At 60.0% G+C, this 112,788-nt stretch carries 108 protein-coding genes, 1 tRNA gene and 1 pseudogene (1 of these 110 only partly in view); 52 read left to right on the plus strand and 58 right to left on the minus strand.

The features are described from left to right. The 4 genes from J3P77_RS07725 to J3P77_RS07740 all read right to left on the minus strand — a co-directional run. Window positions 1-1,457, minus strand: the 5' portion of a protein-coding gene (locus J3P77_RS07725) for a TonB-dependent siderophore receptor (RefSeq protein ID WP_434681922.1). 601 nt of this gene lie to the left of the window's left edge; 1,457 of the gene's 2,058 nt are visible here — the first part of the coding sequence; the start codon lies at window positions 1,455-1,457; the stop codon falls past the left edge of the window. Window positions 1,458-1,613: 156 nt separating this feature from the next. Continuing rightward, complete coding sequence (locus J3P77_RS07730; protein ID WP_434680854.1) at window positions 1,614-2,345, minus strand: DUF899 domain-containing protein; 732 nt, start codon at window positions 2,343-2,345, stop codon at window positions 1,614-1,616. A gap of 96 nt (window positions 2,346-2,441) precedes the next feature. Beyond that, window positions 2,442-3,386: an alpha/beta hydrolase gene (locus tag J3P77_RS07735; protein ID WP_434680856.1), complete on the minus strand. Its 945-nt coding sequence runs from the start codon at window positions 3,384-3,386 to the stop codon at window positions 2,442-2,444. Window positions 3,387-3,496: 110 nt separating this feature from the next. Further along, the gene (locus tag J3P77_RS07740) at window positions 3,497-4,384 is read right to left on the minus strand and encodes a LysR substrate-binding domain-containing protein (RefSeq protein WP_434680858.1); all 888 of its coding nucleotides are present in this window, start codon (window positions 4,382-4,384) and stop codon (window positions 3,497-3,499) included. 80 nt (window positions 4,385-4,464) lie between these two features. Here J3P77_RS07740 and J3P77_RS07745 point away from each other — a divergent pair, with 80 nt between their 5' ends. Further along, complete coding sequence (locus tag J3P77_RS07745; RefSeq protein WP_434680860.1) at window positions 4,465-5,421, plus strand: DMT family transporter; 957 nt, start codon at window positions 4,465-4,467, stop codon at window positions 5,419-5,421. A gap of 93 nt (window positions 5,422-5,514) precedes the next feature. Here J3P77_RS07745 and J3P77_RS07750 read toward each other — a convergent pair whose 3' ends face one another. Then, on the minus strand, window positions 5,515-6,438 hold the full coding sequence (locus J3P77_RS07750) for a hypothetical protein (RefSeq protein ID WP_434680861.1): 924 nt from the start codon (window positions 6,436-6,438) through the stop codon (window positions 5,515-5,517). Between the two features lie 361 nt (window positions 6,439-6,799). Between J3P77_RS07750 and J3P77_RS07755 the strand changes: the two genes are divergently transcribed. From J3P77_RS07755 to J3P77_RS07775, 5 genes are all read left to right on the plus strand, one after another. Further along, window positions 6,800-7,282, plus strand: a complete 483-nt coding sequence (locus J3P77_RS07755) for a GNAT family N-acetyltransferase (RefSeq protein ID WP_434680864.1) — start codon at window positions 6,800-6,802, stop codon at window positions 7,280-7,282. A 414-nt stretch (window positions 7,283-7,696) separates the two neighbouring features. Continuing rightward, the gene (locus J3P77_RS07760; RefSeq protein WP_434680866.1) at window positions 7,697-7,957 is read left to right on the plus strand and encodes a DUF1652 domain-containing protein; all 261 of its coding nucleotides are present in this window, start codon (window positions 7,697-7,699) and stop codon (window positions 7,955-7,957) included. Between the two features lie 631 nt (window positions 7,958-8,588). Next, window positions 8,589-9,986 (plus strand): pyridine nucleotide-disulfide oxidoreductase, encoded by a 1,398-nt coding sequence (locus J3P77_RS07765; RefSeq protein ID WP_434680867.1) that lies wholly within the window; start codon window positions 8,589-8,591, stop codon window positions 9,984-9,986. Between the two features lie 94 nt (window positions 9,987-10,080). Next, complete coding sequence (locus J3P77_RS07770; RefSeq protein WP_434680869.1) at window positions 10,081-11,016, plus strand: ketopantoate reductase family protein; 936 nt, start codon at window positions 10,081-10,083, stop codon at window positions 11,014-11,016. Window positions 11,017-11,095: 79 nt separating this feature from the next. Further along, window positions 11,096-11,338, plus strand: a complete 243-nt coding sequence (locus J3P77_RS07775) for a hypothetical protein (RefSeq protein ID WP_434680871.1) — start codon at window positions 11,096-11,098, stop codon at window positions 11,336-11,338. 55 nt (window positions 11,339-11,393) lie between these two features. Here J3P77_RS07775 and J3P77_RS07780 read toward each other — a convergent pair whose 3' ends face one another. The 6 genes from J3P77_RS07780 to J3P77_RS07805 form a co-directional block, all read right to left on the minus strand. Next, a complete protein-coding gene (locus J3P77_RS07780; protein WP_434680873.1) occupies window positions 11,394-11,774 on the minus strand; it encodes a hypothetical protein in 381 nt (126 codons plus the stop codon). After that, window positions 11,771-12,187: a phage holin family protein gene (locus J3P77_RS07785; RefSeq protein ID WP_434680875.1), complete on the minus strand. Its 417-nt coding sequence runs from the start codon at window positions 12,185-12,187 to the stop codon at window positions 11,771-11,773. The genes J3P77_RS07780 and J3P77_RS07785 overlap by 4 nt, the downstream gene beginning before the upstream one ends. Beyond that, on the minus strand, window positions 12,187-12,882 hold the full coding sequence (locus J3P77_RS07790; RefSeq protein ID WP_434680877.1) for a hypothetical protein: 696 nt from the start codon (window positions 12,880-12,882) through the stop codon (window positions 12,187-12,189). Before J3P77_RS07790 ends, J3P77_RS07785 begins: the two co-directional genes overlap by 1 nt. Window positions 12,883-13,139: 257 nt before the next feature. Beyond that, entirely contained in the window at window positions 13,140-13,328 is a 189-nt protein-coding gene (gene csrA / locus J3P77_RS07795) for a carbon storage regulator CsrA (protein WP_125830898.1), read from the minus strand. A 537-nt stretch (window positions 13,329-13,865) separates the two neighbouring features. Continuing rightward, window positions 13,866-15,218 (minus strand): GntP family permease, encoded by a 1,353-nt coding sequence (locus J3P77_RS07800; RefSeq protein ID WP_434680878.1) that lies wholly within the window; start codon window positions 15,216-15,218, stop codon window positions 13,866-13,868. Between the two features lie 86 nt (window positions 15,219-15,304). Continuing rightward, window positions 15,305-15,796: a gluconokinase gene (locus tag J3P77_RS07805; protein WP_434681923.1), complete on the minus strand. Its 492-nt coding sequence runs from the start codon at window positions 15,794-15,796 to the stop codon at window positions 15,305-15,307. 277 nt (window positions 15,797-16,073) lie between these two features. Here J3P77_RS07805 and J3P77_RS07810 point away from each other — a divergent pair, with 277 nt between their 5' ends. Then, the gene (locus tag J3P77_RS07810) at window positions 16,074-17,090 is read left to right on the plus strand and encodes a LacI family DNA-binding transcriptional regulator (RefSeq protein WP_434680879.1); all 1,017 of its coding nucleotides are present in this window, start codon (window positions 16,074-16,076) and stop codon (window positions 17,088-17,090) included. A 297-nt stretch (window positions 17,091-17,387) separates the two neighbouring features. Beyond that, window positions 17,388-18,359, plus strand: coding sequence for a YncE family protein (locus J3P77_RS07815; protein WP_434681924.1), 972 nt, complete (start codon window positions 17,388-17,390; stop codon window positions 18,357-18,359). Between the two features lie 78 nt (window positions 18,360-18,437). On the opposite strand, the gene J3P77_RS07820 is transcribed toward J3P77_RS07815, so the two are convergent. The 5 genes from J3P77_RS07820 to glcD all read right to left on the minus strand — a co-directional run bounded on the left by J3P77_RS07820 (window position 18,438) and on the right by glcD (window position 25,066). Continuing rightward, window positions 18,438-20,615, minus strand: coding sequence for a malate synthase G (locus tag J3P77_RS07820; protein WP_434680881.1), 2,178 nt, complete (start codon window positions 20,613-20,615; stop codon window positions 18,438-18,440). 209 nt (window positions 20,616-20,824) lie between these two features. After that, window positions 20,825-21,232, minus strand: coding sequence for a heme-binding protein (locus tag J3P77_RS07825; RefSeq protein WP_434680883.1), 408 nt, complete (start codon window positions 21,230-21,232; stop codon window positions 20,825-20,827). A gap of 28 nt (window positions 21,233-21,260) precedes the next feature. Next, window positions 21,261-22,484 (minus strand): glycolate oxidase subunit GlcF, encoded by a 1,224-nt coding sequence (gene glcF / locus J3P77_RS07830; protein WP_434680884.1) that lies wholly within the window; start codon window positions 22,482-22,484, stop codon window positions 21,261-21,263. A gap of 3 nt (window positions 22,485-22,487) precedes the next feature. Continuing rightward, window positions 22,488-23,567, minus strand: coding sequence for a glycolate oxidase subunit GlcE (gene glcE / locus J3P77_RS07835; RefSeq protein ID WP_434680886.1), 1,080 nt, complete (start codon window positions 23,565-23,567; stop codon window positions 22,488-22,490). Beyond that, window positions 23,567-25,066 (minus strand): glycolate oxidase subunit GlcD, encoded by a 1,500-nt coding sequence (gene glcD, locus J3P77_RS07840; RefSeq protein WP_434680888.1) that lies wholly within the window; start codon window positions 25,064-25,066, stop codon window positions 23,567-23,569. Before glcD ends, glcE begins: the two co-directional genes overlap by 1 nt. Window positions 25,067-25,328: 262 nt before the next feature. Here glcD and glcC point away from each other — a divergent pair, with 262 nt between their 5' ends. The 3 genes from glcC (at window position 25,329) to hppD (ending at window position 28,056) form a co-directional block, all read left to right on the plus strand. Continuing rightward, window positions 25,329-26,096: a transcriptional regulator GlcC gene (glcC, locus tag J3P77_RS07845; RefSeq protein WP_434680890.1), complete on the plus strand. Its 768-nt coding sequence runs from the start codon at window positions 25,329-25,331 to the stop codon at window positions 26,094-26,096. A 106-nt stretch (window positions 26,097-26,202) separates the two neighbouring features. Further along, window positions 26,203-26,838: a maleylacetoacetate isomerase gene (maiA, locus tag J3P77_RS07850; RefSeq protein WP_434680892.1), complete on the plus strand. Its 636-nt coding sequence runs from the start codon at window positions 26,203-26,205 to the stop codon at window positions 26,836-26,838. A 141-nt stretch (window positions 26,839-26,979) separates the two neighbouring features. After that, entirely contained in the window at window positions 26,980-28,056 is a 1,077-nt protein-coding gene (gene hppD / locus J3P77_RS07855) for a 4-hydroxyphenylpyruvate dioxygenase (RefSeq protein WP_434680894.1), read from the plus strand. 100 nt (window positions 28,057-28,156) lie between these two features. Here hppD and J3P77_RS07860 read toward each other — a convergent pair whose 3' ends face one another. Further along, on the minus strand, window positions 28,157-29,350 hold the full coding sequence (locus J3P77_RS07860) for a benzoate/H(+) symporter BenE family transporter (RefSeq protein WP_434680896.1): 1,194 nt from the start codon (window positions 29,348-29,350) through the stop codon (window positions 28,157-28,159). Between the two features lie 188 nt (window positions 29,351-29,538). Between J3P77_RS07860 and J3P77_RS07865 the strand changes: the two genes are divergently transcribed. Further along, entirely contained in the window at window positions 29,539-30,141 is a 603-nt protein-coding gene (locus J3P77_RS07865) for a glutathione S-transferase family protein (protein ID WP_434680897.1), read from the plus strand. Between the two features lie 80 nt (window positions 30,142-30,221). Next, entirely contained in the window at window positions 30,222-30,608 is a 387-nt protein-coding gene (locus J3P77_RS07870) for a lysozyme inhibitor LprI family protein (RefSeq protein WP_434680899.1), read from the plus strand. A gap of 30 nt (window positions 30,609-30,638) precedes the next feature. On the opposite strand, the gene J3P77_RS07875 is transcribed toward J3P77_RS07870, so the two are convergent. The 5 genes from J3P77_RS07875 to J3P77_RS07895 all read right to left on the minus strand — a co-directional run bounded on the left by J3P77_RS07875 (window position 30,639) and on the right by J3P77_RS07895 (window position 33,422). After that, complete coding sequence (locus J3P77_RS07875; RefSeq protein WP_434680901.1) at window positions 30,639-31,010, minus strand: glutaredoxin family protein; 372 nt, start codon at window positions 31,008-31,010, stop codon at window positions 30,639-30,641. 77 nt (window positions 31,011-31,087) lie between these two features. Beyond that, complete coding sequence (folE, locus tag J3P77_RS07880) at window positions 31,088-31,633, minus strand: GTP cyclohydrolase I FolE (protein ID WP_434680903.1); 546 nt, start codon at window positions 31,631-31,633, stop codon at window positions 31,088-31,090. A gap of 140 nt (window positions 31,634-31,773) precedes the next feature. Then, the gene (locus J3P77_RS07885; RefSeq protein ID WP_434680905.1) at window positions 31,774-32,331 is read right to left on the minus strand and encodes a Smr/MutS family protein; all 558 of its coding nucleotides are present in this window, start codon (window positions 32,329-32,331) and stop codon (window positions 31,774-31,776) included. Window positions 32,332-32,377: 46 nt separating this feature from the next. Next, the gene (locus tag J3P77_RS07890; protein ID WP_434680907.1) at window positions 32,378-32,698 is read right to left on the minus strand and encodes a hypothetical protein; all 321 of its coding nucleotides are present in this window, start codon (window positions 32,696-32,698) and stop codon (window positions 32,378-32,380) included. A gap of 133 nt (window positions 32,699-32,831) precedes the next feature. Then, window positions 32,832-33,422 carry a cysteine hydrolase family protein gene (locus J3P77_RS07895; RefSeq protein WP_434680909.1) on the minus strand — a complete coding sequence of 197 codons (591 nt, stop codon included), beginning with the start codon at window positions 33,420-33,422 and terminating at the stop codon, window positions 32,832-32,834. A gap of 247 nt (window positions 33,423-33,669) precedes the next feature. On the opposite strand from J3P77_RS07895, the gene prmB reads away from it, so the two are divergent. After that, the gene (gene prmB, locus J3P77_RS07900) at window positions 33,670-34,578 is read left to right on the plus strand and encodes a 50S ribosomal protein L3 N(5)-glutamine methyltransferase (protein ID WP_434680911.1); all 909 of its coding nucleotides are present in this window, start codon (window positions 33,670-33,672) and stop codon (window positions 34,576-34,578) included. A 66-nt stretch (window positions 34,579-34,644) separates the two neighbouring features. Here the strand turns inward: prmB and J3P77_RS07905 are convergent, their stop codons facing one another. Both J3P77_RS07905 and J3P77_RS07910 read right to left on the minus strand, forming a co-directional pair. Next, window positions 34,645-35,442 carry a hypothetical protein gene (locus J3P77_RS07905; RefSeq protein WP_434680913.1) on the minus strand — a complete coding sequence of 266 codons (798 nt, stop codon included), beginning with the start codon at window positions 35,440-35,442 and terminating at the stop codon, window positions 34,645-34,647. A gap of 113 nt (window positions 35,443-35,555) precedes the next feature. Further along, window positions 35,556-36,563 carry an alpha/beta hydrolase gene (locus J3P77_RS07910; protein WP_434680914.1) on the minus strand — a complete coding sequence of 336 codons (1,008 nt, stop codon included), beginning with the start codon at window positions 36,561-36,563 and terminating at the stop codon, window positions 35,556-35,558. A gap of 143 nt (window positions 36,564-36,706) precedes the next feature. On the opposite strand from J3P77_RS07910, the gene aroC reads away from it, so the two are divergent. From aroC to J3P77_RS07930, 4 genes are all read left to right on the plus strand, one after another. Further along, window positions 36,707-37,798, plus strand: a complete 1,092-nt coding sequence (aroC, locus tag J3P77_RS07915; RefSeq protein WP_434680916.1) for a chorismate synthase — start codon at window positions 36,707-36,709, stop codon at window positions 37,796-37,798. 20 nt (window positions 37,799-37,818) lie between these two features. After that, window positions 37,819-38,982 (plus strand): MFS transporter, encoded by a 1,164-nt coding sequence (locus tag J3P77_RS07920; RefSeq protein ID WP_434680918.1) that lies wholly within the window; start codon window positions 37,819-37,821, stop codon window positions 38,980-38,982. 49 nt (window positions 38,983-39,031) lie between these two features. Then, the gene (locus tag J3P77_RS07925) at window positions 39,032-39,577 is read left to right on the plus strand and encodes an acireductone dioxygenase (protein WP_434680920.1); all 546 of its coding nucleotides are present in this window, start codon (window positions 39,032-39,034) and stop codon (window positions 39,575-39,577) included. A 228-nt stretch (window positions 39,578-39,805) separates the two neighbouring features. Next, on the plus strand, window positions 39,806-40,528 hold the full coding sequence (locus tag J3P77_RS07930; RefSeq protein ID WP_434680922.1) for a LuxR C-terminal-related transcriptional regulator: 723 nt from the start codon (window positions 39,806-39,808) through the stop codon (window positions 40,526-40,528). A 121-nt stretch (window positions 40,529-40,649) separates the two neighbouring features. Here the strand turns inward: J3P77_RS07930 and J3P77_RS07935 are convergent, their stop codons facing one another. Continuing rightward, on the minus strand, window positions 40,650-40,928 hold the full coding sequence (locus J3P77_RS07935; RefSeq protein WP_434680923.1) for a DUF3509 domain-containing protein: 279 nt from the start codon (window positions 40,926-40,928) through the stop codon (window positions 40,650-40,652). A gap of 321 nt (window positions 40,929-41,249) precedes the next feature. Between J3P77_RS07935 and J3P77_RS07940 the strand changes: the two genes are divergently transcribed. Then, window positions 41,250-41,780, plus strand: coding sequence for an ankyrin repeat domain-containing protein (locus tag J3P77_RS07940; protein WP_434680924.1), 531 nt, complete (start codon window positions 41,250-41,252; stop codon window positions 41,778-41,780). Between the two features lie 136 nt (window positions 41,781-41,916). Next, window positions 41,917-42,441, plus strand: a complete 525-nt coding sequence (locus tag J3P77_RS07945; protein WP_434680925.1) for a hypothetical protein — start codon at window positions 41,917-41,919, stop codon at window positions 42,439-42,441. Here J3P77_RS07945 and J3P77_RS07950 read toward each other — a convergent pair. Next, window positions 42,438-43,364: a ZIP family metal transporter gene (locus J3P77_RS07950; protein ID WP_434680926.1), complete on the minus strand. Its 927-nt coding sequence runs from the start codon at window positions 43,362-43,364 to the stop codon at window positions 42,438-42,440. The two genes, J3P77_RS07945 and J3P77_RS07950, sit on opposite strands and share 4 nt — an antisense overlap. A gap of 149 nt (window positions 43,365-43,513) precedes the next feature. On the opposite strand from J3P77_RS07950, the gene J3P77_RS07955 reads away from it, so the two are divergent. The 9 genes from J3P77_RS07955 (at window position 43,514) to J3P77_RS07995 (ending at window position 52,150) form a co-directional block, all read left to right on the plus strand. After that, window positions 43,514-43,705, plus strand: coding sequence for a PLDc N-terminal domain-containing protein (locus J3P77_RS07955; RefSeq protein ID WP_434680927.1), 192 nt, complete (start codon window positions 43,514-43,516; stop codon window positions 43,703-43,705). A 256-nt stretch (window positions 43,706-43,961) separates the two neighbouring features. Beyond that, window positions 43,962-46,061: an LTA synthase family protein gene (locus J3P77_RS07960; protein WP_434680928.1), complete on the plus strand. Its 2,100-nt coding sequence runs from the start codon at window positions 43,962-43,964 to the stop codon at window positions 46,059-46,061. A 138-nt stretch (window positions 46,062-46,199) separates the two neighbouring features. Continuing rightward, window positions 46,200-46,436: a hypothetical protein gene (locus J3P77_RS07965; protein WP_434680930.1), complete on the plus strand. Its 237-nt coding sequence runs from the start codon at window positions 46,200-46,202 to the stop codon at window positions 46,434-46,436. 245 nt (window positions 46,437-46,681) lie between these two features. Beyond that, window positions 46,682-47,023: a ribonuclease E inhibitor RraB gene (locus J3P77_RS07970; RefSeq protein ID WP_434680931.1), complete on the plus strand. Its 342-nt coding sequence runs from the start codon at window positions 46,682-46,684 to the stop codon at window positions 47,021-47,023. Between the two features lie 91 nt (window positions 47,024-47,114). After that, window positions 47,115-47,390, plus strand: a complete 276-nt coding sequence (locus tag J3P77_RS07975; protein ID WP_434680933.1) for a hypothetical protein — start codon at window positions 47,115-47,117, stop codon at window positions 47,388-47,390. A gap of 98 nt (window positions 47,391-47,488) precedes the next feature. Beyond that, window positions 47,489-48,898, plus strand: coding sequence for a circularly permuted type 2 ATP-grasp protein (locus tag J3P77_RS07980; protein ID WP_434680935.1), 1,410 nt, complete (start codon window positions 47,489-47,491; stop codon window positions 48,896-48,898). A 12-nt stretch (window positions 48,899-48,910) separates the two neighbouring features. Further along, a complete protein-coding gene (locus J3P77_RS07985; RefSeq protein WP_434680937.1) occupies window positions 48,911-49,870 on the plus strand; it encodes an alpha-E domain-containing protein in 960 nt (319 codons plus the stop codon). Beyond that, window positions 49,867-50,682, plus strand: coding sequence for a transglutaminase family protein (locus J3P77_RS07990; protein WP_434680939.1), 816 nt, complete (start codon window positions 49,867-49,869; stop codon window positions 50,680-50,682). The genes J3P77_RS07985 and J3P77_RS07990 overlap by 4 nt, the downstream gene beginning before the upstream one ends. A 748-nt stretch (window positions 50,683-51,430) precedes the next feature. Next, on the plus strand, window positions 51,431-52,150 hold the full coding sequence (locus J3P77_RS07995; RefSeq protein ID WP_434680940.1) for an amidotransferase: 720 nt from the start codon (window positions 51,431-51,433) through the stop codon (window positions 52,148-52,150). Between the two features lie 156 nt (window positions 52,151-52,306). On the opposite strand, the gene J3P77_RS08000 is transcribed toward J3P77_RS07995, so the two are convergent. The 3 genes from J3P77_RS08000 to J3P77_RS08010 all read right to left on the minus strand — a co-directional run bounded on the left by J3P77_RS08000 (window position 52,307) and on the right by J3P77_RS08010 (window position 54,522). Continuing rightward, window positions 52,307-53,278, minus strand: coding sequence for a magnesium and cobalt transport protein CorA (locus tag J3P77_RS08000; protein ID WP_434680941.1), 972 nt, complete (start codon window positions 53,276-53,278; stop codon window positions 52,307-52,309). A 123-nt stretch (window positions 53,279-53,401) separates the two neighbouring features. Then, window positions 53,402-54,091 (minus strand): crotonase/enoyl-CoA hydratase family protein, encoded by a 690-nt coding sequence (locus J3P77_RS08005; protein ID WP_434680942.1) that lies wholly within the window; start codon window positions 54,089-54,091, stop codon window positions 53,402-53,404. 137 nt (window positions 54,092-54,228) lie between these two features. Next, complete coding sequence (locus J3P77_RS08010) at window positions 54,229-54,522, minus strand: DUF6388 family protein (RefSeq protein ID WP_434680944.1); 294 nt, start codon at window positions 54,520-54,522, stop codon at window positions 54,229-54,231. Window positions 54,523-54,693: 171 nt separating this feature from the next. On the opposite strand from J3P77_RS08010, the gene J3P77_RS08015 reads away from it, so the two are divergent. Next, window positions 54,694-55,017 carry an EthD family reductase gene (locus J3P77_RS08015; RefSeq protein WP_434680945.1) on the plus strand — a complete coding sequence of 108 codons (324 nt, stop codon included), beginning with the start codon at window positions 54,694-54,696 and terminating at the stop codon, window positions 55,015-55,017. Window positions 55,018-55,133: 116 nt separating this feature from the next. Next, on the plus strand, window positions 55,134-55,295 hold the full coding sequence (locus J3P77_RS08020; RefSeq protein WP_434680946.1) for a DUF6021 family protein: 162 nt from the start codon (window positions 55,134-55,136) through the stop codon (window positions 55,293-55,295). A 51-nt stretch (window positions 55,296-55,346) separates the two neighbouring features. On the opposite strand, the gene J3P77_RS08025 is transcribed toward J3P77_RS08020, so the two are convergent. Further along, window positions 55,347-55,730 (minus strand): c-type cytochrome, encoded by a 384-nt coding sequence (locus tag J3P77_RS08025; protein WP_434680947.1) that lies wholly within the window; start codon window positions 55,728-55,730, stop codon window positions 55,347-55,349. A gap of 169 nt (window positions 55,731-55,899) precedes the next feature. Between J3P77_RS08025 and J3P77_RS08030 the strand changes: the two genes are divergently transcribed. After that, window positions 55,900-56,151, plus strand: coding sequence for a hypothetical protein (locus J3P77_RS08030; protein WP_434680948.1), 252 nt, complete (start codon window positions 55,900-55,902; stop codon window positions 56,149-56,151). A gap of 13 nt (window positions 56,152-56,164) precedes the next feature. Here J3P77_RS08030 and J3P77_RS08035 read toward each other — a convergent pair whose 3' ends face one another. After that, window positions 56,165-57,010, minus strand: coding sequence for a lipopolysaccharide biosynthesis protein (locus J3P77_RS08035; protein ID WP_434680950.1), 846 nt, complete (start codon window positions 57,008-57,010; stop codon window positions 56,165-56,167). Between the two features lie 384 nt (window positions 57,011-57,394). On the opposite strand from J3P77_RS08035, the gene J3P77_RS08040 reads away from it, so the two are divergent. Continuing rightward, a complete protein-coding gene (locus J3P77_RS08040) occupies window positions 57,395-57,697 on the plus strand; it encodes a hypothetical protein (protein ID WP_434680951.1) in 303 nt (100 codons plus the stop codon). Window positions 57,698-57,796: 99 nt separating this feature from the next. Here the strand turns inward: J3P77_RS08040 and J3P77_RS08045 are convergent. Together J3P77_RS08045 and J3P77_RS08050 are read right to left on the minus strand one after the other, a co-directional pair. After that, window positions 57,797-57,886, minus strand: a tRNA-Ser gene (locus tag J3P77_RS08045). A gap of 188 nt (window positions 57,887-58,074) precedes the next feature. After that, entirely contained in the window at window positions 58,075-58,824 is a 750-nt protein-coding gene (locus J3P77_RS08050; protein ID WP_434680952.1) for a 3-oxoacyl-ACP reductase family protein, read from the minus strand. Window positions 58,825-58,965: 141 nt separating this feature from the next. Between J3P77_RS08050 and J3P77_RS08055 the strand changes: the two genes are divergently transcribed. Then, window positions 58,966-59,529 carry a cysteine hydrolase family protein gene (locus J3P77_RS08055; protein ID WP_434680954.1) on the plus strand — a complete coding sequence of 188 codons (564 nt, stop codon included), beginning with the start codon at window positions 58,966-58,968 and terminating at the stop codon, window positions 59,527-59,529. Here the strand turns inward: J3P77_RS08055 and J3P77_RS08060 are convergent. The 5 genes from J3P77_RS08060 to mfd all read right to left on the minus strand — a co-directional run bounded on the left by J3P77_RS08060 (window position 59,520) and on the right by mfd (window position 69,292). Then, a complete protein-coding gene (locus J3P77_RS08060) occupies window positions 59,520-60,239 on the minus strand; it encodes a DUF3142 domain-containing protein (protein WP_434680956.1) in 720 nt (239 codons plus the stop codon). The genes J3P77_RS08055 and J3P77_RS08060 overlap by 10 nt on opposite strands. Further along, window positions 60,236-62,419 (minus strand): outer membrane assembly lipoprotein YfiO, encoded by a 2,184-nt coding sequence (locus J3P77_RS08065; protein WP_434680957.1) that lies wholly within the window; start codon window positions 62,417-62,419, stop codon window positions 60,236-60,238. Before J3P77_RS08065 ends, J3P77_RS08060 begins: the two co-directional genes overlap by 4 nt. 76 nt (window positions 62,420-62,495) lie before the next feature. Beyond that, window positions 62,496-65,231: a DEAD/DEAH box helicase gene (locus tag J3P77_RS08070; RefSeq protein WP_434680960.1), complete on the minus strand. Its 2,736-nt coding sequence runs from the start codon at window positions 65,229-65,231 to the stop codon at window positions 62,496-62,498. A 72-nt stretch (window positions 65,232-65,303) separates the two neighbouring features. Further along, a complete protein-coding gene (locus J3P77_RS08075; RefSeq protein ID WP_434680962.1) occupies window positions 65,304-65,828 on the minus strand; it encodes a CsiV family protein in 525 nt (174 codons plus the stop codon). A gap of 11 nt (window positions 65,829-65,839) precedes the next feature. Further along, complete coding sequence (gene mfd / locus J3P77_RS08080) at window positions 65,840-69,292, minus strand: transcription-repair coupling factor (RefSeq protein ID WP_434680963.1); 3,453 nt, start codon at window positions 69,290-69,292, stop codon at window positions 65,840-65,842. A gap of 190 nt (window positions 69,293-69,482) precedes the next feature. On the opposite strand from mfd, the gene J3P77_RS08085 reads away from it, so the two are divergent. Then, window positions 69,483-70,946: a glyceraldehyde-3-phosphate dehydrogenase gene (locus J3P77_RS08085; protein ID WP_434680964.1), complete on the plus strand. Its 1,464-nt coding sequence runs from the start codon at window positions 69,483-69,485 to the stop codon at window positions 70,944-70,946. Window positions 70,947-71,086: 140 nt separating this feature from the next. Here the strand turns inward: J3P77_RS08085 and J3P77_RS08090 are convergent, their stop codons facing one another. After that, window positions 71,087-72,379 (minus strand): MFS transporter, encoded by a 1,293-nt coding sequence (locus J3P77_RS08090; RefSeq protein ID WP_434680967.1) that lies wholly within the window; start codon window positions 72,377-72,379, stop codon window positions 71,087-71,089. Window positions 72,380-72,841: 462 nt separating this feature from the next. Between J3P77_RS08090 and sthA the strand changes: the two genes are divergently transcribed. Next, on the plus strand, window positions 72,842-74,236 hold the full coding sequence (sthA, locus tag J3P77_RS08095; RefSeq protein ID WP_434680969.1) for a Si-specific NAD(P)(+) transhydrogenase: 1,395 nt from the start codon (window positions 72,842-72,844) through the stop codon (window positions 74,234-74,236). A 42-nt stretch (window positions 74,237-74,278) separates the two neighbouring features. Here the strand turns inward: sthA and J3P77_RS08100 are convergent, their stop codons facing one another. Together J3P77_RS08100 and J3P77_RS08105 are read right to left on the minus strand one after the other, a co-directional pair. After that, window positions 74,279-75,001 carry a glycerophosphodiester phosphodiesterase gene (locus J3P77_RS08100; protein WP_434680970.1) on the minus strand — a complete coding sequence of 241 codons (723 nt, stop codon included), beginning with the start codon at window positions 74,999-75,001 and terminating at the stop codon, window positions 74,279-74,281. 57 nt (window positions 75,002-75,058) lie between these two features. Next, window positions 75,059-75,646, minus strand: a complete 588-nt coding sequence (locus J3P77_RS08105) for a PilZ domain-containing protein (RefSeq protein ID WP_434680972.1) — start codon at window positions 75,644-75,646, stop codon at window positions 75,059-75,061. A gap of 112 nt (window positions 75,647-75,758) precedes the next feature. On the opposite strand from J3P77_RS08105, the gene J3P77_RS08110 reads away from it, so the two are divergent. From J3P77_RS08110 to queF, 4 genes are all read left to right on the plus strand, one after another. Then, window positions 75,759-77,009, plus strand: coding sequence for a lipoprotein-releasing ABC transporter permease subunit (locus tag J3P77_RS08110; RefSeq protein WP_434680974.1), 1,251 nt, complete (start codon window positions 75,759-75,761; stop codon window positions 77,007-77,009). Between the two features lie 7 nt (window positions 77,010-77,016). Continuing rightward, entirely contained in the window at window positions 77,017-77,700 is a 684-nt protein-coding gene (gene lolD, locus J3P77_RS08115; protein WP_434680975.1) for a lipoprotein-releasing ABC transporter ATP-binding protein LolD, read from the plus strand. 60 nt (window positions 77,701-77,760) lie between these two features. After that, the gene (locus tag J3P77_RS08120) at window positions 77,761-79,005 is read left to right on the plus strand and encodes a lipoprotein-releasing ABC transporter permease subunit (protein WP_434680977.1); all 1,245 of its coding nucleotides are present in this window, start codon (window positions 77,761-77,763) and stop codon (window positions 79,003-79,005) included. 119 nt (window positions 79,006-79,124) lie between these two features. Beyond that, a complete protein-coding gene (gene queF / locus J3P77_RS08125; RefSeq protein WP_434680978.1) occupies window positions 79,125-79,955 on the plus strand; it encodes an NADPH-dependent 7-cyano-7-deazaguanine reductase QueF in 831 nt (276 codons plus the stop codon). A 121-nt stretch (window positions 79,956-80,076) separates the two neighbouring features. Here the strand turns inward: queF and J3P77_RS08130 are convergent, their stop codons facing one another. Next, window positions 80,077-80,346, minus strand: a complete 270-nt coding sequence (locus J3P77_RS08130) for a DUF4404 family protein (RefSeq protein ID WP_434680979.1) — start codon at window positions 80,344-80,346, stop codon at window positions 80,077-80,079. Window positions 80,347-80,452: 106 nt separating this feature from the next. After that, window positions 80,453-81,067, minus strand: coding sequence for an HAD family phosphatase (locus tag J3P77_RS08135; protein ID WP_434680980.1), 615 nt, complete (start codon window positions 81,065-81,067; stop codon window positions 80,453-80,455). A 190-nt stretch (window positions 81,068-81,257) separates the two neighbouring features. On the opposite strand from J3P77_RS08135, the gene J3P77_RS08140 reads away from it, so the two are divergent. Then, complete coding sequence (locus J3P77_RS08140) at window positions 81,258-81,959, plus strand: MlaA family lipoprotein (protein ID WP_434680981.1); 702 nt, start codon at window positions 81,258-81,260, stop codon at window positions 81,957-81,959. 94 nt (window positions 81,960-82,053) lie between these two features. Here J3P77_RS08140 and J3P77_RS08145 read toward each other — a convergent pair whose 3' ends face one another. Further along, window positions 82,054-82,353: a PilZ domain-containing protein gene (locus tag J3P77_RS08145; RefSeq protein WP_434680982.1), complete on the minus strand. Its 300-nt coding sequence runs from the start codon at window positions 82,351-82,353 to the stop codon at window positions 82,054-82,056. Window positions 82,354-82,620: 267 nt separating this feature from the next. Between J3P77_RS08145 and rssB the strand changes: the two genes are divergently transcribed. Continuing rightward, the gene (gene rssB / locus J3P77_RS08150) at window positions 82,621-83,805 is read left to right on the plus strand and encodes a two-component system response regulator RssB (protein ID WP_434680983.1); all 1,185 of its coding nucleotides are present in this window, start codon (window positions 82,621-82,623) and stop codon (window positions 83,803-83,805) included. Beyond that, window positions 83,802-84,287, plus strand: coding sequence for an anti-sigma factor antagonist RssC (gene rssC / locus J3P77_RS08155; protein ID WP_434680984.1), 486 nt, complete (start codon window positions 83,802-83,804; stop codon window positions 84,285-84,287). The genes rssB and rssC overlap by 4 nt, the downstream gene beginning before the upstream one ends. A gap of 162 nt (window positions 84,288-84,449) precedes the next feature. Here the strand turns inward: rssC and tal are convergent, their stop codons facing one another. The 3 genes from tal to J3P77_RS08170 all read right to left on the minus strand — a co-directional run bounded on the left by tal (window position 84,450) and on the right by J3P77_RS08170 (window position 89,835). Next, window positions 84,450-85,376: a transaldolase gene (gene tal, locus J3P77_RS08160; protein WP_434680985.1), complete on the minus strand. Its 927-nt coding sequence runs from the start codon at window positions 85,374-85,376 to the stop codon at window positions 84,450-84,452. A 176-nt stretch (window positions 85,377-85,552) separates the two neighbouring features. Then, a complete protein-coding gene (locus J3P77_RS08165; protein WP_434680986.1) occupies window positions 85,553-87,460 on the minus strand; it encodes a pyruvate kinase in 1,908 nt (635 codons plus the stop codon). A gap of 212 nt (window positions 87,461-87,672) precedes the next feature. After that, the gene (locus J3P77_RS08170) at window positions 87,673-89,835 is read right to left on the minus strand and encodes an ATP-binding protein (protein ID WP_434680987.1); all 2,163 of its coding nucleotides are present in this window, start codon (window positions 89,833-89,835) and stop codon (window positions 87,673-87,675) included. Window positions 89,836-90,022: 187 nt separating this feature from the next. Between J3P77_RS08170 and J3P77_RS08175 the strand changes: the two genes are divergently transcribed. Continuing rightward, window positions 90,023-90,595 carry a GNAT family N-acetyltransferase gene (locus J3P77_RS08175; RefSeq protein ID WP_434680988.1) on the plus strand — a complete coding sequence of 191 codons (573 nt, stop codon included), beginning with the start codon at window positions 90,023-90,025 and terminating at the stop codon, window positions 90,593-90,595. Window positions 90,596-90,750: 155 nt separating this feature from the next. Here J3P77_RS08175 and J3P77_RS08180 read toward each other — a convergent pair whose 3' ends face one another. From J3P77_RS08180 to J3P77_RS08205, 6 genes are all read right to left on the minus strand, one after another. Beyond that, window positions 90,751-91,812 carry a DMT family transporter gene (locus J3P77_RS08180; protein ID WP_434680989.1) on the minus strand — a complete coding sequence of 354 codons (1,062 nt, stop codon included), beginning with the start codon at window positions 91,810-91,812 and terminating at the stop codon, window positions 90,751-90,753. Then, entirely contained in the window at window positions 91,799-92,722 is a 924-nt protein-coding gene (locus J3P77_RS08185; protein ID WP_434680990.1) for an NADP-dependent oxidoreductase, read from the minus strand. Before J3P77_RS08185 ends, J3P77_RS08180 begins: the two co-directional genes overlap by 14 nt. Window positions 92,723-92,783: 61 nt before the next feature. Next, on the minus strand, window positions 92,784-93,146 hold the full coding sequence (locus J3P77_RS08190) for a DoxX family protein (RefSeq protein WP_434681926.1): 363 nt from the start codon (window positions 93,144-93,146) through the stop codon (window positions 92,784-92,786). A gap of 492 nt (window positions 93,147-93,638) precedes the next feature. After that, window positions 93,639-95,243 carry a putative bifunctional diguanylate cyclase/phosphodiesterase gene (locus J3P77_RS08195; RefSeq protein ID WP_434680991.1) on the minus strand — a complete coding sequence of 535 codons (1,605 nt, stop codon included), beginning with the start codon at window positions 95,241-95,243 and terminating at the stop codon, window positions 93,639-93,641. 517 nt (window positions 95,244-95,760) lie between these two features. Continuing rightward, on the minus strand, window positions 95,761-96,987 hold the full coding sequence (locus tag J3P77_RS08200; protein WP_434680992.1) for an MFS transporter: 1,227 nt from the start codon (window positions 96,985-96,987) through the stop codon (window positions 95,761-95,763). A 360-nt stretch (window positions 96,988-97,347) separates the two neighbouring features. Beyond that, window positions 97,348-98,088, minus strand: coding sequence for an SDR family NAD(P)-dependent oxidoreductase (locus tag J3P77_RS08205; protein ID WP_434680993.1), 741 nt, complete (start codon window positions 98,086-98,088; stop codon window positions 97,348-97,350). A 73-nt stretch (window positions 98,089-98,161) separates the two neighbouring features. Here J3P77_RS08205 and J3P77_RS08210 point away from each other — a divergent pair, with 73 nt between their 5' ends. The 3 genes from J3P77_RS08210 to J3P77_RS08220 all read left to right on the plus strand — a co-directional run bounded on the left by J3P77_RS08210 (window position 98,162) and on the right by J3P77_RS08220 (window position 101,217). After that, window positions 98,162-99,088, plus strand: coding sequence for a LysR substrate-binding domain-containing protein (locus J3P77_RS08210; RefSeq protein WP_434680994.1), 927 nt, complete (start codon window positions 98,162-98,164; stop codon window positions 99,086-99,088). A 195-nt stretch (window positions 99,089-99,283) separates the two neighbouring features. After that, on the plus strand, window positions 99,284-100,516 hold the full coding sequence (locus J3P77_RS08215) for a hypothetical protein (RefSeq protein WP_434680996.1): 1,233 nt from the start codon (window positions 99,284-99,286) through the stop codon (window positions 100,514-100,516). Further along, complete coding sequence (locus tag J3P77_RS08220; protein WP_434680997.1) at window positions 100,513-101,217, plus strand: HAD family hydrolase; 705 nt, start codon at window positions 100,513-100,515, stop codon at window positions 101,215-101,217. The genes J3P77_RS08215 and J3P77_RS08220 overlap by 4 nt, the downstream gene beginning before the upstream one ends. Window positions 101,218-101,227: 10 nt before the next feature. Here the strand turns inward: J3P77_RS08220 and J3P77_RS08225 are convergent, their stop codons facing one another. From J3P77_RS08225 to J3P77_RS08245, 5 genes and pseudogenes are all read right to left on the minus strand, one after another. Continuing rightward, window positions 101,228-101,866, minus strand: a complete 639-nt coding sequence (locus tag J3P77_RS08225) for a nucleoside/nucleotide kinase family protein (RefSeq protein WP_434680998.1) — start codon at window positions 101,864-101,866, stop codon at window positions 101,228-101,230. 1,124 nt (window positions 101,867-102,990) lie between these two features. Then, complete coding sequence (locus tag J3P77_RS08230) at window positions 102,991-103,962, minus strand: LysR substrate-binding domain-containing protein (protein ID WP_434681000.1); 972 nt, start codon at window positions 103,960-103,962, stop codon at window positions 102,991-102,993. Between the two features lie 452 nt (window positions 103,963-104,414). Next, complete coding sequence (locus tag J3P77_RS08235; protein ID WP_434681001.1) at window positions 104,415-105,872, minus strand: YncE family protein; 1,458 nt, start codon at window positions 105,870-105,872, stop codon at window positions 104,415-104,417. A gap of 43 nt (window positions 105,873-105,915) precedes the next feature. Next, complete coding sequence (locus J3P77_RS08240; RefSeq protein WP_434681004.1) at window positions 105,916-106,350, minus strand: DUF305 domain-containing protein; 435 nt, start codon at window positions 106,348-106,350, stop codon at window positions 105,916-105,918. 245 nt (window positions 106,351-106,595) lie between these two features. Next, window positions 106,596-107,827: pseudogene (locus J3P77_RS08245) on the minus strand (alkene reductase). A 34-nt stretch (window positions 107,828-107,861) separates the two neighbouring features. Between J3P77_RS08245 and J3P77_RS08250 the strand changes: the two are divergent. The 5 genes from J3P77_RS08250 to J3P77_RS08270 all read left to right on the plus strand — a co-directional run bounded on the left by J3P77_RS08250 (window position 107,862) and on the right by J3P77_RS08270 (window position 112,725). Beyond that, window positions 107,862-108,812 (plus strand): LysR family transcriptional regulator, encoded by a 951-nt coding sequence (locus tag J3P77_RS08250; RefSeq protein WP_434681005.1) that lies wholly within the window; start codon window positions 107,862-107,864, stop codon window positions 108,810-108,812. 825 nt (window positions 108,813-109,637) lie between these two features. Beyond that, window positions 109,638-110,156, plus strand: a complete 519-nt coding sequence (locus tag J3P77_RS08255; RefSeq protein WP_434681006.1) for a DJ-1/PfpI family protein — start codon at window positions 109,638-109,640, stop codon at window positions 110,154-110,156. A gap of 50 nt (window positions 110,157-110,206) precedes the next feature. Next, on the plus strand, window positions 110,207-110,947 hold the full coding sequence (locus J3P77_RS08260) for an SDR family oxidoreductase (protein ID WP_434681007.1): 741 nt from the start codon (window positions 110,207-110,209) through the stop codon (window positions 110,945-110,947). Between the two features lie 33 nt (window positions 110,948-110,980). Next, window positions 110,981-111,997, plus strand: a complete 1,017-nt coding sequence (locus J3P77_RS08265) for an alpha/beta hydrolase (protein ID WP_434681008.1) — start codon at window positions 110,981-110,983, stop codon at window positions 111,995-111,997. A gap of 212 nt (window positions 111,998-112,209) precedes the next feature. Continuing rightward, window positions 112,210-112,725 (plus strand): hypothetical protein, encoded by a 516-nt coding sequence (locus tag J3P77_RS08270; RefSeq protein ID WP_434681009.1) that lies wholly within the window; start codon window positions 112,210-112,212, stop codon window positions 112,723-112,725. Window positions 112,726-112,788 lie beyond the last annotated feature (63 nt).

The following is a 112,788-nucleotide window of genomic DNA, read 5'->3' on the forward strand; positions in this document are numbered from 1 at the left end:
TCGGGATCGAAGGTATTGCCGCTGTCGTCCACGGTATCGTTGGGCACGAAGGAGCGGCTGTAGTTGCCGTACAGCGAGAGGTCCTCATTGACCTTGAACACCAGGCCGGCCATCGGCAGGAAGGTGTCGCCGTTGCTGTCGCGGTTGACGACCCGTGTGTCCATGCCCTGATCGCTGTACTGGTCGTAATGCTGGTAGCGGCCGCCGAGTACCAGGATCCATCGGTCATCCAGATGCCAGTTGTCCTTCAGGTACACGGAAGAAGAGCTGAGCTCATTGCGCAGATTGCTGGTAGTGCGGCTGATTACGCTCGGCTCGGCGAGGCCGCCGTATGCCGGCGAGTTGACGTTAAAGCCAGGCTGCACTGCGCCACGGTAGGTTTTGCCCCGGTATTTGTCGGAGTCTTCCTGCTCGGCGCCGATCAGCAGGTCGTGCTGTTGGCCCAAGATGTCCTGCTTGCCGATGAAGTCCCAGCTGGCATAGCGCGTTTCATAGTCGTAGTGGCCCCCGTTCGCCTGACGTCGCAGCACGCCACTGCTCGACAATGTGCTTGGCTGCGCAATCGAAAGGCTGTAGCGGTCGTTGTTCCAGCCGTAGGTCAGGCGGGTTTTCCAGTCTTCGGACAACTGATACTCGAAACGCGCCGTGGCGGTTTCGCTGATGCCCACCGTATTGGCCCATTTCTCGTCCAGACGCTTGTCGTAGCTGATGTCGGCAGGGTGACCGTTGGCGAATACCGTGCCGCGGTCGAACGGGCTGACGTAGTCATTGTACTCGTAGGCGAGCGTCAGGCTGGCACGCTCGCCGGTCCAGGAAAGGGAAGGGGCGATGAGGGTGTGCTGGTCGACTCCGTAGTTGCGCCAGTAGTCCTCGCTCTTGCGTTCGGCAACCAGACGATAGGCCAGGCCGGTGTTGCCCAGCGGGCCGGTGGTATCGACGCCGAAGCTGCCGCCGCCTTCGCTGTATGCCGAGCCGCTCAGCGTGGTGCTTTGCACATATTGCGGCTGCTTGCTGATGACGTTGATCACGCCGCCAGGTTCCATGGCGCCATACAGCAGGGAAGCCGGGCCCTTGAGCACTTCGACGCGGTCGGTGGTGGCGCTGAAATTGTGCGAAACCACCGAGCGCACGCCGTCGCGCAGGATCGAGCCGTCATCGTTGGTGCCGAAGCCGCGCTTGACCAGCGAGTCCTTGGTGTTGCCCAGCGTATTGCCCTGACTGACACCACTGACAAACTTCATGGCATCGTCCAGAGACTGCACGCCATAGTCGGCAATCGTCTGCGGCGTTACAACGATGACCGACTGCGCTTCTTCCCTGAGCGGCACATCGCTTTTGCTCGCGGTGCTGGCACTGGTTGCGGCATAGCCTTGTTCGGCATCTGCTCCATTGGCTGAAACCTGAGTAGCAGGCAGGACCGCCTGCGCGGCAGCCTGCGCGCCGCAGCTGGTCAGCAGAGTGAAGGCCAGCGCGGATCGCAGGCAGGAAACGGGGCCGGAATTTTCGGGGCGACTGCTCAAGAGAAATGCTCAATGAATGTTGTTAATAGCAATCATTGTAATTTGATATTGATTCTCAGTAAATCGCCGGCCCCGGGGATGATGCGTGGCGTGTCACCTGACATTCCGGGTCGTAGCCACCTCATACCGATCATGATGCCGAACCCAATCCATGATCGGGTCTTCGTTGCGGCCCCTGGGGGTCAGGTCCAGGAAGTTGTAGGCGCCCACCAGCAGGTCGAGCCCTCGCGCGTAGGTTGAGTAGGTGTGGAATATTTCGCCAGCTTCGTTGCGGTAGAAAACGCTCAGCCCCGGCATTTCTTCGAACGGGTCGGCGCTTGGCTCGTAGTTGTAGGTCGCCTCGCCGGACGCCATCTGCTCGGCAGTGGTGGATACGCCGAAGTCGGCGTTGAACGGGCTGCCTGCCGATGATACCCACTTGAACCGCCAGCCCATGCGACGCTGGAATGTCTGGAATTCCTCCCAGGCTGCGCGAGACACCGCTACCAGCGAGACGTCATGGTGGGCCAGATGCAGGTTCGCGCCGTCCAGATGATCGGACAGGAACGAGCAGCCTTTGCAGCCTTGCCCCCAGCCGGGGCCGAACATGAAATGGTAGACGACCAGCTGGCTGTTGTTGCCGAACAGGTCGCCCAGACTCTGCTGGCCGTCCGGGCCGTCGAACTGATAAGGCGTGTCGACGCGGACCCAGGGTAGCGCTCGCCGCTCGGCATTGAGGCGGTCGCGTTGGCGGGTCAGTGCTTTTTCGTGGATCAGTTGCTGGCGGCGAGATTCGAGCCATTGCTCACGGGACACAACCGGGTGCGAGTGCAGGTTTTCGTTCATGACGTTTCTCCAGATCAAGTGACGGTCATGTAACGGTCGTTCGGGCGGCTCGCAAATCGACAGCGCTGCGCAGTTTTCGTCGGATGTGGCGATGAATCAACCCGCGTGGCTGGAGCGCGTATCCGGTTTCCTGGCCTGCGCGGGCGTTGTGGGGGACTTGAGCAGTGCCTGGATCGCCTGACTGTACGCTTGCCGGCCCAGACGCATGCTGTTGTTGTGCGTGCCGCCGGGGACCAACAGCAGATTCTTGGGCTCACGCGCCGCCGCGAACAGTTCCTCGCTGAAACGCGCCGGCACATAGCGGTCGTCCGTTCCGTGCACGATCAGCACGGGCATGTTGATGTCGGCAATCTTGTCCAGGGAATCGAATTTCTGTGACAGCAGCCAGCGTACCGGCAGCGAGGTATTGGCGATGGCCGTGGCGACGTCCGCCAGATTGGTGAAGGTCGACTCGATGATCAACCCGCGCACGGGCGCCGGGACATTCGCCTCGCGCGCGCCGCTTCCCAGCTCCGCCGCGAGGTCCACGGCCACCGCGCCGCCGAGCGAATGGCCGTATATGAGGCGTCGCTGCGGATCGGGTTGCAGCTGGACCAGCCGCTCCCAGGCAATGCGTGCATCTTCATAAACGGTGGTTTCAGACGGCAGCTGGCCCATGCTCTGGCCAAAGCCCCGATAGTCGATGGCCAGGATTGAAAAGCCCAGCGACCTGAGCTGCTCGATGCGGAACAGCTGCCCGGTCAGGTTCCAGCGTGAGCCGTGCAAGTAAAGCACTGCGGGCGCATCCTTGCGCTGTGCCGGCCACCACCAGGCATGAATGTTCTGCGTGGTGCCGAAACCGGGGGCCCTGAGCTCCAGTTCCTGCACATCAGCGGGCAAGCCGCTGTACCAACTCGCGGTTCCGGGCTCGATACGAAACACCAGCTCGCGCTCCTTGTGTTGCAGCACGGCGCAGCCGACGGGCAGGCCGACGATCACGGCGATCATGCACGCCCAGGTGAAACGGCGGGCCTTGAGGCGGGCGAGGGTGAATAGCGGCATGGCGAGCGTTCCGGTAAACAAAGTGAAATAAATGCCGGTTCTGCGCCGGGCTTGCAAGTTCGGGCGGCGGTTATCGGTTACAGAATATTGCCTGCAGCGACGCCGAGCGATCAGCGGCGAAAATGTTCGCGAGTCAGCCGGGTCACAGCCTGAACCGCGTCGCTGGCTTCGCCAGGCGCGCCGATCAGCTGAACATGGTGAGGCGTCATCGGCGGAAAGCCTTCTTCGGCAACCAGCACACGCATCCGCGGGCTGACACGTTCGCGATCAATCACGCCGACGGCCAGCCCGGCGCAGATCGCGGTCTCCAGCGCGGTCATGCTGGCACTCATCAGCACGGTGCGCCATGACTTGCCGAGTCTGGCAAGCGTATCGACCGCCATGCTGCGGTAAGGGCAGCCTTTACCATACAGCGCCAGTGGCACCGGTTTGTCAGCATCGACGTTGAAATTGTGTGCCGCCACCCAGACCGGCTCGGTCGTACCGAAATACTCCAGCGGTTCGGCACCGGAGCCTTGCAGACCGACAGGTTCCACAATCAGCGCCAGATCCAGCTGACCCCGTGCCAGGCGAGTCTTCAACCGGCCGCTGGACCCGGTCAGCACTTCCAGCTCGATATCGGGATACTCAGCGGCCAGAGGCGCCAGCACCCCGCCGAGCAGCTGTTCGGCAAATTCGTCTGAAATACCGACGCGCACCCGGCCTTGTGCGCTGGTCCGGGCATAGCTGGCCAGCATGCGGTCGTGAACCGCCAGCAATTCCGCGCTCTGCAGCGCGAAGCGCCGGCCGAGCGGCGTCAGGGTGACGGTCTGATTGTCGCGCTCCAGCAAACGCCCGCCGGCCAGCTCTTCCAGACGCTTGATATGCACGCTCACCGCCGAGGGGCTGCGGTTCAGGAAGCTGGCGGCGGCGAGAAACTGCCCGAAGCGCACCACGGCCTGAAAAGTGCGCAACAGTTCGATCTCGAAGGCATAGTGGGTGGTTGCGAAATTTTGCATGACTGCTGCCGATCGTTTCGTTTGATTGAATTGGAACGTCCTTCATATCATCGAGCTTCAGGTGACGAAAGGAGCACGGCATGGCTAAGCGACAGGCGGGCACCCAGGCAACGACGATTTTTCCATGGTTGATTGGCGGATCGCTGTTAACGGCAATGGTGGTGAGCTGGAGCTCCGGATTCATCGGCTATCGGTACGCGGCGGACCAGAGCGGTGTGATGCTGGCCACGTTCTGGCGGTTTGTGCTCGCCGCTGTAGTGTTACTGCCGTGGGGGTGGAGCGCCCTGCGCTCAATGAGCGGGCGGGCCATTGCCGGCCAGGCCTGGGTAGGCGTGTTCGCCATCGCCGGGTTCATCACGCCCATTGCCAAGGCTATCGAGTGGGGCCTGGCGCCTGGCGTCACAGCGCTGATTGCTAACCTGCTGCCGGTGGCCATCGTCACATTGTCGTTATGGGCCCCGGAGCAACGAACCACCCTTCGCCAGGCCGGGGGTTTCGCGATCTGCCTGGCGGGCATGGTGGTCGCCAGCGTTCCCGATTTGCAGGGGCAGGGCTCAGCCTACTGGTTGTACCTGCTGCCCGTTCTCGGTGTGGTCTCGCTGGCCGGGTCGAGCCTGTTTCAGAGACGCGCGAGTACTGCCAACGTACCGGCCATTGGCGGGCTGTTCATTCAGATTTGCGCAACACTGCCGGTTTTTGCCCTGCTCGCCTGGCAGGAAGGAACGCTCAATCCGGTAGCCAGCGCAGGGTTCATCACCGGCGTGGGCTGGCTGGCCGTGTTTTCGACGCTGGGTGGTTATGGTTTCTACTGGATCTGTCTGCAGCGTTATTCGGTGCAGACCGTCAGTGCGGCAATGTTCCTGACGCCTCTGGTGACCCTGGTGTGGGCCAGCATCCAGTTCGGCGAAGCGATGACCGGCTGGGCAGTAGCAGGGTCGGCGATTACCCTGGCGGGCGTAACTGTCCTTGCCGCCCGCACGGCGTCTCGGACACATGCAAAAGCCGCTTCCCCACAGGGGGAAGCGGCGCCGGAGTGAAACATCAATTCATGAACAGGGCGATCAAAATGATGATCGGAATAGGTATGCCGAGCATCCACAGCAATATTGAGCGCATTTGTTTTCTCCAGATTAACGGACAGTTCTTGTGGTGTAGTCGGTGGTGGTGACAGATGCGTCGCGACGGCGGCCGCCATAGATGGCGGCAAGGCTGGCAAAGAATGCGCCTAACAGCAGGGTGACGAATGTCCACAAGGCAGTGCCGGCGGCGACCGTCGCTGCCGTATCGGCGGCTTCCCGGGCGGTGTTCTTCGCGTCTTCGACCGATTTGAGCGCCTGGCCATAAACCTCATCGACCCGACGCTCTGCGTCCGGCTGGCTGAGGTTGGTCTTCTGCGCGACCAGTTGCGCCAGGTAGGTGCGGTCTTCCGGGCTCATCTGGCCGTTGTTGTTCAGGGTCCGGGTGAAAACCCGCAGCACCACCGTATGAACTTCGTCATCGCTGGCCGATGAGGGGTTGTCGGCACGGAACAGTCTGTCGACAAAGTACGAATAGTCCTGGCCGCTCACGTTACTGGCTGCACCACCCGCCGCTTGCGAGACTGCGCTTGCCGCGCCCGATGCCGCGCTAGCGCCAGCCCTTACGCCGGCACCCACCACGCCTGCCGCCGATCCGACGATCAGGCTGGCCGCCAGCAGCGTGGCAACGGCCCACGCCAGGAACCCGTGGGCGGTGTCGCGAAAGTACACTTCATCGTCGTGCACATTGACCCATTTGACCCGCAGCCGGCCCGCCAGATAACCGCCGAGTCCGGAGGACACTATCTGCACGATAACCAGCCAGATGACCGTCGAAATTCCAAGTGTTTTGGCGCTGGCACCTTCGTCGCCCCAAGGCGAAACCGCGGAAAAGCCCAGCCCGATGCCGAGCATCAACAGCAGCATGGACATGATGGCGGCGGCGGCAGCGCCTGCGAATATCGCGCCCCAGGACACCCCTGAGAGATTTCCCGCTTGTTGCTCGGCGCCGACATAAGTGTCATTGGGTGAGACCATGGTCGTTTACTCCGTACTGGACGTGTGGGTACATCGCTCTTGGTAAACCCGGGCGCCGAGTCCTGTTTACAAGCTCACGACTTGAACCCCAGCAAGTGCCGACCACTCATCACCGTGCCCCGCGCGCGGCATACCGGAGAATTCCCCAGACTTCAATGAGTTGCGGCATGTGATTGAAGGGTAGCGTGAATGAGATACGACTTTAGTCCCGTTTGTTATTAAACCCTGCGCCCTTGCTCTCTTCCGGCTGCTTGCTGTATGGATAGCCATGTGAATTCTGTCGCCTGACAGTGCGTTATTTGCGGCTTCGCTTATAGTCTCTATCGTTGCTTCTTCATTTTCTTCAAAAGGTTACCGCTCAATGTTTCTACATCGCCCCCTGGAAGAAAAAGACATCGCTGTCGTATGTGAACTGCCACAAAATGCCGACGAGCTGTTCTACATGTTCCCCAGAGCGGTTTTCCCATTGACGCCGTCACAGCTGCGTGACGCGCTGGAGTCGCGGTATGACTCCACGGTGATTGAAATGAATGGCGAGGTCGTGGGGTACGCCAACTTTTCACGCTGTGAATTTCGCGGACGCTGCTCGCTGGGCAACGTGATCATCGCCCCGAAGGCCCGATCCAAAGGGGTGGGGCGCTACATGATCAGCTGCATGATGGACATTGCCTTTGACAAGCATGAAGCCAGGGAGCTGACCGCATCCTGTTACAACCACAATGTGCCGGGATTGTTGTTCTACCCGCGGATGGGTTTCCGTCCGTTCGCGATCGAAGAGCGCCGTGACAAACACGGCGCTCGGGTTGCGGTTATCCATCTGCGTCTGGCCAGCTCGAACGAATGAGTCCGCTGCGCAGTCTGAGCGTCGGGTTCGGACTGTTACCGTAAAAACCTCACGACACTGCCGCCATGGAGCTGGCTGAGCATGGGTTCAGGCTGCCGTTCGTCTGGCGCTTCAGCGTCGACACAAAGACCTTGCCTCGTAAAAACCGTCCCTGATCGGGTAAAAAACAGCCAAACCCGCCTAGATGAAACGTTTTTTCCGGAAAACATCATTATTGTCATGGGTCAATGCATTAAATGCTCGCTCAAAGGCAAGTTGCCTGCATGGTTGGCCGGGGGTATAACGGTGCGGACGGATCAAGTAAGTGGCGACAATCAATTGGCGGGCAATGGCATGCCTTGCCTCGTTGTTAGATACGAACCGTTGAAACTGTCTTTATGGCAGCGCTTACATTATTAATATGGAGATAACAAAATGATCGGACTGTCTACCCTGGAGCTGCGCAGCATCGTTGAAGGCGCGTTCCTTCCGTTACGCTGCACCTGCACCGTGGCTCCAGACCACTCAATGACGGTGCAGATCGTTGACCCTGCTTCCAGCCGTGTTGATCTGCTGGTCACCGGCATTTCGATCAACCGCCTCAACAGCAGCCGCGACATCTCCAATCTTGTTGCCGAGTTGCGTGATGAGCTGGCTCATGGTGCGCCTGCCCAAGCGCAGTATCGAACTGCCTGATTTTCCTGCTGCTCCCTGATTTTCCTGGAACCCCGGCCTGTGAAGGCCGGGGTTTTTGGTATGGGCGAGATACGCAGTCTTACCATATGGGCTGCGCCGCGATGGTCAAATGGCTGACGCTGGTTATCCGTGAAAATCCTCGCGGGCGATGGAAAAATAAATTGAACCCGCCGTGCCGGCCAAGAGCTCGAAAGATCGAAACAGCGCAGATGAAAAAAAAGAATTATCGCTTTATTATCAATGGCTTATGGAGTTATCGAAAGATCGAAGCATGGCTTAGATAGTAATTTGACACCCTCCAGAATCCCTGCAACTATCAAATCATTCTCCTCGCAAGACTATTACCCCTATGCCTGATCCAGACGCATTCCTGGTCCGGCGGTAGCTTGCGCTGCTGAACGGCAAATTCTTATTTCTCATGAACGCAGGCGCACCATCGCCGGATGGCGGCCGAAGTGTCCGGTCGTTTTTTGACATGTCGTTTGGCACTACTTGTTTTTACCTATTCAGAAAAAGTTGTTTTGTTTCTTCGAGAACGTGCATGAACGCTGGTTCGTATTAATCGCCAGGTATTCGCTCGCCCAGAACTTCTGGAGTGCACCTAAGTGTTGATATGACAGGGAGCATCATGATGTTTGAAGATCATTTGGAAACCAGCTGCGGGTGCGTGGTCGGTGGTGCAGGCGTAGCGGGCATGGGTTTTTTGTTCAACGCACTCAAAAGCGGCAGCCTGACCGATCTGGCGACCAATGGCCTGGTTGTGATCGATTCAAGTGATACGCCAGGGACCGGCATGCTGGGGCAGTACCGCATCACTGCGAACTCGGTGGGTGACGTATTCATCGACTGCCTGCGCGATCCGGCGCTGCGCGACGTGTTCGAGCCACTGGAATACTCGCCTGCCTACTGGCGCATTCGCGGCCAGGCACAGAGCGCGCCGCCTCTTGCGGACGTCGGCATATTGATGGCCGAAGCCTCGCGTCTGGTGCTTGACCACATAGCCCGCCGCTACGGGGTGAAAATCTGGCACAGCACCACGATCACCGAGGTCATCTGCGACGAGGACGAATACTGCGTCCGGGTCGAGACCGAAGGCTGCGCCCGGCTGATCCGGTGCCAGACGCTGGTCCTCAACCTAGGCGGGTGCCAGGAGCCGCAGCATTTGATTCGCAGCCTCGCCGAACAGAAATTGCCGCTGAGCCCTGCCGTGAATATTCAGAGTTCCGACCGGCTGTTGCGCATGAACGGCGTTCAGTTGCGGGAAGTGTTTGCCCCGGCGCTGGCCAGTGATGGGCGGATTACCGTAGTCGGCGGCTCTCACAGTGCCTTTTCCATGCTGGAGAACCTGGCCGATGCCCTTGAATTCGCCGGCCTGCAGGAGTTGACGCTGATCCACCGCTCACAGATCCGGCTGTTCTATGAAAGCGCGGAAGAGGCGATTGCCGCCGGTTACGCATTCGATCCGGTGCGCGACGTATGCCCCGTTTCCGGACGAATCAATCGCTCCGGCGGCCTGCGCTACCGGGCGCTGGACATCGGCCGCGAAGCGCTCAAGAGCGGGCGGGTCGGCAAGACCGGCGTGCGGGTTCAGCTGTTGCAGACAGACGGCGGCAAGCCGGGCGATTTCGAGAAAGCCAGAGCGGCGTTGGCTGACTCCTGCGTGGTTGTGCAATGCACCGGTTACCAGCCGCGGTTGCCAACGCTGCGTCACAGCGACGGCAGCGCCATGGTGCTGCGCGAAACCAAGGGCGGGCTCGATTCGGATACGTCGGGCTGTCCCGTCGAGCGCGGTGGCCGGCGCCTGCACGGCCTGTACCTGTTCGGGCTGGGTGCGGGGCTCGGTGTTGACCCGCTGCTGGGCAGCGAACCTTCTTTCGATGGACGGATCTACGGCGTCTGGCAGTTTCACCACGACGCCAGCCGGGCGGTCATCGAAGCGGTGCTGGCGCGGCAAAGCAATCGGGCGGCGGCACTCAACGCGTCCCGGATTATCGCGAGCCGCCAGGCGGAAACCCGCTCTACGGCCTGAAGCCGGGCGATGCGCTGGTCTGTGCTTCATTGAGCCGGGTTGAAACTTGCTCTACGCTCGCGGTAACGCAATGCGCACAGACAGGAGATCGGCCATGCGTATCCTGATCGTGGGAGCCGGGGCGACCGGTGGCTATTTTGGTGGTCTCTTGCTTGAAGCCGGACGCGCGGTAGTTTTTCTGGCTCGACCGGAGCGGGCTGATGAGCTGGCGCGCGATGGACTTGTGGTACGCAGCTCGACCGGTAACTTTCAGTACCCGGCGCCACCCGTCGTTCTGGCGCATCAGCTTGATCAGCACTACGACCTGGTCTTGGTGTGCTGCAAGGCGTATGACCTTGAGGCAGCCATGGATGCCTTCGCTCCGGCGGTGGGCCCGCATAGCTCGATCCTGCCCTTGCTCAACGGCCTGGCCCATCTGGACCGGCTGGCCGGGCGCTTCGGCATGGATGCGGTATTGGGCGGCCAGTGTCTGGTTTCGCTGGACCGCGACTCGACCGGCGCCATTCTGCACCTCAACAGTACAAGCCAGCTTTCGTTCGGCGAGACGAGCGGCGGCGTGACGCCCCGCATCCTGCGGGTCGCCGAGGCGCTGGCCGATGCCGGCTTCGAAGCCAATCTCAGCCAGCACATCCTTCAGGACATGTGGGACAAGTGGTGTTTCATCGCCACCGGAGCGGGCATTACTGCCTCAATGCGCGCCTCCATTGGCGACGTGCTGGAGGCCGGCGGTCACGGGATGATCCTCAGCCTGATGGCCGAATGCGTCGGTGTCGCCACCGCTGCTGGCTTTGCCCCGAGCCCCGCGGTGCGCGAGCGTTTTCTCAGGATCCTCACCGAGCCGGGTTCGAAGCTCACAGCTTCGATGCTCAGAGATATCGAACGGGGGGTATCCACCGAGGTCGAACAGATTCTTGGCGATCTTTTAGCCAGGCGGGAAGAACTGGGCCTTTTGGCGCCGTCCCCGTCGGTGCTGGACTTCGCCTGTACCCACCTCAGAGCCTATGAAGCCCGCCGTCGGCGCGAGCAGTAGAGTCCCTGCCCGGCAGACCTGCCCACCCACCTGTGCGGGCCGGATCGGGTAACGTCGAGTCATAAAGGAGATGCGAGTCATGCCAGTCAAACACGATTTGTTCGCGGATTTGAAGTTGACCAAGGATGAAGTCGCTGAGCGCAGCCGGAGCGACGCCAAGCTGCAGCAACTGCTCAGTGAATACGACGAGGCGGATCTGAACGTACTCGATGCCGAAAAAGGATCGGCGGGTGGAGCGGGTGACGACGAGCTGAAGAAACTCAAGGAAAAACGCTTGCTGGTGAAGGACAAGATCGTACAGCGACTTTCTGCGGCGCGCTGACAACGCAGTAGCTGGATAAAACAACGGCCCTCTTTGAGGGCCGTTTGCGTTTTCATTATCCCAGGCCCGACGACGAGCCCGGGCCCTGGGCGGCCTTGGGATCTCCGGTCGTGGGGTGGCCTACGATGTCGCTGCCTTCAGCGCCGGGCATGCCGGTCGTATCCGCGGCGCCCGACGTGGCGTCGCTACTCTGGCGGTCTGCCGCAAGCGGGTTGTGCTCCATCAATCGGGCACGCGCCTGACTGGCCAGCTGCTTCTCGCGGGCACTGATCGGCAAGGCCGCGCCGATCAACGCGCCGAAGGCGATGCCAATAGCCGCAGCCACCAGAGGCTGGTCGCGCAGCAGGCGTGTAGTGAATCCGCCGCGCTGGCTGTTGATGGTCTGCGACTCCAGCGTGAAGTGTTCCGGGGTGTCAAAGCTGCTGTCTATGCTCATGAGACCTTGCTCCTTATAGCTTCCTTGTCTTTCTGCAGTGCGCTGGCGGCGCGTTCGGGTGTCAGGTTGGACGGCTCCAGCCTTTTGCTGCCCGCCTGGACCATGAAAAAGCCGATTACCAGCGCTGCTACGCCGACGATCAGGGCTGACAGCCAGGGCGCCAGGACATTCGACAGGGCATACACGCCCGCCAGCAACACCGTGATCAAGCCGCCGAGCATGACGATGGCACCGCCGCCGACGGCGATTGCCCCTTGCTTGACGCCCTGAACCGATTCACGCAATTCGGCCCTGACCAGCGCGATCTCTTTGGTAACCAGCGCGGGGACCTCGTGGGCCAGTTGCCGGATGAGCCCGATCACTGAAGTTTCGCCCTCCGGTGTCGCATCGGGAGGGGTAGTGGGTGTGGTCATCACACGTCTCCTCTGGGCATGCCTGTCAGCGGCGAACCGGCTCTGGGCGGTTCGTCATCGAAGTCCGCCGCGCGGTCCAGACCGCTCGGACGATCAGGGATACCTGTACCGGGCCGTGCGCTGTGCAGAACATCGTCGTTATGCGGATGGGTGGCGACCATCTCTTCGGCTGCCAGGGTCGAAGGGCTGATCGGATCGTACGGCGCGTCGGAAGCGTCGTTCGCGAAGCCGCTGTCAGAGAAATCCTGGGCGTCGGGCGAGGTCCATGAGGAGGTCGAGGGTGCCGACGCCTTGAACAGCCGCGACAGGCCGAGCCCCAAGGCGACGCTGCCGGCCAGGAACAGCATCGGGTTGTCACGGGCCAGGCGGCCGGCGTCCTGAAGCAGTTGCTCGGCATTCCGGTTGCGCAGTCCGTCTGCCAGGCTGGTCATCTGGCCGGCAACGTTTGCCACGTAGCCGGACAGCCCCAACGTGTCATGGGCTTCCATCTGCTGCGCCGCGGACTGAGCGGTCTGGGCAATGCTTTCAAGCTGGTCCGCCGCCGTGTCCTTGTACTGGTCGATCTGCGCACCGGCCTGTTCCTTGACGTGTTCTACCGCGCCCGACAGATCTTCCTTCAGCACCTGGCGCGTATCCTGGGCCGACTGATCACCGGAGGCATTCGGGGTCGTAGAGCTTTCATTGGGGTTTGCCATTGTCATTCACCGTTTGGTTGCTACCGGAAAGAAAATGCTCGGCTCACTGCGCACAACGGGCTGGCATCGATCTGCATGCTTACCTGCGGTGGACTGCCAAATTTTCCGGGACGTTCCGGGCGGGTGACCAATGGTCGGGTGCCGAGCGTGGGGCTTGGCGCGGGCATAAAAAACGGCGCTCTCGTGGCGCCGTGGGGCGGACCTGCCCGGTGGCATGGGCAGGTCGGCATCGAATAAGGGGGAGTTGGTGCGGGGACTTATTGTGGCTCTTGCTGAGGTGCCAGTTCTGCCTGGATACGTTTGTAGATCTCTTCGCGGTGTACTGACACATTTTTGGGTGCATTGATGCCCAACCGGACTTGCAGCCCTTGAACGCCAAGAATGGTTACGGTGATCTCATCACCGATGTTTATGCTTTCGCCTACTTTGCGAGTGAGTATCAACATAATCTTTTCCTTGATGGCCTCTTGTAACGCCTCTATCAAGAGGCTGGCGTTTGCCTTTGCGTAGTGATTGTTGCCGAGTACATCCAAATGCATGCATCCGTTATAGGACGCCACTTGATTGAAATTAATTCCCTCGGGTCATTTTCCTGTCATCGAGATTTGCATCAGCGATACGACGAGTGCGCCAATTCTGCCCGTTTCGGCACGGAAATGCCCGTGTTTACTGGTGAAAGGTAAAAAGTAACGTGAACAGCGGCGCACCTCCGAGGGGCCATCGGGTTACGGAGAGAGGTTGTCGGCTGCAACGCTCCGACGCATATAAGCGTAGGCACAAGTCTGTAACATTGCCTGAGCTATCCGAGGAATTGGCCGGAGAAGGCGTACGGGTATGTAGGAAACTGCAACCGCAGCGGTTGGCAGGGGCAGTGGACGTTGCCGGACAGAGCCTGGCGAGGTGGCCGGGGAGCACGCGGGGGCGCGGGAAGCGAGGGAATTCCCCGGCAGCTCTGGGCGAGTTGCCGGGGATCGATCAGACGATCAGATCACCATTGACAGCAGCATGATGAAGATCAGGCCGACCACCGAAAGGATGGTTTCCATGACCGTCCAGGTCTTGAACGTCTCGGTCACAGTCATGTTGAAGTACTGCTTGACCAGCCAGAAACCTGCGTCGTTCACGTGCGACAGAATCAGCGAGCCGGCACCGGTGGCCAGGACCAGCAGTTCGCGATTGACGCCCGGGATCAGGCCGACCACCGGAGCCACGATGCCGGCGCCGGTGATGGTGGCGACGGTGGCGGAGCCGGTGGCAATGCGGATCACCGCGGCAACCAGCCAGGCCAGCATGATCGGGTTGATCTGCGCCTGTACCGCCATATGGCCGATCACATCGCCGACGCCGCTGGCGACAAGCATCTGCTTGAAGCCACCGCCGGCACCGACGATCAGCACGATGGCGGCAACCGGCGCCAGGCTCTGATCCAGCAGCTTCATGATCTTGGCGCGGTCAAAGCCACGCGCGGCGCCGAAGGTGTAGAACGCCAGCAGCAGCGCGGCGAGCAGGGCGGTGATCGGGTGACCGATCAGGTCCATCCAGATGCGGAAGATGTGATTTTCCGGCAGTACCACATCAGCGAAGGTCTTGAGCAGCATCAGGAACACTGGCAACAGGATGGTCACCAGCGTGATGCCGAAGCCGGGCAGGTTTTCGGTGCTCGATTCCTTGGCAATCTGGTCCATCAGTTCCTGAGATGGAGTGCCCGGAATATGCTTCGAAATCCATTTGCCGAAGATCGGACCTGCAATGACGGCGGTCGGCAACGCAACGATCAGACCGTAGAAAATGGTCTTGCCGATGTCCGCGCCGAAGATGCCGATGGCCAGCAGCGGACCCGGGTGCGGAGGCACCAGCCCGTGGACTGCCGACAGACCTGCGAGCAGCGGGATACCGATCTTGACGATCGATACGCCGGTGCGACGCGCGACGATGAACACCAACGGGATCAGCAGCACGAAGCCGATCTCGAAGAACAGCGGGATGCCCACCAGAAAGGCGGAAAACATCATCGCCCAGTGGACCTTCTGCTTGCCGAAGACACGGATCAGCGTCTGCGCGATCTGGTCGGCGCCGCCGGAGTCGGCCATCAGTTTGCCGAGCATGGTGCCCAGGCCAAGGATGATGCCGACGAAGCCCAGTACGCCGCCGAAGCCGTCCTGGAAGGATTTCATGACTTTTTCCACCGGCATTCCGGAGGTCAGGCCCAGAAAGCCGGCAGCCAGGGTCAGGGCGACGAAGGGGTGAACCTTGAATTTGGTGATCAGCAGCACAAGGCCAATGATGGTCACCAGAGCATCGATCAGCAGATACGTCTCGTGGGTCATACCGAACATGGGGATGTCTCTCCGGTTATCGTTGTTTTTTGGGAGCTGTAACACGCGCTGCAAGCAAGATAGCGCTGTCTTTCGCACTCACGCCTTTAGCTGGCATGCGACGCTTTCCACCAAGCCGCGGCTTGCTGGCCGATGGCGTCGATAGGCTGAGTCGCATCCACCACCAGCGTCCGGTCCTCGCCATACGGCGCTTCGAGGGTCGCGAATTGGCTGTCGACCAGGCTGGCCGGCATGAAGTGCCCTGGCCGCTGCGCGCACCGTTCGGTAGCCATGTCCTTGCTCAGTTCCAGGAAGACAAAGCCCAGGCCGGGTACGGCCTGACGCAGGCGCTCGCGGTATTTGAGTTTGAGGGCCGAGCAGGTCAGCACCGGACGTTCGCCGTTGCGCAAGGCAGCCGCCATCTCTTCGCCGAGGCGGGTCAGCCAGCCGGCGCGGTCGTTATCGTCCAGAGGAGTGCCGGCGCTCATCTTGTCGATGTTGGCCTGGGGATGAAACGCATCGCCTTCGATCAGGCGACCGCCGCTGTTCAGAGCGATCTGGGCACCGATGACGCTTTTGCCGCAGCCGGCAACGCCCATCACTACCACGGCGGTAATAGCAGAATTAGCAGTTGTCACAATGTAGGTACCTCGACTGAAGACAGCGCTGTCTTTGGCCGGTGGACAGGACGTCCGGCCAAGGCCGCTCCAGTTCTTGTCGTTGTTTTGAATTCTGCGTTATCCATCGCAAGCGACTCTCCGTGCGGCCCGGTCGAGCGGTATATTGCCAGCGATAAGCATTGTCACGGTCCCTGAGACAGCGCTACCTTAGGGGGCATGTGTCATATTTGGCAACCCTTATGTTAGTTGGCAACGCATGATCCGCATCGGTTCCCGTTCCACCGGTCGTCCGACCCTCAACGAAGTGGCGCAATTGGCCGCCGTTTCTCCGATTACCGCCTCACGTGCACTGCGCGGAATACCGACCGTGGCGCCCGAGCTTGTCGAGAAAGTAAGGGCTGCGGCGCTGTCGCTGGGCTACGTCGCGAACCCCGCAGCGCGGGCCCTGGCGTCCTCGCGCAGCCAGACGGTGGTGGTGCTGGTCCCGTCGCTTTCGAACCAGTTGTTCATCGAAACCCTGGAGGCCATTCAGGACGTGCTTGGTGTGCGCGGTCTGGACGTTGTGATCGGCAATTATCACTACTCGCCCGAGGAAGAAGAAAAGCTGCTGCGCACTCATCTGGTCAATCGTCCGCGCGGCGTCCTGCTGACAGGCTTCGACCGCACCGCGGCGTCCCGCCAGTTGCTGGAGGCCAGCGGCGTACCCTGCGTGCACATGATGGAGCTTGATGGCGGACGGGGCGGTTACTGCGTGGGCTTTTCCCAGGAGCGCGCCGGCGCCGCCGCGGCCAGCCATCTGCTCGAACGTGGCCGCACGCGCCTGGCGTACGTGGCGGCACAGCTTGACCCGCGCGTGTTGCAGCGAGGCGCAGGGTTTCGGCGGGTGCTTGAAGAGGCCGGCAGGTTCGATCCGGCACTTCAGATGAGTTCGCCGCTGCCGTCCTCTATAGGCCTGGGCAGTGAGCTGTTCGCGCGCCTGCTGCGCGAGCACCCGGATGTGGACGGAGTGTTCTTCTGTAATGACGACCTTGCCCAGGGTGCGGCACTGGAAGCATTGCGCCTGGGTATTCGCATTCCGCAGCAGGTGTCGCTGGTCGGCTTCAATGACCTGCCGGGATCGGCGCATATGGTCCCCAGGCTCACATCCATCCGCACGCCGCGCCAGGAAGTCGGTCAGCGCGCGGCGCACCTGCTTCTGGGGCTGCTTGATGGTGTGGACCAGCGTGCGCAGGTCGATCTGGGTTTCGAACTGGTCACCCGCGAAAGCTCCTGACGCCTGCCGCACGGTCACTGACCAACGGCGGGCCTGGTTCGGCGTGAGTTCCGGAGAGGTCTGGGCCGGGAGCACGGTGCCTTTCGCTGCGGCATACCCCGGCGAGCTGCGCGATTTGCCTGCGATGACTGTCATTTCTGACAGTACCCAAGCCCATCGGTTGAGTATTCAATGACCTTACATTTGGATCCGATCGGCTTACCGGCATTACCCCGCATCGATTTTTGATGGGGATTATTTTTTTTCCTCTTCCCCATTGTCGCGGTCTTGCGAAAGACCTACTCATTGGTGAGTGAAATGCACAAAAGAGCCTCGCAGAACCTTAGCGCCTCTGCCCAAATGACTGATTCCATTGGCACTACGGTACCGCTTGATACCGCATGGCTTGTCGGAATAATCCCCCTGGATTTCGTCCCGCGGGAAATCGCTATCAGTCATGACGAAAAAACACTTTTTGTTGCCCACGCTGACGGACAGGCAGTCAGCGTTATTGATATCGCGACCAATAGCATCACGCGACAGATTCACCGCACCGGGGCCGGCGATATCACCCTCAGCCCTGACGGCGCCAAACTGTATACGGTGGGAACCACCTGCTGTTACGTCATCGACACTTACAGCCACGAAGTCATCGATACCATTCCGTCCCGTGGCGTGAACAGAATTGTCTGCAGCCCCAATGGCCGGTTTCTCGGGCTGTCGTTCGAATACTCACCAGACGGCTTGATTCGCCTGGTCGACCGGTATGACTACAGTTGTGAAAACGATTTCGACCTTGGCACCCGAGCCGATACCAGCTTGGTGCTGGCGATCAGCGCGGACAGCACGCTCGTCTACGCATCGGTACGGGGCAACAGCGAGGACAGCACACGGGTATCGGTCATCGACACCACCGATTATTCACAGATCGATATCCCGGGCTTTCGCGAGCCGCAGTCCATGGTGACAAGCCCGGACGCCAATGTTCTTTATGTGGGCGGGCGCAACGGCGTGTATTTCGTGGATGCAGTCACGTACAAGCTGTTTCGTATTGTGGAGTTGGGTATGCCCGGGTATCCGGTTGAAGTTATCGGTGTCACTCCGGACGGCCACCATGTTTACGCAATGCATGGCTGTGAAGGCGATCTTTATCGAATCGATACCTATGACTACAAGGCGACATGCGTCGCCTCGCTGCCCTCGGCTTCCGGTTCCGTGCTGAGCGCCGATGGCACCCGCTTATATACGACCCACTCGGGCCTGCAGTGGATTTCCCTTTATGCGCTGTGAGTCGACCCGCAAACCGCTGCGCAAGGGCGAATTGTTGATCACCCTTGCGTACGTGTCCGCAACCTCAGCTGCGGCGGTTCAGCGACGCGCCTTGAACGTCAGCCGTGCGCGATGCAGCAACGGCTCCGTGTACCCGGCCGGCTGATCGCAACCCTCGAATACCAGCGCGCAAGCCGCCTGAAACGCCACCGACTCGTTGAAATCCGGGGCCATCGGCCGGTAGTGCGCGTCGCCGGCGTTCTGCTTGTCGACCACTTTGGCCATGCGCTCCAGAACACCCTGCACCTGTTCGCGGCTGACCACGCCGTGGCGTAGCCAGTTCGCCATGTGCTGGCTGGAAATGCGCAGCGTGGCACGGTCTTCCATGAGCCCGACATTATGAATATCCGGAACCTTGGAGCAGCCGATGCCCTGTTCGACCCAGCGAACCACATAACCGAGCAGTCCCTGCGCGTTGTTTTCCAGCTCCTCGCGAATCTGTTCCGGCGTCCACTGCGGGTCGGCAGCGACCGGGATCGTCAGCAGATCGTTGAGCAACCCGTCGCTCACCTCGGCGAGGTTCACTTGTTCAAGTTCCTGCTGAACAGCCCGCACGTCGACCTGGTGATAATGCAGCGCGTGCAACGTGGCGGCGGTGGGCGAGGGCACCCAGGCGGTGGTCGCGCCGGATTTCGGGTGGGCGATTTTCTGCTCAAGCATGTCCGCCATGCGATCCGGCATGGCCCACATGCCTTTGCCTATCTGCGCCCGACCGCGCAGACCGCAGGCCAGACCGACCAGCACATTGCTGCGCTCGTAGGCCTTTATCCACGGGGTGTTCTTCATGTCCGCCTTGCGCAGCACCGGCCCTGCGGCCATGCAGCTGTGAATCTCATCGCCGGTGCGGTCCAGGAAGCCGGTATTGATGAACGCAACCCGCGCCGAAGCGGCATTGATACAGGCCTTGAGGTTGACGCTGGTACGGCGCTCCTCGTCCATGATGCCCATCTTCACCGTATGGCGCGGCAGCTTGAGCAAGTCCTCGATGCGGCCGAACAGTTGATCGGCAAAGGCCACTTCATCCGGGCCGTGCATCTTGGGTTTGACGATGTAAATGCTGCCGGCCCGCGAATTGCCGCGCCGGCTCAGGTCGTGCAGGGCGATCAGGCTGGTAACCACGCCGTCGAGAATGCCTTCGGGAATGTCATGGCCTTCATGATCGACGATGGCCGGATTGCTCATGAGGTGCCCGACATTGCGCACGAACAGCAGCGAGCGCCCCGGAAGCTTCAACTCGCCACCGTTGGCGGCGTGGTAGGCGCGGTCCGGGTTCAGGCGGCGGGTCAGAGTCTTGCCGCCTTTGACCAGTGTTTCGGTCAGATCGCCTTTCATCAGCCCCAGCCAGTTGCGATAGACCGCCACTTTGTCGCCAGCGTCCACGGCAGCGACGGAGTCTTCGCAGTCGATAATGGTCGACAGCGCCGACTCCAGAAGCAGGTCCTTGATCCCGGTAACGTCGGTGCTGCCGATGGCGTGCTGAGGGTCGAACTGGATTTCAATGTGCAGGCCGTTGTTGCGCAGCACGATTGCACTCGGTTGCTCGGGGCGGCCCTGATAGCCGACGTATTTTTCCGGCTGGCGCAGTACGGTTTCGTTACCGTCGATCAGCTGGACGCGCAGTTGCCCGTCTGTAATCCGGTAGCTGCGTGCGGCGACATGGCTGCCAGAGGCCAGCGGCGCGGCCTGATCGAGCAGTTCTCGGGCGAACACAATGACCTTGGCGCCGCGCAGCGGGTTGTAACCGGCGCTGATCTCGGCGCCCTGCGAAGTCGAGATGGCATCGGTGCCATAAAGCGCGTCGTACAGCGATCCCCAGCGGGCATTGGCGGCATTCAGTGCGTAGCGAGCGTTGCTGGCCGGAACCACCAGCTGGGGCCCGGACTGCTCGCTGATTTCCAGGTCGATGTTGCAGGTGGTGGCCCGAACCTGCTCCGGAACGGGCTGCAGGTAGCCGATCGACTGTAGAAAATCGCGGTAGGCAGGCATATCGGTGACAGGCCCGGGATGCGCCGCATGCCACTTGTCCAGCTCGGCCTGCAGGCGGTCGCGCTCGGCCAGCAGCTCACGGTTGCGCGGTGCCAGCTCATGCACCAGCGCATCGAAACCTTCCCAGAACTCATCGACGGCAAGGCCAGTGCCGGGCAGCACTTCCTCGTCGATGAATCGTTGCAGTTCGACCGCGACGGTCAGGCGTTGGCACTTACAGAAATCGGTCATCAAAAGGCTCCTATAGGGTTGTTCTTCGAAGGCGGCAGCCTGTGTCATGCGCAGTCATGTGGGAGCGACCTCGGTCGCGAGGATGGTCAGAACAACAGATGTACTGTGTCGGGAACGCCGTCTTCGCCAGCAAGCTGGCTCCCACAGATACGGCAGGCTGTGTGATGCGCAGTCATGTGGGAGCGACCTTGGTCGCGGCCTCCCACATGTCAACCCGCATTCAGCGCCGCGACGCCTGCCTTCGCGACTTGCGCGTCCTGCTCGGCCTTGACGCCGGAGACGCCCACCGCGCCGATGACCTGGCCATCGACGATCACCGGAACGCCGCCTTCCAGGGAAGTCAGCAGCGGGGCGCTGAGGAACGCGGTGCGGCCGCCGTTGACCATCTCTTCGTAACCCTTGGATTCCCGACGCCCAAGCGCTGAAGTGCGGGCTTTTTCGATGGAGATATAGCTGCTGATCGCGCCCGCTTCATCCAGGCGTTCGAAGGCCAGCAGGTGCCCGCCGTCGTCGACAATCGCGATGGACACCGCCCAGCCCTGGGCGCTCGCTTCCTGGCGGGCGGCGGCGAGCATCAGGCTGACTTCGGTCTGGGTCAGTACGGCTTTGGTTTTCATGGACATCTCCGTGCAGGTGGTCAGGGTCTCAAGAATGGGTAAGCGCCTGGTCGACCAGTTCGATCCAGTGCCGCACCGGTGTGCGGTTCGCGCCCGCCAGGTGGGTCTGGCAACCGATGTTGGCGGTGGCGATAACCTCTGGCTTGCCGCTTTCAAGGGCATTCATCCGGTTGTCACGCAGTTGGCGTGCCAACTGCGGCTGAGTAATGGAATAGGTTCCCGCCGAACCGCAACACAAATGCCCGTCCGGCACTGCGGTGAGGTTGAAGCCAAGACGAGACAATACACGTTCCACCTCGCCACCGAGCTTCTGCGCATGTTGAAGGGTACAGGGGCAATGGAACGCCAGGCGCATATCGGTTTTCACGGCGAGGTCCTCAAGCGGCTGGTCGCGCATGAGTTCAACCAGATCCCTGGCGTGCGCACTGACCTGTGCAGCCTTGTCGGCGTAGTCCGAATCGTCGCGCAGCAGATGGCCGTAATCCTTGACGAAGGCGCCGCAGCCACTGGCCGTCTGGATGATCGCTTCGGCCCCGTTTTGCAGGGCGGGCCACCAGGCGTCGATATTGCGACGGGCCCGGGCGAGCCCGGCTTCCTGAGCATCAAGGTGATAGTCGACCGCGCCGCAGCACCCGGCTTCCCGCAGCGGGGTCACGCTGATTCCGAGGCGGTCCAGTACCCGGGCGGTTGCCGCATTGGTATTGGGGGACAGGCCGGGCTGCACGCAGCCTTCGAGCATCAGCACGCGACGCTCATGCCGTGGCGCGGGCCGTGTGCCGGGCGCGACAATTGCGTTCGGCAACTTGGCCTTCAGGCTGCCCGGCAGCAGCGGGCGAAATGTGTTGCCCAATTGCGTCAGGGATTTGAACAGCCCGGCGTCCGGCACTACGCGGCGCAGGCTCTCTCGCAGCAAGCGCTGGCCGAGTGAGCGCGGCACCGCGGCGTCCACCACGCTACGGCCGATATCCAGCAGGTTGTGATAGTCCACACCCGACGGGCAGGTCGTCTCACAGTTGCGACAGCTGAGGCAACGATCCAGATGCAGTTGGGTTTTTTCGGTGGGCGGGTTGCCTTCGAGCACCTGCTTGATCAGGTAGATGCGCCCGCGCGGGCCGTCCAGTTCGTCGCCCAGTAGTTGATAGGTCGGGCAGGTGGCGTTGCAGAAGCCGCAATGCACGCAACTGCGCAGAATGCGTTCGGCTTCCTCGGCGCGGTGCAGGTGCCTGGCCTGTTCGCTCAGTGTGGTCTGCATGGTTCAGAACTCCGCGTACATTCGGCCGGGGTTGAAAATACCTTTAGGGTCCAGCCGATTCTTGAGCTGTTGGTGATAGCGCAACAGCGGCCCTGCCAGCGGCGGGTAGGGATGCTCATCCTGACCGGGGCTGAAACAGGTAGCGTGGCCGCCGACGGCAGTGGCCAGGCCTCGAATCGTTTCGCCGCTGGCGTCGGATTTCAGCCAGCGCTGCGCGCCTCCCCAGTCGATCAGCTGGTCCCCGGGAAGCCGGAGCACTCCGGTGTTGTTTGGCACCGACAGGCGCCACAACGGGCGCGCGTCGAGGAAAAACGGCAGACGCTGTTCATTCAGCTCCTGCCAGTAAGCCGGGTCGGTGAGTTCACCGCCCAGACGCTCGTGGGCCGCCGCGACCGAGCCTTCACCACCTTCGAGTCGCAAGCGCAGCAGGCGGCCATCGTAGCTGGCGGCGCTGATCGGCACCGGTTGCTGGCCCCATTCCGCCAGGGCGTTCAGCGCCCGATCGGCGTCGAGTTCAAGGGTGACGCTGCTGCATGCTCGCGGTTTGGGCAGCACCTTGAGCGACACTTCAGTCAGCAGGCCGAGGCAGCCCAGACTGCCGGCCATCAGGCGCGAGACGTCGTAGCCGGCCACGTTTTTCATCACCTCGCCGCCAAAGCGCAGGTGTTTGCCGTGGCCGGTAATGACCCGAGTGCCGAGCACGTAATCACGCACCGAACCGCTCCATGGTCGGCGTGGGCCGGACAGACCGGCAGCCACCATTCCGCCCAGCGTCGCTTCGCTGCTTCCTGTCACCTCGCTGAAGCAGGGTGGCTCGCATGGCAGCATCTGCCCGGCCGCGTCGAGCGCTTGCATCAGCTCGGTCAACGGTGTCCCGGCGCGAGCGGTGATCACCAGTTCGGTCGGGTCGTAGCTGACGATGCCCCGGTGCTCGCGGGTTTCGATGATCTCACCCGCCACGTTGCGCCCCAGAAATGCTTTGCTGTTGCCGCCCTGAATGCGCAGTGGCGTGCTGTTGGCCAGCGCCTCGTTGACTTGCTGAAGCAATGCGCCGCTGGCGTCGAGATCTTCAGTCGTCGGCATCAGAAACGCTCCAGTTCAGGGAAGGGCAATTGCCCGGCATGGATGTGCATGGCACCGAATTCGGCGCAGCGGTGCAGGGTCGGAATGTTCTTGCCGGGGTTGAGCAGGCCGTTGGCGTCGAAAGCGGCCTTGATGGCATGAAACAGCTGCAACTCGTCGCTGTTGAACTGCGCGCACATCTGATTGATTTTTTCCCGGCCGACCCCGTGCTCGCCGGTAATGCTGCCGCCGACCTTGACGCACAGTTCCAGAATCTTTCCGCCCAGCGCTTCCGCGCGTTCCAGTTCGCCGGGCTGGTTGGCGTCGAACAGGATCAGTGGGTGCATATTGCCGTCACCGGCGTGGAACACGTTGGCGACCTGCAGACCGTATTCCCCGGACAATTCGGCGATGCCGCGCAACACGCCCGGCAGTTCGCGACGCGGGATGGTGCCGTCCATGCAGTAATAATCCGGCGACAGACGACCCACCGCCGGAAACGCATTCTTGCGTCCCGCCCAGAAGCGAACCCGCTCGGCTTCGTCCCTGGCCTGACGCACCTCGGTGGCGCCGGCGCGGGTCAGCACCTCGCGCACCCGGTCGCAGTCGGCGTGGACGTCGGCTTCGACCCCGTCCAGTTCGCAGAGCAGAATGGCCTCGGCGTCCACCGGATAACCCGCATGAATGAAATCTTCCGCCGCCCGGATCGCCAGGTTGTCCATCATCTCCAGGCCGCCGGGGATGATCCCGGCGGCGATGATATCGCCCACGGCGCGACCGGCCTTTTCCACCGAATCGAACGCTGCCAGCAGCACTTTGGCAACCTGCGGCTTGGGCAGGAGTTTGACCGTGACTTCCGTGATGATACCCAGCATCCCTTCGGAGCCGGTGAACAGTGCCAGCAGATCGAAACCGGGAGAATCCAGCGCATCGCTGCCCAGGGTCATGCGCTCGCCTTCGACGGTAAGAATCTCGACCTTGAGCAGGTTATGGACAGTCAGGCCGTATTTGAGGCAATGCACGCCGCCGGCGTTTTCCGCGACGTTGCCACCGATCGAGCACGCGATCTGCGAGGAAGGGTCCGGCGCGTAATACAGGCCGTGAGGCGCTGCCGCCTGAGAAATGGCAAGGTTGCGCACGCCGGGCTGAACACGGGCAAGGCGCGCGGCGGGGTCGATTTCCAGAATCTGGTTGAAGCGCGCCATGACCAGCAGTACGCCTTGTTCCAGCGGCAGCGCGCCGCCCGACAGGCCAGTGCCAGCGCCACGGGCGACGACCGGAACGCCGCGCTGGTGGCAGAGCTTGAGCAGCGTCTGCACTTGCTCGATGTGCCGGGGCAGGGCAACCAGCATCGGCGTGGTGCGATAGGCCGAAAGGCCGTCGCACTCGTACGGCCTGAGCTCTTCGAGACGGTGCAGGATATCCAGGTCAGGCAGTTGCCGATGCAATTCATCAAGCAGCTGCTGCTTATCGACAACCGGCAGGGGGGCGTCGATACGTTCGTCGTAGAGAATATTCATGTGCAACCCAGTGTTGTTTTTATCGGGCTAGCGGTTGTCTTGCATGATTGGCGTTCGCGGCGGTAGTGTCCATGGCTGATGCGCGTGGTCGAACCAGTTTCTAAAACGCTGCACGTCACTTTCGCGGCAAAAGTTCTTGTAGAACATGAGGTTGAGAAGGGGCCGCTGGGCACATGGACCTGTGGTCCAGCTGGTCATACCAGTGATGAGTGCGGGATGTCGCCAGCATTCACTGCTAAGAATTATCGGACAGGAGCGCTCCATGGACACTGTTTCAGACAAGCGGCCCACGCAGGTCGCCGACGTCGTTTGCGAACGCATAGAACGGCTGATCGTGGATGGCGTGCTTAAAGTAGGCCAGTTGCTCCCTTCCGAAAGGCGTCTGACCGAAAAGCTCGGCGTGTCGCGGACGGCGTTGCGTGAGGGTCTGAAAATCCTCCGGGTTCGGGGCATCATCGAAACCACACAGGGCAAGGGATCGATCGTGGCGCGGATGAACGCTCATCCGCCAGCCTCGCCGCTGATGCATCTTTTCGCATCCCAGCCGCGCACGCTGTTTGACCTGTTTGAAGTACGCAGCCTGCTGGAGGGTGAATCGGCGCGCCTCGCCGCGTTGCGCGGCACCGACGCCGATTTCGTGCTCATCACCCGCAGCTACGACGCGCTGGTCGCCGCTCAGGATAACGACCTGACCCCCGGCGAACACGCACGGCTGGATCACGCGTTTCACTTGGCGATATGCGAAGCGTCGCACAACCCGGTGCTGGTGCAAACGCTGCGGTCGTTGACTGACCTGCTGCTCAACACGGTGTTCGCGTCAGTCAACAATCTCTACCACCGCGCACCGCAAAAGCGCCAGATCGATCGCCAGCATGCCCGCTTGTACAACGCTGTGACGGGCCGTCTGCCGGAGCAGGCGCGCAAGGCGGCACTGGCGCATATCCAGAGCATCTGCGAAAACCTGCGGGAAATCGAAAACGAAGAGCAACGGCTGGTGCGGTCCACGTTGCGGCTTGAAGGCTGGACCTGACCGCCATCCGGACGCGCAGTCTGGTAACACCTTGACAAGCCGACGCCGCTGCCGCAGTTTACGCATCACGTAATCGGTTTACGAAAAATAAAAACAGGCATCCAGCGTGGACCTATTCACTTACTATCGCTCGACCTCCAGCTACCGCGTCCGCATCGCGCTGGCCCTCAAGGGGCTGGACTGCAATGCGATCCCTGTGAACCTTGTGCGCGAGGGCGGCGAGCAACACCAGCCTCGGTTCCGTGCGGTCAATCCGCAGGGCAGGGTGCCGGCCCTGAGGCTGGACGGTGGCCAAGTGCTGACCCAGTCCTGCGCCATTATCGAATACCTCGAAGAGCGCTATCCGCAACCGCCGTTGCTGGGCACGGATCTGGTGCTGCGCGCCCGGCAACGCGCGGTCGCGGCGTTGATCGGTTGCGACATCCATCCGTTGCACAACGTGTCGGTCCTCAATCGTTTGCGCGGTTTGAAGCACGATGAGGCAACAGTGAGCGACTGGATCACGCACTGGATAAGCGAAGGCTTGACGGCGGTGGAGCAGTTGATCGATGGCCATCCGTTCTGCTTTGGCGAGTCGCCGAGCGTGGCGGACGTCTATCTGCTGCCGCAGCTGTACGCGGCGCGACGTTTCAATGTCGATCTTGCACCTTATCCCCGTATCCTTCGGGTTCAAGCCAGTGCTTCGGACCACCCGGCATTTCGTATCGCGCACCCTGATGCGCAACCTGACAAGCCGGAGTAGGCTGAAGTCATGAAAATTCTTGGCCTGCAATTGATCTTTGGTGACTTCCTCGCACGCAGCGTGCGGGGTATACCCTGCGCGCCGCCCGCAGGATTGTGATTCGTCGCTTACGCACTTTCACTTTCCTGCAAGGAGCCAGTCATGGCTGATCTATACGAAAACCCAATGGGCCTTATGGGCTTCGAGTTCATCGAGTTCGCGTCGCCCACTCCCGGGGTGCTGGAACCCGTCTTCGAAATGATGGGGTTCACCAAAGTCGCGGTCCATCGCTCCAAGGACGTGGTGCTCTATCGCCAGGGCGCGATCAACCTGATCCTCAATAACGAGCCGCATAGCCTCGCCTCCTACTTTGCCGCTGAGCATGGGCCGTCGGTGTGCGGCATGGCGTTTCGCGTCAAGGATTCGCACAAGGCCTACAAGCGCGCGCTGGAGCTGGGCGCGCAACCGGTCGAGATCGCCACCGGCCCAATGGAGCTGCGCCTGCCGGCCATCAAAGGCATCGGCGGCGCGCCGCTGTATCTCATCGACCGGTTCGGCGAAGGCACCTCGATCTACGACATTGATTTCAATTTCATCGAAGGCGTGGACCGCCAGCCTGTCGGCGCAGGGCTGAAATTCATCGACCACCTCACCCACAACGTCTATCGCGGTCGCATGGCCTACTGGGCCAGCTTTTACGAGCGGCTGTTCAACTTCCGCGAGCTGCGCTATTTCGATATCAAGGGCGAGTACACGGGCCTTACGTCCAAGGCCATGAGCGCTCCGGACGGCATGATCCGTATCCCGCTCAACGAGGAATCATCCAAGGGCGCCGGGCAGATCGAAGAGTTTCTGATGCAGTTCAACGGCGAGGGCATTCAGCACGTCGCCTTTTTCACCGATGACCTGATCAAGACCTGGGATGCGCTGAAAGCGACCGGTATGCGCTTCATGACCGCGCCGCCGGACACCTACTACGAAATGCTTGAAGGTCGTTTGCCGGGCCATGGCGAGCCGGAAGCCGAGCTCAAGTCACGCGGCATTCTGCTCGATGGCAGCTCCGCCAATGGCGAGCAACGGCTGCTGTTGCAGATATTCTCCGAAACCCTCATGGGGCCTGTGTTCTTCGAGTTCATCCAGCGCAAGGGCGATGACGGGTTTGGCGAAGGCAACTTCAAGGCGCTGTTCGAATCCATCGAGCGCGACCAGATCAAGCGCGGCGTGCTGATGACCGAATAAATACAGATCCTGTGGGAGCGAGCTTGCTACGACGTACTGGCAGCCGACATATTCGTGTCGTTTTACCGGCCTCGTCGCGGGCAAGCGCGCTCCTACGGTTTCACACGGGACGGCGGCTGTTGAGAATCAGCATCGTCACCGCGCCCGCCACTATTCCCCAGAACGCCGAGCCTATCGAGAACAGCGTCAGACCCGAAGCGGTGACCATGAACGTGATCAGTGCCGCTTCGCGTTCGCTGGGCTCGCTCATGGCCACGGTCAGGCCGTTGATGATCGAACCGAACAGCGCCAGCGCGGCAATCGACAGCACCAGCTCCTTGGGGAATGCAGCGAACAGCGCCGCCAGCGTGGCGCCGTAGAGCGCGGCAATGGCGTAGAAAATCCCGCACCAGACGGCCGCGGTATAGCGTTTGTTCTTGTCCTCATGCGCATGCGGGCCGGTGCAGATGGCGGCACTGATGGCTGCCAGATTGATACCGTGGCAACCAAAGGGCGCGGTCACCAGTGAAGCGATGCCGGTGACAGTGATCAGCGGCGAGGAAGGCGTGTCGTAGCCATCGGCGCGCAGGACCGCCATGCCGGGCATGTTCTGCGAGGTCATGGCGACAACGAACAGAGGAATACCGATGCTGATCGTGGCGGCTATGGAAAAACTCGGCGTGGTCCAGACCGGCGCCGCCAGTTCCAGGGCAAAGCCGTTGAAATTCAGCAGCCCCAGCAGGCCCGCTAGCACCACGCCAACCGTCAGCGCCGCCAGCACCGCATAACGCGGCGACAGTCGTTTGACGATTAGGTAGGTGAAGAACATCCCCAGCACCAGCGCGGTACGATGCTGGGCCGCGATGAAAATCTCACTGCCGATCTTGAACAGAATTCCTGCCAGCAAGGCGGCCGCCAGCGAAGCCGGCAGGCGTCTGACCAGGCGTTCGAAGCTGCCGGTCAGGCCGCAGATCGTTACGAGAATCGCGCTGGTGATGAACGCGCCAATCGCCTCCGGGTAGCTGACGCCGCCCAGGCTGGTGATCAGCAATGCCGCGCCGGGCGTGGACCAGGCCACGGTGACAGGGGTGCGGTAGCGCAATGACAGGCCGATGCTGCACACCGCCAGGCCGATGAACAGTGACCATAACCAGGATGAAATCTGCCCCTCGGTAAGGCCGGCGGCTTGCCCCGCCTGAAATATCAGCACCAGCGAGCTGGTGCAGCCGGTCATCATGGCGATGAAACCGGCGACCACGGCCGAAGGCGAGGTGTCGGCCAGAGGGCGGAGCGGCGCCTTCAGGATCTCGGTCATGTGGCGATTCCTTGAGAACATGCGTTGCAGATCGGTCCTGAGCCTAAACGCATGTGACGGCGGCGCTACGATACAGCGATTCTGAGAATCGCCATTACAGTTGCGCTCAACTCGTCACTGGACATTGCGGTGCCAGTCGACGCAGCATTGGCGCGTTCAAAAACAGGGATTTCGAAGAGGGCAGGGCGATGTACAAAGTGTATGGGGACTACAACTCGGGCAACTGCTACAAGATCAAATTGATGCTCGGCCTGCTGGGTGCGGCCTGCGAGTGGGTGCCGGTGGATGTTCTCAAGGGCGAAACCCGGACCCAGGCGTTCCTCGACAAGAATCCCAACGGCAAGATTCCGGTTCTGGAACTCCAAGACGGTACCTGTCTGTGGGAGTCCAATGCGATCCTCAACTTTCTGGCCGACGGCACGGCTTATCTGCCGAGCGAGCCGCGCCTGCGCACGCAGGTGTTGCAGTGGCAGTTCTTCGAGCAGTACAGCCACGAGCCTTCGATTGCCGTAGCCCGTTTCATCGAATTCTATCTGGGTATGCCGGCTGACCGGGCCGATGAGTATCGGGCGCTGCAGAAATCCGGGCATCGCGCGCTCGCGGTGATGGAGCATCAGCTCAAGCGCACGCCCTTTCTGGTTGGCGAAACGCTTACCATCGCCGACATCGCCTTGTACGCCTATACCCATGTGGCGCATCAGGGCGGCTTCGATCTGGCTTCTTATCCAGGCATCATCCAGTGGTTGCAGCGTGTGCGCGAGCAGCCGGGTTACGTGGGCATGCTGGACTGACGTCAGCGCGCGCCCATCGCCGTTTTACAGTCGCCCGCACTTGGCTCACCAGTGCGGGCTCGATCCATAGGGAGATGTTCATGCGATTTTCAATAGTGATTCTGGCGGCGCTGATGGCGCTTGGTATTGGCTGTTCAGCCCAGGCGCAGGACTGCGACGCCAGTCAGGCGAGCATGAATCAATGCGCAGCCAAAGAGCTGTCGACGCTCGATGGGCAGCTCAACAAACATTACAAGGCGCAGATGGCCTGGCTCACGGATCCGGCAAAGAAACAGGCCTTGAAAGACGCACAGCTCAAGTGGATAGCGTTTCGCGACGCTGACTGCGGTTATGTGGCCGGCAAGGCTCAGGATGGCGGTTCGATGTGGCCACTTGTGCAGTCCCAATGCCTGACGAAGCACACCCGGTTACGTGTGAAGCAGCTGGAAGATTACGTGGCCTGCCGCGAGGAAGGCTGCCCGCGCTGAGCGCAGGCGGCAACCTAGAGTCGAGGCTGATCAGGCCGCGTTGAAGCGCTGATCGAGGTAGTCGATGATCGCCTTCGATTCGTACATCCAGGTGGTCTTGCCGTTTTCCTCGATACGCAGGCAAGGCACCTTTACCCGGCCGCCGCCTGCCAGCAGCGCCTGGCGATCGGCCTCGTTGTTCTTCGCATCCTTCAAGGCCACGGGCACATTGAGGCGACGTAACGCGCGACGCGTCTTCACGCAGAACGGGCAGGCGTGAAACTGATACAGAGCCAGCCCTTTGGCCGATGCGTCGACGGCGGCCTGAGCCTGCGGATCGCGCTGCTTCTTGCCCGGACGGGTCAGGAAGTCGCCAACGATAATGAGCTGGCCAAGGCCAACCCTGAGCGCTTTCATGAACACGGTTGCAACTCCTGCGAATCACGAGGACAGATCGTCGGCCGGTTCCGGCTGGCAGCCAGCGGCACCGACCGGCCGGCTCATTTGATGAGGCTGAGGAACTCGCTGCGGGTAGCGGCGTTTTCACGGAACTCACCCAGCATCACCGACGTGATCATCGCTGAATTCTGCTTTTCGACACCGCGCATCATCATGCACATGTGCTGAGCTTCGATCACCACCGCAACGCCAAGCGCGCCGGTGACCTTCTGGATGGCCTCGGCGATCTGGCGGCTGAGGTTTTCCTGGATCTGCAGACGGCGCGCGTACATGTCGACGATGCGCGCGACCTTGGACAGGCCCAGCACCTTGCCGCTCGGGATGTAGGCGACATGCGCCTTGCCGATGAAGGGCAGGAGGTGGTGCTCGCACAGCGAATACAGCTCGATGTTCTTGACCATCACCATTTCGCTTGCGTCAGAGCTGAACAGCGCGCCGTTGGTGACTTCTTCGAGCGTCTGCTCGTAGCCGCGACACAGGTACTGCATGGCTTTGGCGGCACGCTTGGGCGTATCGCGCAGACCTTCGCGCGAGACGTCTTCGCCCAATTGACCCAATATCGCGGTGTAATTCTGTTCCAGTGTCACAGGGCTGTGTTTCCGTGTGGGTTCGATGAACGCAAGGGCAGAGCCCTCGCCGAGGCGCACATACTAGCGTAGCAATGGCCGCAGGGGTACGACATACGCGTAAATCAGGCGACCATGAACTGCCAGCAGTGCGTTGGCCGCTATTCGTCGCGGCCTTCCATCATTGTGCGCCTGAGCATGACGTACACCGCGCCGGCTCCGCCGTGTTTGGCCAGACAGGAGCAGAAGCCCAGCACCTGCGGGTGCTGGCGCAGCCAGGTGTTGACGTGGCTCTTGATCATCGGCCGCTTGCCGTCCAGCCGCACCGCCTTGCCGTGGGTGACCCGAACACAGCGGATCTCCAGTCGGGTGGCTTCCGCCAGAAACTCCCAAAGCGTTTCGCGCGCCAGCTCGACGCTCATGCCGTGCAGGTCCAGGCTGCCTTCGAAGCTGATCTGGCCCAGCTTGAGCTTGCGCATCTGGCCTTCCTGCACGCCGTCGCGCGCCCAGTTCAGGACGTCTTCGGGGCCGACATCGATCACGAATTGATCGGACAATCCATCGACAGTCACCGAATCGGTTCGGACCGTGGCCGACTGGCGCAGTTTGGCCAGCAGCTTGCGATCGGTTTTCGGTTTGCCGACATCGGCGTGCTCATGCTTGAGCGGCTTGACGCCACGCGTCTCGTTTCGGAACAGGGAAAAATCGTCGTCTTGCATGGGGCCTCCGCGTAGGACGCCAGTCTAACCGCGCGGGGCAGGATGGTCAGTCGTGTTTTTTCATCAGGTGCGCCGACATGCTCAAGCCATGGGCCTGACGGCTACGCCGGCGGCAACGGCGCCACAGCGCTATTCCCAGATACAGCACGAACAACCCGATGACCCCGATCACGGCAGCGCCGCCGGGGCTGGCGCTCAGGTCGCCAATTGCCTGTGGGTGGCCGATAAGCCCCAATACTCCGGCCAACAGGAGCAGTACACCGGAGACCGCGAGCAGGACAGCAATGGTACTGACGATGCGCCTCCCCCAGTTACGCTGGCCTTTGGGACGCAGGCGGCGAGCGTCAAAACCGTCGGATATTTTCATTCCGCTATCCTCGGAGGGTATCGGCGGTCTGACCGGGCGAGGCGGCCGGGGTTCCCCGGCACGGGCTGCGCAGGTGAGGTAACGGATAGGCGGTTATCTCGACCGGTCCACGCCGTCACCCCGAAACAGCGGGTCAGATCAGGTCCCGGGTCAAGGCCAGGGTCGCGAAGTTGTCGGCCATGATCGCCATCTCGGTACGGTGTACGACCTGGGCGCTGACCACGCCATCGGCGCTGGGCAGGTCCCGAGTGGCACAGGCATCGTCGACCAGCGTACAGCGATAGCCGTAATCCTTGGTCGCGCGTACCGTCGTGCTGATGCTCGAATGGCTCATGAATCCACACACGACCAGGTCCAGGTGCCCAAGGCTCTGGAGCAACTCGTGCAGGCCGGTGCCGTTGAACGCATTGGGCAGTCGTTTTTCCACCAGATGCTCGTCACCTTGCGGCACCAGCTCCGGCACTAGTTGGCCACGTTCGCCTTGAGGGTCGAACAGCCCGCCCACGGTACCCAGGTGGCGTACATGCACGATAGGACATTTGACCGCTCGTGCCTTGGCCACCAGAAGACCGATGTTGGCCAGTGCTTCGTCGATGCCGGTCAGCGCCAGCGGGCCGCTGAGATATTCCTTCTGGGCGTCGATGATAATCAACGTGGCGTTGCTCAGGCTGGCCTGCGCATGAACACGGCCGCTGAGTTGAAACATGGTCTTGATGGGGGACATCCCGGGGCTCCTTGGGGTGGGGCTTTTGTGCCATTGTCCTCTGGCTGAGGCATTCTGGGAATGGGAACCATCGCAGGCCGCGGCTTTTCTGGGCTGCGGAGCATTTTCGGGCTCTGGCTGCTGGCGGTTTGCCTTGATGATGCGACCTGAATGATAGAAACTTCCACCCCGCCCGAATGCGAACGCCGCATCGTTGATACAGTTCCGGATCCGCCGACAGGCCAGCCGTTCCCCAAGGAGTTAGCCCATGATCACCTCCCGTTTGCGCACCGTGCGCGACCATATCCGTTGGGCTGTCAGCCGATTCCATGAAGAAGACGTGTTTTTCGGTCACGGTACCGACAACGCTTGGGACGAAGCGCGGCAGCTGGTGCTCGGAGCCCTGCATTTGCCATGGGAAATCGCCGACAGCTATCTGGACTGCCGCCTCGAACTCGACGAGATCGCCGAGTTGCAGAAGCTGATCAAGCGTCGTATCGACGAGCGCGTGCCGACCCCGTATCTCCTGGGTGAAGCCTGGTTCTGCGGTATGTCGTTCATCGTCGACGATCGCGTACTGATCCCGCGCTCGCCCATCGCCGAGCTGATCGAAGAACGGTTCGCGCCCTGGCTGGCGAACGACCCTGCGCGCATCCTGGACCTGTGCACCGGGTCGGGCTGTATCGGCATCGCCTGCGCTGACGTGTTCCCTGATGCCGAAGTGGTACTGGCGGACCTGTCCTACGACGCTCTGGAGGTCGCCAACCAGAACATCGAGCGGCATGGCGTCGAAGACCGCGTCTTCACTGTGCAGGGTGACGGCTTCGAAGGCCTGCCGGGTCAGCGTTTCGACCTGATCGTCTCCAACCCGCCATACGTGGACGCGGAAGATTTCGCCGACATGCCCGATGAGTACCAGCATGAGCCGGAGCTGGCGCTGGCATGTGGCAGTGACGGATTGAATCTGGTGCGGCGCATGCTGAGCGAGGCTGCCGATCACCTGACCGAGAAAGGTCTGCTGATTGTCGAGGTCGGCAACAGTCAGGTTCACGTCCAGGCGCTTTATCCTGAAGTCGACTTCGCGTGGCTCGATTTCCAGCGCGGCGGGCACGGCGTATTCATGCTAACGGCGCAGCAGTGCCGCGACCATCAGGCGCTCTTTGCTTCGCGGGTCTGAGTACTTGCTTGAAGAGTCTGGGGGGCTTGAATAGCGGGGCTGACGCCAGCCCCGCCTCGCAACGCATCAGCGGTGGGTCGCGATCCAGATCAGCAGACCGGCCTGGAATACGGCGAAAGTCACCAGACAGGCGATGGTGAAACGCAGGCCGCTGTCCTCACGCTTGTATTTGTTGACCCGATCCTCATGCTTGCGAATCGTCACTTCCTGCTCGGCCAGGTTCTGCTCGGCCTTTTCCAGCATTTGCGACGCTTCGAGAATCTCGATGATCTGCACTTTGTCGGTGTTCCAGGTGCTGTGCAGGTTGCCGACGTGGACATCCTTGATGCTGCCCTTCATGTGTTGCGCGTCGGCGTACACCACTTCGAAACCCAAAGTACGCAGGAAGTGATCCCGACGTAGCCGGGTATCTTCGTTCAGGCCGTCCTTGCTCGCCAGCGCAACGCCTTCGATCTTGTAGGACGACCACTTCTTCTGCGCCCAATGCACCACGTGGGCAATCAGGAACCGGCCGATTCCCCGATTCCAGGGCTCGATCTGCAAGCCCGATTCGGGACCGAAGCGTACGGCGCGCTTCTGGTGATCGACCCAGATATCCAGGTTGTTCTGTTCCTTGCGAACCCGCTGGCCTGGCAACTGAACATTGATGCGCAGCAGGCTGAGTTCCTTACTGTGGCGCTCGGCGCGGCCGAACTGCACGAAGCGCAACGGCCGTCCGCCGGTGGCTCTGTCGGTCGGCAACGGCGACAGGCGCAGCATCTGGAAGTGCTCGGGCTGCACGTCTTCCCAAGGCAGCAGAGGTTGCGCGGCTTCGGTCTTGGCGGCGTCTTCGGCGGTGTCGGTCATGGTAGTGGTGTCGGTCATTAACGGTGATCCTGTCCTTGGCGCTGTGCAGCAAACACAGCGCCAGCAAATCGCTATCGGCCAGGATCGCGGAGTCTGAAGGGCCGATCGAGATTTCTCGGCCCACACTCCTTTCAGCTGCGAGGCAGCGCCTCGATGAAGCGCAGGATCCGCGTCGTGAGCTCGTCGGCGAGCGGCGCGGTCGGGTTGCGATACGACAACATCTGCTGTTCAAGATCGTCGGGCACGATGCGAAATACATGGTTCATGCCGTCGATCAGCGCCAGCTCCGCATCCGGTCGCGCCTTGTGCAGCAGCAGGGCGTCGCGCACGCCGACCTGTATGTCGTTACGGCCCTGGACGATCAGCGCCGGCATCTTCAGGCGGCCGAACGCTGCCGCCGGGTCCTGTTGAAACAGCGAAATCAGATAGGGCTGTACGCTGGGCCGGAACACGACCTGCAGCTCCGCAGGCACTTGATCGTCGGTTTCGCCGGCTTTGAGGATGTCGAGCAGCTGATTGCCACGCTGCAGCAGCTCCGGCGGCAGGCGTTCCTGAAACTGTTCGCGCAGCACCTGATCCACCGGGCGCCCTGTGCCAGCTACCGAAATCACTGCGGCCGCACCGGCTTTTTCCGCCGCCAGCGTAGCCACCAGCGCGCCTTCGCTGTGGCCCAGCAGGATCAACTGACTCAAGCGCGAGTTGGCCCGCAGCTTCTGCGCCCAGGCCTGCACGTCGGCGACGTAGCGTTCGACGCTCAGGTCGCGCTCGTCCGGCGTGGCCGCCTTGCTGGCCGCCACGCCGCGTTTGTCGTAACGCACACTGGCGATGTTGTGCTGCGCCAGAACGACCGCCAGCCGCTTGAGGTTGTTGTTGCGTCCGCCTTCAGGGTTGTTGCCGTCCCGATCGGTCGGCCCGGAGCCGGCAATGATCAGCACCACCGGCACCGGCTTGCTCGACTTGGGCAGCAGCAGTGTGCCGAACAGTTGCCCATCGTCGGTATCCAGCGTAATCGGGCGTTGCACCACGTCGGGTGTTGCAGCCTGGGTCGGACCGGCCAGCACGGCCAGGGGCAGGGCGAGCATCACGGCGAGGATTCGCAGGGGCTTGAGGAGCAGGAGCGGGGAAATACCGGATAACATCGCAAGGCCATCATTGGTTCGGGTGAGGCTTGGACGCATCCCCGCGCAGAAGGTTCGAGGATGATCTGCGCGTCCAGCCTGCGTATACTGGCGCGCTCGATTTGATCGAACTGGTCCTTTAGCTGATTTCTCGGAGCGCCCGCATGTCCGGCAACACTTTCGGCAAGCTGTTCACTGTCACCACCGCCGGCGAAAGCCACGGCCCGGCGCTGGTCGCTATCGTTGACGGCTGCCCGCCGGGGGTCGAGCTCTCCCTTGAGGATCTGCAGCGCGACCTGGACCGGCGCAAGCCCGGCACCAGTCGTCACACCACCCAGCGCCAGGAGGCCGACGAGGTCGAGATCCTTTCCGGCGTGTTCGAGGGCAAGACCACTGGTGCGTCCATCGGTCTGTTGATTCGCAACACCGATCAGAAGTCCAAGGACTACTCGGCGATCAAGGACTTGTTCCGACCGGCTCACGCCGACTACACCTACCACCACAAATACGGCATTCGCGACTACCGCGGCGGCGGCCGCAGTTCGGCGCGGGAAACCGCCATGCGCGTTGCAGCGGGTGCCATCGCCAAGAAATACCTGGCGACCCAAGGCATCGTGATCCGCGGCTACATGAGCCAGCTGGGTCCGATCCAGATTCCATTCAAGACCTGGGAGTCGGTCGAGCAGAATGCGTTCTTCTGCCCGGACCCGGACAAGGTTGCCGAGCTTGAGGCCTACATGGACCAGCTGCGTCGCGACCAGGATTCGGTTGGCGCGAAGATCACCGTGGTCGCCGAGGGCGTCAAGCCGGGTCTGGGCGAGCCGATCTTCGACCGCCTCGATGCCGAACTGGCCCACGCGCTGATGAGCATCAACGCGGTGAAGGGCGTGGAGATCGGTGCCGGTTTCGATTGCGTGGCGCAGCGTGGCACCGAGCATCGTGACGAGCTGACCCCTCAGGGTTTTCTGTCCAATCAGTCGGGTGGCATTCTGGGCGGCATTTCTTCCGGGCAGCCGATTATCGCCCACCTGGCGCTCAAGCCGACGTCCAGCATCACCACGCCGGGCCGCTCCATCGATGTTGACGGCCAGCCGGCCGACGTCATCACCAAAGGTCGCCACGATCCTTGCGTCGGTATCCGTGCCACGCCGATTGCCGAAGCGATGATGGCGATCGTGTTGCTGGACCATCTGTTGCGTCACCGCGGGCAGAACGCCGACGTGCGCGTGACCACGCCTGTGCTGGGCCAGCTGTAATGACCGCGGCGGCAGTCTGAGTGACGCCGCAGCCCACCGCGCCGCTGCCGTACTGGCGGCTGTCGGGGTTTTACCTGTGCTATTTCGCGTTGCTGGGCGCGGCGGCGCCGTTTCTGGCGCTGTACTTCGATCATCTGGGCTTTTCCAGCGCGCGGATCGGCGAGCTGGTCGCCATCCCCATGCTGATGCGCTGCGTCGCGCCGAACCTCTGGGGCTGGCTCGGGGACTACACCGGTCGACGGCTGGCGATTGTGAGGTTCGGTGCGATCTGCACCCTGCTGGCCTTTTCGCTGATCCTGGTCGATAAGTCCTACGCCTGGCTGGCGATGGTCATGGCGCTTTATGCGTTTTTCTGGCACGCCATCCTGCCGCAGTTCGAGGTCATCACGCTGGCCCACCTGCGTGCCCAGACCTCGCGCTACAGCCAGATCCGCTTGTGGGGCTCGATCGGCTTCATTCTGGCGGTGGTGGCGCTGGGCGGCCTGTTCGAACGATTCGGTCTGGACATTTTCCCGCATGTGGTGCTCGCTATCATGCTGGGCATTGCGTTGAGCAGCTGGTGGGTGCCCAACGCTCAGCCGCTGATCAGCGCGCCGGTGCCGGGCGAGGGCGGCTTCATCCGCCAGCTGATGCGCCCCGGCGTGCTGGCGTTCTACGTCAGCGTGGCGTTGATGGTGCTCAGCCATGGGCCGTTCTATACCTTTCTCACGCTATACCTTGAAGCGCTGGGCTACAGTCGCGGTCTGATCGGCGTGCTGTGGGCGGTCGGCGTGGTGGCCGAGGTGTTGATGTTCATGGTGATGGGCCGCGTCATGCAGCGCTTTTCGGTGCGCACCGTACTGCTGGCCAGTTTTCTGTTGGCGGCGTTGCGCTGGTTGCTGCTGGCCGCGTTCGCCGAGCACCTGCCGGTTCTGCTGCTGGTGCAGGTCCTGCACGCGGCGACTTTTGGCAGTTTCCACGCAGCGGCCATTCATTTCGTGCAACGCAGCTTCGGCTCGCGTCAGCAGGGCCAGGGCCAGGCGCTTTATGCGGCCTTATCCGGCGTGGGCGGTGCGCTGGGCGCCTTGTATTCCGGCTACAGCTGGAACGCGCTGGGTCCGGGCTGGACATTCGCCATCGCCAGCATCGCGGCGCTGGCCGCGGCCGCGATGATCGTCACGCTCAACAAAGATCAGGGCGTATGAGCTGCAGACAGCTCACCCTTGAAATCACCGAACCCGAGGAGTTTTCGTCATGAGCAGCCTGTCCGTGTATCACGTATCCAGCCCCTGGCAGCCGGACAAAATACTGACCCATCTGGAGGATATTGCCTCGACGCTGGCCGAGCACGGTGTGCTGTTCGACCGCTGCGAACCGACCGGGCCGATCCCGCCGGTCGCCGGTCACGAGGCGATCATCAGCGCCTTCCGTAGCCTCATCGACCCCCTGGTCGCCAGCCGGGATTATGGCCTTGTGGGCGTGATCGATATCGACAGCCGCAGCCCCGATGCGTCCGGATTAGCCGGCGAGTTACAGCGGGAACACTGTGTAGACGGGGACCAGACGCGGATCTGTGTGGCGGGCCAGGAGCTGGTCATGCTGCATCTCGATGACTACGTTTACGCGGTACTGTGCGAGCGAAACGACGTCCTCTCGATACCGGCGGGCACTCGTCGCTGGTTCAATGTCGGCGAGCATCCCCGACTGGTAACGATCAGCCTGTCCAGGACTGCCAATAGTGGCGTACCGCTGCCGACCGGCGACGACATTGCCGGCCAATTCCCCGGAATCGAAGACTGAGGCGAGCCCGCGCTCCGCAGGGACCACGGCCTCGTGGGTCCTACAGGTTCGGACCATTTCTGTAGGCGCCGTCCGAGCTTTCGGTGCGAATGGGCACGGTCGTTTGTAGGTAAATCCTGTTTGTTTTTTCGGCTGTTTTTAAACGAATTTATTCGTGTAAGTTCTGCGCCGTTGACCCCCCTTGATCGGCAATCAATCGCGATACCGGGTCGCAAAGGAGCGGCAGTGATGCGCAGTGCCAGAACAGTCAATAAAACGATGGATCAACTCATACAACAAATGGTGAGCAGTATTACCGAGGTCGATGGCCGGATAGCCATCGAAAATGCACTTCAGTGGCTGATGCGTGAATGCGACTGCGAGCGGGCGATGTTCTACCAGTTCAAAGGTTCGCTGCTACTGACGTTCGTAACGGTCGATGTCGATGATTACTGGGGCGATACGTTCGAGCGCGAGCATCTGGTCTCGGAGGACCCGGTGCTCCGCTACTACCGCAATCGCATGGGGTTTGTGGACTGGCGTGAAGCGTTCAGGCTGTACACACCACCGTGCGGTTACGAAGAAGTGGTCGAGACGTGTCAGTTGCTGCCCGCGCTGTCTTACGGGTATAGCAGCCACAGCCGGGGAGTGAACGGGGTGACTTCGGTCTGCACCCTGAACGCGATGCAGCGTGGCCTGACTACCCAGGATCGATATCTGATTACCAGCCTGATGCCGGTGCTGCACATGGTCGGGCGGGGCACTCGCTTCCGCTCGCGTGGGTTGACCGGCAAGGAGCTGGAAATCCTTCAATGGGCGCGCGAGGGCAAGACCGCCTGGGAAATTGCGCTCATACGCGAGGTGTCCGAATCGACCATCAAATATCACTTCAAGACGATCTACGGGAAACTGGGGGTGGCCAATCGGGCTCAGGCGGTAGGTGAAGCGCTTTGCAGAGGGCTGATCCGCTGAACCACTTTAAATTTGGCAAAAAAAAACCGCGTCTCGAAAGGCGAGCGCGGTCAGCAGGGCGGGAGGATCGAGTATCGCGTGCCGCCCTTAAAGGGCGGCGTGCAAGAAATCTGATGGCCGATCAACGGGTGTGATAAGTCGGCAGGTCGAAGCGATGCTGGCTCTGCAACATGGAAATAGCCGGCAGCTCACAGGCTTGCGCAGCCAGGTCGCGGCGGATGGCACTGATGACCCATTCCAGTTGAACAGGGGTGTGCAATTGAGCGTAAGACACGGAACGGCGGATCTGCTTGCCCTCGTGATTGCGCAGGCACAACAGCACGCCGCCGTCTGGACGAGCCTGGGTGGTAACGTCGTAGTCGGAGAATACGGAAGCGAATTTTTCTTGAATGAAAGTCATGTCTAACGGCTCCATTGCTCAATGGGATAACAAGCGTGCAGAGACTATTGCAGTGTCTGTGCCAGTCTTCGCCGGTCAATAAAGCCTTTTAAAATCAATGACTTGGTCTAGAGTAAAAAATCAGCTCTCGTGCATTTTGCATGAATGGCTGTCGTGCACCCTGCATTTTGCGGGTTAATCCATGCAGATCTGAGGCGCGGCGCGAAATGAGTCTTGGCTATCAATCACATAGCTTGACCTTGCGCCTACACCCCGCAAGACTTGCGGGCATTGCGCCGAGCAGCGAGCAGCCTCGCACCCATACCCGCCAAGGAGTGACATATGACTGATACCAGGCCCGATGAGCCCAATACTGTGACTGACGAGCAGGCAGCGGAGTTCGCTGAGCAGGTTTTCGACGTCGCTCGCCAAGGCGATGCAGCGACGCTGGGCCGTTTGCTGGAGCAGGGTTTTCCGGTCAATCTGCGTAATCACAAGGGCGACACGCTGCTGATGCTCGCCAGTTACCACGGTCATCAGGAAGCGGTACGCGTGCTGCTAAGCCATCAGGCTGACCCGCAGATCCATAACGATAACGGCCAGATGCCGATTGCCGGTGCGGCTTTCAAAGGTGATCTGGAAATGGTCAGGTTGCTGGTCGAGGGCGGCGCCAGCGTCGACGGCGCGTCCACTGACGGGCGGACCGCGCTGATGATGGCGGCGATGTTCAACCGCACGGCCATCGTCGAGTATCTGCTCGCCCAAGGCGCCGACCTGCATGCGCGCGATGCCAAAGGCATCAACGCGCTGGGCGCCGCGCAAGCCATGGGTGCGACGGAAACCGCCGCGCAGCTTGCCAGCTTGGGCAACTGAACCGGGAACGGTCGAATCGCGGTTTCGGTCGCGGACGACTGAATCGATAAGCGGGTCGATGGCTGAATCAATAGAGCAGCGAAGGATTTCCCGTTATCCTTCGCGCCTGTTTTTTCGCTCGCCTTCAGGACCCGCCATGAACGACACCCTCATTGAATTAATCACCAAAGTCAGTTCGGGCTGCATGGGCGAGGACGAAATCGCGCGTATCGCCGATGAAGCCGCTCAGGCGTATGCCGACCCTTCGGCCTTCCTGGCCGCCAACCCCGATATCAACTACGACGACAGCTTTCCCATCCCGCTGGGCGAATGGGTAGTGGTCGGCAGTCTGCCGGAGACGGTGCTGTTCCAGGGCGACACTTACATGGAGTTGTTCGAGCAGATCGTGTCGTCGTTCGGCAAGGACGTGTCATTCAACATCAAGCCAAAGCAGCTGGCCAAGGTCGAGCCACTGGTGGCGCTCAACCGCATCCAGATCCAGCTTGGCGCGATGAACAAGGAGATGGGTGGCTACGTACTGATGGATTTCAGCCAGCCGCTGGATGACGAACTGCAAGCCGTTCTGGTCTACGGCTGTGATGAGGCTCGGGTGCTGGAGCTTGCGGCAACGGCGGGCATCCATGCCGCGCCGTCGCTGGAGGCATTGCGCGCCAAGGCTTAACCCAGCGCGGTATCCAGAAACATCATGACGCCGAATCCGCCCATCAGGCCCAGGGTCGCCGAGGTCTGGTGGCCGTTGCGATGGGTCTCGGGAATCACCTCATGGGACACGACAAACAGCATCGCGCCTGCCGCGAGTCCGAGACTCAGCGGGTAAGCGATTGCAAAGCCGCTGGAAATGCCCAGGCCGATCATCGAGCCCAGCGGCTCCATCAAGCCTGACCCGACAGCGACCAGCATGGCTTTTATCGACGACAACCCCGTGGCTCGCAACGCCAGGGCGATCGCCAGGCCTTCCGGGATATCCTGAATGGCGATGGCGGTTGTGAGCGGCAGGCCGACATTCATGTCGCCGCTGGCGAAGCTGACCCCGATGGCCATGCCTTCCGGCAGGTTGTGCAGCGTGATCGCCAGCACAAACAGCCAGACCCGGTTGATCCGCTCCGAGTGCGGGCCCTGACGACCGACGCTTTCATGTTCGTGGGGTATGAAACGATCCAGGCCGAGCATCAGCAGTACGCCCAGCCCCAGGCCGGTGACGACCGTGGCGGCGGCCAGCGGCCCGGTGCCGGTGATTTCCCGGGCGGCGGCGAGGCCGGGCAGGATGAGCGAGAACGAACTGGCCGCCAGCATCATGCCTGCCGCAAAGCCGAGCATGATGTCCTGGGTGCGCTGCGCAATATCTCTAAAGGCAATGGCCATGACCGCGCCAAGCGCCGTGGCGCCAAAGCCCGCGCAGCCACCAATGATGGCGTGTTCGAGGTTGACCTTGCTGACGCCGAAGAAAGCGTTGTAAAGGCTGACGAAACTCAGACCCAGCAATGTGAGCATGACCAGGGCGAATCCCAGGCTGACCATGGGGCTGTTCTGCGCCTGGGCATACCATGTTGCCCAAAGCGTTCGGGGGTGCGCGGGTGTTTGCATGAACGGCTTCACCTGTCTCGAATGGCGGATGGCATAGGGCGAAAATCGCTGACTCAGTTTCCGAACATTAAATCAGCCGGTTGGTTCAACGGAACCCCTGAAGAGCACCGTTATCCTACAGGTCTCAGTCATTACTCGGGGACAACATCATGGGATCCACCTTCAACAGTCTGGTCGGCCTTATCATTCTGGCACTGGATATCTGGGCAATCATCCATGTGTTGAAAAGCGGCACGGAAACCGGCATCAAGATCCTCTGGGTGCTGCTGATTGCGCTGCTGCCCGTGCTTGGGCTGATCATCTGGGCGATTGCAGGGCCCCGCGGCAACGTGCGCATCTAAAGACCGCTGCACCAGAACACTTCGCGTCCGAATAACCGTGCAGAAGTGCTGCCCAGAGCGCTTCTGCAGCTTGCCCGCCTGTCTGCGTGACAATTTTTTCACACCAGTCTGTTCAGAATCCCGCGCGACGTGAAACTCCTTCATTGTCTTGAGCTTTTTGCCTGAACACTGGCAATGCTCCGTGTGCCCTGGCTTCGCATCGCGACCGGCACCGCACTTCCGAATCATTCGCTGAATTTACCGGAATACAATAAATATGGCCCACACGGACGCCCGGACAGACCGGCAGGCGTTGTCCCGCCTGAATCCTCCAACGATCAGATCCCACCTTGCTTACATGCTGCTCAGCGGGCTGGCGCTGATGGTGATGTATACGCTGCTGCGCGTAGGTCTGCTGGCCTATAACCGCGAGATGATCGGTGATACGCCTGCTTCGACTTTCATCGAGGCGCTGTTCAACGGTTTGCGCTTTGATTTGCGTCTGACGGTCTATTTGCTGATCCCGTTGATGCTGGCGCTGTTCAGCGTACGGGCGATGGCGGCGCGAGGTTTCTTCCGCTTCTGGCTGACGCTGGTCGGCAGCATCACGCTGTTTTTCGGCCTGATGGAAATGGACTTCTATCGCGAGTTCCATCAGCGGCTGAACGGTCTGGTGTTCCAGTACGTGGAAGAGGACCTCAAGACGGTCCTTAGCATGCTCTGGTACGGGTTCCCCGTCGCACGCTATCTGCTGGCCTGGGCCCTGGTGACCTGGCTGCTGAGTCTGGTATTCAAGGTGATCGACCGTGCAACCCGCCCGCGTGTTGGATCTGGGCAAGGCAGCACCAGCATCGGCGCTCGCTCGATTGCGCCCTGGTACATGCGCGCCGGCGTGTTTTTCGTGGTCCTGCTGGTGGCGGTGGTTGCCGCCCGTGGCACGCTGCGTCAAGGCCCGCCGCTGCGTTGGGGCGATGCCTACACCACGGAATCCAACTTCGCCAATCAGTTGGGTCTCAACGGCACATTGACGCTGATCCGCGCCGGCAAGGCGCGCATGTCGGCTCATCGTGACAACGTCTGGAAGGCGACCCTGCCCCAGGCCGAAGCACAACAGACCGTGCGCGACATGCTGCTGACCCCTCACGACACGCTGGTTGAAGGCGACATCGCCGCCGTGCGCCGTGACTTCAATCCGCCTGCGCAGAACACCTTGCCGATCCGCAACGTGGTGGTCATTCTGCTCGAAAGCTTCGCCGGGCACTCGGTCGGCGCACTGGGCAGCGACGCCAATATCACCCCTTACTTCGACAAACTCGCCAAGGAAGGTCTGCTGTTCGACCAGTTCTTCTCGGCGGGCACTCATACCCACCAGGGCATGTTCGCCACCATGGCGTGCTTCCCGAACCTGCCGGGCTTCGAGTACCTGATGCGTACGCCTGAAGGCAGTCACAAACTGTCCGGCCTGCCGCAGCTGCTCAGTACCGGTCGTAAATTCAATGATGTGTACGTCTACAACGGCAATTTCGCCTGGGATAACCAGTCCGGTTTCTTCAGCAATCAGGGCATGACCAACTTCGTCGGTCGTGAGGACTTCGTGGATCCGGTCTTTTCCGATCCGACCTGGGGTGTGTCCGATCAGGACATGTTCGACCGTGGCGCCCAGGAACTCAAGGCACGCGACGGCGGCAAGCCGTTCTATGCGCTGCTGCAGAGCCTGTCCAACCACACCCCTTACGCGCTTCCGACTAACCTGCCGGTGGAGCGCGTAACCGGTCACGGCACGCTCGACGAGCACCTGACCGCCATGCGCTACTCGGACTGGGCGTTGGGCCAGTTCTTCGAGAAAGCCAAAAAAGAACCGTACTTCAAGGAAACGCTGTTTGTTGTGCTGGGCGACCACGGCTTTGGTAACGCCAGACAGCTCACCGAAATGGACTTGGGCCGTTTCAACGTGCCGCTGCTGCTGATCGGTCCGGGGGTTCAGGAGAAATTCGGCCGGCGCAGCAGCGTCGTCGGTACCCAGATGGACGTTGTGCCGACCATCATGGGGCGTCTGGGTGGTCAGACCCGACATCAGTGCTGGGGGCGTGATCTGTTGAACCTGCCTCAGGGCGACAAGGGTTTCGCAGTGATCAAACCGTCCGGTGGCGAGCAGGTGGTGGCCATCGTCAGCGGCAACCGCATCCTCATCGAACCGACCGATATGCCGCCCAAGGTTCTGACCTACACGCTGGGCGCCAATCCGGGTGCCCAGCTGGTGCCGGACGCGCCGGACACCGAGGAGCTCAGGCACAAGCTGGAGAGTTTCCTGCAGACAGCGACCAAAAGTCTGCTGGATAACACCGCAGGCGTGGAAGCCAGCAAAAACAGGCTCTGACCGCCAGGCGTGCTCCCGAAGGCCCCTTGCGTTCTCGTCAGGGGCCTTTGTTTTGCCCGCATTTGCTTGGAACGAACATCACCGCCGAAATGTCCAGATCATGTAAGCCAGAGTCACTGGCTTTCTTCGGAGGCATTGATGAAACAGTGGGCCATTTCGTATCTCGATAAGGACGGTGTACAGCAGCGTGTCGATGTTGATCTTCAGGACCGCCCCAGTGAGGAGGAGGTGGCGCGTCTTCTGCGCAAGGATTTGTTTCCAGTGACCGATGAACTGGATCTGAACGATCTGGAGGGCCGGACTGATGAGCCGACGGTGAAAACCCTCAAGGCCCAGAACAGTGTCCAGATCATTTCCATTACAGAAGTCGTCTGAACCGCACCCTGTCGCAATGGCTCGCGTTGTCAGCCACTTGGCAGCGAGCCAACGATAGGTCTACTCTGCAATCGAGACTGTCCGAACGGTCTCTGCCATGTCTACACCGGTCTGCTGCGCAGGCCGGGTCTGGTCAGCCACATGCTTGATTCCACACGCCGGTTTGACTGACGTGCGACAGCGCTCACAAGAAGCTGTCCCGGAAGAGTTGAAACTCTATCTATCGTTGAATAGGAGGACGTTTCATGAGCACAGCCTATCAAGAAGACATCAGTAGCAATGTGTTGCGCCGCATGAAGGAAGGCGGCTTTGACTTCGCACGTATTTACCCTATCGAGTTCTACGCCGTGTTCCCGGATGAGGAACGGGCCCGGCAGGCAGCACAACAGTTCCGTGGTGAATCGATCAATACGCAAATCAATATCCGGGATGACGGTGCCTGGCACTTGCAGTTGAGCAAGGTGATGTACGCCACGTACGACGGCATTGGCGACTTCGAGCAGGATTTTCAGGCAGTGATCTCGCCAATGGACGGGGAGGTTGAAGGTTGGGGTGTGACACAGGAGGTGAGAAGGCTGCACGCCTGAAGGTACATGAAAAGTACATCGGCCGATCCCGGACACCTCCGGATCGGCCGTTTTTGTTCCCGCTGAAAAAGAGCGAAAAAAAAAGCCACTCATGGAGTGGCTCAAAGGGAAGTTCGTTTCAGGTCGACAGCGGACAGGGGCCGCTGTTGGAAAAGAGGTCTGGCGAAGACGATCCGCAGCGAAAACGCTGCAATTTATTGATCTCTCTGCGCTTGATGCTGTCGATTATGGACAGGCGAGCCAGGCTCGGGAAATCGACTCTGGCTATGCCAGTCATAGATTTTGCTACAACCCGACGCTTCTCAATGAAGCGGACAAGAACAAGTCGGGGCGGTTATTGCACAGGAATGGTGCGACACATGCCTGATATTTACCCAAGTAATTGATATCAAAGCATTAATGCCGCTGGCACGGGCCTTGCGAAGGTGTGAGGTGCAGGTGTCCAGGGTGATAAGGAATACGGCAATGAACCGCACCTTTTATGACGAGATGTACGATGCGACCGGCGCAGCCCGACCGCATTACCGGGAATTTGCCCGATGGCTCGCGGATACACCTACCGAATTGCTGGCGCAGCGCCGGCGGGAAGCAGACCTGCTGTTCCACCGTGCGGGCATTACCTTCACGCTGTACGGGGACGAGCAGGGCACCGAACGGCTCATCCCGTTCGATACAATTCCACGCAGCATACCGGCCACCGAATGGCGGATGGTAGAGCGCGGCTGTATCCAGCGCGTCAAGGCACTGAACATGTTTCTTGCCGACCTGTACCACGACCAGAGGATCATCAAAGCCGGCATCATCCCCGCCGAGCAAGTGCTCGCCAACGAGCAGTATCAGCTGGCCATGCAAGGGCTGACCCTGCATCGCGATCTGTACTCGCACGTATCCGGCGTCGATCTGGTGCGAGACGGCGATGGCACTTATTACGTGCTTGAAGACAATCTGCGTACCCCAAGCGGCGTGAGTTATATGCTCGAAGACCGCAAAATGATGATGCGCCTGTTCCCCGAACTGTTTGCCGCCCAGCGCATCGCGCCGATCGACCATTACCCCAGTCTGCTGCTCGACACACTCAAGAGTTCCAGCCCCCTGGACAACCCGAGCGTGGTGGTGCTGACACCCGGGCGATTCAACAGCGCATTCTTCGAACATGCCTTTCTGGCGCGAGAGATGGGCGTCGAACTGGTCGAGGGCGCCGATCTGTTCGTACGCGACGACAAGGTGTTCATGCGTACCACTGATGGACCCAAGGCGGTTGACGTGATCTATCGCCGTCTCGACGACGCCTTTCTCGACCCGCTGGCGTTCAATCCCGACTCCATGCTGGGCGTGCCCGGCCTGCTGTCGGCCTATCGTTCGGGCAATGTAGTGCTGGCCAACGCCATTGGCACCGGGGTCGCGGACGACAAGTCGGTGTACCCATTCGTCACGGATATGATCCGGTTCTACATGGACGAAGAGCCGATCCTCAAGAACGTTCCGACCTGGCAGTGTCGCAAGCCTGAAGAGCTGTCTCATGTGCTGGCCAATCTGGGAGATCTGGTGGTCAAGGAAACCCAGGGCTCCGGCGGCTACGGCATGCTGGTCGGGCCGGCCGCGACCGCGGCGGAGATCGAGGCCTTCCGCGCCCGTCTCAAGGCCAAGCCTCATGCCTACATCGCACAGCCGACGCTGTCGCTCTCGACATGTCCGACCTTCGTCGAAAACGGTATCGCCCCGCGGCACATCGATCTGCGTCCGTTTGTCCTGTCCGGTCGCGAAACCCGGGTAGTCCCGGGCGGCCTTACGCGTGTTGCATTGCGCGAGGGTTCGCTGGTGGTCAATTCGTCTCAGGGCGGCGGGACTAAAGACACCTGGGTGGTCGAGGATTAAGGATGCCTTCCTATGCTGAGTAGAACTGCCTCGGATCTTTTCTGGATGTCACGTTACCTGGAGCGCGCGGAAAACCTCGCGCGGATGCTGGACGTGAGCTATTCGCTGTCGCTGATGCCGCAAGGTGGGCGCGGCGACGGGCTGGATGAAATCGCCATGCCCTTGCTGATCACCGGGACGCTGGACACTTACGTCGAGCGCCACGGTGCGCTGCATGCCGAACGCATGCTGCATTTTTTCGCCCTCGACGCGAGCAACCCCGCCAGCATTTACAGCTGTCTGGGCGCGGCGCGAGCCAGTGCCCATGCGGTACGAGGGCGCATTACCGCTGACATGTGGGAAAACCTCAATGCGACCTGGCTGGAGATTCGCGGTATCGCCGAGCAGGGCCTGACCCGCTATGGCCTGAGCCGCTTCTGCGAATGGGTCAAGGAGCGCTCGCACCTGTTCCGCGGCGCGACTTACGGCACGATCATGCGCAACGATGCGTTCCGCTTCATTCGTCTGGGAACATTCATAGAGCGCGCCGACAACACCATGCGCATGCTCGATGCTCGCTACGAGATGCTGGAGCTGCGTGGGCCACAGGCCAACGCCGCCGCCGACAGCTCGGCGGCAGGCTATTACCAGTGGAGTGCGTTGCTGCGCGCATTGTCATCGTTCGAGGCGTACACCGAGGTCTACCGCGATGCCCCCGGTGCGCGCCAGGTCGCTGAACTGCTGCTGTTGCGCGCCGATATTCCGCGTTCGCTTCGCGCCTGTCTTGAAGAAATGGACGTCATCCTCGCCAGTCTTCCCGGCGCCAACGGACGTCCCGCCCAGCGCATGGCGGCTGAACTGGACGCACGACTGCGCTACACCGGCATCGACGAAATCCTTGCCCAAGGGCTGCATGAATGGCTGAACGAATTCATTCCCTTGCTCGCCCGACTGGGTGACGCCATTCACATTTCGTATCTGGAGGCGGCATGAGACTCTCAATTAGCCACGAAACCACTTATCACTATGCCGATCAGGTGCGAGCGAGCATCCAGTACCTGCGCCTGACGCCGCACGACAGTGAGCGGCAGCAGGTGCTCAGTTGGCAACTGGACCTGCCGCGTCCGGTGCGCGCGCAGATCGATCCGTTCGGCAACATTCTTCATGTGCTGTCCCTCGAAGAGCCCCACGAGGCAATAGTCATCGGCGCTCGTGGGCAGGTCGATATAGACGAAACCCGCGAAGCCGAACATGAGGCCGGGTCGGCATTGCCGTTTCTGCGCTTCACGCGCCTGACTGAGGCCGACGAGGGGATCCGCGAGTTCGCGACCGGCCAGTGCCGCAAGCGGACCGATCGCAGCGCACTGATCGACCTCATGCATGCCCTCAATCAGCACATCAGCTACACGCCGGGCACAACCGAGGTTCATACCAGTGCCGCCGAAGCCTTCGCCGGGCGTTCCGGCGTCTGCCAGGACCACGCTCATGCCTTCATTGCCTGCGCGCGCGCCCTCGGAATTCCGGCACGTTACGTGTCAGGCTATCTGTGCAGTCAGGACGCCGATCACCTGTCCAGCCATGCGTGGGCGGAAGCCTGGCTCGATGATGCCTGGTATAGCTTTGACGTCACCAACCGGCTGGCCGTGCCCGAGCGTCATTTGAAGCTGGCGGTGGGGCTGGATTATCTCGACGCCTGCCCCGTGCGCGGCATGCGTCGCGGGGGTGGCTCGGAGCAGATGCACGCCAAGGTGCTGGTGTCGGCTGCGCGCAAGATGCCAACGCAGATTCAGGTACAGCATCAGTAGCCGGTGTGACCTTCTGTCAGGCAGCCACCGCAGCGGCCTGGTCGACCTCGCCGACGCGGGTAGCGCTGTAAACGGCGAGAAGGGATGTGATCCACGAGCCCATGGTCAGTCCTCCTGTAGTTTCTAGGAAGACTGGCGCAGTGGGCGGTGACCGGAAGGTGTAAATAGCGGTCAGCCGAACAGACGATTGAGATTGGGCAAAATCAGTAACAGGGTAGTGGCGAAAACAATAAGTCCCGCTTGACGTACTTTCGAATCTTTGAACATGGCTGATTGCCTTTTGTTGTTATTCCTGAGCAACTGAAGTCCAACGAATCCCATCTCTGAACTCTGAAAATCGGACCGGGATATCGGCGGGCTAGCTAAGGTGACGCAATCGAACGGGTGGTCCCGCAACGCAAACGGCGACCTGGCGCACATTGTTTTTTTATTGCGCTTCCCAGTTACTGATTTCACCTTAGAGCTGACGTTGCATCTGATTAAGAACGCTTAGGACTTAACACGTACAATTTGCTGGCTTGAGGTTATAAAGAATGAGCGAATCGCGCGGTTATGGCCCAGCTAGACACTCTCAGTGCGAATCGTTAGCTTTCTACCGTTCGTCAGCGTCGGAATATTCCTACCGGGTGGCGTGACCGAATAATTGCGCGCGATGCTGCTTTGAATGTCGCCTGTCTTGCAAAGGCTGCGCAGGCCGGGCAGGCTTTGCGTCCTCGCCCAATTACTTGTCTGCTTCTGGTGTTCTTATATGTCGCTACGCATCTGCATTCTGGAAACCGATATCCTGCGCCCGGCGCTGGCTGAGCAATACAAGAGCTACGGGCGCATGTTCGAATCGCTGTTCTCCCGCCAGCCTGTGCCCGCTCGGTTCGAGATCTACAACGTCATGCAAGGTGAGTATCCGCCGGAAGGCGAACGTTTCGACGCCTACCTGGTGACCGGCAGCAAGGCTGATTCGTTTGGCCAGGACCCATGGATCCTGACGCTCAAGGATTACCTGCTCAAGCTTTATCAGCGTGGCGAGAAACTGCTGGGCATTTGCTTTGGTCACCAGTTGCTGGCCCTGGCGCTGGGCGGCAAGACCGAGCGCGCCCGCCAGGGTTGGGGCGCGGGGATTCATCACTACGAGTTGGCTCCGGCGCAGGCGTGGATGTCCCCAGGAATCGACCGCCTGACACTGCTGATCAGTCACCAAGATCAGGTCACGGCGCTGCCGGAAGGAGCGACTGTTATTGCTTCAAGCGAATTCTGCCCGTTCGCGGCCTACCAGATCGGTGATCAGGTGCTGTGCTTTCAGGGACACCCGGAATTCGTTCACGACTATTCACGCGCGCTGCTCGAAATCCTGCAACCGACGCTGGGTGATCAGCTGTACCGCGATGGCGTGGCGAGTCTGGAACATGATCACCACGGCGAAACAGTGGCTGAATGGATGATGCGTTTCGTGGCGCACCAGCCTGCGGTGTAGGGACTGCTTTCCGCCCGGTATTTTTGAAATCAGCACCTGCCGCCTCGCCAGCAAGACGGATCGCCGCCCGCTGGCTCCCACAAGACCTCAGCGTACATTAATTAGTCCGTGTGGGAGCCAGCTTGCTGGCGAGGAGGTCGGCACCAGTAACCAGCGCTACAACCAGCCCGACCGCTTGAAGCTGGCGAACAGCGCTGAACAGCCGCCGACGATCACCCCCAGCACCACAAAATAACCATACTGCCAGGTCAGCTCCGGCATGTTCTCAAAGTTCATCCCGTAGATGCCGGCAATGGCCGTGGGGAAGGCGAGGATCGCGGCCCAGGCCGCGAACTTGCGCTGCACCACGCTCTGGCGGGACGACTCCAGCAGCAGCCCGATCTCGATGGTCTGGCTGGCAATGTCACACAGGTTGCCAAGGTCTTCCATCTGCCGCTTGACGTGGATCTCCACATCCCTGAAATACGGCCGCATGTTCTTGTCGATGAACGGGAAACTGAGCTTCTGCAGTTCCTCACCCACTTCGACCATCGGCGCTACGTAGCGGCGCATGCGCAGCAGGTCACGGCGCAGGCTGTGGATGTGCTGAATGTCGGCATCGCGCAAGGCACCGCCCAGAACATTGTGCTCCAGCGCTTCGAGTTCGGCGTGTATCGCCTCGGTCACCGGCTGATAGTTTTCGGTAACGAAGTCGAGCAGGGCGTACAGCACAAAGTCTTCGCCATGTTCGAGCAGAAGCGGACGGGCTTCGCAGCGCTGGCGCACCAGACCATATGACTTGGAATGACCGTTGCGCGACGTGATGATGTATCCCTTGCCAGCGAAAATGTGAGTTTCGATGAACAGGAGTTTGCCGTTTTCGCGAACCGGCGCGTAGGTGACGATGAACAGGGCGTCGCCGAAGGTTTCCAGCTTGGGCCGGCTGTGAACCTCCATGGCGTCTTCCAGAGCCAGTTCATGCAGACCGAATTGTTCCTTGAGGCTTGAAAGCTCCTGCGCGTCGGGCTGTTCCAGGCCGATCCAGACGAAATGCCCAGGCTGCGCAGCCCACTGCGCGCCTTCTTCCAGCGTGATGTTTTTGACCTTTTTACCTTTGCTGTAAACCGCGGCTGCTACAACTCGACCCATGGTGGTATCGCTTCTTCAAGAGTGATCATGGCGCCGGCAGGCGCGCCACTGCTCATAGGATCAAACAATGCTTCGGGAGTTCGCAGCTGATAGAAAGCCCGTAATGACGGGCTTTCGAATGCGTCACAGCGCGTGATGACGATCCTGCTCGATAGCGGCGTCCAGAGCCTCCAGCAGAGCCCTGCGCACCTTGAGCTTGGTCTTTCCGTGAGCGTTCATGTTGAGCTTTTTCAACTGCGCTGCCGCCTGTTGAGCCGCCTCGAGCAAGTGCTCGACGCCGACCACCTTGTCCAGAAAACCTGCCGCGAGCGCGCCGGCCGGGTCGAACATTTCGGCGTTGATCACCGCGCGGTGGAACGCGGATTTGCGCAGCCGGTCACGGGCCAGTTCGATGCCGGCGTGATGCATGGTCATGCCGATCTGCACTTCGTTGAGGCCAATACTGAATGGCCCCTCGACGCCAATTCTGTAGTCTGCGGACAACAGCAGGAAGGCGCCTTTCGCTACCGCGTGGCCGGGGCAGGCGACGATGATAGGGAAGGGGTGAGCCAGCATGCGCCGCGCCAGGGTCGAGCCCTGAGCCACGAGTTCGATCGCCGCTTCGGCGCTTGATGTCATGACCTTGAGGTCATAGCCGCCTGAAAGAATTCCCGGCTGACCGGTCAGGATCACGATTGCGCGGTCCTGCCTGGCCTGGTCCAGAGCCGCGTTGAGCGCAACAATCACATCAGGTGAGATCGCATTCACCTTGCCATTGTTCAGCGTCAGCGTGGCGATGCCTTCTTCCAGGTGATATGAGACCAGATCGTTCATGACAGCCATCCTTTTTATTGAAGTGCAGAGACGTTACTCACCCGCATCGGGCAGGTAAAGCGCTGACTGATCGGTCATGAAAACAGGGCGCGTCACGCCGATGTCCGGGCGCTAAATACACCGCAAAGGCAGGGCAGTCAGCGCTCGATGCCATTCAGCTCGCAGTACTCGTCCCAATCCATGCCAAGTGCTTCGGCAACCTGTGCGTGCGCTTCCAGGCGCATGCTCTTGAGCTGCTCTGGCGATTCGGCGATCAGCTCAAGCGCCAGCTCCCAAGGCTCGATACCCAGGCTTTGCGCTTCGTCTTCGAAGGCCCACTGTGCCTGCTGTTTCTGCTGGGCAGGGCTCAGGTGTCTGATCTCATCCTGCAACGTCGGGTGCGTTGACAGATATTTCTCCAGGGCGGCTTCGTTCCAGTCCTGTGCATTCATGCAGATATCCTCACTGTCCGGTAACCGGTGCTGCGCCTGCCGGCAGCCCGGAAAAAACCGGATTGTGAGGCAAGCTCGGCGCGCCTTCCAGTGATGTCGTCCTGTAATGTCGGTGCCCGATCACGTTAGAGTGACGACGACCTCGACGTCCACCTTCAGGAGATCTGCCACATGATCAAGATCAGCGTACTTTACCCCTACCAGGACGGTGCCCGATTCGACCACGATTACTATCGCGACCAGCATATGCCACTGGTGCAGACACTCATGGGCGAGCACTGCAAGGGATACTCGGTGGATAAGGGCCTGGGCGGCGCGACACCCGGTTCGCCTCCGCTGTATATCGGAATGTGCCATATTTTCTGCGAGTCGCTGGAAGCGTTCGAGGCCGCCATGTCACCGCACTCCGAACGTATCAATGGCGACATCATCAATTACACGGACCTGATCCCTGTGATACAGATCAGCGAGGTGCGGGGCGAGCACATCGGCTGACGCGCTGGACGACGGGCCGTTTCAGCGGCCCCATTCGTCAGTTACATCGCACTCTCGTGTTCTGTCGGCCTCTCACAACCATCTGCGAGTTCTTTTAGTCCACAACGGAGGCATATATGACCGGCACCAAGCCAGACAGCGAAAACGACAACGACCTTGATTTCGATCCCGAGTCGCCTGACGCCGCAGACCCTCAGGTCGATCCGGTAGAACCGGCCAAGACCCCGGCGGGTGAGAAGGGCACTAACGACGATTACCCGCCCTACGACACCAAATGAACACCGGCCGCCTCGACTGTTTCGAGGCGGCTTCAAGACTGTGCTTGAAGGTTATTGTTCCGAGGTTTCCGCAGGGTTGGCCTGCAGATAATCCAGCAGATCTTCCATACGCTCGTCACTGCCCATCCACCATAGCTTCATGCGCGTTCCAGGCACCAGCCCGCTGGGGTCTTCCACAAGCTCGGCGATTTTCTCGCGCGTCCACACGATTGCGGAATCCTTCATCCCCGAGGTGTAGATGTAGCCCGGCTGCTGACCGGCCTGCCGACCGATGATGCCGTTGAGGGGCGGCCCAAACGCGTTGCGCGCCGAGGGTCCGATCTTGTGGCAGCCCGAGCAAAGTCGGGTAAAAACGGCCTTGCCCGAATCGACATCGCCTGCCCGAGCGTCGCAGATTGCCAGCACTCCCAGAATAAACAGTGCAATGTTTTTCATGAATAACCCTTGCCTACGACCGTACGTTGTCCAGAGCGCCGCATGCTATCGCAGCCGCGATGACGCTCAAAGCGACCCACGTCAAAGGCGCGAACGCGCGGGCGATATTTTGAACTGCCGGGTACGCAGGAGTTCTGCTGAATATCGAGCGGTAGAAACGGAGCGAAACATGAATTGCTATCTGTGCAAAATGGAAGCCCGCGATCTCGGGACCGACACTGACGGGCAGCACGTCGATTGCCCCGACTGCGGCGAATACGTGATTTCCAGAATCGTCATTCGGCAGCTGGGCACCCAGGCGCTGGACTTTGTGCATATGCGCGGAGACATGCATATGCAGCGTCAGGCCGATGCCACCCGAGTCGCAACGATCAATAGCGAAACGGCGATCTGGAGCAGCGGATCGGCCGACCGGGAGTGATATGCGCCGCGTTTCAGCTCTCGGGTGGCGAATCCCGGTAGGCTTCAAGCATCTTCCGGGCATCCTCGATGCTGACTTTGGGAATGACGTCCTCTGGAACTCTGGATACGGCAGAGAGGTTGTAAGCCTGGAAGTTTTCGTCCACGACGTGCGCTGACATCAACTCCAGCGACGGCAGGATGCGCGTTTCGAAGTGCTGGTCCAGACCGCAGGGCGAGCGCTTGGCGTTGCAGTTTTCATAAAAACGGCCAGCTGACTGATTGAGGTCGAAGCCCACCAGAAACACCTTGTTGAAACCGAGGTGGTAAGCCACTTGTAAGGCCAGATACATCACTGTCCGGGCATCGAAGAAACCTTGGCCCAGATCCTTGCTGAATCCGATGTCCTTGCTCCGCTTGCTCAGCAGCGAACGCTTTCTGACCAGGGTACTTTCTCTTCTGAACAGGCTGGAGACAAGCGACGCACGGGGGCTTTTCTTCAACGCGAAAGCCCGGCCACGTGGCTTGGGTTTGTCCGTCTTGAGTTGATCACCCCAGACCGCGACGTTTTCGCTGGTGCGCATGGCCGTGGCGTAAAGATGGGGTTGCTGATTGGCAAAGTCCCTGTCCGTGCAGACGTAAAAGAACGGGTTGATGCCCTTCTGCGCGAGCATGGCGATCGCACCGTTCATGGTGATCATGGGCACGTCGGAAAATTCCTGGATCGGGAAGTCCTTCGCGGACTTGCCTGACGCGATCAGAAATACCGGGCCTTGCTTCACCCCCTTGCACTGACTGAAATCCAGCACCGGGGTGGAGGATGGGCGGCTCTTGGCGGATACCCCATGGCCCTTGGAGGATGAGGCGGATGCGCTTGTCATGACTTCCTACAACACAAAACAATAGCGACGGTGCGACGCTTCACAAAGGTGCATGATCTCGGAGTTTTTCCAGCGATGCACGTCGGACATTTCTAAAAATGTGAATTTTTGTTTCTGTAATGTGACGATCGTTTGGGTTGAATCCCTCAGAACGTCGAGAAACGACGCCCCTCAGGTATCTATTTGTTACCGAGGTTCACAGTCATGGATTGTAGGACAGGGCGGTTGAAAAGTTTGTTGGAAGCGTCACGAGACAACTCCAGCGCGGAGCAACGTGGGGTTGGGCAATAAGCGATTGTTTAGGATCCGCTCGTCCAGCCGATGCCTGTGGATTCCGGAGAAGCTCTTACACTTTTGTTGCGGACAGCGGAGGGGCACCGGACCATGACCTACGAGAAAAACGGACAATTTGTATCCCTGACGGCGCGCCTAAATGCTCGCCTGGAAGAAAAACGACTTCAAAGACAGGCATGTCAGCAGAAGCTGACGGACGCGCTCGACATGACCCGGGCGTGCGTTCTGGCGACCAGCCAGATCAGACCGGAAGTCGTGGATGAGACCTTGAAGTTTACCGACACGTACATCGCCATTCTGCGCAATGCTGTCCGAGCCGTGGGAGGTGGCGAAATCGAAATCACCGTGGCCTTCCCTGAAGGGAAGATAGTGATAGACAAGTTCTCGCAGTGACACCGGAAACGGCGTTGGCCCTTGAGGATTTCAAGACGCCAGAAACCACGAAGCCCCTGACATTCTTGAAGAATTCAGGGGCTTCGCGTTGTTTCAGTATGGCGGTGAAGGAGGGATTCGAACCCTCGATACAATTTCTTGTATACACACTTTCCAGGCGTGCTCCTTAAGCCACTCGGACACCTCACCGTATCTCGCGACAACGTTGTGTCTGTCGAGGCGCGCTAATGTAGTCGAAAGCTTTGCTGAACGCAAAACTTTTTTTCAGAATTTTCATGTGCTTATGACGTCGCCTTATATTCGAGCCCTGCCGCGCATCGACTCCGGTTTCTTCCATGAAGGCTGGAGCCGCTGCCCGGTACGTCACGGCGCTGGTTTCAGGCGCTGAAACCGCCGTCGATGGTCAGGCTGGCGCCGGTGATGTAAGCGGCTTCCGGGCCGGCCAGGTAGGCGACGAAGCTGGCGATCTCTTCGCTCCTCCCATAGCGGGGCAGCGCCATGAAACCCTTGAGGGTTTCGGCGAAGTCGCCGTGGTCGGGATTCATGTCGGTGTCCACCGGACCGGGCTGGACATTATTGACCGTGATGCCCTGTGGTCCGAGGTCGCGGGCCATGCCTTTGGTCAGACCGATCAGCGCAGACTTGCTCATTGCGTACACGCTGCCACCGGCAAACGGCATGCGGTCGGCATTGGTGCTGCCGATGTTGATGATGCGCCCGTCTTCATTCATATGCCGCGCCGCTTCCTGACTGGCGATGAACACGCTGCGTACGTTGATGGCGAGGGTTCGGTCGAAGTCTTCAAGTTTGAATTCGTCGAGCGGCGCAACCGCCAGCACGCCTGCGTTGTTGACCAGAATATCGAGCCCGCCGAGGGCCTCGGCGGTGGCCTGCACCGCGCGGCGGACGGCGCTTTCGTCAGCGCTGTCGGCGCGAATCGCCAGCGCCCGGCCACCGTTGGCGATGATGCTGTCCTGAAGTTCGAGCGCGTTCACTTCCGAGCTGACGTAAGTGAAGGCGACCGCTGCGCCGTCCTTGGCCAGGCGCGTGACTATCGCTGCGCCTATTCCGCGCGAGCCGCCTTGTACGAGTGCCACTTTGCCGGTTAGAGGTGCATGCTGATTCATGATGGTCTCCGGGTTGGGGATGTCGGGTGGGTGTCGGGTGTGTAGACCATAGCAGTTGCGGCTGAACCCGGACCTCGACCTACGTTGCCTTTGTGAATACTGTTGCGGCTCTCTGCATCAACTGGAAAGGCATCGGCCCATATGGAAATCGACGGCAATTGCGCACTGATCCTCATCGACATGCAACAGGGCATCAATCACCCCAGGCTTGGGCGTCGCAACAATCCGCAGGCGGAAAGCCGGATATCGGCGCTGTTGCAGGCCTGGCGTGAGAGCGGGCGTCCGGTGATTCATGTCAGGCACTTCTCGACATCGCCTGACTCCGTGTTCTGGCCCGGGCAGTCGGGTGTCGAGTATCAGCCGGCGTTCTTGCCGCAGGGTGATGAGCGCGAGCTGAGCAAGCACACGCCGGATGCTTTTTGCGGGTCGTTTCTTGAGCTCTGGCTTCGCGGCGACGGTATCCGGCAGATAGTGGTCGTCGGCGTGGTGACCAACAATTCGGTGGAGTCCACGGTTCGCGCGGGCGGCAATCTGGGCTTTGAGGTGGTGGTGGCCCATGACGCATGTTTTACGTTTGACCAGGCCGATTTTTTCGGCACGCCGCGTAGCGCCGAAGACGTCCACGCCATGTCGCTGGCCAACCTGCATGGCGAATACGCCACGGTGCTGTCGAGCGCCGAATTGTTGCAGCAGCTTCAGCGCTGAGGATTTTGCAGAAAGACCACATAGCCTTTGAACCAGGGATTGTCGTCCAGAAAGTCCGGCGCCTTCCACTCGCCACCCTGAATCAGCCCGACCTTGAAGGGCAGGCCCAGGCGCTGCATGCGCGGCAGGTAGGCGCCGTAGTCCGGAATGCTGCGGCGCCCCTGATAAGTTTGCACCACCACCTCGTCCACGACGCCGCTCAGCTCCCGGATGGCACCGGCATCCGCGTTGCTGCTCCAGTCCAGCAAGCCGGTGATGCTCAATTGGTAGCGCGCAGGCAGACGCTGGCGCAAGTCACGCAGAAACGCCACGTACTCATTCAGATAGCGGGTGCGGGCGTCGAAATCTATCTGGATGCCGACTACGCCGTTGCCAGCCTGCCGCCATCTTTCAACCTGGCCCAACAGCTGTCGGTGGACCGATTCCGGCCAGCGCAAGGTATGGGCGCGGTACACCAGCCATAGCTGTCGCGTGGGCAGCCGGTTGACGGACATGCCCTGGGCGATGAAGTGGACCCGCTGCCGCGGGTCACGGCGTGAAGTGCTGACCTGGCCTTGCAGCAGGTACAAGGTCGCGGCCTGTTCCAGTACCGGTTGTGGCCTGACGCCGGCCCATAGCCAGAACGCGTCGTAGTTCGCTGCGTCTACGGCCGCGTGAGCCGGGCTCGCGCTCAGCAGCCACGCCGCCGCAAGACTGCGAAGTGCCTTCACCAGTAGTACTGCTGCGACTCGCCCCACTGGGTGCCGGCGAAATCCTTTTTCAGCTGACGAAACCAGGCCTTGCGCACCTGCGGCTCGACCTCCGTTCCGCCACAGGTGTTGTAGCCTGCCGGACCGTAGCAGTTGATCGCCCGAAACAGCGCATACGCCTTGTCGTCGCGTCCCGCTTTCGGGTTGCCGATGACCCGCTTGTAACCTTCAAGCCGGGAAAAGCTTTCGCCGGCGAAACCCGGTGCCGTGCCGCCAAGGCTGTCAGCATCGCGGCGGGCGTCCAGCGGCATGCTGTCGAGCCTGTTGATCCGGGCGAATTCGCCAAGACAGTTGAGGCTCTGCGGATCATTGGCGTCGGCCTGAAGAGCCGCCGCGGTCTGGACAATGCTCGGGCAGCGATAGCCGGCGGCTGGCTGCTCTCCCGACCACTGGAACAGACTCAGCGCCGGTCCCTTGTCGTATACGTAACCGAGGTTGTAGCCGAGCGGTTGCGCTGGCAGCGGGTTCGGCAAGCGCTTGAAGTCTTCGGCAAAATCCTGGTAGCGGCCGCGCATCAGATCCTTGTACAGCAGCACGAACAGCGCGGTGTTGCGTTCGGCCTCATCCAGTCCCTGCGTAATTTGCTGACGCAGCAGTTCGGCATCCGCGGTATGGCTGAGCAGAATAAGGCGCACCTTGCGCGACTGGATCGGCGAGTCGCTGGCAAAGACTCGCGACAGCTGCTCATCGCGCTCGAAACTCATCGCCAGTGCCAGCTCGATCTGTTCGCGTTGCAATGGTTGCTGCGCCAGCGGGATCAGGCGCAGCCAGTGGTCCTGGGCGCCTTTGAAGTCCTGCCGGGCCTGCAACGCCAGACCGCGCAGGAACTGCTGGCTGAAGCTCAGGTAGTCGAGCTTTTCCGGCAAGGCGGCAGGCAGCAGCGCCAGCGCTCGGGCCGGGTCGTCGGCGACATAGAACGCATGGACGCCTTGCAGGTAGGCGTAAAGCCCGGGCTGCGCGGCGAACAACGCTTGCTGCGCCTGCAGATCCGCCTCGCTCATGCGCGGCTGCGCGGATTCTCGCATCCACATCAGGTCTCTGATCGCCAGCATCCATGGCGTCTGCAGGGTCTGCCGGTCGCTGCCCAGCACACTGCGGTCCATCTCGTTGATCAACCGGTTGAGGTCACTTGGCTCACCAGGGAGCGCGCCAAGTTGACGATCGTATTCTCTTGCCAGTCCTTCGGTGTTGCCGGCCAGCCAATGTATCCGGCGCAGCAGGCCAGTGGCCGAAGCCTCATAGTCGCCGTCGGGGTAAGCGCCAAGGTAGGTCTGGAACGCGGTCTCGACTTGCTGCAAATACGGCTTGTCCACTTGGTCGGGTTGCAGGACGCCGTACTCGTCGAACACGTCGTCCTGCGCGGCGTTGAGCATGCTGCGCGCGACCATGTACTGCGCGGTCTGTTTGAGCCACGGCTGAGTGCTGGCGGACAGGGACTGGAAACCGGCCACGGCCTGGTCGTAATCGCCACTGTAGAACTGCGCCGCAGCCTTCAGATACGCGGCGAAATCTTTGCCCACCGACGATTGCAGTGTTTCGGGCACCGGCTCCGAAGCCTCCCAGGTGCAGGCCTTGAGCATCTGCAGTCGCGCGTCCGCCAACGCACGGCGCTCGGTGTCGGGCAGGTCCGTGGTGCTGACCAGCTGGCTGATGAACGCGTAAGCGCTGGTGTCGGAATTGCTGCGGCAGCGGCTGCCTTCTCCGTCCAGGAACGCGTCGCCGGCGGCGGGCTCGTCGTCACGTTGCAAGCCGAGCTTTTGCAGCATGGGGTTGAAGCGGGTCTTGAGCGATGCTGCCTGCTGTTCACTGGCTTCAAGGTCGGACACCGAGCCACTGAAGCCGAAACGGTAAAGCGAGAACGGCACCTGGCCGTAGCCTTCCGAGCGCTCGCTGTTCTCCTCGCGACCAGGATCGGACGATGCGAACTGAGCGGGTGACAGACCCTTGTCGGCGAGCAGCAGACGCAGGTTGACCTGACTGTCGTTGCCCGGATTCAGAAAAGCCTGGTTGTTGCAGGCGTCCAGGTCCTCATGGATGACCTTCCACTCTGGATAGCACGAATCGTCGCTACTGGCGTGGGCCTGATTGAACAGTGCTGAACCAACCAATACTGCCGACGCAGTCAACAACCGGGTACGCATGAGAAGTCCTTTTAAGGGCGGGGCAAACGGTGCGCATGATAGCCTGCCCATGGTCCGCTTGCCTTGCTGCGCTACCTTATTTTCTGGTCTTCTTGGGCACGGCCGGAAGCGGCGCGAACAGGGCCTGTAGATCTTCGTCGCGCAGCTTCCAGTCGCCGCTGACACGGCCATCCAGAACGCCAGCCGCAAGGGCAGACTTTTCCCGCTGCAGGCGTTGGATTTTCTCCTCGACCGTGCCCCGGGAAATCATCTTGTAAACGAATACCGGCTTGTCCTGACCGATGCGATAGGCGCGGTCGGTAGCCTGATTTTCCGCAGCCGGGTTCCACCACGGGTCGTAGTGGATGACGGTGTCGGCGGCAGTCAGGTTCAGGCCGGTGCCACCGGCCTTGAGGCTGATCAGAAAGATCGGCAGCTTGCCGCTCTGAAAATCATGGATCGGCGTGCGCCGGTCGCGGGTCGCTCCGGTCAGCAGCGCGTAGCCCATGCCACGCTGTTTCAGCTCCTGCTCGATCAGGCCGAGCATTGAAGTGAACTGCGAAAACAGTAGAATTCTGCGTCCTTCCGACAGCAGCTCTTCGATCATTTCCATCAGGCTCGACAGCTTGGCCGAGCTGCCATGTTTGCTGATTGGCATGTCCGGATTGACCAGCCGCAAGTCGCAGCACACCTGACGCAGCTTGAGCAGTGCTTCAAGGATCACGATCTGGCTGCGCGCGACGCCTTTGCGCGTGATCTCGTCGCGGACCTTCTTGTCCATGGCCAGACGCACGGTCTCGTACACGTCACGTTGCGCGTCGTTCAGGTCGACCCAATGGATGATCTCGGTCTTGGGTGGCAGCTCGGTAGCCACCTGTTCCTTGGTGCGGCGCAGCAGGAACGGTTTGATGCGGGCGTTGAGGTGTTGCAGGCGGTCCTGATTGCCATGCTTCTCAATGGCCGTGCGGTAGTTGCTGTTGAACTCCTTGCTGCTGCCCAGCCAGCCAGGCATCAGAAAATGGAACAGCGACCACAGTTCGCCCAAGTGGTTTTCCAGCGGCGTGCCGCTCAGGCATAGCCGCTGGCGCGCCTTGAGGTGCCGCGCGGCTTCGGCGGCCTTGCTCTTGGGATTCTTGATGTACTGCGCTTCATCCAGGATCAGGATGTGAAACGGCTGTTTTGCCAGCAGTTCCAGATCCCGCGGCAGCAGGGCATAGGTGGTGAGAATCAGGTCGTAGTCTTCGAGGTTGCCGGCGTCGTGATGGCGGTTGGCACCGTACAGGGCCAGCACCTTGAGCTGCGGCGTGAAGTGCTCGGCTTCGTCCATCCAGTTCGGAATCAGGCTGGTGGGCATGACGGCCAGGGCCGGGCGGTCCAGGCGTCCGGCCTGTTTTTCCATCAGCAGGTGCGCAAGGGTTTGCAGGGTCTTGCCCAGGCCCATGTCGTCGGCCAGCACGCCGCCAACCTCAAGCTCGCGCAACGACTGCATCCAGCTCAGGCCTTCCAGCTGGTAGCCGCGCAGCGTAGCGTTCAGCCCATCGGGCACGCTGACCGGCGCGTCTTTGATATTCACCAGCCGTTCGGCAAAGTCCCGCAGGCGGTCGCCGCCTTGCCACACCAGTGGCAGGTCTTCGAGCTCGGTCAGGCGCGCCGCGTCGGCGGTGCTCATGCGCAGTGAATTGTTGCCTTCCTCGCGCCAGTAGAAATCGCCGAGCGTCGCCAGCACCGGTTTCAGCCGACCGTAGGGCAGGGCGATCTGCACCGGCCCGCCGCCGCTCTGGGTGAAGTGATTGAGCTGCACCAGCAGCTGCTCTTCGTCACCTCGCTTTGCCACCGCTGACGGGCTCATCAGTTCGGGATGGCTGCGGATAAGATTGATGAGGATAGGCAGCAGGCTCAGGCGCTCACCGTTGACGATGATGCCCAGTTCGAGATCGAACCAGTCGCGCTCGGTTTCCTCCTCGATGACGGCGTACCAGTCATCGACCGGTGTCACGTCAAAGCCGAAGCCTTCCTGAATCTCGATTTCCCAGCCTTGTTCGCGCAAGACCGGCAGGTCGTTGAGCACGAAGTGCAACCAGGCCTTGTCGTTGGACAGCTCGTACATGTCGCCGGCGGTGTCGGGCAGTGCCTTGCTCTGCCTCGTGGCGACCTTGAAACCCAGGTCACTCAACTGCTGGCGCAGCTGGCGCTCCTGCTCACCCTGACGGCGGATGCGCAGCGTCTCGGTTTCGGTGTGCTCGATGATGTCGCTTTTCTGGTTGACCAGATCGCTGCCGAGCGAGCTGACCAGAATGCTCACATTGGTGGTGCCGATCGCGTAGTGCTTGCCGTAGGCAAAGGCCAGCGCGGCGCGATGCTGAATGTGCCGCTGCATGCGTCCATTGCGCGGCTCGTAAGCGCTGAACTCGATGCTGGCCAGGATCAGGCGTGGTCGCGGCTTGATAGTGTCGACCAGTCGCTCGGGCAGGCGCGGCCTGGCGGGCGGCTCGGGCTCGGTGTCGGGCACGTTCATCGCCGCCTGCAGCAGAGGCTGGTTCACCGGGTCCTGAAGGAAGTACATCGCCGCGGCGCAGTGCTTGCAGTCGTTGCGCACCGGGCAGGTACATTTGCACACCAGAAAATTGCGATAGCGGTCAGGGTCCTTGAACATCAGCGTCTGGCTGTAGATCTCAAGGCTCGACCCGCGACAGGCTGTGCGGATGATCTGCGGGCTTGAGTCTTCGAGCACGATGCGCTTCTGCCGGGCGTAGTCGTATCCGCGCTCCAGCGTCTTGGGGGTGAACACTTGTGTCCAGGCGCTGCCTAGGACTTTTTCGAGAATGGACGACACAGTTTTGGAAAGCCCTACGCCGCAGCGATGCTCAAAAGAAAAAGAAGGGCGCGCCACGGCGCCCTGCAAAACCTACAAAGGAGAAATCCTGATCAGCAACGCAAGGCTGCCGTTGTCCAGATAAGTCAGCTCGCCATTGCGAACCCGCACCGCCTGCTTCATTCGCTCGCTGCCGGTCACAACCCCGTGGGCGTCGAGCCTGTTGACCCAGAAATCCGCGGCAATGTCAGTGAACCGGGCCATTGCCACACTGACCGTGCCTTCGATGGGGAAGTGCCCCAATTGTTCCTCGCCACCGGTAACCGCCATTCTGCTCGGCTCGCTGCCGACCGTCTGCTGCCAGGCGCGTTGCAGCAGCACCTGATACTTGCCGCTGTCCTGAAGTCGGGCGGCAACATCGTTCAGCGCGGGCGTGCGTTCGTTCTGCGCGCTGACTCGTGGCGCGCCGGCGTCCCAGTCTTCCGGGGCGAACTGTTGGGTGGCAGCCGGCTCGCCATTCTGGCGGAACAGGATCATTTCCACCTGATACGAGCCGTCGGCGAAAGCTGTCGGGGCAATGAGCGTCAACAGCAGAATCAATGAATGAAACAGACGCATGGATGAATCCTTCAAGCAGTTTTCGGGGTGAGGCGTTCCAGCAGCGCTTCGATGGTGTTGAAGCGCTCTTCAGGGCGCTCCATGGGCACGGAAAACTTGAACAATGTGGCACCTTCGAATTTGTAGCGGTTAGGCTGACTCTGGATCAGCTTGATCAGGGTCAACGGGTCGACCGGCGTGTCGGCCGTGAATTCAATGCGCCCGCCCTGCGGACCGGCGTCGATCTTCTTGATGCTCAGCTGTTCGGCCCGCAGCTTGAGCTGAGTAATGCGCACCAGATGCTTGGCCGGCTCCGGCAGCAGGCCGAAGCGGTCGATCATCTCGACTTGCAGGTCCTTGAGACCATCCTCGTCGGCGGCATTGGCGATGCGCTTGTAAAGAATCAGACGCGTATGCACATCAGGCAGATAGGCCTCGGGAATCAGCGCCGGCACTCGCAGGTTGATTTCCGGGCCACCGCCCAGAGGCTGATCGAGGTTGGGCTGCTCGCCCTTGCGGATCGATTTGACTGCGCGTTCGAGCATTTCCATGTACAGCGTGAAACCGACTGCCTGGATCTGTCCGCTCTGGCCTTCGCCAAGCAGCTCTCCCGCGCCGCGGATCTCCAGGTCGTTGGTGGCGAGCACGAAGCCGGCTCCCAGATCTTGAGTATTGGCGATGGCTTCCAGACGTTTCTCGGCGTCCGGCGTGATCTGCTTGCGTGGCGGGGTAAGCAGGTAAGCGTAAGCCTGGTGGTGACTGCGCCCGACCCGGCCGCGCAACTGGTGCAGCTGGGCCAGGCCGAACTTGTCGGCGCGCTCGATAATGATGGTGTTGGCGCTGGGCACGTCGATGCCGGTCTCGATGATGGTCGAGGCGATCAGCACGTTGAAGCGCTTGTGATAGAAGTCGCTCATAACCTGCTCAAGTTCGCGCTCGCGCATTTGCCCGTGGCCGATGCCGATCCGTGCTTCGGGCACCAGTTCGGCCAGGTCCGCAGCGCATTTCTCGATGGTCTTGACGTCGTTGTGCAGGTAGTAAACCTGACCACCGCGCAGCAGTTCGCGCAGCAGCGCTTCCTTGACCGTCGGCTTGTTCTGTTCCATCACGAAGGTACGCACCGACAACCGGCGCGCGGGTGGCGTGGCGATGATCGACAGATCTCGCATGCCCGACACCGCCATGTTCAGCGTGCGCGGGATCGGCGTGGCGGTCAGGGTCAGAATGTCGACTTCGCTGCGCAGCGCCTTGAGCTGTTCCTTCTGGCGCACGCCGAAACGGTGTTCTTCGTCGATGATCACAAGGCCCAGGTTCTTGATCTTCACGTCGTCCTGCAGCAGCTTGTGGGTGCCGATCACGATGTCGATCTTGCCTTCGGCAAGGTCCGCAACCGCCGCGTTGATTTCCTTGGCGGACTTGAAGCGGCTCATCACCTCGACCCGCACCGGCCAGTCGGCGAAGCGGTCACGGAAACTGTTGTAGTGCTGCTGGGCCAGCAGCGTGGTCGGCACCAGCAATGCGACCTGACGACCGCCGTGCACGGCGATGAACGCTGCGCGCATCGCGACTTCGGTCTTGCCGAAGCCGACGTCGCCGCACACCAGACGATCCATCGGCCGTGGCGCCAGCATGTCGGCGCGCACCGCCTCGATGGTGGTCTGCTGGTCCGGCGTCTCTTCGAAAGGGAAGCCGGCGCTGAACGTTGCGTAGTCGGCCTTCGGATCTTCGAACGCGTAGCCCTCGCGCGCCGCGCGCCGGGCGTAGATATCGAGCAGCTCGGCGGCCACGTCGCGCACTTGCTCGGCGGCCTTGCGCTTGGCCTTCTGCCAGGCCTCGGAGCCGAGGCGGTGCAGCGGTGCTGTTTCGTCGTCGCTGCCGGTGTAACGCGCAATCAGATGCAGGCTTGCGACCGGCACGTACAGCTTGGCGTCTTCGGCGTACGCCAGCATCAGGAATTCCGCGACCTGGTTGTCCACCTCCAGCGTCGCCAGCCCCAGATAGCGTCCGACCCCGTGATCGATATGCACCACCGGCGCGCCTTCGCGCAGCTCGGTGAGGTTCTTGATCACGGCATCGTTGTTACCGGCGTCGTTACGTTTTTCCCGGCGTCGGCGCTGCATCACGCGCTGGCCGAACAACGGACTTTCGGCGATCAGGGCAACGGCCGGGTCATCAAGCACCAGCCCTTTGTCCAGTGGCGCGATGGTAATGGCCAGACGGTCCTTGCCTTCCGCAAAGTCCAGCCAGCTGTCGACCGTTTTCGGCCGCAGCTTCAGGCGTTCCAGAAGTTCGAGCAGGACCTCGCGGCGCCCGGCCGACTCGGCGGTGAACAGTACGCGGCCGGCAAAGGTGTCGAGAAAATTCGACAGCGCGGCCAGCGGTTTGCTGGCCTTGGCTTCGATGGCCAGATCCGGTAGTTCCCGTGCCGGAAATCGCTCGCGGCCCGCGCCGGACTCGACGTCCTGTTCGCTGGCAACCACGCGCGGCCAGCTTTTCAGCCGGGCGAAACAGTCCTCGACCGGCAGGAACAACTCGGCCGGCGGCAGCAACGGGCGTAACGGGTCGACGCGGCGGTCTTCGTAGCGGTTGCGCACGTCATTCCAGAAGTTCTCGGCGGCCTGCTCGATGCCCGGCAGGGAAAACACCTGGGTGTCCTGCGGCAGATAGTCAAACAGGGTCGAGGTTTCTTCAAAGAACAGCGGGATGTAGTACTCGATCCCTGCGGGTGTAATCCCGCTGCTCAGATCCTGCAGGATCGGACTGCGGCGGAAATCGACGTCAAAGCGCTCGCGGTAGCGCGCCTTGAAGCGGGTGACCTGATCCTTCTGCAGCGGGAACTCGCGCGCCGGCAGCAGGCGTACCGAATCGACCTTGTCGATGGAGCGCTGGGTGTCGGGATCGAAAGTACGCAGCGTTTCGATCTCGTCGTCGAACAGATCGATCCGGTAAGGCAGCTTGCTGCCCATCGGGAACAGGTCGATCAAAGCCCCGCGCACGGTGAACTCGCCGTGCTCGTAAACGGTGTCAACGTAGCGGTAACCGCTGGCTTCCAGACGGGCGCGCATGGCCTCTACGTCAAGCTTCTGGCCGATGTCGAGCACCAGGCTGCTGCCCAACAGGAACTTGGTCGGAGCAAGGCGATGTAGGGCAGTGGTGATAGGTACTACCAAAACGCCATGGTCCAGCTCCGGCAGCCGGTACAGGCTGGCGATGCGCTGGGAAATGATGTCCTGATGCGGCGAAAACAGGTCGTAGGGCAGGGTTTCCCAGTCGGGGAAATGCAGAACCGGGAGCGTTGGCGCGAAGAACTTCAGCTCTTGTTCCAGGCGCTCGGCGCTCTGGCTGTCGGCGGTCAGCAGCAGCGTGAAACGCCGGGCGGCGCTGGCGGCCTCGGCGATTGCAAGGCTCAGGGCGGCACCGGGAAGATTGCCCCAGTGTTGTTTGCCGGCGGCGGCCGGAAGATGCGGTAGACGCAGAACGGGCACGGAAGGTCGGGCTCCAGGCGTTGCGACAGGGGCCGCGATTGTAGCGGGGGAAGGTGGCGGCTGTCAGTTTTACAACACATCAGTCTGTTCAGGCGGCGCTGAACTTATGTAGTGAGTAAAGATCTGACAGTCGCTCATTGCCTATAAACATGGGCGAAGTCATAATGTAGCCCCTTTTTTCAGCCCCTACATGTGGAAGGTTCCCGTGACTCAGAAGCCCGACCAGTGTCTTGGTGAATGGATCGATCGTGAAGCCCTTGCCGAGGCGATGATCCCGCTAATCGGTCAGCTCTACCGCAATAACAATGTGGTGAGTTCGATCTATGGCCGCAGCCTCATCAACCGTTCGGTGATCGCGATTCTCAAAGCCCACCGCTTTGCGCGTCACCGCCAGTCCGATGCGAGTGAGTTGTCCGTACACGAGACTTTCCCGCTCCTCAAAGCGATGAGCGAGCTCAAACTGGGTGCCGCTTCGGTGGACCTGGGCAAGCTGGCGGTCAAGTTCAAGACCGAGGGCAATGGCCGGACAGCCGAGCAGTTCGTCCGCGAAGAGCTGGCCAGCGTCGTGGGTCAGCAGAGCGCCAGCCCGCGCAAGGGCACCGATGTGGTTCTCTACGGTTTCGGCCGGATCGGTCGCCTGCTGGCGCGGATCCTGATCGAGAAGACCGGTGGCGGCGAAGGCCTGCGTCTGCGCGCCATCGTCGTGCGCAAGGGCTCCGAAAACGATCTGGTCAAGCGCGCGAGCCTGCTGCGTCGTGACTCGGTGCACGGTCCGTTCGACGGCACCATCACCATCGACGAAGCCAACAGCACCATCACCGCCAACGGCAACCTGATTCAGGTGATCTACGCCAAGAACCCTGCCGAGGTGGATTACACCCAGTACGGTATCCAGGACGCTCTGCTGGTGGACAACACCGGTGTATGGCGTGACGCCGACGGCCTGGGCCAGCACCTGTCCTGCCCAGGCATCGACCGCGTTGTCCTGACCGCACCGGGCAAGGGCAAGCTGAAGAACATCGTTCACGGTATCAACCACGGCGAAATCACCGCGGACGACAAGATCGTGTCGGCGGCGTCCTGCACCACCAACGCCATCGTGCCGGTGCTCAAGGCCGTCAACGACAAGTTCGGCATCGTCAACGGTCACGTTGAAACGGTTCACTCGTACACCAACGACCAGAACCTGATCGACAACTTCCACAAGGGCGATCGTCGTGGCCGCAGCGCCGCGCTGAACATGGTCATCACCGAAACAGGCGCCGCCACCGCTGCCGCCAAGGCCTTGCCTGAGCTGGCCGGCAAGCTGACCGGCAACGCGATCCGCGTGCCGACGCCGAACGTTTCGATGGCGATCCTGAACCTGAACCTGGACAAGCAGACTACCCGTGAAGAAATGAACGAGTACCTGCGCTACATGGCGCTGCACTCGGATCTGCACAAGCAGATCGACTTCGTGAACTCGCAGGAAGTGGTTTCCACTGACTTCGTAGGCTCGCGTCACGCGGGTGTAGTCGATGCCGAAGCAACCATCGTCAACGACAACCGCGTTGTTCTGTACGTCTGGTACGACAACGAATTCGGCTACAGCTGCCAGGTTGTTCGTGTAATGGAAGACATGGCGGGTGTGAACCCTCCGGCTTTCCCGCAGTAAATAGCTGACACGCGTAAAAAAGCCCCGACTCGTTCGGGGCTTTTTTTTGCGTTGCAGGAGCGCGCTTGCCCGCGAACAGCTTTTTGCGGTTTCCCTGACACAGCACGTAAACCCATTTCAGGCCCTGGCATATCCGCTGATCAGGCGGACGGCGCTGCCATCGGAGCTTCGAGCTTCTGGCCGCCCTTGCGGAACAGCGCCAGCGTCGCGATCAGCCCCAGCACAGCCGCTCCGGTCAGCCAGATGCCGGGTGCCGCCTTGTTGCCCAGCTCGTGGATCAGGTAAGTGCAGGCCGCCGGCGTGAAGCCGCCGAAGGTCGCGGTTGCCAGGCTATAGGCCAGCGAGAAGCCGGTGGTGCGTACCTCGACCGGCATGATCTCGGTGAGCGCCACCACCATGGCACCGTTGTAGGACCCGTACAGGAACGAGAGCCACAGCTCGACCATCAACAGATTGGCAAAGCTTGGATGCCCAACCAGCCATGACAGGGCAGGGTAGGCAGTTGCGATGGCCAGCACCGTAGCGCCGATCAGCAGCGGCTTGCGGCCGATGCGGTCGGAAAACGCGCCCATCACCGGCAGCCAGATGAAATTGGACACGCCCACGCAGACGGTCACCAGCAGGCTGTCGAGATCCGACAGATGCAGTTCGTTCTTGCCGAAAGTCGGCGTGTAAGCCGTGATCAGGTAGAACGAGACCGTGGTCATGACCACCAGTGCCATGCCACCGAGCACCAGGCCGAAGTTCTGGCCTATCGAGCGCACCACTTCGCCCAGCGTCGGGCGGTGTTTACGCGCCTCGAATTCCGGTGACTCTTCCAGTGAGCGACGAATGACGAAAATCGCCGGTACGATCAGGCATCCCACCAGGAAAGGCACGCGCCAGCCCCATTCGCCCATCTGGTCGGGGCTTAGCCAGTGGTTCAGCGCGACGCCCAGCAGGCCCGCGAACACCACGGCAGCCTGCTGACTTGCCGACTGCCAGCTGACAAAGAAACCCTTGCGCCCTGGCGTCGAGATTTCCGCCAGATATACCGAGACGCCGCCCAGTTCAACGCCTGCGGAAAAGCCCTGCAGCAGGCGGCCAAGCAGCACCAGCAGCGGCGCCGCGACACCAATGGTGGCGTAGCCGGGCACGCAAGCGATCAGTAGCGTGCCCATCGCCATCATGGCCAGGGTGATGATCAGACCCTGGCGACGGCCGTGGCGGTCGATGTAGGCACCCAGAAAAATCGCACCCAGTGGGCGCATCAGAAAGCCAGCGCCGAAGGTCGCCAGCGACAGCATCAGGGAAGCGAAGGCGCTGTCGGAGGGGAAAAAGGTCTTGGCGATGGCCGTGGCGTAAAAGCCATAGACCATGAAGTCGAACATCTCTAGAAAGTTGCCGCTGACAACGCGAAAAATCGCCTTGCCTTTACTGGTTGTAGAGGCCATTCACATTACTCACTCAGGCTCATCGGGTAAGGGTCCGTTATGGTTATCGCCCCGTCGCTCGCGCCGGTGCAGGCTATCCATCAGCCGATCCATTTGTAACAGTATGTGTAAATTCGCTCTGGAACAACCGTTCCAGCCGCTTTGCTGCGACATCGCGTAACTTGACAAAAGGATTTATATCCATGTCTATGAGCTTAAAGGCGGTTTTAGCTTGTGCCATGGGGACGCTGAAGCGGGCGGTTTAACCTCGACCAGCGGACGTTTCAACCACGCACCTTTCGGGCCCTTGGCGTGCAACCCGGTGGTGGGCGATTGGCCCGCCACTCTCAACCGGACACACAAAAGTGGCCTTCGACGCGACCAAGGGTTAATGTTCGCTGCGTCGATGCCGCGCTAGACTGCGCCGCGTGATTTAGCCGGAGATGCCAGAGTGGCACCTCGGTCCGTTCTATAGGAGTACGCATGGCTGTCTACAACTACGACGTGGTGGTGCTGGGTTCCGGCCCGGCCGGGGAAGGCGCGGCGATGAACGCTGCGAAGGCGGGGCGCAAGGTCGCCATGGTCGACAGCCGTCGGCAGGTGGGCGGCAACTGCACTCACTTGGGCACCATCCCGTCCAAGGCCCTGCGTCACTCGGTCAAGCAGATCATCCAGTTCAACACCAACCCGATGTTCCGCGCCATCGGCGAGCCACGCTGGTTTTCTTTTCCGGACGTTCTGAAAAACGCCGAAATGGTCATCTCCAAGCAGGTCGCGTCGCGCACCAGCTATTACGCGCGCAACCGCGTCGATGTGTTCTTCGGCACCGGCAGCTTTGCCGACGAAACCAGCGTCAACGTGGTGTGCACCAACGGTGTGGTGGAAAAGCTGGTCGCCAACCAGATCATCATCGCCACCGGCTCGCGCCCTTATCGCCCGGCCGACATCGACTTCAGCCACAAGCGCATCTATGACAGCGACACGATCCTGAGTCTGGGCCACACGCCGCGCAAGTTGATCATCTATGGCGCCGGTGTGATCGGCTGTGAATACGCCTCGATCTTCAGCGGTCTGGGCGTGCTGGTCGAGCTGGTGGACAACCGCGATCAGTTGCTCAGCTTCCTGGACACGGAGATCTCCCAGGCGTTGAGTTATCACTTCAGCAACAACAACGTCATGGTCCGCCATAACGAAGAATACGAGCGCGTCGAGGGTCTGGAAAACGGCGTGATCCTGCATCTCAAATCCGGCAAGAAGATCAAGGCCGACGCCTTGCTCTGGTGCAACGGCCGGACCGGCAATACCGACAAGCTGGGCCTGGAAAATATCGGCCTCAAGGCCAACGGCCGTGGGCAGATCGAAGTCGACGAGAACTATCGCACCAGCGTTTCCAACGTGTATGGCGCAGGGGACGTGATCGGCTGGCCGAGTCTGGCCAGTGCCGCGTATGACCAGGGCCGCTCGGCCGCCGGTTCAGTGGTCGATAACGGCAGCTGGCGTTATGTCAACGATGTGCCGACCGGCATCTACACGATTCCCGAGATCAGTTCGATCGGCAAGAACGAACACGAGCTGACTCAGGCCCGCGTGCCGTACGAAGTCGGCAAGGCGTTCTTCAAGGGCATGGCGCGCGCGCAGATTTCCGGTGAGCGGGTCGGCATGCTGAAGATCCTGTTCCACCGCGAAACGCTTGAAGTGCTGGGCGTGCATTGCTTCGGCGACCAGGCATCGGAGATCGTGCATATCGGTCAGGCGATCATGAACCAGGAAGGCGCGGCGAACTCGATCAAATATTTCGTGAACACCACGTTCAACTACCCGACCATGGCCGAAGCCTATCGGGTAGCTGCCTATGACGGCCTGAACCGGCTTTTTTGAGCGGCTCCGGCCGGTGGCCTGAGCCGGCCGGGGAGACCGATTTCAGCGATTCCCGAGGGTGGCGGTGGCCAAACCGGGAAAGTCTGTAATCAGGCTGTCGACGCCGAAGTCGGCGAGTCTGCGCATCAGCGCGGGCTCGTTGACGGTCCATACCGAGACGTGCAGACCTTGCCGTTCAGCCTTGAGCAGACGTTCAGGCGTGCACAGCGTCCAGTTCAGCGCAAGGATTTCACAACCGTAGTTCTGCGCGACCTTCAACGGGTCGAGCCAGGCGTACTCCGCGACCAGGCCGCGTGAAATGTCCGGCGTCAGCTCCAGGGCGGCACGCAACACTTCCCGGGAACTCGACGTAATCGTCACCTTGTCCAGCAGTCCATGGCGCTGCACCATCTCGCGGATCGCCAGCACGGTATTGGCCGCGCGGGTGCGCGACGCGCTCTTGACCTCCAGCTGCCAGTGCTCGAAATCGCACTGCTCGAACAGTTCTTCCAGTCTCGGAACAGGGCAAGGCTTGATCCAGCCCGGTCCGCCCTGGCGCGCGTCATAGGTCACCAGATCGGCCGCCGCATGTTCGTTGACCTTGCCGCCGCGGCCGGTGGTGCGCTTGAGCGTCGGGTCATGAATAACCATCAGCTCGCCGTCGCGCGACAAGTGCAGGTCCAGTTCGCAGCGGCGCACGCCATGTTCAAGGCATCGTTTGAAACTGTTGAGGGTGTTTTCCGGTGCTTCGCCCTTGGCGCCGCGGTGGCCGTAAATGAGGGTCACGATTACTCCTGGCCTGAAAGGCACCAATACAGACATGAATTCATTGGGTGAGGGCGATCACGCTTGAGGCGGCTCGCTTTGCTCCAGCGCCTGACGACGTTGTTGAGCCTGGCGTTGCAGCACGTGGCGCGCCAGCAGCTGGCGCTGCGCGTCCGGCAGGTTGACGAACTCGGTGCCGATCACAAAACGCCCGTCGCCTGCGGCGTCGCAGTGGGTGACCCTGGCTCGCAGCAGCAGGCCGGAGGCTTGCGGCATCAGCACCATTTTTACCGACAGCAACTCGCCGGGCGCAAAATCCTGATACGAAATGAATTCCACACCGCCTTCGGAAAGCCTCACCGGTTGCGGTTCGCCCAATTCGCCCAGAGCGGTGTGCGCGACTACCCGGCCGAGCAGGTCGATGCGTTTGGTCAGCGCCTTGAGAAAGCTGTTGAGCACCCGGTCGCGCTCGTCCAGCTGGCGCAGCAGGTGCTGGGATTCGAACTCGCTGACATGCAGTTCGCTAAGCAGATCGAATAGCGCCGAGGTGTCTTCGGCCGCGTCCTCGCCGGCCTGGCCGGATCGGGAAAGCGGGTTAATTTCCAGTGCGACGCGATCCTCGATACGGTAGTATTCGCGGCGTTCTTCTTCATCTGATGTCGACATGGCGAACCCATGGTAGAGGCGGTGGTCGGAAATATCTGAGTGTTTCGAGTGTAAAGCTGCACGTCGAAGCCCGCCACACGGACGTCCCCATTCCTGCGAACAAATTCCCTAAATGTTCAGACCTCTTTTTGTATTCATTGGCACGCGCTACACCCGTGCGAAACGACGCAACCATTTTGTTTCCTTCATTTCCCTGACTTCCATGATCGGCCTGGCGCTGGGCGTCGTGGTGATGATAGTCGTGCTATCGGTCATGAACGGTTTCGACCATGAAATGCGTACCCGCGTGCTGGGCATGGTGCCGCACGCGACCATCGAATCGGGCGACCCGATCAGCGACTGGCGAGCGCTGGCCGACAAGGTTCGTGAAAATCCCCAGGTCCAGGCCGTCGCGCCATTTACCCAGATGCAGGGTCTGCTGACCCATGACGGCAAGGTGCAGAAGGTCCTGCTCAACGGCATCGACCCGGCCCAGGAAGGCAATGTTTCGATCATCGACAAGTTCGTCAGGCAGGGCCGGCTCGACAGTCTGACGCCCGGCAGCTTCGGCATCATGATCGGCGACAAGGCCGCCACCAAACTGGGCGTTGGCGTCGGCGACAAGCTGACCTTCGTCGCCCCCGAGGTGACCATCACGCCAGCCGGCATGTTTCCCCGCATGAAGCGCTTCGAAGTGGTCGGTATCTTTCACGTCGGCGCCGGAGAGCTGGACGGCTATCTGGGGCTGACCAACCTGGATGATCTGGGCCGCCTGCATCGCTGGAAGCCCGAACAGGTTCAGGGTCTGCGCCTGAAGTTCGCCGACCTGTTCGACGCCCCGCGAACTTCGTGGGACATCGCGCAGAAGCTGGGCGAGAACAAGTTCTATTCCCGGGACTGGACCCGCACCCATGGCAACCTGTATCAGGCGATCCGCATGGAAAAAGCCATGATCGGCCTGCTGCTGTTGCTCATCGTGGCCGTGGCGGCGTTCAACATCATTTCCACCCTGGTGATGGTAGTCAACGACAAGAAAGGCGATATCGCCATTCTGCGTACCCTGGGCTCGACGCCGCGACAGATCATGGCGATCTTCATGGTGCAGGGCACGGTAATCGGCGTGGTGGGCACGCTGATCGGAGCCGCGCTGGGCATCCTCGCCGCGCTCAACGTCAGCTCGGCGATTTCGGCGCTTGAAGGTCTCATCGGCCACAAGTTTCTCAACGCCGACGTCTACTTCATCGATTACCTGCCTTCGCAGCTGATGGCCCAGGACGTGTTCCAGGTCTGCGGCGCAGCGTTGGTCCTGAGTTTCCTCGCCACCTTGTATCCCGCCTGGCGTGCCGCGCGCACCCAGCCGGCGGAGGCGCTACGTTATGAGTGAGTCGGGCATGTTGGATAAAGCAGTATTGAGTTGCCGCAACCTGGGTAAATCCTACGAGGAAGGGCCGGAATCGGTCGTGGTGCTGTCGGGCCTGCAGCTGGAATTGCATGCGGGCGAGCGCGTCGCGATTGTCGGCAGTTCGGGTTCTGGCAAGAGCACTTTGCTCAACCTGCTCGGCGGCCTGGATACGCCTTCCGAGGGCAGCGTCTGGCTGGCCGGCGAAGAGCTGTCGGCGCTGGGTGAAAAGGCGCGCGGCCTGCTGCGCAATCGGGCGCTGGGTTTCGTCTACCAGTTCCACCATCTGCTGCCGGAATTCACCGCGCTTGAAAACGTCTGCATGCCGTTGCTGATCGGCCGCACCGCGATTCCCGAGGCCCGCCAGCGTGCCACCGCCTTGCTGGAGCGCGTCGGTCTGGGTCATCGACTGGCGCACAAACCCGCGGAACTGTCCGGCGGCGAGCGCCAGCGCGTGGCCATTGCCCGGGCGCTGGTCAACCAGCCGGGTCTGGTGATGCTCGACGAGCCGACGGGCAACCTCGATCACCACACCGCCCAAGGCATCCAGGACCTGATGCGCGAGCTGAGTACGTCGTCGCGCACGGCGTTCCTGGTGGTGACCCACGACATGAGTCTGGCCCGGCAGATGGACCGAGTCCTGCGTCTGGAAGACGGTCGCCTCGTCGCCGCTTGATTCAGTGGCCCGGCGCAATCCATCGCGCCGGGGTTTTCAGCCTCTTCACGGTGCTCGCGAATGTTCAGACCGTTACCCATGTTTATCGGCTTGCGCTATACCCGCGCCAAACGCCGCAAGAATTTTATCTCGTTCATTTCGATGACTTCGATGATCGGCCTGGCGCTTGGCGTGTTGGCGATGATTGTGGTGCTCTCGGTCATGAACGGTTTCCAGCGCGAGATGAGTTCGCGCATCCTTGGCATGGTGCCGCACGCGATGATCGCCGGTGCGACCCCGCTCGACGACTGGAAGCCGGTAGCTCAGGCCGCCATGAGCAATCCTGAAGTCACCGCGGCAGCACCGCTTACCGAGATGGAAGGCATGCTGTCCTACAAGGGTTCCATGCAGCCGATCCAGATCAGCGGTGTGGATCCGGCGCTGGAGCATGAAGTCTCGATCGTTACCCGGCACATTACCCGCGGCGCGCTCGAAGACCTGCGGCCCGGCGAATTCGGCGTGGTGCTCGGCGACCTCACCGCGCGGCGTTTTCGTCTGAGCGTAGGCGACAAGCTGACCCTGATCGTGCCGGAAGTCAGCAGTGCGCCGGGCGGCATCACACCGCGCATGCAGCGCCTGACAGTGGTTGGCGTGTTCAAGGTCGGCGCCGAGCTGGACGGCTCGATGGCATTGATCAATATCGCTGACGCCGCCCAGATGCAGCGCTGGCAGCCGGGTCAGGTGCAAGGCGTGCGGCTGGCGCTGAAAGACCTGTACCAGGCGCCACAGGTGTCATCGCGGATAGCCTCGGGGCTGGGCGCGGGTTATCGTGCTGACGACTGGACCCACACCCAGGGCAGCCTGTTCAGTGCCATGAAGATGGAAAAGACCATGATCGGCCTGTTGCTGCTGATGATTGTGGCGGTGGCGGCGTTCAACATCATCGCGACGCTGATCATGGTGGTCAACGACAAAGGCGCGGACATCGCGATTCTGCGCACCATCGGCGCGACGCCGCGGCAGATCATGGCGATCTTCATGGTCCAGGGGACAGTCATCGGCGTCGTAGGCACGCTGATCGGCGGTGTGCTGGGCATCATTGCGGCATTGAACGTCAGCAGTCTGGTGGGCTGGATCGAGCGCGTCAGCGGCCAGCACGTGTTCAGCTCGGATGTGTACTTCATCAGCAACCTGCCATCGGAGTTGCAGGGCGGTGATGTGCTGTTGATTTGCAGCGCCGGTTTCATTCTGAGCTTTCTCGCGACGATCTATCCGGCGTGGCGCGCCGCGCAGATCGAGCCGGCACACGCGTTGCGCTACGAGTAACGGCCGATCATCAATTGGTAGCTTGCGCCGGCTTGCCCGAGCCGGCGGATTTTCTCGCTGAAAGACTTGTGCAAACCCTATAAACTCGCCGGGTTATTTCGCAAGCTTCAGGTATTGCCATGCATCCCGCCGCCGAACATTCACCGCTGGGCAAGTCCAGTGAGTACATCGCCACCTATACGCCGTCGTTGCTGTTCCCCATTCCGCGTGCGGCGAAGTGGGCGGAGCTGGGGCTGACGGCACAAACCCTGCCTTACAAGGGCGTCGATTTCTGGAACTGCTACGAGCTGTCGTGGCTGCTGCCCTCGGGCAAGCCGGTGGTGGCTATCGGTGAATTCAGCATTCCGGCCGACTCGCCGAATATCATCGAGTCCAAGTCCTTCAAGCTGTACCTCAACTCGCTGAACCAGACGGCATTCCCTGACGGGGCTCAGTTGCAGGCGACGCTTGTGAAGGACCTGTCGGCAGCCGCCGGCAAGCCGGTGGGCGTGCGCATCCGCAGTCTGGCGGACATCGAAGGCGAAGGCGTGGCTGCCTTGCCGGGCGTGTGTGTCGATGAACTGGATGTGAGCATCAGCAGCTATGACCGTCCGCAGCCTGAGCTGCTGCGTTGCGACGAGTCGCGCGTGGTGCAGGAGAGCCTGCACAGCCATCTGCTCAAGTCCAATTGCCCGGTAACCAGCCAGCCCGACTGGGGCAGTGTGGTGGTGGACTACCGCGGCGCGGCGCTCGATCACGCCAGCTTTCTGGAGTACATCGTCAGCTTCCGCCAGCATTCGGATTTTCATGAGCAGTGCGTCGAACGCGTCTTTCTCGACCTTCAGCGCCTGCTGAAACCCGAGCGCCTGACGGTTTATGCACGTTACGTGCGCCGTGGCGGGCTGGACATCAACCCGTACCGCAGCACCGAAGTACTGGATGTGGACAACCACCGACTGGCGCGGCAGTAGGCTCTGATCCCCGGGTCACCTGTGGGAGCGGACTTGCCCGCGAAGATGCCGTTACATCCATGTCGCCTGAAAATTGCCCTTCGCGGACAAGTCCGCTCCCACAGGCAAGCGACGGACTATCTCAAATCCCGATATTGCCCAGCGTCTGTACGATATTGCGCAGGGTGCCGGCGATGGCGGGATGTTCCAGTTCGAAGCGTTCCACGGCCAGGTTCACGCCGTCAGCCAGGCTGGCGTCCTGTTCGTGGGTGGCGTTTTCCAGCGCAATTTTGGTTTCAATTTGTTGCATCAACTCGCGCAGATTATCGCGCTCGGGCTCGGAAAGCGGTGGGTTCTGCTCCAACTGATCACGCAGGGTGTTGAGCTGTTCTTGCAGTTCGCGGGCAGGCATCGCGTGCTCCTTCTCTGATAAGTCTGAGTCATGGACTGCACCGTGCGGCGAAAGGTCCGTGATGTACCAAGACTAATCCACTACGCAGCAGCTTGCATGGAGCGCGTCATGGCTTCTCGCCCTTGCTGCGTCGCAGGGCGATATCGTTCAGGCACGATTGCAGTTCACCTAGATGATCGATCACTGAATGCACGCCCAGCGCATACAGCTCAAGGGTGGCCGCAGCCCGACGGCGCTCGCGCTGCGCGTCGTCCAGTGCCTGCCACTGCGCGGGAGAAAGACCGCAAAGCGGTCCGCATGAGGCCAGCCCGATGGTCCATAGGCCGGCATTGAGGCCCGATTGCAAAAGGCGCGGGTCTCCACTGATCAGCACGCAGCCGTCGAGCTGAGTAACGTTCAGCGCCATCAACGCGTGCCAGCAGGCGTCAGGCGCGGGCCATTCCGCCTTCGGGCGTGGCGCGCGGGTGATCCAGGTGCCGAGCGGGCGAGCGAGCCTCTGGCTCAGGTCCTCGGGCAGCTCATCAATCCAGGCGCACGGAACGCCTTGATGGTTCAGTGCCTTGAGTATCTCCAGCGCGCCGGGCGTGGCCTGCGCCCAATCCTCCGAATGATGATCGGAGCGCTGGCGCGCAGCCTGCGCACCGAAGTCAACCAGACAGCCGCTAAGGCCGAACACCAGGGCGGGGAAGACAGGCAGGGGAATGGCGGCCGGCGCAAGCATTGGGAATATCCCTGAAATACCCACGCACGCTACCGGCCTTAGATGACAGTCGGATGAACGACCGATGAAGGTGTTTATCGACTTTGCGGCACTGACAGAACTGCCTTATTTCCAGCGGAACGCTTTATACTGCCGACCTCGCGTGTGGGGCGCAGCGCCCGCGTCACTATTTCGATAAGGAGTGTCCGCTATGCCCGTGACTGGTGCAGGCTTCATGAAACGTCTGGCTCAACTTTCCATCTGCGCCGGTATCGCGCTGGTTCCTGTTGCCGTGCAGGCAGCCGAGGACGACCCATGGGAAGGCGTCAACCGTGCGATCTTCCGTTTCAACGACGTGCTCGACACTTACACCCTGAAGCCGATTGCGCAGGGTTACCAGTACGTCGCGCCACAGTTCGTGGAAGACGGCGTGCACAACTTCTTCAACAACATCGGTGATGTCGGCAACCTTGCCAACAACGTGCTGCAAGCCAAACCCGCCGCCGCGGGCGTCGACAGCGCGCGCCTGATCTTCAACACCACGTTCGGCCTGCTGGGCTTCATTGACGTCGGCACCCACATGGGCCTGCAACGCAACGACGAAGACTTTGGCCAGACGCTGGGCTATTGGGGCGTGCCGAGCGGGCCGTTCGTGATGCTGCCGCTGCTGGGCCCGAGCACCGTGCGCGATACCTTCTCGCGGGTGCCTGACAGCTACGCCACGCCTTATCGCTATATCGATCACGTTCCGACCCGTAACTCGGCGCTGGGCGTGAATATGGTTGATACCCGCGCCAGCCTGCTGCCTGCCGAGCGCATGATCAGCGGCGACAAATACACTTTCATCCGTAACGCTTACCTGCAGAATCGCGAATTCAAGGTGAAGGATGGCCAGGTCGAAGACGACTTTTAATGGCCGGGATGTTTGTCGAAATGAAAAAAAGGCGACCTGAGGTCGCCTTTTTGCTGAAAGTGTGAACCGGTGCCCAAACGAGCACCCCCGGCGCTCAGTGCATCGCAACGATGGACAAGCCCAGTTTCTGCCCGCCGCCTTCCTGATCGGTAACCCAGACGACCTCGGTATCGGCTTCCAGACCGCTGAGCGCCGGGTGATCCGAATCGATCCGCACGCTCAATCGATCCCCGATCTTGAACGAACGCGGCGCCTGGACCTGCATGCCGGAGCTGGAAAGATCGATGCAGATGGCCGGAATCACCTGCCCGGCGTGGATCAGACTCACATCCGCGTCAACGCGCATGCGGATGTAATCCCGTTTTTCCTCGTAGTCGCGATCGGTTCGGCTCATGTCTCATCCTTCACTTTGGTTGCTGAGGTCAGGGTTCTTATAACTCCCGGTGATTTGCGATGTAAAGACGCAGTACCGGTACGGCCATACGCTTGAAACGCTTGTCGGATGGGAGTACCGTCTGCGCCTTGAAGGGCACCTCTGAGACACCGACACCGGCGTTATTGCCGTCGAAAGTCATTGCAGAGAGGCTAGAAGCGAATCCAGTAAGCAGGTCCCGGTTAACCGGGCCGCCTACACCAACCTGATCTGGCGCCGTTTGCCCACATGCCAAAATCCAGTGCTACGCTGCTGATTATCGACGACGACGAAGTAGTGCGGGCAAGCCTTGCCGCCTATTTGGAAGACAGTGGGTTCAGCGTCCTGCAAGCGAGTAACGGCCTGCAGGGATTACAGATATTCGAGGAGCAACGGCCGGATCTGGTCATCAGCGATTTGCGCATGCCGCAGATGGGTGGCCTGGAGCTGATTCGTCAGGTGACCCACATTTGCCCGCAAACGCCGGTCATTGTTGTGTCCGGCGCCGGTGTCATGAGCGACGCGGTCGAGGCCTTGCGTTTCGGTGCGGCCGATTACCTGATCAAGCCGTTGCAGGACCTGGCGGTACTCGAACATTCCGTACGACGTGCGCTGGATCGCTCGCGGCTGCTCAAGGAAAACCAGGTCTATCGCGAAAAGCTGGAAACGGCCAATCGCGAACTGGAAGCGAGCCTGCATCTGTTGCAGGAGGACCAGGACGCCGGGCGTCAGGTGCAGATGAACATGCTGCCGATCAGCCCCTGGGCCATCGACGAGTTCCAGTTCGCGCACGAAATCATTCCGTCGCTCTATCTGTCCGGCGATTTCGTGGACTATTTCCGGGTCGATGAGCGGCGGGTTGCGTTCTACCTGGCGGACGTGTCCGGTCACGGTGCGTCATCGGCGTTCATCACAGTACTGCTGAAGTTCATGACCACGCGCCTGCTGTTCGAGTCCAAGCGCGGTGGAAACCTTCCGGAGTTCAAGCCGTCTGACGTGCTCGGCCACATCAACCGTGGTCTGATCAGTTGCAAGCTGGGCAAGCATGTCACGATGGTCGGCGGTGTGATCGATGAAGAAAGCGGTAAGCTGACTTACGCAGTCGGCGGGCACTTGCCTCTGCCGGTGATGTACAGCGCCGGTGAAGCCACCTATCTGCAGGGTCGTGGCCTGCCGGTGGGGCTGTTCAATGAGGCAACTTATCAGGACCATGAGCTGGATCTGCCGGCTTCGTTCAGTCTGACCATGCTGTCCGACGGCATACTGGACTTGTTACCCGGTGATACACTCAAGGAGAAAGAGGCCGTTCTGCCAGAATTGGTGAAGACGGCCGGCGGCAGCCTGGATGGTCTGCGGCAGGTTTTTGAATTGGCAACGCTAGGGGAGATGCCGGATGATATCGCCTTGTTAGTGTTAAGCAGGAATCTTGAATGAGTACCGGTAGAATCCAGTTCGCCGAGCAGGAAGGCACCTTCGTCCTCAAGTTCGTAGGCGAGGTGCGGTTGACGCTGTGTTCGGCTTTGGATGCAACGATCGAGCGAATTTTCACGGCTCTGAACTTCTCGGCTGTGGTGATCGATTTGACCGAAACTCGCAGCATCGACAGCACGACGCTCGGGCTGCTGGCCAAGCTGTCGATCCTGTCACGGCAAAAGGTGGGCTTGCTGCCCACGCTGGTGACCACACACGAAGATATTACCCGCCTGTTGCAGTCGATGGGCTTCGATCAGGTGTTCAACATCGTTGATCGGCCGATCCCCTGTCCTGATTGCCTGACCGATCTCCCGTCGCAGGATCAGCGCGAGGATGTGGTCAAGGCCAAGGTTCTGGAAGCGCACAAGATCCTCATGGGCTTGAACGACTCCAACCGGGAAGCGTTCCATGATCTGGTGAATGCGCTGGAAGGCCAGCGCTAAGCGTCATATCACGCCGCTGGCAGTAGCGCGCTTGCCTGCGACCGGCTGACAGAAGCCTATCGCCCGGCAGTACGCAGTGGCGGGCAAGCGCGCTCCTACAGAGTCAAGCCGATAAAAAAGGGCGACACCCGCAAAGGTGTCGCCCTTTTTCGATTACCGCATTCAAGCCTTGGCGGCGAGCAATGCTTCGAGTTTTTCCTGGTCGCGGGCAAACTGGCGAATGCCTTCGGACAACTTCTCGGTCGCCATCGCATCCTCGTTCGAATCCCAGCGGAACTGGCTTTCGGTCAGGCTCTGGCGTGGTTCGCCCGCGTTGCCCGGGGCGAGTTTCTGCTCCAGAGAACCGGTGTCTTCAGCCAGCTGCTTGAGCAGATCCGGGCTGATGGTCAGGCGGTCGCAGCCGGCCAGCTGTTCGATCTGGCTCAGGTTACGGAAGCTGGCGCCCATTACTACGGTCTTGAAGTCATTGGCCTTGTAGTAGTTGTAGATGCGGGTGACCGACTGCACGCCCGGATCTTCCGCGCCGACATAATCCTTGCCCGACGATTTCTTGTACCAGTCGTAGATACGGCCCACGAATGGCGAGATCAGAAATACCCCGGCCTCGGCACAGGCAACGGCCTGCGCGAAGGAGAACAGCAGGGTGAGGTTGGTCTGAATGCCATCCTTCTCCAGTTTCTCGGCAGCGCGGATGCCTTCCCAGGTCGAGGCCAGTTTGATCAGGATGCGGTCACGATTCACCCCGGCCTCTTCATAAAGGCTGATCAGGCGCTCGCCGCGCTCGATCATCGCCGAGGTATCGAACGAAAGACGCGCATCGACTTCAGTCGAAACGCGGCCCGGCACCACTTCAAGAATCTTGCGACCGACAGCAACGGCGAAGCGGTCGCTGGCCAGACCGATGTCGCCCTTGCTGCCGCTGAACGCTTCGGCCAGCAGTTGCGCATTGCTTTCGCTGGAAGCGGCCTTGAGCAGCAATGAAGGGTTGGTGGTTGCGTCCTGAGGCTTCAGGCGGGCAATGGCGTCAAAGTCGCCGGTGTCGGCAACGACGGTAGTGAATTGCTTGAGTTGTTCCAGCTTGGAGGTCATGTGCGTGCTCTGTCCTGTGCGGTTGAATGACATTACCCCAGCGTAGGCAGCCACTCAAGGCCGCAAGGGATAACGTTCGTAAGAGATGCGGCGTGCCGCGCCCGTCGCGCGCTGATGGCGCGACGGGATGATGAATCGGGAACAGGTTGGAACACGGCAGGCGATGCAGGTTCCCGTCATGTAATTGAAGCTTTGGGCCTGGCTTTGCGCGACCGCTGCGTTGCGGCCACCACCGGTGAAGCCACCGCGACGCCAAGCTTTCTCATCATTGCGCGCTTCTTCATATGATGGGTTTGCATGCGCTGAAGTACGTCGTCCAGAGCGCTGATCGCCCTGAGGATATGCGGACCTTTGTTGAGCATGACGCACTCGGCGCGCACACCCATTGCCGCGTCGGTCATTTCGGCGCGTGTCGCCCGGCCACTCTTGGCCAGGGTTTCCAGCACCTGCGTGGCCCAGATGACGGGTACATGCGCGGCTTCGCACAGGCTGAGCATTTCTTCCTGCAGCTCGGCGGTGCGTTCGAAGCCGGTTTCTACCGCCAGATCACCTCTGGCAATCATCACGCCCAGCCGCGGGTGGTGCATGCCGGCCAGCAGCAATTCGGGCAGATTCTCGAAGCCGCGGCGCGTCTCGATCTTGAGCACCACGCCCAGGCGCATGGCGTTCAGGCGCTGCAGATGGGCGAGCAGGTTGCGCACATCCTCGGCGGTGTTGACGAACGACAGCTCGACGATGTCTGCATGTGTGGCGGCAAACTCCAACGCATCGATGTCCTCACCCGACAACGCTTGCAGCGGCAGGTCGGTCAGCGGCAGATTGATGCCCTTGTCGGCGCGCAGTTTGGCTCCGTCCGGCGCGTGGGTGATCAGCACCTCGATGCGTTCGTCATCCCGGGAAACCACATGACCGCCGAGTTTGCCGTCATCGAACCACACCGGTTCGTCCTGCAATACGGCGTCGAACGCGACGGACGAAGTGCAGCCGATGTGCGCGGGCCTCAATACCTGACCTTCGTTGCCCAGTGCAGCTGGCCGTCCTTCACTGGCTTCACGCGTCAGGATCAGGTAATCGCCTTCCTGCAGATGGATGGGCTGCTCTCGCTCGGGCACCGCCTTGAGCCGTGAGGTCTTGATTCGTGCGCCGGCGCCCTTGAGCTTGAGGCGGGTACCCGGCGCGAAGTAGGCGGTCTGTTCCAGCTCGGCCCAACAGCCCTGGTCGGTCGCTTCGACAATACGCATGCGACGCCTGGACTGGCGGCTGTCCTTGAAGCTGATGCGGTCATCAGTCTTGAGCGCCGCGAGCCATTTGCGTGCCACCTGGATTGAAGGGCCCTGTGTGCACTCGGGCAAGTCACTGGTCAGCAGCAGACGAGCAGGGCGGATCACCTGACCGAAAGCGTCTCTGACCGGTTTGACCTTCAGCACCGAAGGGCCCGGCGCCAGCGGACCGGTTCGCACCTTGGGGCCGGCCAGATCCATCACGACCTGACACGGCGTGCCCAGCTTCTTTGCGGCAGTGCGCAGGTGTTCAATCATCCGCGCCCAGACCTCAGGTCCGTCATGCGCGCAGTTGATACGCTGGCAGTTCATGCCTGCCAACAGCATCTGCTCGATCAGCATCGGATCATCGGCCGCTTCGCCGGGCATGGTCACCATGATGCGTACCGCTCGCTCGGCCGGTGTTTCACCGAACAGTGCCAAAGCGTGCTGTTCAAGGGCTGTGGGCGTGTTGTCGCGAGCTGTTGCCGGGCAGGATCGGGGAACCAGGGTCTGCTCGCCGGTCAGCCGCTCCAGAACCGCGATCAGTTGGTCGACGGTTTCCAGCGCCGCCGCCTCGCAGCGGCCCAACGACGACAGGCCCAGTGCGGCCAGCCGGGTTTGCAGCGGTCGCAGGTCGTTGCGACGCAGGGCCAGATAACTCAGCAGATTGGCCGCGCCGGCCTGAAAATCTGGATGGACGTCAAGGCTGGTCGCGCCCTTGGCGGCCTGATGAATGTCATCGCGCAGCACGCGCAGTTCTTCCAGTGCGCTCTGCATCTGTCGCTTGTCCGGGTACTCATCGTAGTGGTTCAGCGAGTTCATATTCGCGCCTCATGATTTTCTGGGAACGCGCGAAGTGCGAAACATTGTGCAGCCAGATCCGCAACCAGCGCTTTGAATGCAGGGGTCTCGTCAGGCTAAAAGCTGTTTGTGGCGGTTTTGTGACAGCCGGGGTCTCATCCGATCAAGGGTGTCCATGGAGCGGGTTTGGGAAGTTTGTGCTGATGACGGCGGGCGGTACCGCCCGCTCGGCATCACTCGTCATTAATTAGTGCGTCCACGCGTTTGCAGAGTTCGGTCAGACTGAACGGTTTGGTCAACAGTTGCCGGGTCGAGCTGACAGAGACCAGCGACGAACCGCCCGCGAAGCCTGTGATGAACAGGATCTTGATACCCGGGTATCGGCTCTCGAACTGTTCCGCCAGGCTGACGCCGTTCGTGGTGCCGGGCAGACCTATGTCTGTCAGCAGCAGGTCAATATGGCTGAGCCTGTCGGCCTGCTTCAGCGCCGAAACGCTGTCGACGGCGTTGATGACCCGATAACCCAGCTCCGTCAGCAACTCGGACACGGTCTGGCGGATTGCCGTTTCGTCGTCGACCAGCAGAATAGTCTGGGCGGACCGCGCCCGGGCCAGATCGTCCACTTCAACGGCTGCCGCGCCTTCCTCCTTGGTCGGTTCCAGGTTCACCACGGGGAAATACATGGTCACCGTGGTGCCGACTCCCTCCGTGCTGTGGATCCTGACCTGTCCGCCGGACTGCTGGGTGAACCCGTAAATCATAGAAAGGCCCAGGCCTGTCCCTTCGCCGATTTTCTTGGTGGTGTAGAAAGGTTCGAAAACCCGGGGCAGCACCTCCGGCTTGATGCCGGTCCCGGTATCGGAAACCGAAATGGTCGCATAGGCACCAGCCGGGATCATGATCTCGGCCGAAGCGGTTGCGTTGACGACACGGCGTTCGACCTTCAACTTCAGGGTGCCGCCGTTGGGCATGGCGTCGCGCGCGTTGATACACAGATTGAGGACGGCGTTCTCCAGTTGGTTGGGATCGCACTGTACCCGGTCGCCGCCTCTGAACGAGCACTCGACGGCAATGCCGGGGCCGACCGAACGGCGAATCATTTCTTCCAGGCCTGCCACTACTGTGCGCGGCTCCAGTACCACCGGCTGGAGCGATTGCCGTCTCGAAAACGCGAGCAGCCGCTGGGTCAAGGCTACCGCGCGAGTCGCCGACGTCATGGCGGTTGTGGTGTAGCGGGACAGTTCATCGAAACGTTCCCTGTCGATACGCCGCTGCATCATTTCCAGGCTGGCAGTGATGCCCGCCAGTAAATTGTTGAAGTCGTGGGCGATGCCTCCCGTCAATTGGCCGACAGCTTCCATTTTCTGGCTTTGTCGCAGCTTCGCCTCCGCGAGGGCGCGCTCGTGCTGTTCGGCTTCCAGTTGCTCGGTGCGCTGAGCGATGCGGTCTTCAAGGAGATCGTTCCAGTCCCGCAGCGCGCTTTCGAGTTGCAAGCGGTCGTTGATATCTTCCACTGTGCCATACCACTGCTCGCAGGCTCCGGCGTCACTTAGGCTGCACAGCGCCCGCACCCGGAACCAGTGATAATTTCCGGCCCGGTTGCGCAGGCGGATCTGCAGATCGAACGGCTGCAGCGTCGAAAGCGACTGGTGCCACAGCCGGGCCAACGATGTCCGATCATCCGGATGCGCAACGTTCAACCAACCCCGGCCCAGTGTCTGCTCCGGCGTGAGCCCGGTGTATTCGTACCAGCGCTGATCCAGTGACAATACCGAACCATCACTCGCCGCCGTCCAGGGCCATAACGGATTCAGCTCGGCTGCGATCCGGTAATGCCGTTCGCTCTCACGCAGCTTTTTCTCCGTCAGATGCATGGCCCGCAGGGCGCGGGTGCGTTTGAACGCCGCGCTGAGCAGGTTTCCGTAACTGCGCAGGAAATCGACATCGCTTTCGGTAAATTGCCGAGGGGTGCGACTGTCGACCTCGAAGATGCCGAACGGCCGCCTATCGGACGCGCCGGACACCAGGACATTGACGAATGCTTTGACGCCGTTTTCATGCAGGAATGGGCGATACCAAAAGCGCTGTTCGGTAGCCACGTCCGGCGAAATGATCGGCGCGTCGATATCGAGCGAGTAACGCTCCGAAGTACCTGCGTCCGCCCGAACCCGAACGTTGCCTACCACGCCAGGGGTCCAGCCCACGCCGTTGCTCACCAGAAATGTCACGCCGTCGTCTTCCAGCAACATGAACTTTGCCAGGTGAGTTTGCAGCGCTTCACCGACCAGCCGACACGCCTCGTTCAGGACGTGGTCAAGATCCTCCGATACCAGCGCCAGCTCGCCGAACTCCGCCAGCACCTTACGTTGCCGCAATAATGTGTGCTCCGTTGTCATGGGGTGCCCTCACTGATCCTGATCATGCGAGGCTGGCGTTCAGGCAAGGTTCCATGAGTGTGCGCAGCGCCGGACCGGCTGTCCTTTATTTCAGGCGTTAAGCCAGTACGGCCGCCAGGCCCTTGGCGCCGGACTGTGCTGGAGAATGAGCACCTAAAGAATCTAGACGCCATCCGGATTGCATGACATGACTTATGATGCAGGTATTATCAGACGCTTTAATGATGAAACCGCCGAACTGAAAGAAGGCGAGTACTGGCTTGAGACATTGAAGGACGACACCCCGATCCTTATCCGCGAGTTGCGTGAATCCAACCGGGAACAGGATCTGGCTTTTTTGAATACCCTTGGAAAAGATACGCCGCACTTTCGTTTTCTTGCCTCCTTTAGTGACAGCGTGGAAGGAATGCATGATCAGCTGATGGATGTCAGTCATCACAATCGCATGGCGTTCGTTGCCTTGGTGCATGAAGGCGGTCAGATCGCACAGATTGGTACGGCGCGTTATGGCGCGTACGAGGGCGATGCCCATTGCGAGTTCGCCGTCGCTGTATCTGAACGCTGGCAGCGCAAGGGTGTGGCGAGCCTGCTGATACAGCATTTAATGGATACCGCCACCCGTCGAGGTTTCAACAAGATATCCTCCATGGACTCAGCAAATAACCAAGCCATGGAAGGTTTGGCCAAGAGTCTGGGGTTTACAAGTCGGGTTGATCAGGAGCATGAGCCCCGGATATTTCGTAAATATGTTCTTTCTTGATGATTCTCGGATTTTTCGCTGTGAACTAGAGCTGTAACCTCGGCAGTAGACAGGCGGCTAGTGTCAGCGCCTGCATTGGTTTTAGAAGCCCGTTATCTTATTGGTCCCTGCGCTTATTAAGTTGCCAACGTTTGCGCGGGACTTTCCCGAGCACCTCAGGTCCTGCTGCTTCTTCCGTAAACGAGCAATCCGCTGAGCAGTACCAGAGCGATTCCGATAATGGACGAGGCGGGCGGGTAGTCGGCAAATACGACGATCCCGAATAAAGTCGCAAAGACGATCTGCAGATAGCCCAACGGAGCAAGCACCGCCGAGGATGCGTAGCTGTAGGATTTCGAAATCAGAAAGTGCGCAGCAAGCCCCAGGCCTCCCAGCACAGACAGCTGGGCCCATTGAACCGCGCTGGCCTCCGCCCAGTAAAACGGCATCAAGACCGTGAGAATGAGCGTGGAAAAGACCCCGACGTAGAAACTGCTGGTGGACGCGCTGTCCTGTTCGCCCGCCAGTTGCGTGAGTATCTGATACAGGGCGAAGAAGAATGCCGTGGCCAGCGGGAACAACATCCAAGGCGTGAATCCCTGGCCTTGCGGATTGATGATCACAATGACACCGACAAAGCCGATGATTACTGGCAGCCACTGCGATCTGCTGATCCGAGTGCCAAACACGAGGGGTGAAAGAATCGTCACGAAAGCCGGAGCCAGAAAAACCAGCGCGGTAGATTCGGCCAGCGGTACGTGGGTCAGGCCGTACATGAACGTGAGACTGTCGGCCAACAGACACAACGCGCGGCACAGATGAAGCCAGGGGCGTTGAGTCTTCGGGAAAGCCCGCTGTTTCCCGGCAAGCACTACGGTGCTGATAATACAGCTGTGAATCAGATACCTGACCCAAGCCACGAATATCACCGGCAGCGACATGATCAACGTCTTGGAAAGCGTGTCGTGCGCGGCAAACACCAGTCCGACCGAGCCCATCAGAATCATGCCCATGACATGGGGCCGGATGCGTGTCGAAACGGTCATGGAATCTCCCTGAATTGCTTCGCGCTGACTTTCAAGAGCTTGCCGTGATCCCTGCACGGGGCGAATCGAGCCACGTCTCGTTTTGATTTGCCCGCTGTTCTGTAATTCTGGCGTTGGGTTCGCCCCAACGCCACGCACCACGGTCGGCAACAAGACGGACGCTATGTTCTGCAGGGTTTCAACGGCTGACATCAAGTACGATTTTGCCGCGGGTGTGTCCGGCCCAGCTCTGTTTCACCGCGTCGATAACTTCTGTAAGCGGTACCACCTGAGCCTCAAGTCGTAGCTTGCCGGCTGTAAAGAGCGCGGCAATTTCTGCAAGCTGGCGACCATCGGAGCGAGTAGCGAAGTTTTTGCCGCTGACGCCGTATTCGCGGGCCTTTTCTGCCGCAGGTGCGCTGACCGGCGAGACCAGAACGCCACCCCGTTTGATAACGCTCCAGGAGCGGGCCTGAGTGTCTCCGCCCACCAGATCGATTACGGCATCGACGTCAGCAACGCTGTCCTCGAATTTTGCCGAGGTGTAGTCGATTACCTCGTCTGCGCCAAGAGACCGAAGATAGTCGTGGTTCTTTGCGGAGCTGGTTGCGATTACATAAGCGCCGGCAAGGTGGGCCATCTGGATTGCGAAACTGCCGACGCCACCTGCGCCGCCGTGGATAAGGACTTTTTGGCCTGCCTCTATTGCGGCGTGTTCATGCAAGGCTTGCCAGGCAGTGAGAGCCGCGGCAGGAACGCCACCTGCCTGTTCCAGCGACAAGTTTGTCGGGGCGTGCGCAAGCCGATCCGCTGTCGAAAGCGCTTGAGTCGCATACCCGCCGACGATCCCGATGAAACCGAACACCTTGTCGCCAACCGCGAAGTCGCTGACGTTCTTGCCGATCGCGGCGACAGTCCCCGAGACCTCTACACCTGGCGTGTAGGGCAGTGGTAGAGGAATGAATTGCTTCATGGCACCTGAGAGGATTTTCCAGTCGATCGGATTTATCCCGCTACCAGCGACGTTGACTAGAACCTGATCGTCGTTGGGTGCCAGATCCGGGACCTCTTTGAGCTCCAGAGCTTCTGCCTGGCCGTACTGTGCTACCTGGATGGCTTTCATAACTGTGTCTCCGTTGCGAGATCAAGGTTGGCCGGCCGTGTTGAACGTACCGGCGATTCGATTAGTGGCGACGCGCATCGAGGCTGAAGCGCCCAGCGCCGAAGGCGACGATCTGCAGGAGCCCGCCTGCCATGGCGATATTTTTGAAGAAGTGGATGAACTGATTCTGGTCCGCCAGAGCGCTATGAAAAATCAGAGCGGTAAAGACGCTGAAAATCGCCAGCACGGCAGCTGTGGTCCGAGTGCGGTAACCGGCGATCAACGCGGCGCCGCCCAGGATTTCGACGGCGATCGCCAGAGCCAGCGCCAGCTGTGGAAACGGGAGCCCGACAGAGCCGATGTAGCCAATCATCATGGCGGGAGCACCAATTTTGGATACACCGGAAAGAATGAAGATTGCGCTTAAAAAAATGCGCCCGACCAATGAGGCGGTGCTGTTCAGGTTAGTGGAGGTTGCGACCGAAGAGCTTGAGATGATTGCTGCTTGAGCCATGAGGGTAGATTCCTGTTCGTTCAGCGCTTCAGGGTGAAGAGCTGTTGTGGGGAAAATATTGTCATCCCGTGGCTTTACTTAATAGCCGACTAATTCCGACAGTTACGTTCGATAAAATAGAAATCTTTCCAGTTGGTCGTCCGCTGCTTTTGCAAGGCGGGTTTTACGCGCTCATCCAAATAATCGGAAGGCTTTGCAATCCGACGCGATAGGCCGGATGAGAGAGCGCCTGGTTTGGCAAGGTCAGGGAGGTCTGCGTCTCTTCTTGGGCTGGATCAGGCAAGCATGGCGGACCAATCGAATAACGCCGGCATGGCTCAATCAGTAGGCTGATCCGTAAGTGAAAAGCGCAGTTTCGCTGGCGGGACGTCAGGATGTACGCGCCGGATCTAAAGGTTTGTTCCAGCCGCCCGGAAAGGCTTTCTAGGAAACCAGGGGCCATTCAGTTGCGCCGGGGTTGATCGCTTCATTATCAGATTTTGATAACGATCCCAGCAGCTCCCTTAGGCGCGTTTCCGAAAGCGGCTCACTGAACAGAAACCCTTGCGCCAGGGAGCAGCCTGCTTCATTCAGCCATTGCGCTTGTCCGTGCGTTTCAACACCCTCCGCAACAGCTGGCAGGCCCAGTCCTTTACTCAGATGAAGGACGGCCCGGACGATGCGGGCGTTTTTGTCGTTTTCAAGAACTGTGCTGATGAAGGTGCGATCTATTTTAAGTTTGTCAAAATTGAAGTGAGCCAGTTGAGCCAAGCTGGAATAGCCTGTCCCGAAATCGTCCATGGCGATACGGATGCCCATGTCACGCAGCGCCTCCATGTGCTTGCTTGCCAATCCCATATCGCTCACCACGGCTGTTTCGGTCACTTCCAGTTCGAGCCTCTCCGGCGGGAAACCGCTTCGCTGCAATGCGCTCCGCACCCGGTTGACGAGACCTTCATCACGAAGGTCCAGTGCGCTCAGGTTGAATGCCAGACAGAGGTGCTCAGGCCAAGCTGTTGCCTCCCGGCAGGCTCGTTCCAGCAATAACGTGGTGAGCTCGCGCATCAGACCGGATCGCTCCGCAGCAGGGATGAAATGTAAGGGTGAAATCGGCCCATGCACGGGATGATTCAGGCGGGCCAAGGCCTCGAAGCCAACAATGCGCTCGTCCTCCAGAGCAACAACTGGCTGATATGCCAAGCTCAGATAGCCGTTATCGAGTGCTTCGCGCAGCAACTGCACTACTTGGGATTGCTCTTCCAGATGCAAATCCCGACTCGGATCGAAAAACCGAACTGCATTCTTGCCGTCATGCTTACCCTGGTACAGCGCGAGATCGGCACGACGGAGCAAGCTGCTAAGGTCCATCCCGTCTTTGGGAAACTGCGCAACGCCATATGTGCCTGCTGTGCAGAGACGTACGGAGTCAAATACCATAGGGCTTGAAATCAACGAGGCGAGTTGGTCGAGCAAAAGACGAGCCGATTCGGCTGTTTTTGCAGACCGAATGATCAGTGCAAACTCATCCCCACCCAGACGGCAGGCGAAATCACCGCTTGGTAAGCTTGTACTGATACGGTTTGCCAATTCCTGCAGCAGCCGATCGCCATAGCTATGGCCATAGACATCGTTTACGGATTTAAAGCCATCAAGGTCAAACAGTACAAGAAAGAAAGGATCATCAGGACACAGTCTGCGTGAATGGAACTCCAGGTCCAGCCCTCTGCGGTTGGGCAACCGCGTCAAGGTGTCATGGATGGCCATATCGATGGCAGCTTTTTCAGCCAGACGTCGACCGACAATTTCCTTGCGAAGCTCATAGACCCTTCGGATACCAAAGACAAAGCCACACCAGCCCATGACGACGAAGCCCAGGAAGAATTCGTCTGCCTGCCAACTCTCGTGCAGGCTATTGAAGCGAGCAAGTGCTTCATAAAGGTCAAGGTGAATGCCAGCCCAAAGCACACAAGTGCCCAAACAGGCGATGACGAGAAAGTCTAACCACGCTTGGTGGAGGCTCAAGAAGCGACGTAAAAAGCGCTGGGCCATAGTAATGCCATCATTTGGGAGCTTAGTCTGTAGCTATCGACACAACCGACATTTCCTTAAGGCCATCGGTCATCCAGGATGAATCGCCCTGGGTTTCGTAGACAATCATGCCCTCGCTTTTGGCCCGTTGTAGTCATCGATCAATGTCCGCTTTGGATTGATAGCTGTCCCCTTGTGACGGACAGCAATCGCCAGCAAGCTGCCTCCCAAAGAGACCGCGTCATGCAAGCGCTTTCAGATTCCATACAATCGAATTGGGAGTGGCTTTGGCAGCGAAGAGGCTGGTGGTGGGAAATCAGCAACAATAATCACGCCTGTAAGCCGGCTCTCGCCAGCAAAACGAAGATGCCCACGCGGCTCCGATGGAGGCGCACCGGCCAGAACTGCCGCCACCGAGAACAGGGCGAATGTTCGTCCACCGTTTTGTGCTGGAACGTGGCGTAGCGGGCGGAGAAACAGCTTGATAGCGACGGTTGGAATCGGACCGTCGCCACTAAGGCTGATGACATCGATCGGTTCAGCCGGGTTGGGCTGCCAGGTTATTGCTGACGTTACGTCCCAGCACAAGCACCGTAACAAAACCGCAGGCCACCAGCGCCGTGGTCAGACCCAATAAAACGGAGCTGCCCAGGTGGTCGACGATCTGGCCGCCAAAGAATGAGCCCAACGCGATGATCACCTGGAACAAGGCGACAAACAGGGGCATGCCTCGTTCAACATCCTTGGGCGCTACGACGAACATCCAGATACTGGCGCAGGCCGGGAAGGCGCCGAAGGCGAAGCCCCAAAGCGCGATCAGCATCGCCGCGCCGGTCATGCCAGTGGCGAAGTAGGGGAACAGTGCGGTGCTGATGCCGATCATCAGTGCGACCAGCAATAAGGTATTACGCACGCTGCGGTTGGCGGCGAAGCCGGCAAAGATATTACCGATCACGCCGGCCACGCCATAGAGCAGCAGCAACGAACCAATTGTTGGCCCGTCGAAGCCTGCATTTCCTTTGAAGAACGGCGCGACATAGGTATACGCGGCAAAGTGCGCGAGGCCGATCAGCAATACTGCGATCAACCCGACCCGAGCTTGTGGATTGATAAACAATGCCGGGAGATCAACGATGCGGATGGCCTTGTCCGGGTAGAGCCGTGGCAACAGGAAAATCTGCGCCAGCAGTACCGGTATGCCAACCAGTGCAGTTACCAGAAAGGTCATGCGCCAGCCCATCAGGCCACTCAGCCATGTTCCCACGGGCACGCCAAGCACGGTCGCCAAAGTCACTCCGACCATGATGATCGAGGTGGCTTGGGCTACGCCGACTCCCTTCGGGGCGAGGCGGCCGCTCAGGGCAATGGCAGTGGCCCAGAACCCGCCGATACTGACGCCCAGTAATACACGGCCCAGCAGCAACAGGTTGAAGTCGCTGGCGTAAGCCACCACCGAGTTGGCAATGATCATTATCAACGTCAAGCCGATGAGCAGGTAGCGGCGGTCCATGGCGCCGATGGCCACAGACAGGAAGGGGGCGGCTAGGGCGGCCATTATGCCGGGGAGGGTCACCATCAGCCCGGCGCGACCTGCACTGATGCCGAGGTCGCTGGCAACATCGTTGAGCACACCCACCGGGAGAAACTCGCTGGTAACCAGCGCGAAGGCACCTACGGCGACTGAGAGAATCGCCAGCCACTGCTGTTTGACGCTTCGTTGATTATGTTCGAGTAGACCATCAGCGGCCTGAGAGGTGGTTGGCATGGTGTCAGGTTCCGGAAGGGAGCCTCGCCTGTAGGCAGGCGGAGGGGCGGCGAAAAGGGGAGGCGATTATAGAGGGACGGATTCGGAGCCAGGCAGACGGAGCGTTCGATAGTAATCATCAGCCTAATCGATTGGTCGCCTTGCCTGGAGCGGCCGGAGTTGACCGCCTGGTGCTGTTGATCGGCGCAAGCTTCAGTGAGGCTTTAAAAAACGGCGGTTCCGACCCACGGAGTCCTCTGCGACGATCATCTCGATGTAATGCATATCCTTGAATGCGTCGTGCGGTGTGGCGCGCCCGACGCAAGGAGGCAAAATACGCAACGGCCCGTCCAATTCCACAACCGGCAGTGCAAGGCCTGCCTAGAAAACCATTCCACCTGCCACATCCAGCGTGCTGCCCGTCACCCACGCGGAATCGTTGGATACCGCGAATGCCACGGCCCCGGCAATGTCGGCAGGCTTGCCGACACGACCGAGCGGCGTTTTGGCGATGAAAAACTCGTCCATTCCTTGCGCGGATTCTGCATTGCCTTCGGTGTGAACGAATCCCGGCGCGACGCCGATCACACGAATGCCACGGGGGCCAAGTTCCATTGCGAGCGAGCGGGTCAGGGTGTTGACCGCGCCTTTGGTGGCGCAATACACATGAACCTGGGGGTAGGGGCTGTGGGCCAGCCCTGAACTGATATTGACTATGGCCGAACCGGCTTCCATCACCCGGGCGGCTGCTTGGGTGGTTAACAACAGCCCGCGCACGTTCAGGTTGAAGTGTTTATCGAAGCTTTCAGCACTCAGTTCTTCAAGCGAATCCGGCTGATATATGCCAGCGTTGTTGACCAGAATATCCAGACGGCCAAAAGCTTGAATGGCGGCATCGACCAGCGGCCCGATTTCGGCAGGCTGTGAAATATCCGCCTTATGGGCTATAGCTTTGCCGCCCGCCGCCGCAATTCGTTGAACCACGCGCTCAGCATCTTCAGCGCTGCGCGAGTAGTTGATGATGACTGCCGCGCCGTCGGCCGCCAGTCTTTCAGCGATACCTGCCCCGATGCCCTTTGAAGCCCCGGTGATGATTGCCACTTTCCCGATTAACCGGCTCATACCCAACCCTTCAGATGAATGTCAGAGCGCATGGTAGTCTCGTCGATCTTTTCCATTGATAGGTGTAATTGCCATGCAGTATGAAGCGCTGCTTCACAATGGCGCTATACGGCCGGATCTTCTGCCTGGCATCGCTGCCTTCGCTCAAGTAGCGAAGTACGGTAGCTTCACCAAGGCAGCTGTAATCATGGGTATTTCACCCTCCGCCCTTTCACAGACGCTGCGCGCGTTGGAGAGTCGGCTTGGCGTGCGGCTGTTGGAGCGCTCCACGCGCAGGGTCGGCTTGACCGAGCTGGGTCAACGTTTTCTGGAGTTCGCGCAACCGGGCCTGGCCGCTCTCGCCTCGGCGATCGAAGACGTAAACGAGCTGCGTGAAAAGCCCACCGGCTTACTGCGGCTCAATGTTTCGCGCACTGCCGCCGATGTTGTCTTGATGCCTCACCTGACGGCGTTCATGGACGCCTACCCGCAAATCACCCTGGAGATCCATTGCGATAATGCGCTGCTGGACCTGGTCGCCGGCGGCTTCGATGCCGGGCTTCGCATCGGCGAATATCTTGCGCAGGATGTGGTGGCGCTGCCTATGGGGGGTACTCACCGTATTGCCACTGTGGCAGCGCCGAGCTATCTGCAGGGCCGTGAGGCCCCCTGTACGCCTGACGAACTGCGCCACCATCGTTGCGTCAATATTCGCTTGGCAGATGGCGTCTACCGATGGGAATACAGCCGCGATGGGCACCTGATCGAAATTCAACCGCCCAGCCCGCTGATGAGCAATGACTCCGACACCCTGATGCAGGCTGTTCGCGCCGGAGCAGGTATCGGCTGTGCATTTGAAGCCCAGGTACAGAATGACATTGCCAGTGGCACGCTAGTAGCGCTGCTCGAACCCTGGTGGCCGGGCGTATCGCCGTTTTACTTGTACTACCCGAGTCGCAGCCATGTTCCGCGCAAACTTCGGGCGTTCATTGATTTTATGAGGGCGCGCCTTAACGGTTGAGCTCGCAGGGACAAGAACACGAGTAGTCGTGCACCGTGCTTGCAGCCCCGACACGCGGCCAAGCGCAGCGCCAGTCGTCGTGCGGATAGATGGCCTTAATGAACCGCTGCCCCCGCCTACATGCCCATTACTCATACCCCGTGCGTCTTGCACGAGGCGAACTGAGTGACATTAATGTCAGGGCGAGGTACGCATATGCTGCACATTCATTTCGGGGCGGGGCGCCTTGGCTTGGGCCTGGTGGCCCCCGTACTGCGTCGAGACGGCGCTTCGCTATTCATACTCAATCGTGCTGTATCTGCGGGCAGCGCTACCGGCGGGACCGCCGTGGACCCAGCCCGGCGCAACGCTTTGCTGCAGGATCATCCCCACAAAACCTATGTTTTGAAGACGCCGGGCGGCGTCGGTCAGGTCCGTGAACGCGTGACTTATGATGGGTTCTTCACCTACCAGAGCAGCGAGGACATACCGCGGATTGTAGAGCGGATCCTTGAGCAGAGCCCTCGTGCAGGGGAGGGGGTGGTGGCGACTGCTTCCGTATTGACCGCAGAGCATTACGAGCCCGTGATTCAAGCCTTGAACGCGCTGAGTGAAGCAAAGGCAGGGACAGCCGATCGCGTTGGGGACCTGTACCTGATCGCCTGCGAAAATACCGTCAGTGCCACCGAGGTGCTTGACCATGATCGCTTCGCCCAAGTGGTCAGCGAGACGACGCGCGCGCATACCCGTTGTGTTCACGCCCTGGTGGACAGGGTTTGTGTGGAGCTCGAAGAAGCCGAGATTGACGGCGTGCCGACCTTGGTGGTGATGGCGGAAGAGTACGCTGCGCTGAAACTCAAGACGGGGCCGGAAAGCGAAGGCCTGGAGAAATTGCTCGAGGGGACGGGAGCCACCTTCAGCCACCACTTGGAGGTCGAGAAAGACATCAAAAGCTGGCTGCTCAACGGTTCCCACTGGCTGATCGCCCTGACCGCCTTCCAGGAAACCGAGGGCAATGCCGACCTCAAGCTCAACGCCTGGTTGGCAGAGCACCCGGACCATCGCCTGTTCGCCGAAGAGATCATCAGCGAGATGCGCGATGGGGTCGAAGCATTGCTGCTGGCTGAACCACCCTATGCTGCGTTTGTCCATGACGTGGACGTTACGGATTACCTGGATAAGGCGGCGGCCGCCATCCTGGCTCGCTTCGAAGCCAACGAAGACACCATCGCCCGGATCCTGGCCCGTTTCCGCGCCCCGACCCCCGAGGCCATCAGTACGGTTGAACAATTCATCGGCCGTTTCCTGAGCCGCATCGAAGGTCCGATCACGGCGTTTGAGCGCAAATACGGCACACCACCGATCTCGACCACCCACAGTCTGTTCAACCTGTTTCGCCTGCAAGCCAGTGGCATGTACGTGGACTCCAACTGGAGCGAGGCATCATGACCGAGACATCATTAACACAACACCAGCAGCTGCCCATCGAGGGGCTGATATTCGACTGCGATGGTGTACTCATCGACAGCGAGACTCTGGTATGCCGGATCGCGGCCCAGGAGCTCACTGCCATGGGTTATCCCATCACCACGGAGCAGGTCATCACCCGCTATGCCGGGCGGCCCGACCATGAGATGCGCGCCGAGATCGAGCTCGACTGGGGGCAGCCGATCCCGGCCGATTACCGCGAACGAGTGAACGCGCGCACGGTAGACGCCTACGCTAGCGAACTGCGAATCATGCCGGGGCTAGTGGAGGCGCTTGAACAGATCGACTTGCCGATCGGCGTGGCATCCAGCAGCTTCCCCAGCAAACTGAAGCTGGGCCTGGAAACCGTGGGTTTGTACGAGCGATTTATGCCCAATGTGGTCAGTGGTACCTTGGTGGCCCATGGCAAACCGCAGCCGGACGTATTTCTGTTCACCGCCGGATGGCTGCGCATCAGCCCGATGCGCTGCCTTGTGATAGAGGACAGCGTGGCGGGTGTGACCGCCGCTGCGGCGGCGGGGATGCATGTGCTGGGCTTTGTTGGTGGCAGTCATTGCGACGAGCGGCTCGCCGAGCGCCTGCTGGCTGCCGGCGCCCGTTCGGTGTTCGCGGACATGACCGATTTGCCGCTTCTGGTGCAGACGCTGCGCGTGGCTGGCTGAAAGCAGGGACTCAGTCCCAGGGCAGCGCAAAGTCCGCGCGTTCCGCGTGACGCTCTATCAACCGGGCATTGGGTTCGTCCACCGTTTCGGCCCACGCCTGGGCTTGGATGAGGGTACGGCCGTAACGCTGATGGCGCTCTACAAGACGCGTCATCCGCGTCGTGCCGCTCACCTCCACGTACCAACGGTCATCGAACAGCTCGGCGATCCTCGCCCACGGGCCTTCAGGCAACAAGAGGTAATTGCCTTCGCTGATGACCAACTGGACCTCGCGGCCTACCGGAATGGCGTTGGCGATCGGTTCCTCTATCTCCCTGGCGAAATACGGCACGTAGACGGTGTCATCTTGAGGGGCCTTGAGCCTGAGCAGGGCCGCCCGATAGCCGTCCACGTCAAAGGTATCAGGCGCGCCCTTTCGTGCCTGCCGACCGAGCCGGGCCAGTTCCTGATTGGCCAAGTGATAACCATCCATCGGCACCACGACCGCCCTTGGCCCCAGTGCGGCCGCGAGCATGCGGGCTACCGTGGACTTGCCGGAGCCGGGCGTGCCCGCGATGCCCAGGAGCACGCGCTGGCCGCTGCGCATCAAGGCTTCGACCCGTTCGAGTGCGTGGGGTGGAAGGTGCAGGTTCGATTGCTCTGGCGACATAAGGCCTCCGGGGGAAAGGTAGTGCCTGGTTGATCGGTCCGCGTCTCTGTAACAGACCCCGCATGGCGTCGTGCGTTTGATAAGGCTGAGGTCTATAGCTGCCTTGAGCTGCTCAGCGGTAAGGAGATTTACAGTGCGACCGGGTGGGTGTTCTTCAGACGGACTGCTATCGATCGATAGCGGACGGTTTAATCCCCACCGTAGCCGCTGCTGAAGGCTGTGCTGGCTCGATCCGTCGAAGATTTTTTAGTGTGCTTACGACCCACCGCAGCCTGGCAATAGCGGCTAGTTCATGGGCTATTTTCGATGCTTCAGGCCGATCAAAGCGCGACAGTCCCGAGATTCGATACTTCCCTGCCTATAAGGCCAGCATGCTCGCTCTTTCATACTGGGCGATTGGCGTACGATCGTTAGCTTTACTTTCTTTGGAATCCCCTCCCGTGGGGAAGGATCAGAGCCGACGCGAAGGGCAAGTACGTTGTCAGCGCCTCTAGGAATGAAGTTCTGATCATTGAAGACGGTTTGCCGAGCCGTGTTTGCCGGCAGATGTATCTCCGATGATGCTTGAGATTGCGAGGACTCGAAATCTTGTCTCGACGGCATTCCACTGGCCCGAATCAGCTCTCCTTCGCCACCGATTGGGCTCGTCGACCGTTCGTATGTTGAGTCGATGCTCGCGGCTCGACTTACCAACTGGAGTGCACCTATCGTGGTTATGCTGCCAATCACCAGACAGATGGCCACATAGAAGGCTCCACGTTTGTGGTGTTTTCGAATGACTCGTTGCGGAGCATCGCTAATGTCAGCGTTCATTCATTCTCAGGCTCGTCCTTGAGGGAGCAAAAAGCGTCCTTCTCCTACGGGCTCAGCCCGCACGGTGGCGGGCTGGAGGACGCAACGGATTTTTCGAACGAATCGAAGCATATCAGAGCGATGCGACATGACTACTTTTGGCCGCCAGGCTTGCCTCCTGCAGCTGCTGCGATCACCGATCGAGAGCCCTTGATCCGGGCGTCATTCACGGCCGCTAGGGCGGCTGAAACGCCGACGTTAGGCCGATTTGCTCAGCAGAGCGATAGGCATCAGTGCAATCGTTCCAACTCCATTTCGCTAGTTATGGCGCTCTAACTTCGCAACTGCTTCGGAGTGTACGGGTCGGCAGTTAATAATGCGGAACACTGCATCTTGCCGGCATGCTCTTGGAGGAGCAAATCACATTGACTCTTTAGGGAGGCGTAGAGTAAACGCAAAGCTGGGGTGAACTGCTTACGATGGGGGCAGATAAAGCTCAGAGGGTATCGCTCTCCTACGACTGATGGAAGCAGGACCTCCAGATGGCCGGCCCTTACATCTTGGCAAACATCTATCCAAGATTTATAGAGTATCCCTTCGCCGGCTATCGCACACCGCCTGATAACATCGGCATCGTCGCTCAGCACCGGACCGCTGACGGTCACATGGTCGCTTCCTGAATCTCGAGGAAATACCCATTTGTCATAAAGCTTGCCGTTGAGGTGAAACCGCAGGCATGCGTGATCTCTGAGGTCCTGCACTGTTTCAGGGCGTCCGAAACGCTGAAGGTAGCTGGGCGCAGCAGCCACTACTCGTCGGTTTTCAGGCACCAGGGGCAATGCAACGTATTCTGCGCTCGGAACGGTGCCATATCGAACGGCAGCGTCGATAGGATCTCGAAAAATGTCGGACACTTGGTCGGACAGCATCAGTCGCAGCACCAAGCCTGGATTCGCTCGCCTGAATTCCAGCAGCCAAGGAAGCAGGACATTTCTTCCTAAGTCGGACGCGCTCGCTATCTGCAAAACGCCTTGAAGCTTCTGATCATCCTGTTGCAGGCCTGCTTTCCCCTCACTCAACGTGTTCAAAACCTCCCGCGCGTACGGAAGATAGCGCTCCCCCTCAGCGGTAAGGCGCAAACTCCTTGTAGATCGGGCAAACAGGCGCACGTCCAGCTCGCCTTCCAGACGCTTTATAGCCGCGCTGATCTGTGCAGGGAAGAGATCCATGTCCCTGGCCACAGTCGAAAAGCTGTCAACAGTCGCTACCCGAACGAAGATAGCTAGATCGTTAAATCTGATCATTCACAGTGCTCACTAGTATCAAATCCAGGATTTCACCGTTCCGTGAGGCGGCCCATGGTCCGCATTCACCTGCATGTTCTGTACCGTGCCGATGCGCTGCCTCGCCGGCGGCTATGATATCAACGCAGCTCGCACACTTGGCCCGCTGGGCGGTGGCAACGGTCCGGATGAACCCTATCGACGAAGCCATCATCGACTTCCACGGCTGAGGGACAGCCTTCAATGAGCCGCTGCGCGTCAAATTAAGCGTTCTCGCGTAAAAGGAACATGCGAGCCAACGGAAATTCAGAGTTTCCGTGGTGTCACAAATAACCGGACTGGCTCCCGATGGACGCATGACCTTGGCGCCGCGCTGGTTCAATTAATAACTACAGAACTCCGTCTTTGCCGCCGCTACCGCATGCATCACTAGGGCGCGAATGAACCTCATCGTTGAATGAATTCCAGAAAGCTTATTCCGCCTGGACTTGCACCGGTGCTCCGAGTTGGTCTGGTTTTCCAACCAAAACGACTAAATACCGACGCTGATCCGGAGTGTCGCTCTGAACGATCTGACGAATAGGGCCCACGGCATTTACGATTGCTGAACCCGCAGGGTTAGTCATGAACATTGCCAGCGGTTCAGTTTCGCCGGTACCGTTTTTTCGGTCAGACAGCGCCAATGTGTACGCCTGCTTCGGCTCCAGGCCCGTTACAGCAGCTTGCAAAACCTGGGTCAGCCCTTGGTTGAAAAGCGTCACGCTGGTCGGGGGCTGAGCGGCAGGGCCCGATGCTGCATCAAGTGCCAAGTGCGTTGCTTGCCCTGCGGGACCCAGCGGCTTGAGATTTTCGACAGCTGATCCATTCGTGACAGCGTTTGGTACATACGCAATGGCCTGGGGGCCTTGACCGATCGGAATGCTAGCAACGACCTTATTGGTCGAAGTATCGATGACCGCCAGAGCATCGGCGTTCTCCAGGCCAACGTAAACACGGGTGCCGTCGCCGGACGGCCATAAACCGTGTGGTAGCTTACCTACCGCAATCGTGGCAACCTTCTCAAACGTGTCGGTACGATAGACCTGAACCTCGTTCAAGCCGCCTGCTGTGATGTAGGCGAATACACCATTTCGCGTATCAACCAGGTTGACATGGTTAGCGATCGGACCGATGTCCAGCGTCTTGATTGTTTTGAACGGCGGCTTTGCGTCAAATACCTGGGCCTTTCCCACATCCTTGAGCATCAGCCAGACCTGCTTCCCGTCGGCGGAAGCCGCGATATTCGGGCAGAACGGGCTCGCTTGCTCTACACGACCCACGATCTTGTGGTCAGCGATAGCGACCACGACTGTTTCCGGGGTGAACGAAGAACAGATATAGCCATATTTCCCATCCGGGGAAAAAATCTGCATACCTGGGCCTGGGGGAGTCTTGATTCGGGTCTTCTCCGTGTAGGTCTTTGCGTCGATAACAGACACATAGTCTTCACCCCGAACAGTGACCCAGACTTCGCTACCGTCCGGTGTAAAAAACGCCTCATGTGGAGCTCTGCCGACATATGTCTTGTGCTTCACGGTATTGGTTTCGGTGTCGATGAAAGTCACCGAGTTGGTTCCGATAGACACCACGGCCAAGGTCTTGTGGTCGGGGGAGTAGCCCAGACCATGCACCAGCACCTCACCTTTATATAAAGGGCTCAGATTGCCTGGCTGCGGGTCACCCAGGCTTATCACCCCGAGAAGCTTGTTATCAGCCGGATCGGTGACCGATACAGTATTGGAAAATTGCTCGGAAGCGTAAACGCGGTCCTGGTGACTGACTGGGATATCTGCGGCAGAGGCGGGACCGGGAACTTGGCCCGCAAACACAGCGGACGATCCGGTGATCGCCAAGCAGACTAAAACGGTCAGGCGACATTGGGCTAACTTCATGTACTGCTCCTTTGCTTGATGTTGAATCATGGCCTCGAGGAGATCACTGGGGGACCGAGGGGGCTTGAGATGGCGACGAAATCGACGGCGGCAACGGTTCGCCGACTGCATGGCGCATTGCTGCAATTTCCTGTTGTTGACTGACAATTATTTCTTGCGCCATGCGTTTCAGTTGCTCGTTCTCGCCATACCTGAGCATTGTCATCGCCATGTCGATAGCGCCTTGATGGTGAGCTGTCATCTGGGTGACGAAATCTTGATCGATATCCCCTGTAGGTTTCTGATCCATGCCCTCCATCATCTTTTTCATAGAAGCATTGTTCTCAGCCACGAAAGCCTGGACATCACTCGGCGTCGCCATTGAGGGCGCAGGATGCTCATGGCCTGCGTGCCCAGAGGAGGTCACAATCCATCCCGCCGCGAGAAGCCCCACGGTGCAAAACAGCGTTCGTTGTTTTATCGTTTTGAAGCTTTTCACTCGCACATCCTCGATCTGAGTTAGTAGAGAGACGAATGACGCGGACTCTTATTCCCTCCGTGATCGTTTTAAATAGCAGGATTGTCGCCCGCGGTATGAGTCTCCGGCCGCTTCTCCACTTGGCCTCAACCAGGAATTCGCATTCCAGGCAAGCGCCGCGCGTTTTGCCGTAAGTCCTCTGAAGCTTGGTGGAGGGGTTAGCTGAGATCGGCAGAGTGTCTGCCAGCCCAGCGTGGAGTCCTTTCTCAGCAAGCGGCTGGTGCGAGCGAGGTCAGTCCGGGATAGTCGATATAACCCTCTTTCCCCTGAGTGAACCATGTCGACCTGTCCTCGGCTCTTAGAGGAACGCGCTGACGAAGCATTTCGGGAAGTTCGGGATTTGCGATAAAGGGCCGTCCAAAGGCAATGGCATCCGCGATGCCGCTTTCCATGACTAGCTCAGCGCGGGCCAAGTCGAAATCGGAATTGAGGATCAGCTTGCCCTTGAATGCTTTCCGGATAACGGCGGCGATGGGAGGGTATTCTGACACCCCAAAACTTCCATCCGCAGGCGGTTCCCGGAGTTCCAGGTGCGCTACTCCTATGTCCGACAGCATTTCGGCTGCGTGTACAAATAAAGGCAATGGATTGCTATCTCGCACACCTTGGTCGTAGCTGCTTGGAGTCAGGCGAACCCCGACCCTCTCAACTCCGATGGCGGCTGCAACCGCCCGCGTTACTTCACTCAGAAGCCTGACACGATTTCGATCGAGCCTCCGTAGATGTCGGTACGAAAATTACCGCTATCCCTGAGAAACTGGTCTATCAGATAACCATTCGCTGCATGTATCTGTACCCCGTCGAAGCCCGCCGACAAGGCATTCAGGGCCGCTTGGGCAAAATCAGCCAGAAGCGCGGGGATTTCCTCAAGCGGCAGTGCGCGCGCTTGAGAATAGGGTTGTTTGCCCGTGTATGTGTGAGCGAGGCCTGGCGCGGTTGTTACTGACGGACCAACAGGCTGTGCGCCGTCGAGAAAGCTGGGATGTACCACCCTGCCCATATGCCATAGCTGCGCGATCATTTTGCCGCCGGCCGCGTGGACCGCGTCCGTTACACGACGCCATCCATCGATCTGAGAGGCAGCCCATATTCCAGTCGCGTATGGCCAACCCAGACCTTGCTGGCTGATCCCGATAGCCTCGCTGATGATGAGGCCTGCTGAGGCCCGCTGCGCATAATAGTCAGCCATCATTTGCGTGGGAATGTGCTTTTGCGTTCCCCTGGCCCGCGTCATCGGGGCCATGATGACGCGGTTCTCGAGGTTAATCGCACCTAATGCCACCGGGTCGAACAGCGTATTCATACAGAAATCCCTCAAGGATGGGCTGCGGAAGCGACCTTCGTAGATCACCACAAGCAATGCTCTTCTGCGCTCTGCTGGTTGGCACCGGCGACGCGTCGGAAGTGATAGCGCTAACTTATAGCCTCGGGCTAACATTTATAATATGGCTCACAGGGGATTCACTTATTCCATGAAAGAACAAGTAGGTTTGGATAGGCTGACAGGCCTTATTGCTTTCGCTCGCACCGCGTCCTTGGGCAGCTACACTGCAGCAGCCCGGGATCTATCCGTCTCGCCATCTGCAATAAGTAAAAGCGTTCAACGCCTGGAGGAGCACTTCGGGTTAAAGCTGTTCAGCAGAACAACGCGATCGCTCACTCTGACCCCCGAAGGCCGGGAACTCTACGAACGTGCCTTACGGGTCATCCGGGAAATAGAAGAAATCGAGCAGGCGGCAGTGGCATCGCGAGGCGAGCCGTCAGGGGTTTTGAAGGTGACCGCTCCGTTGCCTATAGGTACAAATATCCTTGCCCCAGCTCTTCCGAGATTTCGGCAACGCTATCCAAAACTTGCAGTTGACCTGCGTCTGGGCGATCAGTTTTCAGACATCGTTGAACAGGGCATCGACGTCGCTATCAGAGTGGGAAATCTGGCCGACTCCAGGCTAGTCTCCAGATCCTTGGCTCCTCACCGGATATGTACATTTGCTTCACCGGCCTATCTCGCGAGAATGGGGAGGCCTCAGACCATAGAAGATCTTGTGAATCATGACAGCATCAACTTTCGTTACCAAAGTACGGGGCAGCCTCTACGCTGGCCTTTCCAGATTGGTGAGCGGATAGTTGAGGTGACGCCGAACCATTCGATGACCATTGACGCAAGCGATGCGGTGGCAGCTGCGCTCGCTGCGGGAGGCGGGATAGGTATCTCGCCGACCTATGTTGCGGCACCCTATGTAGAGCGCGGCGAGCTTGTCCCTGTGTTTCCTCAGTATGCCGTCGATCGATTTGTGATCACCGCCCTATGGCCAGACAGCCGACGAGGTAATCCGAACGTGAAGGCGTTCGTTAAGTTCTTGCAGGAAATATTTCCAAACCCGGCACCTTGGGATCTCGTTATAGAGAATGCTTCGTCCCAATAAACACTTCAGGGACGAGGCATTACATATTGCCGGCGAAAAGCCTCGCGCCATTTATCCACATATCTGTCACTTATGCGCCGAAACCTCCATCGACAGGAAGACTCGCGCCGGCCATATATGTCCGGCCTCCGGGCCCGCTATATAGGCTGCACTCGCTGCACTCGCTGCACGCGATCAAGCACGCATTGCGCTGGATCAAGCAGCGGAACAAGTTCTGTATCTCCTCGCTACGGTAGTGTCGCTCCCTGTCTGCGGGCGTTAACCATGCGGCCACGATCGACCAATCAAATGCATTTTTATTTAAATAGATGAGCGAGTAATCGATGCACCCTGCCAGTCGAGCAAGCTGCTCAAGCGCTGCGGTAATCTCAGAACACGCAACAGGAGAGACCGCCCTGAACTTGACTTTTATCTGGCTGTAACTTGTCAAAATCGTTGGACCTTCCAATGGCGGATACATTCGACACCTCACTGACCGTTTGAGCGCCTATATAAGTTGGGGCGCCGCCCGCTACTCCCATCGCAGCAAAAACTCATGACTGCTACGTGAAATGATCATATTTCCAAGCGAAGTGGAAAGGAACCCGCTTCAGCGTTTAGGACTTAAACAGTTAATGCTCAGGTAGCTACAGACCGCGGATACAGAGGGCTGCGGCCACTTACACTGGAATGATGCAGGTCCTTATCTTTGGCCAGGCTGTACTTCGCTGAGTTCTTCATCGATCCTTAACCAATCAATCACCGGCGCTCACGAAGAGGTCGTAGATGGCTAATCCGGTAACGCATTTACCAGGCAGTTGAACTGTTGCGCTGCAAGGACTTTTAATGAAAAAGTTGGCCATTATTGTGCCGCCCAGACGACTGGAATTCCCTACGCTTTTACATTGTCTTGCGGCATGGCGAAAGGAGTTCAATTTGCGAATTTTTTCCCTGCCATCGGTCGGGGCCGATAATCCAGGCTTTAGCGATATCTTGACAGAAGACCTTGCTGAGCTAGATGACGGATGCTTCGATGCTATCGCCGTAATGGATGGTGAAGGCACTCGCGAATATCTCTGGGATAACGAAAATATCGTAATTCAGCTTCAGCGATTCGACAACGCAAGAAAGCTCATCGCCGGGCTAGGTTATGGCTCGATAGTTCTCGCCCAGGCCGGTTTGCTGGTAGGTAAGGAAGCAAGCACCGCCGACACACCGGAAATGATAATTCAGCTTAAAAGCTATGGGGCTATCTTCGTGCCGAAAGATGTAGTGATCATCAAATGGATAGTCACGGGAAGCGGGAGAGATGCAGATGCTTTTGCTGAAGCGGTAGCAAATTGGTTACGACAGCCCCCAAGATAAGTTGGGTATGAGGTTGCGAATAGATCAACATCAGTGAGAGGAGCAACATAATGCATGAATCGATAGAAATGACAGCCGTGTTTGCAGGCAAAACAGTCGTAATAGTTGGTGGGACCTCCGGTATAGGATTAGCGGCGGCACGGCAGGCCAAAAAGCTCGGAGCCAAAGTTATCGTAGTCGGCCTGGATAAAGTTCGCTCGAGCAAAGCGGCGGAAGAAAACGGGTTTGACGATTGGCGCGCTGCAGATGTGACCAACAGCGAATCTCTAAACGAGGCGCTAAGGACGATCGACAGGGTCGATCACCTGGTACTTCTGGCTGGGACGTTCGTCGCCGGGAAAGTACTTGAGGCAGACGTTGCGTATCTGCGCAAGGCGTTCGATGAACGCATCTGGGCTGCCGTTCATGCGCTGAAAGCGGTTGAAGGTCGCTTGTCTCGGGACGGCTCAGTTACGTTTATTTCCGGATCGCTTGCAGATCGTCCTAACGCTCATGGGACTGCGGTGCTGGCAGCCGCGTCCGCAGCCATGGAAGCCTTTGCGCGAGGCTTGGCATTGGAGCTGGCCCCAATCCGCGTCAACACGCTTTCGCCCGGCCCCATTGATACGCCTCTGATAGCCAAGACTATGGGAGAGGGACGGGATGGATTCGTCGCTGCGCTGGAGAGCGCGCTTCCACTGCATCGGCTCGGCACTGCTGAAGAGGCTGGAGCGGCGGTAGTCTTTCTAATGCACAACGGGTTCATGAACGGCGCAACCATCAATGTCGATGGCGGTGCACGGCTGATCTGACCATTTTCTCACGTCCAATTGCTAGGGGGTCCTATGACAAAAATCTCTAACGCAGTACCTGCAATGATCGCTCTCTCCGTTGGCTCCGCGATGGCAGAAAGCAATCCGGTGCCTGAGCACACTACTCAGGCGTTCCTCGCTGCACTGGCTGCGGGTGGTGGAAAGCCGCTTGAGCAAATGGCTCCTGTCGACGCACGAGCGGTACTGACGGGAGCCCAGAACTCCGTAAAGGTCGACATGTCCGGCATTGAGGTTTCCGACAAGACAATTTCTGTCGACGGGAAAGAGATCAGGCTGAAAGTGATCCGTCCAGAAAATGTAAAAGGCGTTCTGCCAGCGTTTATGTTCTTCCATGGAGGCGGCTGGGTGCTGGGAGACTATCCAACTCATGCCCGCCTGATCCGTGACCTGGTGGTCTCGTCGGGGGCTATCGCAGTGTATGTGGACTATACGCCGTCGCCGGAAGCTCGATATCCAACTGCGATTAACCAAGCCTATGCTGCGACGAAGTGGGTCGCCGAAAATGGTCAGCAAATTCACGTTGATGGCAAACGCCTAGCGGTAGCGGGTAACAGCGTGGGCGGCAATATGGCAGCTGTCGTCAGCATCATGGCTAAAGAAAAAGCGACGCCGAAACTGCGGTTCCAACTCCTGCTGTGGCCTGTGACGGATTCAAACTTCGAAACCGGCACTTACAAACAGTTCGCTGATGGACATTTCCTGACCAGGAATATGATGAGTTGGTTTTGGGACAACTACACCACAAGCGCCGCCGAACGCTCACAGATTCATGCGTCTCCGCTCAGGGCCTCTCTTGAGCAGCTCAAAGGGCTGCCTCCAGCCTTGATACAGACCGCAGGACTCGACGTGTTGCGTGATGAGGGAGAGGCTTACGCCCAGAAGCTGGATGCCGCTGGCGTTGACGTGACCGCAGTTCGCTACAACGGCATGATCCATGACTATGGTCTCCTCAATCCGTTAAGTAACGTGCCGGAAGTAAAAGCCTCTATGAGGCAAGCCGGGAGCGAGCTCCGAGCTCACCTTAACTGATGCCGCCTGCTGGCTGAGCGCAGCCAGCAGATGCTGACGCTACATCGAAGCCGGTCTGTGTAAGACCGGCAACACTGCAAGGTCAGGAGGGACAAGTTATGACGGGCTTGACGCATAAATGCGCGTTGGCAATGTTATCGGCCTGCATCCTGTTTGCCGGTTGCGTAGCGCCTCGGTCTGCATCACATAGTCCACCTGTGCAGCTAGAGCCGTTGGGCCAGACCATCCCCCGAAGTACTGAGCGCACCGCGACGATCGAGCGAATTATCGCCAATGACCCAGTTGTTATTTCATCGCACAAGCCGGTACTCAAGCCGACACAAAGTAACGATAGTCGTATTGCCGTGTTGCGTAAGGAGCTCGGATTCACGTTACCTGACAGCTATTGGGAGCTTTACAAGCAAAACCTGGAAGCCCTTCAATTCGACCTTGACCATCAGCATGATGCCGCCCGCGCGCAATACATCAGGACTTACAGCGACGAGTTGGATCGGGTAGACGGCAGCACGCTTCAGGTGATATCGACCGCACCCGAAACATTGGATGAAAAAACCAGGCAACAATGGAGTACGCGGATGAGCGATCGACTCATACAGTACGTAATGACCAGTGAGGCATCATTCAAGATTGCAACGCAGGCCCATTTGGACCGCATGGCCGCTATGGACCGGCAATACGATGTCTGTGCGCTAAAAGCTGATTGTTGGGACGCCCCAGCTCGCAAATAGAAACGGAATAGCCGTCTTTGGGTCGCTATAGCTGACGGCTGGCTATCGACCGTTAGCCCATCC

It is taken from the genome of Pseudomonas sp. R1-18, assembly GCF_051132095.1.
GTDB lineage: Bacteria > Pseudomonadota > Gammaproteobacteria > Pseudomonadales > Pseudomonadaceae > Aquipseudomonas.

What these genes read in the sequence shown, in the direction of transcription:
- J3P77_RS07730 (WP_434680854.1), bottom strand. Translation starts at nt 2,345, where the DNA reads ATGAACGAAAACCTGCACTCGCACCCGGTTGTGTCCCGTGAGCAATGG.
- J3P77_RS07735 (WP_434680856.1), bottom strand. Translation starts at nt 3,386, where the DNA reads ATGCCGCTATTCACCCTCGCCCGCCTCAAGGCCCGCCGTTTCACCTGG.
- J3P77_RS07740 (WP_434680858.1), bottom strand. Translation starts at nt 4,384, where the DNA reads ATGCAAAATTTCGCAACCACCCACTATGCCTTCGAGATCGAACTGTTG.
- J3P77_RS07745 (WP_434680860.1), top strand. Translation starts at nt 4,465, where the DNA reads ATGGCTAAGCGACAGGCGGGCACCCAGGCAACGACGATTTTTCCATGG.
- J3P77_RS07750 (WP_434680861.1), bottom strand. Translation starts at nt 6,438, where the DNA reads ATGGTCTCACCCAATGACACTTATGTCGGCGCCGAGCAACAAGCGGGA.
- J3P77_RS07755 (WP_434680864.1), top strand. Translation starts at nt 6,800, where the DNA reads ATGTTTCTACATCGCCCCCTGGAAGAAAAAGACATCGCTGTCGTATGT.
- J3P77_RS07760 (WP_434680866.1), top strand. Translation starts at nt 7,697, where the DNA reads ATGATCGGACTGTCTACCCTGGAGCTGCGCAGCATCGTTGAAGGCGCG.
- J3P77_RS07765 (WP_434680867.1), top strand. Translation starts at nt 8,589, where the DNA reads ATGTTTGAAGATCATTTGGAAACCAGCTGCGGGTGCGTGGTCGGTGGT.
- J3P77_RS07770 (WP_434680869.1), top strand. Translation starts at nt 10,081, where the DNA reads ATGCGTATCCTGATCGTGGGAGCCGGGGCGACCGGTGGCTATTTTGGT.
- J3P77_RS07775 (WP_434680871.1), top strand. Translation starts at nt 11,096, where the DNA reads ATGCCAGTCAAACACGATTTGTTCGCGGATTTGAAGTTGACCAAGGAT.
- J3P77_RS07780 (WP_434680873.1), bottom strand. Translation starts at nt 11,774, where the DNA reads ATGAGCATAGACAGCAGCTTTGACACCCCGGAACACTTCACGCTGGAG.
- J3P77_RS07785 (WP_434680875.1), bottom strand. Translation starts at nt 12,187, where the DNA reads ATGACCACACCCACTACCCCTCCCGATGCGACACCGGAGGGCGAAACT.
- J3P77_RS07790 (WP_434680877.1), bottom strand. Translation starts at nt 12,882, where the DNA reads ATGGCAAACCCCAATGAAAGCTCTACGACCCCGAATGCCTCCGGTGAT.
- csrA (WP_125830898.1), bottom strand. Translation starts at nt 13,328, where the DNA reads ATGTTGATACTCACTCGCAAAGTAGGCGAAAGCATAAACATCGGTGAT.
- J3P77_RS07800 (WP_434680878.1), bottom strand. Translation starts at nt 15,218, where the DNA reads ATGTTCGGTATGACCCACGAGACGTATCTGCTGATCGATGCTCTGGTG.
- J3P77_RS07805 (WP_434681923.1), bottom strand. Translation starts at nt 15,796, where the DNA reads ATGGGCGTTGCCGGCTGCGGCAAAAGCGTCATCGGTGCCCAGATCGCT.
- J3P77_RS07810 (WP_434680879.1), top strand. Translation starts at nt 16,074, where the DNA reads ATGATCCGCATCGGTTCCCGTTCCACCGGTCGTCCGACCCTCAACGAA.
- J3P77_RS07815 (WP_434681924.1), top strand. Translation starts at nt 17,388, where the DNA reads ATGCACAAAAGAGCCTCGCAGAACCTTAGCGCCTCTGCCCAAATGACT.
- J3P77_RS07820 (WP_434680881.1), bottom strand. Translation starts at nt 20,615, where the DNA reads ATGACCGATTTCTGTAAGTGCCAACGCCTGACCGTCGCGGTCGAACTG.
- J3P77_RS07825 (WP_434680883.1), bottom strand. Translation starts at nt 21,232, where the DNA reads ATGAAAACCAAAGCCGTACTGACCCAGACCGAAGTCAGCCTGATGCTC.
- glcF (WP_434680884.1), bottom strand. Translation starts at nt 22,484, where the DNA reads ATGCAGACCACACTGAGCGAACAGGCCAGGCACCTGCACCGCGCCGAG.
- glcE (WP_434680886.1), bottom strand. Translation starts at nt 23,567, where the DNA reads ATGCCGACGACTGAAGATCTCGACGCCAGCGGCGCATTGCTTCAGCAA.
- glcD (WP_434680888.1), bottom strand. Translation starts at nt 25,066, where the DNA reads ATGAATATTCTCTACGACGAACGTATCGACGCCCCCCTGCCGGTTGTC.
- glcC (WP_434680890.1), top strand. Translation starts at nt 25,329, where the DNA reads ATGGACACTGTTTCAGACAAGCGGCCCACGCAGGTCGCCGACGTCGTT.
- hppD (WP_434680894.1), top strand. Translation starts at nt 26,980, where the DNA reads ATGGCTGATCTATACGAAAACCCAATGGGCCTTATGGGCTTCGAGTTC.
- J3P77_RS07860 (WP_434680896.1), bottom strand. Translation starts at nt 29,350, where the DNA reads ATGACCGAGATCCTGAAGGCGCCGCTCCGCCCTCTGGCCGACACCTCG.
- J3P77_RS07865 (WP_434680897.1), top strand. Translation starts at nt 29,539, where the DNA reads ATGTACAAAGTGTATGGGGACTACAACTCGGGCAACTGCTACAAGATC.
- J3P77_RS07870 (WP_434680899.1), top strand. Translation starts at nt 30,222, where the DNA reads ATGCGATTTTCAATAGTGATTCTGGCGGCGCTGATGGCGCTTGGTATT.
- J3P77_RS07885 (WP_434680905.1), bottom strand. Translation starts at nt 32,331, where the DNA reads ATGCAAGACGACGATTTTTCCCTGTTCCGAAACGAGACGCGTGGCGTC.
- J3P77_RS07890 (WP_434680907.1), bottom strand. Translation starts at nt 32,698, where the DNA reads ATGAAAATATCCGACGGTTTTGACGCTCGCCGCCTGCGTCCCAAAGGC.
- J3P77_RS07895 (WP_434680909.1), bottom strand. Translation starts at nt 33,422, where the DNA reads ATGTCCCCCATCAAGACCATGTTTCAACTCAGCGGCCGTGTTCATGCG.
- prmB (WP_434680911.1), top strand. Translation starts at nt 33,670, where the DNA reads ATGATCACCTCCCGTTTGCGCACCGTGCGCGACCATATCCGTTGGGCT.
- J3P77_RS07905 (WP_434680913.1), bottom strand. Translation starts at nt 35,442, where the DNA reads ATGACCGACACCACTACCATGACCGACACCGCCGAAGACGCCGCCAAG.
- J3P77_RS07910 (WP_434680914.1), bottom strand. Translation starts at nt 36,563, where the DNA reads ATGTTATCCGGTATTTCCCCGCTCCTGCTCCTCAAGCCCCTGCGAATC.
- aroC (WP_434680916.1), top strand. Translation starts at nt 36,707, where the DNA reads ATGTCCGGCAACACTTTCGGCAAGCTGTTCACTGTCACCACCGCCGGC.
- J3P77_RS07925 (WP_434680920.1), top strand. Translation starts at nt 39,032, where the DNA reads ATGAGCAGCCTGTCCGTGTATCACGTATCCAGCCCCTGGCAGCCGGAC.
- J3P77_RS07930 (WP_434680922.1), top strand. Translation starts at nt 39,806, where the DNA reads ATGCGCAGTGCCAGAACAGTCAATAAAACGATGGATCAACTCATACAA.
- J3P77_RS07935 (WP_434680923.1), bottom strand. Translation starts at nt 40,928, where the DNA reads ATGACTTTCATTCAAGAAAAATTCGCTTCCGTATTCTCCGACTACGAC.
- J3P77_RS07940 (WP_434680924.1), top strand. Translation starts at nt 41,250, where the DNA reads ATGACTGATACCAGGCCCGATGAGCCCAATACTGTGACTGACGAGCAG.
- J3P77_RS07945 (WP_434680925.1), top strand. Translation starts at nt 41,917, where the DNA reads ATGAACGACACCCTCATTGAATTAATCACCAAAGTCAGTTCGGGCTGC.
- J3P77_RS07950 (WP_434680926.1), bottom strand. Translation starts at nt 43,364, where the DNA reads ATGCAAACACCCGCGCACCCCCGAACGCTTTGGGCAACATGGTATGCC.
- J3P77_RS07955 (WP_434680927.1), top strand. Translation starts at nt 43,514, where the DNA reads ATGGGATCCACCTTCAACAGTCTGGTCGGCCTTATCATTCTGGCACTG.
- J3P77_RS07960 (WP_434680928.1), top strand. Translation starts at nt 43,962, where the DNA reads ATGGCCCACACGGACGCCCGGACAGACCGGCAGGCGTTGTCCCGCCTG.
- J3P77_RS07965 (WP_434680930.1), top strand. Translation starts at nt 46,200, where the DNA reads ATGAAACAGTGGGCCATTTCGTATCTCGATAAGGACGGTGTACAGCAG.
- J3P77_RS07970 (WP_434680931.1), top strand. Translation starts at nt 46,682, where the DNA reads ATGAGCACAGCCTATCAAGAAGACATCAGTAGCAATGTGTTGCGCCGC.
- J3P77_RS07975 (WP_434680933.1), top strand. Translation starts at nt 47,115, where the DNA reads ATGGAGTGGCTCAAAGGGAAGTTCGTTTCAGGTCGACAGCGGACAGGG.
- J3P77_RS07980 (WP_434680935.1), top strand. Translation starts at nt 47,489, where the DNA reads ATGAACCGCACCTTTTATGACGAGATGTACGATGCGACCGGCGCAGCC.
- J3P77_RS07985 (WP_434680937.1), top strand. Translation starts at nt 48,911, where the DNA reads ATGCTGAGTAGAACTGCCTCGGATCTTTTCTGGATGTCACGTTACCTG.
- J3P77_RS07990 (WP_434680939.1), top strand. Translation starts at nt 49,867, where the DNA reads ATGAGACTCTCAATTAGCCACGAAACCACTTATCACTATGCCGATCAG.
- J3P77_RS07995 (WP_434680940.1), top strand. Translation starts at nt 51,431, where the DNA reads ATGTCGCTACGCATCTGCATTCTGGAAACCGATATCCTGCGCCCGGCG.
- J3P77_RS08000 (WP_434680941.1), bottom strand. Translation starts at nt 53,278, where the DNA reads ATGGGTCGAGTTGTAGCAGCCGCGGTTTACAGCAAAGGTAAAAAGGTC.
- J3P77_RS08005 (WP_434680942.1), bottom strand. Translation starts at nt 54,091, where the DNA reads ATGAACGATCTGGTCTCATATCACCTGGAAGAAGGCATCGCCACGCTG.
- J3P77_RS08010 (WP_434680944.1), bottom strand. Translation starts at nt 54,522, where the DNA reads ATGAATGCACAGGACTGGAACGAAGCCGCCCTGGAGAAATATCTGTCA.
- J3P77_RS08015 (WP_434680945.1), top strand. Translation starts at nt 54,694, where the DNA reads ATGATCAAGATCAGCGTACTTTACCCCTACCAGGACGGTGCCCGATTC.
- J3P77_RS08020 (WP_434680946.1), top strand. Translation starts at nt 55,134, where the DNA reads ATGACCGGCACCAAGCCAGACAGCGAAAACGACAACGACCTTGATTTC.
- J3P77_RS08025 (WP_434680947.1), bottom strand. Translation starts at nt 55,730, where the DNA reads ATGAAAAACATTGCACTGTTTATTCTGGGAGTGCTGGCAATCTGCGAC.
- J3P77_RS08030 (WP_434680948.1), top strand. Translation starts at nt 55,900, where the DNA reads ATGAATTGCTATCTGTGCAAAATGGAAGCCCGCGATCTCGGGACCGAC.
- J3P77_RS08035 (WP_434680950.1), bottom strand. Translation starts at nt 57,010, where the DNA reads ATGACAAGCGCATCCGCCTCATCCTCCAAGGGCCATGGGGTATCCGCC.
- J3P77_RS08040 (WP_434680951.1), top strand. Translation starts at nt 57,395, where the DNA reads ATGACCTACGAGAAAAACGGACAATTTGTATCCCTGACGGCGCGCCTA.
- J3P77_RS08050 (WP_434680952.1), bottom strand. Translation starts at nt 58,824, where the DNA reads ATGAATCAGCATGCACCTCTAACCGGCAAAGTGGCACTCGTACAAGGC.
- J3P77_RS08055 (WP_434680954.1), top strand. Translation starts at nt 58,966, where the DNA reads ATGGAAATCGACGGCAATTGCGCACTGATCCTCATCGACATGCAACAG.
- J3P77_RS08065 (WP_434680957.1), bottom strand. Translation starts at nt 62,419, where the DNA reads ATGCGTACCCGGTTGTTGACTGCGTCGGCAGTATTGGTTGGTTCAGCA.
- J3P77_RS08075 (WP_434680962.1), bottom strand. Translation starts at nt 65,828, where the DNA reads ATGCGTCTGTTTCATTCATTGATTCTGCTGTTGACGCTCATTGCCCCG.
- J3P77_RS08085 (WP_434680964.1), top strand. Translation starts at nt 69,483, where the DNA reads ATGTGGAAGGTTCCCGTGACTCAGAAGCCCGACCAGTGTCTTGGTGAA.
- J3P77_RS08090 (WP_434680967.1), bottom strand. Translation starts at nt 72,379, where the DNA reads ATGGCCTCTACAACCAGTAAAGGCAAGGCGATTTTTCGCGTTGTCAGC.
- sthA (WP_434680969.1), top strand. Translation starts at nt 72,842, where the DNA reads ATGGCTGTCTACAACTACGACGTGGTGGTGCTGGGTTCCGGCCCGGCC.
- J3P77_RS08105 (WP_434680972.1), bottom strand. Translation starts at nt 75,646, where the DNA reads ATGTCGACATCAGATGAAGAAGAACGCCGCGAATACTACCGTATCGAG.
- J3P77_RS08110 (WP_434680974.1), top strand. Translation starts at nt 75,759, where the DNA reads ATGTTCAGACCTCTTTTTGTATTCATTGGCACGCGCTACACCCGTGCG.
- lolD (WP_434680975.1), top strand. Translation starts at nt 77,017, where the DNA reads ATGTTGGATAAAGCAGTATTGAGTTGCCGCAACCTGGGTAAATCCTAC.
- J3P77_RS08120 (WP_434680977.1), top strand. Translation starts at nt 77,761, where the DNA reads ATGTTCAGACCGTTACCCATGTTTATCGGCTTGCGCTATACCCGCGCC.
- queF (WP_434680978.1), top strand. Translation starts at nt 79,125, where the DNA reads ATGCATCCCGCCGCCGAACATTCACCGCTGGGCAAGTCCAGTGAGTAC.
- J3P77_RS08130 (WP_434680979.1), bottom strand. Translation starts at nt 80,346, where the DNA reads ATGCCTGCCCGCGAACTGCAAGAACAGCTCAACACCCTGCGTGATCAG.
- J3P77_RS08135 (WP_434680980.1), bottom strand. Translation starts at nt 81,067, where the DNA reads ATGCTTGCGCCGGCCGCCATTCCCCTGCCTGTCTTCCCCGCCCTGGTG.
- J3P77_RS08140 (WP_434680981.1), top strand. Translation starts at nt 81,258, where the DNA reads ATGCCCGTGACTGGTGCAGGCTTCATGAAACGTCTGGCTCAACTTTCC.
- J3P77_RS08145 (WP_434680982.1), bottom strand. Translation starts at nt 82,353, where the DNA reads ATGAGCCGAACCGATCGCGACTACGAGGAAAAACGGGATTACATCCGC.
- rssB (WP_434680983.1), top strand. Translation starts at nt 82,621, where the DNA reads ATGCCAAAATCCAGTGCTACGCTGCTGATTATCGACGACGACGAAGTA.
- rssC (WP_434680984.1), top strand. Translation starts at nt 83,802, where the DNA reads ATGAGTACCGGTAGAATCCAGTTCGCCGAGCAGGAAGGCACCTTCGTC.
- tal (WP_434680985.1), bottom strand. Translation starts at nt 85,376, where the DNA reads ATGACCTCCAAGCTGGAACAACTCAAGCAATTCACTACCGTCGTTGCC.
- J3P77_RS08165 (WP_434680986.1), bottom strand. Translation starts at nt 87,460, where the DNA reads ATGAACTCGCTGAACCACTACGATGAGTACCCGGACAAGCGACAGATG.
- J3P77_RS08170 (WP_434680987.1), bottom strand. Translation starts at nt 89,835, where the DNA reads ATGACAACGGAGCACACATTATTGCGGCAACGTAAGGTGCTGGCGGAG.
- J3P77_RS08175 (WP_434680988.1), top strand. Translation starts at nt 90,023, where the DNA reads ATGACTTATGATGCAGGTATTATCAGACGCTTTAATGATGAAACCGCC.
- J3P77_RS08180 (WP_434680989.1), bottom strand. Translation starts at nt 91,812, where the DNA reads ATGTCAGCCGTTGAAACCCTGCAGAACATAGCGTCCGTCTTGTTGCCG.
- J3P77_RS08185 (WP_434680990.1), bottom strand. Translation starts at nt 92,722, where the DNA reads ATGAAAGCCATCCAGGTAGCACAGTACGGCCAGGCAGAAGCTCTGGAG.
- J3P77_RS08195 (WP_434680991.1), bottom strand. Translation starts at nt 95,243, where the DNA reads ATGGCCCAGCGCTTTTTACGTCGCTTCTTGAGCCTCCACCAAGCGTGG.
- J3P77_RS08200 (WP_434680992.1), bottom strand. Translation starts at nt 96,987, where the DNA reads ATGCCAACCACCTCTCAGGCCGCTGATGGTCTACTCGAACATAATCAA.
- J3P77_RS08205 (WP_434680993.1), bottom strand. Translation starts at nt 98,088, where the DNA reads ATGAGCCGGTTAATCGGGAAAGTGGCAATCATCACCGGGGCTTCAAAG.
- J3P77_RS08210 (WP_434680994.1), top strand. Translation starts at nt 98,162, where the DNA reads ATGCAGTATGAAGCGCTGCTTCACAATGGCGCTATACGGCCGGATCTT.
- J3P77_RS08215 (WP_434680996.1), top strand. Translation starts at nt 99,284, where the DNA reads ATGCTGCACATTCATTTCGGGGCGGGGCGCCTTGGCTTGGGCCTGGTG.
- J3P77_RS08220 (WP_434680997.1), top strand. Translation starts at nt 100,513, where the DNA reads ATGACCGAGACATCATTAACACAACACCAGCAGCTGCCCATCGAGGGG.
- J3P77_RS08225 (WP_434680998.1), bottom strand. Translation starts at nt 101,866, where the DNA reads ATGTCGCCAGAGCAATCGAACCTGCACCTTCCACCCCACGCACTCGAA.
- J3P77_RS08230 (WP_434681000.1), bottom strand. Translation starts at nt 103,962, where the DNA reads ATGATCAGATTTAACGATCTAGCTATCTTCGTTCGGGTAGCGACTGTT.
- J3P77_RS08235 (WP_434681001.1), bottom strand. Translation starts at nt 105,872, where the DNA reads ATGAAGTTAGCCCAATGTCGCCTGACCGTTTTAGTCTGCTTGGCGATC.
- J3P77_RS08250 (WP_434681005.1), top strand. Translation starts at nt 107,862, where the DNA reads ATGAAAGAACAAGTAGGTTTGGATAGGCTGACAGGCCTTATTGCTTTC.
- J3P77_RS08255 (WP_434681006.1), top strand. Translation starts at nt 109,638, where the DNA reads ATGAAAAAGTTGGCCATTATTGTGCCGCCCAGACGACTGGAATTCCCT.
- J3P77_RS08260 (WP_434681007.1), top strand. Translation starts at nt 110,207, where the DNA reads ATGCATGAATCGATAGAAATGACAGCCGTGTTTGCAGGCAAAACAGTC.
- J3P77_RS08265 (WP_434681008.1), top strand. Translation starts at nt 110,981, where the DNA reads ATGACAAAAATCTCTAACGCAGTACCTGCAATGATCGCTCTCTCCGTT.